The sequence below is a fragment of the Rhodoblastus sphagnicola genome (assembly GCF_002937075.1).
GTDB classification, from domain to species: Bacteria; Pseudomonadota; Alphaproteobacteria; order Rhizobiales; family Beijerinckiaceae; genus Rhodoblastus; species Rhodoblastus sphagnicola.
In genome coordinates this window covers 1-107,070 of the sequence record NZ_NHSJ01000034.1, presented here as the reverse complement: position 1 = coordinate 107,070, position 107,070 = coordinate 1, and the positions used below count along the sequence as shown (strand labels likewise).

The following is a 107,070-nucleotide window of genomic DNA, read 5'->3' as shown; positions in this document are numbered from 1 at the left end:
GATCCCTGGCGTCAACGACCAGCATCTCGTCGAGGTCAACAAGGCGGTGAAGTCGCGCGGCGCCTTCCTGCATAACATCATGCCGCTGATCTCGGCCCCCGAGCATGGCACGGTGTTCGGCCTCACGGGACAGCGCGGCCCGTCGGCGCAGGAGTTGAAGGCCTTGCAGGACTCCTGCGAAGGCGAGATGAACATGATGCGGCATTGCCGCCAGTGTCGCGCCGACGCCGTGGGCCTGCTGGGCGAGGACCGCTCGGCGGAATTCACCACCGACAAGATCATGGACATGGAGGTCAATTACGATCTCGAAGCGCGCAAGGCCTATCAGGCCGTGGTCGAGCAGGAGCGTCAGGCCAAGGTCGAGGCCAAGAACGAGGAGTTGGCCGCGCTGGCGGATGAGACCAGCGACATCAAGGTGCTGGCCGCCGTCGCCACCAAGGGGTCCGGTCTGATCAACGAGCATTTCGGTCACGCCAAGGAGTTCCAGATTTACGAACTCTCGGCCGCCGGCTCGAAATTCGTCGGCCATCGCCGCGTCGATCTCTATTGCCAGGGCGGTTTTGGCGACGATACCGCGCTGGAGACGGTGATCCGCGCCATCAACGACTGCCATGCGGTGTTCGTGGCCAAGATCGGCGGCTGCCCGAAGAACGACCTGCTCAAGGCCGGCATCGAGCCGGTGGATGAATTCGCCCATGAATTCATCGAGAAATCGGCCATTTCCTGGTTCAAGACCTATCTCGAAAAGGTCAAGTCCGGCGAGATCCAGCATTTTACGCGCGGCGATGCGGAAATACGGCAAGGCGCGCTGATCGCCGACGAGGAAAGGAAGGTGTGCGATGGCGTATAAGATCGTTGCGTCGCAATGCACCAATTGCTCGGCCTGCGAAGCGGAATGCCCCAATGAGGCCATTTCGGAAAAGGGCGGAACCTTTGTGATCGATCCCGCCAAATGCACCGAGTGCATCGGCCATTACGACACGGCGCAATGCGTCGCGGTCTGCCCTGTGGACAAGACCTGCATCATCGACGCGGCCTACCCGCGCTACCAGCCGGCGTAAAGGGTTGGGCCACGAATGCGTGGCCTGCCCTCGTGGTTCGAGACGGTCCGCTGCGCGGACCTCCTCACCATGAGGGCTACTTTCAGCAAGCGTTAACCCGAGAGTAGCCCTCACCCTGAGGAGGCTCCGCAGGAGCCGTCTCGAAGGGCGAGGGCGGTCCACCGCGGACAATCGAAAGGACCGTCATGACCAATTTCACCGTCACGCCAAAAGCCCAACGTTTCATGCGCATGATGGTCATGAGCGATGGCGGCGCCGGCGCCGGCTTCCGCCTTGCCGTGACGCCGGGCGGCTGCTCCGGCCTGTCAGCCGATATCGCCGTTTTGCCCGAGCCGATGCCGGGCGACGCCGTCGTCATCCGCGATGGCGTCAAACTGTTCCTGCCGGCGGAAAGCCGCCTGCTGCTTCAAGGCGTCACCGTGGATTTCGCGGAGACCCCCACCTCGACCGGCCTTGTCTTCCACGACCCCAAGGCGCAGGCCTGCTGCAGCTCCAACTGACATGATCCAGGCCGCGTCGCGTCAGAGTGAGGTCTTGTTCGCCGAAGAGGGCGTGCTGTCGCATGCGATCTTCGGCGGCGGGCTTCCCCTCCAGGCCGAGCGCGCTCTGGAGCAGGCGGGGCTGAACTATGCGGACCCGCAAACCGCCGAAGCTTTTTTGCGCGACGCGGAAGCCGCCGCCCCGGACCATTTCGCGGTGCTGATCGGTTGGTACCGCTATTTCTTTTACAAGGGCCGGCTTGAGGAAGCTCTCGCCATCGGCAAGCGCTGCCTGACCAAGACGGCGCGCGAAAAGAACTTTTGCACCGACTGGCGCGACGTCCGCGCGACCGACGCGGATTTCGGCTGCTATGACGACGTGATGGCGCGGTTCTTCATGTTCTGCCTGAAGGGCTACGCTTATCTGCATCTGCGGCTCGGCGATCTTGACGAGGGCCGCGCGGCCGCGGAAAAATTGCTCGAACTCGACCCGACCGATCGCGTCAACGCGAAACTGTTGCTCGACGTTCTCCAGCGCGCGGAGAGCGGGAATGAATGATACGATTGACGAAACCGTGGACTGGCGCGGCGAGCAGGTCGATTGTCGCGCCTGTCGGCATCAGGACATGCTCAGCGCGGGCAAATGTCGGCTTTCCCACGCCTGCGTCAACGACCGCTACGCCCGGCGCATCGACCGGTTTTTCAACTGGAATCCGCTGCTCGCCAACGACTATCTCAGGCACGAACATTTCGAGGTGCGCGCCATAGCCGCGAAGCACGCGGCGGTGTTCCTGCTGGTCCCCCTGCTCGATGACCCCGAAGAGACCGTGCGCTGGAACGCCGCGCGGCGCCTGCCGAAGAAGCATATTCTGAAACTGCGTCACGACCCGCATCGCGAAGTCCGCATCCGCATCGTCACGCTGCTGGACGATTCCGATCTGGTCCCGATGTTGCAGGATGAAGATTACTATGTCCGTCAGGTGATTGCGCGGAGACTGGCGCCGAATCTGCTGGAGTGGATGGTCGGAGATCCCGAACCGGAAGTGCGCCGGGTGGTGGCGCAGCGCGCCGAACATGACGTGCTGATGCGCATGATGACCGACACCGAGGCGCGGGTGCGGCTTGAGGTCGCCCAGCGGCTGGCGCCGCACCATCTGGCGCGCATGAGCCAGGATGAGGACTGGCGCGTGCGCCACGAGGCGGCGAGCCGGATCGATTTGGACCTGCTGGCGCAATTGGCCGAGGACGAGGACGAGATGGTGCGCGAGACCGCGCGCAAGCGTCTCGCGGAAGGGAGGAGCGAGAATGAGCAATATCGTTCGTGACAGCGATGTCTGTGAACTGACGGAGCCGCCGTTCTTCAATTACGGCGCCAAAGTCAGGGCGAAGCGCATGGTGCGCAATGACGGCACCTATGCCGGCAAGGAGATCGGCGAGCAGCTCGTGAAGAAGGGCGAGGTCGGCTATGTCGTGAGCATCGGGACCTTTCTGCAACAGTTTTACATTTACGGCGTCGAATTCCTCGACAGCGGCAACCGCGTCGGCATGAAGCGCCGCGAACTCGAATCGGCCGACATCAGCGCCGACGACGAAGACCTTCCCCTGCCGCAGGAGCTGGACGCATGATTGATCCGCGCGAACCGAAATTCCAATGGGGCATGCGCGTGCGCTGCCTGCAAGACCTCGTCAATGACGGCTCCTTCCCCGGCGTCGATGAGGACGCGGTGCTGGCCCCGGAAGGGACATTGGGCGAAATCGTGCAGGTCGGCGCCCATGTCGAGACCAGCACGCCCATCTACATGGTCGAATTCGAACAGAAATACGTGGTCGGCTGCCTCGAAGAGGAAATCGAGCCGGTCTGATTTGGAGGCGAAAATGGGTATCGACGAAGCCGTCCTGATCGACATCGAGGCGCAAGTGGCAGCGGCGCAATCTCCGGTGGTTCTGGCGGAATTGCGCGCAAAATATCCGCGCATGGCCTGGCTGCGCTGCGACGCCTCCGATGTCGCGGAGACGCCTTACAAGACGGCGGGTCTGTTCGACCTCCATCTCGTCGGCGGCGACCATTGCCCTGTCGTGGTGGCCGATCCCGCCCAGGCGACCGGCTTCATTCTGGCCAGGCGGGCTGTCAAATGACCGAATACGATTACAGCGACGAAGGCGAAGGCCAATATATCGAAATCCCGGACGAGCCGATTCCGCTGTCCGACCCCGATCTCACGGCGGAAGAGCTGAAGGCGGTCGAGTCCGTGCTGCGCTCGCCGTTCCTCGGCGCCGGCCCGGTGGTCGATGAGTTCGAAAAGGCGTTCGCGGCCTATCTCGGGCGGCGCTACGCCATCGCGGTTCCCAGCGGAACGCTGGGCCTCATGCTCATTCTCACGGCGCAGGGCATTGGCCCCGGCGACGAGGTGATCGCGCCGGCGTACTCCTTCCGCGAATGCGCGCAGGCCATCGCCGCGCTTGGCGCGACGCCTGTATTCGCCGACATCGATTACTGGTCGGGCTGCGTCACCGCGAAAAAGGCGGAACTGAAACTCACCGACAAGACCCGCGCCATTGTCGCGCTCAATGTCAACGGCCATCCCGCTGACTGGACCGCGCTGCGGGAACTCGCGGACAAGGCCGGCGCGCCGCTGATCGAGGATTGCAGCGAATCCATCGGCTCGCGCTACAAGGGCGAACTCGTCGGCACGTTCGGCGACGCCAGCTTCTTCGATTTTTCGCAGCCGTCGCCGCTGACCTGCGGCGAGGGCGGCATGATCGTCACCGACAATGTCAATCTGGCCATGGCCATCCGCCGCCGCCGCTCCCATGCGGTGGAGGAGCGCGGCTCGGTGGCCGTGACCAGCGCCCCGGCCTTTCAGGCCAAGATGAGCGACATATCCGCCGCGCTCGGTCTGGTGCAATTGTCGCGGCTCGACGAAATCCTGGCGAAACGCCGCGAGACCGAAACGACCTACGCCGGTTTCGTCCAGAGTTTTGAGGGCATCAAGCCGCCCTATATCGGGCCGGATGTCACCGACCTGCACTGGTTCGTCTATGTCGTGCATCTCGGCACGCGCTTTGACCGGAAGAGCCGCGATTCCATCGTCGAGGATCTGGCGCTCGAACAGATCGAGGCCGCGCCCTATAGCGCGCCGCTGCATTTGCAACGCCATTATTTCGAGCGCGGCTGGCGGCGCGGCGACCTTCTCGTCACCGAAAAGGTGGCCGATCGCGCGGTGGCGCTGCCGTTCCACAGCCACCTCAGCGCGGAGCAGATCGAATTCATCGTCGCGACCATGAAGGACGCGTCGGTCACCGTGGGCGCCGGCGCCGCCATTTATTGAGCGGCGCCGGACGCAAAACGACGACCGCGCCAAGCGGCGTCGATAATAATGGAGTTGGGACGAATGGTATCTGTGACTTTGGCGCCTTCGGGCGCGGTGGTGGAAGCCAACGAGGGCGAGACGCTTCTCTCCGTGATCCTCAAGGCGATTCCGGGTTTCAACCACAAATGCGACGGCAAGGCCCAATGCGGCTCCTGCCACATTTCCGTGCTCGAAGGCCGCAAGGGCGTGACCAAAACCACCAAGGAAGAGAATTCCAAGCTCGACGAACTCGTCGGCGTCGGCTCCAAGTCGCGCCTCGCCTGCCAGAGCAGCATTTTGGGCACGGAAAACGTCAAGGTGGAAATTCTCAGCTTCGTCTGATCGTTTTTTAGATTCAGACGCAAGTGACCCGCGCGGCAAAAAAGTCGTCGCGCGGGAAAGGCGCCGGCTTGTCTTTTCATGAGCCGGCGACGCGCGCGGAGGGACCGTCCCCGGCCTCCGCAAAGCGCGACGGCCCGGGCGCTCTCCGGGATTCGGGCGAAGCGGGAGAGCGTATCGGGAAGGGGCTATTGTCAGGGAGTTAACACTATGACGACTGAAGTTATCGTCCACGCCTGCTACTATCCCGACGGCACGATCAAGGAGATCGGCGAGCGTCCCGCGAATCTGACGGGACAGCAATGGTTCAACTTCCTCTGCCAGAAGGTTCCGCACGCCGGCGCGGCGCTGTCGGGCGGACGCCACATTTTCCGGCTGTCGCCGAGCGACCTCGACGCGCTGAAGGCGGAAGCCGGCGTCTGACTGTTTCGACCCGTCGGCTGGGCGCCGGCGGGTTTTTTTGCGATTTTTCCGATACGATTTTTCCGAAATTCAGGCGGCGGCGAGCGCGGCCGCGGCGTCGCGTTTGATGCGATCGACCATCGAGCGCAGGCCGTTGGAGCGCTGCGGGGTCAGGTGCTGCTCGAAGCCCAGCCGCCGGAACAGGGCCGGCGCGTCGGCGGCGATGATTTCCTTGGCGGTATGGCCGGAGAAATAGGCCAGCGTCAGCGCGACCAGACCGCGCACGATATGGGCGTCGCTGTCGCCGAGAAAGTTCAGCACCGGAACGCCGTCGGCGTTGCGCGAGATGGTCGTTTGCAGCCAGACCTGACTGGCGCAGCCCCGCACCTTGTTGGCGTCGGTATGCGCCGCCTCCGGCAGAGGATCGAGGCTGCGGCCGATTTCGATCAGATAGCGGTAGCGGTCGTCCCAATCGTCGAGGAACTCGAAACTTTCGATGATTTCGTCCAGAGTCATGTCAAACCTTTCCGCCTGCGCGTTTCGCGGGAGCCATGCAAGAAACGCGCTTCCCTGTTTCGCGCTTTGTCGCGTGTCAGACAAGCCCTTCACGCGCCTTTGGCCAGCGTTTCCGGCCGATAGCCTTCCTCGCGCAAAACCTGGTTGACCGCCGGGCGCGCCAGCATGGTCCGGTAATGGCGCAGGATATTGGCGGGCAGGCGCATGCCCACCTTGTCGGCCCAGAACACGACATAGAACAGCACGGGATCGGCTGCGGAAAAACTTTGGGCGACCCAGTCGCGGCCCTCCAACTGGCGGTTCACCAGCGCCAGCCCCTTTTGCGCCAGCGCGAGGCCCTGCGCCTTGACGCTCTCGTGCAGCGCCGAATCCGCGCAGAAATGTCCGGGCGCGAAATAGCGCGCGAAACCGTGGCCGTGGATGGACGAGGCGACGAAAATCATGGTTTCGAGCGCGCGGGTCTCGTCCTCGGGGTTGTCCGGCCAGAATTTGCCCTTGCGGCGGGTTTTCGCCAGCCAGAAGGCGATGGCGGGCACCTCGGTCAGCACCGAACCATCGGGACGCACGAGGGCGGGTATGTTGGCCTTGGGATTGATGGCGAGATAGTCGGGCTTGAACTGGTCGCCGGCCGGCAGGTTGACGATATGGGCTTCAAAGACCTCCTCCAGTTCTTCCAGCAATATGTGGATGGCGGTCGAGCACGAGCCCGGCGTCATGTAGAGTTTCATCGGCATTGGTTTCTCCGTGGTCCTTGGCGCGTTTCTTGCAAATTTCGTGACGTTTCCAGCTACGAGAGCCCGCCATGAGCGTCAGTGCGGACAGGCCGCGCCCTGAATATTTCGCCATTTGTGAAGTCGAGGAGATTCCGCGCGGCGGCGCGCGGGCGTTCGATCTCGCCGAACCCGACGGGGACGGCCACAAACCGTTCCGCATTGTCATCGCCCGCAACAAGCGCGGCGACCATTTCGCCTATCGCAACGCCTGCCCGCACCAGGGGGTGTGGCTCAATGTCGGCTCGGGGACATTCTTCGACGACAGCGGCGCGCTGCTGCGCTGCGGGCGGCACGGTTCGCAATTCGACCTCGAAAGCGGCAAATGCGTCGCCGGCCCCTGCGAGGGCGCGCAACTTGTAAAAATCGGCGTGGCGGTGGTCACGGGCGATGTCTGCATCCACGGCGTCAAACTGGTCGAGGAGCAACGCTCCTGGGACGACGACGACACCATGGACATCACGATACCCCTGGGCTGACCATGACCCGACGCTATTTCCTCGCCACCAATGGCGTCAAACTGCCGCTGAAGCTCGTGAGCGAGATCGCGCCGGAGGCGCTCGCCAACCGCAACACTTTTATTCGCGCCGATTATGACGAGGCGGAGCGTTTGCTGCGGTTTGAAAAGATCGTCTATGGCGACATAGAACTGACCCATATTTACGATTACGACGCCAATGGCGCGTTGCGCCGCGCGGAAATCGTCATGCCCGACGAAGACCCGACCATTGTGGATTTTCTGGCATGAGCGAACCGGCGAGCATGTACGCGCGCATTGGCGGCGCCGTCGCGATCGATCGCGTGGTCGAGAGTTTCTATCTCGCCATGGACACGTTGCCGCAGGCGCAAACCATCCGCGCCATGCATGCCGACGATCTCGGCGGCGTGAAGAGCGTGCTGAAGAAATATCTGAGCGAATGGACCGGCGGCCCCGTGATCTATTCCCCGGAAAAGGGTCATCCGCGCATGCGCCAGCGCCATATGGGCTTTCCCATCGACAATGCCGCCCGCGACGCCTGGATGGCCTGCATGGACACGGCGCTGGAGCAGCATGTCGCCGACGCCGACGCGCGCGCGCAATTGCGCGACAATATGAAAAAGCTCGCCGACTGGATGCGCAATTCCGAGTGAGCGCGGCCGATCCCCTGTTGCGCTCTGAAAAGATCGTTTATGGTGACATAGAAGTGACGTGCGTCCACGCCTATAAGGCGGCAGGCGCGCCGCGTCGCGCGGAAATCTTTTTGCCGGACGAAGACCCGGCCGTGAGGGAGTTGAATTGACATGAGCGAGTCGGAGGCGGCCAGCATCTATGAGCGCATCGGCGGCGCCGAGGCGATCGATCGCGTGGTCGAGAGTTTTTACCGCCAAATGAGCCTGCTGCCGCAGGCGCAAACCATTCGCGCCATGCATGGCGATGGTCTCATCGGCATGAAGAGCGTGCTCAAGAAATTTCTGAGCGAACAGACGGGTGGACCCGTGCTCTATTCGTCGGAAAAGGGCCATCCGCCCATGCGCCAGCGCCACATGGCCTTTCCGATCGACAATTACGCCGCCGACGTCTGGATGGAATGCATGGATCTGGCGCTTGCGGAGCATGTCGCCGACGCCGAAACCCGCGTGCAACTGCACGATAAGGTGCAGAAGCTCGCCGACATGATGCGCAATACGGGGTGAGCGCTTTTCACTTAGAGCGTGATGCGTTTCCACGGAAACGCATCACGCTCTAGAGTCTTAGTTTTCGCATGATCTTTTCCGAAAACCGGCATCCACTTTTTGGGATCATGCTCTAGAGCGGCGTCCCGAAAAAGTCCTCGTCCTCGCCGCCGGCTATGCCATGCAGGCCGCGCGCGTTTTCCCAGAGCGCGCGTTCGTTCGGATCGGCCTCGCGATGGGCGAGCCTTCCATCGGGCGCTCCGGCCAGCAGCCAAGGCTTGCCGGTGCGCAGGAACCGCTGCAAATGCTTGATGTCATTGGGGCGGACCACGCATTTCGGCTTGTCGTCGACAAGAATGGTCATGGGAACCAAGCTGGCCTCCTAAAAGCCCCATATGCGCCAGGCTAAGCGCTGGCAGGCTGCGGCTAGAGCATTTTTTCACGTTTCGTGGAAACATGAAAATGCTCTAGATTCTTGTTTTAACGCATTTTCTTCACGCGAACCGGTGTCCACTTCGCTTGAAAATGCTCTAAAGCCGTGGACCGCCCTCGTGCTTCGAGACGGCTCCTTCGGAGCCTCCTCAGCATGAGGGCTACTCGATTGATTCCATTGGTCTCCTCATGCTGAGGAGGCGAGCAGAGCTCGCCGTCTCGAAGCAGGAGGGGACCAACCCACGCAGTTCTCAGCAGCCACCACCTTAACCTAGCGCCTATGCCTAAAAGCCCTCTTTGGGGCTGCCCCAGGATTTTGAACCGGGAACGAGTCCCGCCTTGATCCTGGCCTTGTCGAGGTCGGCCTGGTTGCGATACAGCGTCGCCTCGTGGATGGTGACGCCGTTCTTGTTCTTGACCGCGACATAGCGCACGGGCAAGTCGATTTCGCAGCTGTAGCCGCCGCCGGGATCGTCGGTCGCGCGCAGGTCGCCGTTCCAATCGACAAAAAACCCGCTCATGGATGCAGCCTCAAGTCCAGTGACGCGCGGGGGCTTTCGCTCGTCTCGGCTTCTCGCCGCCGGGCGATTTCCTGCCGCGCGACCTGACACACCCGCGCGTCCGGCACCAGCGTCTTGGTCTGCTTGGCGATGGCTTTGACCCGCGCCAGCACGGCGGCGGCGGCGGGACCATCGAGGTCGAGGCCCGCGCTCGCGCAGACCGAGCGCACGGCGGCGACGCCGGAATGCGTGCCGATCACCACGCGGTGGCCGCGCCCGAGCAGCGCCGGGTCGAGGCCCTGGTAAGTGCGGACATCCGTGAGCAGGCCGGCGACGTGGATGCCGGATTCGTGGGTGAAAATGTCGGCGCCGACGATCGGCTTGGCGCGGGGGATTTTTTCGCGCGCGGCGTCGGCGACCCGTTCGCATAGCTGCATCAGACGGGTGGGATCGACGCCGGTTCGCGCGTCGGCCGTGCGCGGCAGGGCGACGGCGATTTCCTCCAGCGGCGCATTGCCGGCGCGCTCGCCCAGGCCCAGCACGGTGACGCTGGCGGCGCTGGCGCCGGCGCGAATCGCGGCGAGCGTGTTGGCGGTGGCGAGGCCGAGATCGTTGTGGCCGTGGAATTCGATCGGCAGATCGGTCTCGTCGCGCAGCCGCTTGATATATTCATAGGTCGAGAACGGATCGAGCAGGCCGAGCGTATCGGCGAAGCGGAGGCGGAACACGCCCAGTTTCGCCGCCGCGCCGGCGATCAGCCCGATATCGCGCAGATCGGCGCGCGAAGAATCCTCGCCGCCGAGCGCGACCTCCAAACCCTTGTCGCGGGCATAGCCGATCACGCGGGTGACGCGCGCGGCGACCTCGTCGGGTTCGGCCTTCAGTTTTACCCGCATCTGCAGCCGCGACATTGGCGCGGAAATGTTGACGTGCTTGACGCCCGCCCGCAGCGCGGCGTCCACGTCGGCCTCGTTGAGACGGCACCAGGCGGTGACGCGAGGCGAAAGATCTTCGCTGACGATGGCCGCAATGCCTTCGACGACCTCCTCGCCCATGGCGGGCGTGCCGGCTTCGATTTCATCGACGCCGGCTTGGCTGAGTTCGCGGGCGATGGCGCATTTTTCGGCCAGCGTGAACACCACGCCCGGCGCCTGTTCGCCGTCGCGCAGGGTGGTGTCGTTGATCTGGATTCTATGGGAGATTGCTTCCATGGGGCGTCACGCGGTCTTTTTGCAAAATTCCACCCAGAGCGGCGATTTCTCGCGCGCCGAGGCGACGATAGCGGGGAGATGTTGCAGCACGGCGTCGATCTCGGCGTCGGTGGTGTCGCGCGACAGCGAGAAGCGCAGCGCGCCCTGCAAATAGAGCGGCGGGACGCGCAAGGCGCGCAGCACATGGCTCGGCTCCATGGATCCGGAGGCGCAGGCCGAGCCGGAGGAGGCGGCGATCCCGGTTCTGTCGAGCTTGTGCAGCAGCGCCTCGCTGTCGGCGTAGCCGAAGGCGATGTTGAGCGTATTGGGCAGGCGCGCGCCGCCGCCGTTGACCAGCGCGCAGGGGATGGCGGCGGCGAGGCCCTGTTGCAGGCGGTCGCGCAGGGCGGCGATGCGGGCGTAATCGGCCTCCAGCGCCAGTTTCGCGGCGGCGCCAAGCCCGACAATGCCGGGCGCGTTCTCGGTGCCGGCGCGCCGGCCGCGCTCCTGCTTGCCGCCGCGAAACAGCGGTGAAAATTTGACGCCCTTTTTGACGTAAAGCGCGCCAACGCCCTTGGGGCCGTGCAGTTTGTGGCCCGACAGCGACAGTATGTCGATGGCTTTGTCCTTGACGTTCAGCGCGATTTTTCCGGTCGCCTGCACCGCATCGGTGTGGAACAGCGCGCCGACCGTCTTGGCCAGCGTCGCCAATTCGGCGACGGGAAAAATCTTGCCGGTCTCGTTGTTGGCCCACATGATCGAGACGACGGCGGTTTTCTCCGACAGGGCGGCTCGATAGGCCTCCAGATCGAGATCGCCGGCTTCATTGACAGGGATGACATGGATTTTGGCGCGGCCGATTTTTTCCAGGTGCTGACACAGGTTCAGCACGGCGGGGTGCTCGACCGCGCTGGTGACGATCTCGTCGCGTCCCGCCTGGGTGTCCAGCGCCGACAGCAGCGCGGTCGTGTTCGATTCGGTGCCGCCGCTGGTGAAAATCACCTCATGGTCGAATTCCGCGCCGATCAGGGCCTGCACGGCCTGCCGCGCCGCCTTCAGGGCGGGCGCCACCGCCGCGCCAAACTCATGGGTCGAGGAGGCGTTGCCGAAATCCTCGGTGAAGAAGGGCAGCATGGCCGCCACCACTTGCGGATCGACCCGCGTGGTGGCGTTGTTGTCGAGATAGGCGCGAAGGTTCGTCGTCATCACGCGAAACTCTTGCCGCAGCCGCAGGACGCCGTGGCGTTGGGGTTCTGGAACACGAAGCCGGAATGCTCCAGCGAACTGGCGTAATCGACCACCATGCCGGCAACCATCGGCTGCGACAGGTCGTCGATGAAGATTTTGACGCCATCGGCTTCGATCATCGTGTCGCCCGCGCGCTGTTCCGGGGCGAGTTCCATCTTGTACATGAAGCCGGAGCAGCCACCGGCCTCGACCATGATGCGCAGGCCCTCGGTCGGCGACTTCGCGGTTTCGACCAGGGTTTTGGCGGCGGAAACGGCGCTGGGCGTCAGGTGGATCATGGCAGGACTCCGCGATTGCGCCAAAGTCGAGCAAATCCGGCGCCATTGTCCGTGTCGGAGTCGCGACAGGCGTCGGATCGTCGCGGGGCGCCATGCGCGGGCGCATTAGAGCACGATGCGTTGCCACGGAAACGCATCGCGCTCTAGACGGTTTGTTTTCGCATGATCTTTTCCAAAAACCGGTGTCCACGTTTTGGGATCATGCTCTAAATCGTTTTCTTCACGCGAACCGGCATTCATTTCGCTTCAAAATGCTTTAAGTGCTGGAGCGTGGCTTCGCCACGAATCGGTCGAAAGGGCAGGAAAATGAAGATCTCAGCGCGCAACGTCCTCCCCGGCACAATTGTCGAGATCAAGAAGGGCGCGACCACCGCTCATGTCCGCATCGACGTCAACGGCCTGATGATCACCGCCGCCATCACCAATGAATCGGTCGATGAACTCGGCCTCAAGGTTGGCGGGAAAGCTTCGGCGGTGGTGAAATCCTCCGACGTGATGGTGATGGTTGACTGAACCGTCTGGCGTCAGCCCCGTGTCGCGTTTGCGACAGGGGGGCGGCCAAGCAAAAAGCCCCGCGAGCGCAAGCCGGCGGGGCTTTTTGTTGGTGTAAACGCGTTCAGCCGGCGGTCAGCAGGACGCAGACGCCGATCATGGCGGCGGTTTCGACAATGGCGATCATGCCAACGCCGCCGAGGCCCACCGTCATGGCGGCCAGGACGATGGAGCCGACGAGGGCGAAAGAGAAGCCGAAGAACACCGCGACATCGCGCCGCTCGGTGTTGGCGGCGTCGGCGCTTGCGATTTCGGCGTGGGCGATTTCGGCGTGGGCGATTTCCGTGTGGGCGACTTCGGACTGGGCGATTTCGGCTTCCACGAATTCGAACGGGCCGGCGACAGTGGCGTTCAGCGTCATGTTACCCTCGGAGCTTGAGTGGGCCTGCCGGATGTGACGAGAGCTGGACTTGCCTCACCAATCCGTTGAGTCGAAAGCGAAAGCATCCGAATCTCGCGGCGGCGTTTGATCTAGATCAAATCATAAGGATTGATCTAGATCAAAACTCCTGCGCTCGCAACCGCTTTTCTTCGCCTGCCTCTGCGGCAGACGAAGTCCTTGGTTACGGAAAACCGAATGAGCCTGTCGCGCGGCTTACGCGCCGCTGCGTTGCAGGAAGTCCCAGATCGCGCGGTTGGCGTCGAAATCCTCGGGAACGCCGTCGCCGCTTTCCGGCGTGCGGCCGGGCAGGCGATGGCTGGCGGCGTCGATGCGGATCAGTTCGGTCGGAGCCTTGCAATTTGCGAAGGTCAGGATTGCGCCATGCGCGCCTCGGCCGTCCTTGTGCTCGGGAAGGCGCTTGTCGTCGCGCCGCGCGCCGCAGCTGTTGATCTTGGCGAAAGCTTGCAGGCTCTGCTCGGCGCCGAGGGCGTCGAAACTGACCTCGCCCGCCGTCGCTGCGCCGCCCGCGTAAGGAATCTTGGGGTCCTGCGCGGCGTTCACGGCGATATAGGCGAGCGGGGCGGCGGGCGCGCAAGCGGCGAGGTCTTGCGGCATGGCGGAGACGACGGTGGCGAGTCCGACGACCGGACGGCCCACGCCGCCGCAGGCGGCGCGATAGGCGAGGGGGCCGCCGGAGCCGATTCCGACGACAAAGATTCGGCGCGGATCGATCCGGCCCTGGTCGATCAGGTGATCGGTGAGATTGTGGAGGAAATTGACCTCGCGATCGGTGTCGGGGCCGGGAGCGATCGGCCATTTGCCGCCAAGCGCCTCGGGATAGATGAAAATCGGCTTGGAGCCCGCCGCCTGTTCGAGACCATGGTGGCGCCGGCCGCGCACGCCCAGGCCGCCGGAGCGCTGGAGCACGATGATCAACGGGCGCCGGCGCAATTTCAGGCGGTCGCGCGCGACGAGAACGGCGGCGCGCGAAATTCCGTCGGAGGAAATCGTCAACCTCGCCCCGGCCTCGGCGGGCGTGGAGACGAGCAGGAGAAGGGTGGCGAGTCCAGACGCCGCGGCGGCGCGCGCGGCCCCGAACAGGTTTTTCAAGTGCAAGACACGATCTCCAATCACCTGCTCGGACCAGATGCTCCAATCGGCGGGAGATTGCCTCCGGCGCGCGGCGAAAACAAGGCGGCCTCGCCAGAATCGGCCGCAATCTTGCGCGCGCGTCGGAGCGGCGCGCGCCCCCTCGTCATTCTAAGGGTTGACGCCGGCTGCATTGCGCAGGCGGCGGCTTTCCAGTATCGAGACCCCAACCTGAAGGGCGGCGCCGCGCCTAATCGTCGCAGCCGAACTCCGCGGTTCAACAGAAAGGCATCTCATGGCCGAGGCCAATTACAGCCCGCTGCCGATCGAGCAGCGCCGTCCGCTTTCGCCGCACATCCAGATCTATCGCTGGTCGGCCACCATGGTGGTGTCGATCTTCCACCGCGCGACCGGCGTCGCCCTCTACGTGGGCACGCTGCTGCTGACCGTCTATCTGCTGGCGGCGGCCGGCGGCGGCGTCGCTTTCGCCGATGTTTCCCGCTTCTTCGGCTCGCTCATTGGCCAAGTGATCCTGTTTGGCTATACGTTCGCGCTGATGCTGCATGTCTGCGGCGGCTTGCGTCACGCGGTGTGGGAAGCCGCCCGCGGCTTCGAGCCGGGCGCCCGCAACGCGCTGGCCTGGGGCTCGCTGATCGGGGCCGTCGTCCTCACCGCGCTGGCCTGGGCCGGCGCCTATCTGCTTTGAGGAGGCGCACATGCCCAAGCCCGATTCCATAGTCCAGACCCCCCGCGCGCGCGTAAAATATCTCGGCGTGGCCAGATCCGGCACCGAGACTCTCTGGGCGATTCGCCTGACCTCCTTCGCGCTGCTGCCGCTGACCATCGCCTTCGTGGTGATCGTGGCCATGCTGGGCAAGGCCGACCTCGCCAGCGCGCGCGCGCTGCTCGGGGCGCCGCTCGTCGCGATCCTGATGATCCTGTTCGTCCTGGCCAGCGTGTGGCACATGGCGGAAGGCATGCGCTCGGTGATCGCGGACTACATCCGGCACCAGCACATGAGGGAGCTCGCGCTGATGGCGAACTTCTGCTTCGCGGCCGGCGTGGGCCTGGTCTGCGTCTTCGCCGTGCTGCGTCTCAGCTTCGTTCAATAAGGACATCCCGGCGCGGAAAAATTCGCGCCTGTCGTTCCAGACTTTCAAGGGCATCAACCATGGCTTCTCCTGACGGCGGCAAGGCCTATCCGATCGTCGATCACACTTTTGACGTGGTGGTGGTCGGCGCCGGCGGCGCGGGCTTGCGCGCCACTGTCGGCTGCTCGCAGGCCGGCTTGCGCACCGCCTGCATTTCAAAAGTGTTTCCGACCCGCTCCCATACGGTGGCCGCGCAGGGCGGCGTCGCCGCCTCGCTGGCCAATATGGGGCCGGACAACTGGAAATGGCACATGTACGACACCGTCAAGGGCTCCGACTGGCTCGGAGACCAGGACGCGATCGAATATCTGTGCCGCAACGCGCCCGCCGCCGTTTATGAACTCGAACATTGGGGCGTGCCGTTCTCGCGCACGGCGGAGGGCAAGATCTACCAGCGTCCGTTCGGCGGCATGACCACGGACTACGGCAAGGGCCCGCCGGCGCAGCGCACCTGCGCCGCCGCCGACCGCACCGGCCACGCCATGCTGCACACCCTTTACGGGCAGGCGCTGAAGAACGAGACCGAGTTCTTCATCGAATATTTCGCCATCGACCTGATCATGGACGCGCAGGGCCAGTGCCGCGGCGTGGTCTGCCTGAAGCTGGACGACGGCACCATCCACCGCTTCCGGTCGCAACTGGTCATTCTGGCGACCGGCGGTTATGGCCGCGCTTATTTCTCGGCGACGTCGGCCCACACCTGCACCGGCGACGGCGGCGGCATGATTCTGCGCGCGGGCCTGCCGATTCAGGATCTGGAATTCGTGCAGTTCCACCCGACCGGCATTTATGGCGCGGGCTGCCTGATCACCGAGGGCGCGCGCGGCGAGGGCGGCTATCTCACCAACGCCAAGGGCGAACGCTTCATGGAGCGCTATGCGCCGTCGGTGAAGGATCTGGCCCCGCGCGACATGGTCTCGCGCGCCATGACCATGGAGATTCGCGAGGGACGCGGCGTCGGCAAGGGCGCCGACCATATCTACCTCCACCTCGACCATCTCGATCCGGCCATCCTGCACGAGCGTCTGCCCGGCATTTCGGAAAGCGCGAGAATTTTCGCCGGCGTCGATGTGACCCGCGAGCCGATTCCGGTGCTGCCGACGGTCCATTACAATATGGGCGGCATCCAGACCAATTATCACGGCGAGGTGCTCACCAAGAAGGGGGACAACCCCGATGTGGTGGTGCCCGGCCTGATGGCGCTCGGCGAAGCCGCCTGCGTGTCGGTCCACGGCGCCAACCGGCTCGGCTCCAATTCGCTGATCGATCTCGTGGTGTTCGGCCGCGCCGCCGGCCTGCGCGCCGCCGAAATCGTCAAGGCGGGCGCCAAGCAACCGGAACTGCCGGCCGATTCGGCGGAGCTGTCGCTGTCGCGTCTCGACCGTTACCGCTACGCCAAGGGCGCGACCCCGACCGCGGAATTGCGCCTGAGCATGCAGAAGGTGATGCAGAACAATTGCGCGGTGTACCGCACCGGCGAAGTGCTGCAGGAAGGCGTGAAGCTGATCCAGGACGTCTGGAACGGCCGCGACGACTTGAAGGTCACCGACCGCTCGCTGGTGTGGAATTCCGATCTGATCGAGACGCTGGAATTCGACAACCTGATCGTGCAGGCGGTCGTCACCATGGTCGGCGCGGAAAACCGCAAGGAATCGCGCGGCGCTCATGCCCGCGAGGATTTCGCCGCGCGCGACGACGCCAACTGGATGAAGCACACGCTGGCGACCATCGATGATACGGCCAAGGCCGTCTCCATCGATTACCGCCCGGTCCACAGCTACACCATGACCGAAGAGGTCTCCTACATCGAGCCCAAGGCGCGCGTGTATTGATCGAGAGGCTTTAGAGATATGGCTGAAATCGCCCTGCCGAAGAACTCGGTCTACGGACCCGGCAAGATCTGGCCCAAGCCGGCCAACGCGAAGAGACTGACCGAATTCCAGATCTACCGCTGGAATCCGGACGATGGTCTCAACCCCCAGATCGACACGTTTTATGTCGATCTCGACGACTGCGGCCCGATGGTGCTGGACGCGTTGCTCTACATCAAGAACAGGATCGACCCGACGCTGACGCTGCGCCGCTCCTGCCGCGAAGGCATTTGCGGCTCCTGCGCCATGAACATCGACGGCCAGAACACGCTCGCCTGCACCAAGGCCATCGACGAGGTCAAGGCGCCGGTCAAAATCTTCCCGCTGCCGCACATGCCCGTGGTGAAGGATCTGGTGCCGGACCTGACCCATTTCTACGCCCAGCACGCCTCGATCGAGCCCTGGCTCAAGACCGAGACGCCGGCGCCGGAAAAGGAATGGCTGCAATCGCCGGGTGACCGCAGCAAGCTCGACGGCCTCTACGAGTGCATCCTGTGCGCGTGCTGTTCGACCTCGTGCCCGTCCTACTGGTGGAACGGCGACCGTTACCTCGGCCCGTCCGCGCTGTTGCAGGCCTATCGCTGGCTGATCGATTCGCGCGACGAGGGCACGGGCGAGCGCCTGGACGAACTCGAAGACCCGTTCCGGCTCTATCGCTGCCACACCATCATGAACTGCGCCCGCGCCTGCCCCAAGGGTTTGAACCCGGCCAAGGCGATCGCGGAAATCAAGAACATGATGGTGGCGCGGCAGGCTTGAGGCGCCGAGCCATTGAATAAAAAAAGGCGCGTTCTCAAGGGGACGCGCCTCTTTTCATTGAGGGGGCGGGAATGCGAGTCGCGTCCGCGCTCCCCGCGCGCGGGGAACGGGAGCCGACGGCGTGCTCTCAGCACAAAAAAGCGCGCCCCGAAGGACGCGCTTTTTCGAATTGAGTGTCGCGGCGTCTTACGACGCGCGCTGCTGCATCGAGAACACGCGGGTTTGCAAGTCCAGCATGGCCGTTGCGAAACTGGTCGCATTGTCGGCGAACTCGCCCCAGACCGAGGCCGCGTTGGGCGCGCGCGCCACCAGCTTGCCGGTGCTGTCGTCGGTTTCGAACCGAAGGTCGGCGGCGAATTTGCGCGCCAGCCCTTGCATCGCGATATTGCCCGCGAGGCAGGTCATGTAGAGCGCGTCGGCGCGGCGGTTGCGCGCCGCCCGCACGATGCGCGACATCAGTTCGGTGCCCACGCCGCGTCGGCGCCAGTTTTTCTCGACCGAGAAGGCCGCCTCGACCGAACCGCCGATGATGTTGTTTCCGACCGAGCGCAGTTCCCCCGCGCCGCGCAGCACGCCGTCGACGTAATAGCCGTAGATCACGTCGTCGATACCGAAGCAGCGCTCGGCGTAGCGGGTCAGAAAATCATCATTTACCGCCATGGCATAGCGGTCATAACGGCTCTGCGCGTCGAGGCGCAGCAAATGGTCCCGGAACGCCGGCAGGTCGGCCGGCCACAGTCTGCGGACCAAGCCTCCATGGATCATAGCTTGTTCCATGTGGTCTTCCTATTCATTTGTGCGACCGAAGAGCCGCTGTTGAAGCTCACCCCCTCGCGGACGTTTCCTCATTATTCTTATTATGGTGCAGCGCAGCAATTAGTTCAAGAGCGGACAAGTGGCAAATGACTTCGGTCATAAGGCAGGGTGATCAAATCAAGCGCATCTCACATGCTAGGAAATTTACCACATTCAATGCCAAGATTCTTCCTCACGACCCACTGCTGACACTGCCCATTGTGCCGCCCCATCCTTGAGCCAAGCCTGCGTAAGGCAAGCCCCTGGGGTTGAGTCAAGCCAGAAGCTCAACCAGAGCGAGAATGAGCGGTTCATCCGCCGGAGGCATCGAATAGTCCCGCAGTTTAGTTGCGGCAACCCATTTCAATGTTTGACCTTCGCATGCGGCAATATGTCCTTCCCAGCGACGGCAAACATACAGTGGCATCAAAAGATGAAAATCTGGATAAGCATGACTGGCGAAGATCAAAGGGGCCAGGCAGGCTGTCTTTACAGAAATACCGAGTTCTTCGTGCAGTTCACGGACGAGCGCCTGTTCCGGGCGCTCGTCGGCGTCGATCTTGCCGCCGGGAAACTCCCAAAGGCCGGCGAGCGTCTTGCCCTCCGGCCTCTGGGCGATCAGCACGCGATTGTCGGCGTCGATCAGGGCGGCGGCGACGACGAGCAGCAGCTTCATGTGATTGTCCGATAAACGGGCGCCGAAGACGACGCTCCAGGAACGGCGGAACGGGCGTCTAAAGCGACGCCCTATGCTCGATGAAACGGGCGTCGAACACGACGCGCCAGGAACAGCAGGACGGGCGTCGAGAACGACGCCCTATGAACGATAATCGCCGTTGATCGCGACGTATTCCTTGGTCAGGTCGCAGGTCCAGACAATGGCCTCGCCCTTGCCGATGTCGAGATCGACGCGAATCACGATGGTGTCCTGTTTCATCGCCGCCGAAACGGCGGCTTCGTCGTAATCGGGGTCGCGCAAGCCGTCATGGGCGACGCGGATGCCGTTGAACCAGATCGACAGGCGGTCGCGCTCGGCCTTTTCGCCGGCCTTGCCCACTGCGGCGACCACGCGGCCCCAATTGGCGTCCTCGCCGGCCACCGCCGTCTTGACCAGCGGCGAATTGGCGATGGAGAAGGCGACCCGCTTGGCCGCCTTGTCGCTGTCGGCGCCGGTCACCTGCACCTCGACGAAATGCCGCGCGCCCTCGCCGTCGCGGGCCACCTGCCGCGCCAGATCGATCAGCAGGGCGTCGAGTTTTTCGGCGAAATCGGCCAAATCCTTGCCGCCGGCCTTCTTGATCTTTTTCTGGCCGCGCGTTTGCGCCGCGCCGGTGGCGAACAGCATCAGCGTGTCGGAGGTGGAGGTGTCGCTGTCCACCGTCACCGAATTGAACGAGTTCTTGACCCCCTTCGACAGCAGCTTTTGCAGGGCTTCGGAGGAAATGGCGGCGTCGGTGAAGACGTAAGCCAGCATGGTCGCCATATCCGGCGCGATCATGCCAGCGCCCTTGGCGATGCCGTTGATCGTGACTTCGACATCGCCGATCACCGCCTTGGCGGTGGCGACTTTTGGAAAGGTGTCGGTGGTCATGATGGCGCGGGCGGCGTCGAGCCAGGCGTCGGCGCGGGCGTCGGCGGCGAGGCGCTCCAGCACGCCCTCGAATTTGGTCGCGTCCAGCGGTTCGCCGATCACGCCGGTGGAGGCGAGGAAGATTTCGCTCTCCTCGGCGCCGACGGCTTTCGCCGCCAGTTTGGCGGTCAGTTCGGTCGCTTCCTGGCCGAGCTTGCCGGTGAAGGCGTTGGCGTTGCCGGAATTGACCACCAGCGCGCGGGCCTTGCCCTCGCCAAGATTGTCGCGGCACCAGTCCACGGGCGCGGACGGGCATTTGGAGGTGGTGAACACGCCGGCCACATTGGCGGGCGTGTCGAACACCGCCAGAACCACGTCGGCGCGGCCCTGGTAGCGGATGCCGGCGGCGCCGGCGGCGAGGCGGACGCCGTCGATCGGCGGCAGTTCGGCGTAAATTTTCGGCGCAAGGGGGGAGAGCGGGGCGGGCGCGGCCATGGATCGGTCCTCGTGCTTTCTGAAGGCGTCTTCGTTTGCGTCGGCGGCGCCGCCGCGTCAAGTTTTTAGCGCATGATCCCAAAAAGTGGACACCGGTTTTTGGAAAAGATCATGCGAAAACAAAGAGTCTAGAGTGTGATGCGTTTCCGTGGAAACGCATCGCGCTCTAGCGTGCGACCGGACGGTGGGTGGTTGCGGCGCCAGCCAAAAAAAAGCCCCGCCGAAGCGGGGCTTTGTTAAAATCACTTCTTCTCGGGTTCGTCCGTGCGGGTGATCTTGGCGGCGTCGCGCAGCTTAATGATGGCTTCGCTCTGCACCTTCTGCTGCACGAAATGCTCGACCTGCTCCTTGACCTGGTCGAAGGGCGGGAAAGCCTTCTGGCGCTTCTCCAGAACCTTGATCACATGCCAGCCGAACTGGGTTTTCACGGGGTCGGAGACCTTGCCGGGTTCGCCCTTGAAGGCGACCTCGGCGAATTCCGGCACCATCCGGTCCTTGGTGAACCAGCCGAGATCGCCGCCCTTGGAGCCGGGATCCTTCGACAGTTCGTCGGCGAGCTTGCCGAAATCCTCGCCCTTCTTGAGCCGCTCCTCGACCTTCTTGGCCTCGTCCTCGGTCGGCACGAGAATGTGCAGGGCGTGGACCTCGTCCTCCGGCTTCTGCGCCTTGGCGGCGTCGTCATAGACCTGCTTTTCGGCGGCGGGCGTCACGCCGTCCTTGGTGATCTTGCCGAGATAGGTCTCCATCACCAGTTTTTGACGGAAATAGGCGAGCTTCTTGGCGAAATCCGGGGTCTGGTCGATTTTTTCGGCCACGGCCTTCTGGTTCACCAGCGTGATGTCGATGAGATAGTCGAGCAGCGCCTTCTGTCGGGCCGCTTCGTCCATCTGCTTGGGCAGGGCGTTGCCGACGTCCGTGCTGGCGGCGGCGATGTCCTCGTCGGTGATCTCGGCGCCGTTGACGGTCGCCAAAACCTTGGCGGCGGCAGGATTCAGCGCGAGGGCGAGCAGTGAGGCGGAGAGCGGAAGGGCGAAAGCGACGCGGCGCAACGCGGCGAGGGCGGGGGGAAAAGCCATGGGGGTGCAAGCTCCGGGAATGAACAGGGCGTCGACCTTCTGCCCGAAATCGCGCGCCTTCACAAGTTCTCGCAGGCTAATCGGGCGATTGCGCGGCGCCTTGCCATGGTTTAGACGAGAGACAAGCAGGCGGAGCGCGATAGCGTCGCGAGGAAAGAAATGCCCGAGAAAAGAATTGACTGGACCAACGCCGGGACCCTGATCGCCCTGGCGATCCTGGTCGGAACCGAACTGGTCGGCGCCTCCTGGGCGGCGGGCTGGGCGCTCAGCGGCCTGTTCCAACTCGGCGCCACCATCGGTCGCGTGATGGAAGTCGTGTTCATCGTGATCGGCTTCGTCGGTCTCTATTACTTCATGCGCAAGGCCGTCGACCACGAGCCTTTCCGTCACTGACCTTCCGGGCCTCCCCATGACAAACAGTTTCGACCGCAGGGCTTTCTGCAAGAGTTTTGCTTTATCCGCGGCCGCCGGCATGGCCGGCATGGGCGGAGGCGCCGCCATCGCCGCCACGCCCGGCTTGAAGCTTGGCCCGGACAAGCCGTTTTCCTTCGAGGCGTTGCAAGCGCAGGCGAAAAAAATGGCGGGCGAGGCCTATGTCGGGCCGGGCGCGCCGGCGCCGGACATTCTCGACAAGATCGACTATGAGGCCTGGGGCAAGATCCGCTTCAACAACGATTTCGCGCTCAACGCCACCGGGCCGAACCGGTTTCCGGTCACATTTTTCCATCTCGGCCGCTTCTTCAAGAAGGCGGTGGCGCTCCATGTCGTGGAAAACGGCAAGGCGCGCGAGATTCTCTACGACCAGTCCTATTTCGACATGCCCGCCGATTCGCCGGCCAAGGCCTTGCCGAAGGGCGTCGGCTTCGCCGGCTTCCGCTTCCAGGAGCCCAAGGACGGAACCAAATACGACTGGCATACCAATGACTGGGTCGCCTTTCTCGGCGCGTCCTATTTCCGCGCCATCGGCGCCCTGCACCAATACGGCCTGTCCGCGCGGGGCGTGGCGCTGGACACGGCGGTCGCCGACCGCAACGAGGAATTCCCGGATTTCACCAAAATCTGGATCGGCCCGCAGCAGGGCGACGCCGCCACCATTTACGCCCTGCTCGAAGGTCCGAAGATTGTCGGCGCGGTGAAATTCGTCATGACGCGCGGTGACGGCGTGGTGATGGACATCGACCAGTCCTTTTTCCTGCGCGGCAATGTCGTGCGGTTTGGGATTGCGCCGCTCACCTCGATGTACTGGTTCTCGGAGACCGCCAAGCAGACCATGATCGACTGGCGCCCCGAGGTGCATGATTCCGACGGTCTCGCCATGTGGACCGGCTGGGGCGGTCGTCTCTGGCGCCCGCTCAACAATCCGCCGCATGTGATGGCCTCGGCCTTTTCCGACACCAGCCCCAAGGGGTTTGGCCTGCTGCAACGCGACCGCGTGTTCGACCATTACATCGACGGCGTGAATTACGAGAAGCGCCCCAGCCTGTGGGTCGAGCCCAAGGGGGAATGGGGCAAGGGCGCCATTCATCTGGTCGAGCTTTCGACCGACGACGAGATTCACGACAATATCGTGGCGATGTGGGTGCCGGACGCGCCGGCCGTGGCCGGTTCGGAATTCAATTTCTCCTATCGGCTGCATTGGCAGGCCGACGAGCCGTTTTTCCCCGCCGATCTCGCGCGGGTCGTTGCGACCCGCCTCGGCCGGGGCGGCCAGCCCGGCCAGCCGCGCCCGCCGGGCGTGCGCAAATTCCTGCTTGAGTTCCTGGGCGGGCCGCTGGTCGATCTGCCCAAGGGCGTGATGCCGGAGCTGGACGTCTCCGCCTCGCGCGGCACGTTTGGCGAGTACCGCATGATGGAGGCGGTGCCCGACGACGTGCCCGGCCATTGGCGCGTACAGTTCGATCTCGCCAATGTCGAGGGCAACGATCCCGTGGAGTTGCGCGCCTTCCTGAAGCTCGGCGACCGCGCGCTTTCGGAAACCTGGATGTTCCAGTATCATCCGTTCCAGCCGGGGACGTAAGAGGGGGGAAGGGGGCGGCGGTTGCGAGGGACGAACCCCTCATCCGGCGCTTCGCGCCACCTTCTCCCGCCAGGGGAGAAGGAGAGCGGCGTCATGGCTTCGGACTCACACAAGCACGCGCATGTTCATTTGCCCGCTCCGTCCCGCGAGGCGGGGTTTTCGCTGCTGCGCCTGTCCGCCGCGCGGCGGGTCGGGCTTGCGCTGGTCGCGGTGGCTCTGCTGTGGGGAGGCGTGTTTTGGGCCTTGAGCTGACCCCGCCGACGATCGCCTTGCGCGATCTCACGCTCGGCTATGACCGCCATCCCGCCGTGCATCACCTCGACGGCGAAATCGCGCCCGGCGCGCTGCTCGCCATATGCGGCCCCAATGGCGCGGGCAAATCGACGCTGATCAAGTCCATTGTCGGGATCGTCAACCCGATGGGCGGCGCCGTCGATTTCGGCGGCGCGCGCGAAAAACACGGAAAACGCGAAAAAATCGCCTATCTGCCGCAGGCGGCGCAGATCGACCTGAGCTTTCCCATCGACGTGTTCGACATGGCCGCCATGGGCCTGTGGCGCGACATCGGCCTGTTCGGCGGGTTGAGCAAACTGGACTTGCAAAAGGTGCGCGAGGCGCTGGCGAGCGTGGGCCTCAACGGCTTCGAGCGCCGCCAGATCGGCGCGCTGTCGGGCGGGCAGGCGCAGCGCCTGCTGTTTGCGCGGCTGATGTTGCAGGACGCGGCCGTCATCCTGCTCGACGAGCCGTTCTCGGCCATAGACGAGCGCACCGTGGACGATCTGCTCGGCCTCATCGCCCGCTGGCGCGGCGAGGGCCGCACTATCGTCGCCGTTCTGCACGATTTCGACATGGTGCGCGCGCGCTTCCCCGAAACCCTGCTGCTGGCGCGCGAGAAGATTTTTTGGGGGCCGACGGAGGAAGCGTTGTCGCCGGAAAATCTGGCGCGGGCGCGAAAAATGATCGAGGCTTTCGATGAGCGGGCGTCGGCCTGCGTCCGGGCCGGTTGATCAGCGCGCGGAAACCTGATCGGGCGAGGCGATGGCGACCCAGATGTTCGGGTCTTGCTGGGATTGACGTTTGACGAAGCGGTAGCCCGTGCGGGTCCAGGGCCGGATCTCGTCGGTGAGATTGTCGAGGATGAAATCGCCCCGGTCGGTGGCGACCGTCAGGATGGCGTGACCCAGGCCTTCCTCGTCCCTGACAATGGTCATGAGCAACGCCTGACGCGGAAAGCCGGCGTCGATGAGTTGCTTGCGCTTGGCGAGCGCGAAAATCTTGCAATCGCCCTTGCCGTCAGTGGGATAGTCCCAATGGTCGAGCATCGTGCCCCAATGATCGAAATTGGACACCGGCTCGATTGCCGCGTTGACGACCCGATTGACGCGGTCGAGCGCCTTCCACGCCGCTTCCGTCAGCTTGACGTCGCGCGCTGGCAGCGCCGCCTGGTCGCATTCGCGCGGCTGGCGTCCGCAAAAATCCACCCAGCCATAGGGAATGGAGGTTTCGCCGGAAATCATGGCCGCGCTCGTCCGCGTCGGCAGGCTGGCGGCCATCACGGCGTCGCCGCCGCCGACCAGCAGCATCGCCGCGCAGACAAGACGTGACAGGACGGACATGTTCGGCTCCGGCGCCAGGGGGACTTCTGCTTCCGGATCCAGAATGATCGGCGCCCCCTTGCGGGCGGCGCAAAAAAAACATTTGAATTTTATGCAACCGGACCGGCGCGCGCGGCTTGGTGAATCAATCGATGCGGGGTCGGCTTCCCATCTTTTTTGCCCTATGGTGCGTCGATACGATCGAGAAGGAGTTTTGGCATGAACATTTGGCGTCGATTTTGGTGCGCTCTGGTCGTTGCGATTGGCGTCGGTGTTTCAGTCCCCGCTTTCGCCGACAGCGGCGGCATTCGCCTGACCATCGTCAAGGGCGGCTGGATCCTGGGCGCGAATGGCGGATCGGGCGCGCTGGTGTTTCATGGCCGGCGCTATCCGCTGTCGGTCGGCGGCATTGACGCGGGCCTCGTGTTCGGCCTGTCCAAGACCGAGTTTCACGGCCGGGTCACGCACATCAGCCGCCCCTCGGATGTCGCGGGCGTCTATGGCGCCGGCGGGGCGGGCGCGGCGGTTGGCGTGGGCGCGCGGGTGATCGTGCTGACCAACGAAAAGGGGGCCGTCCTCGAACTTCAGGGCCGGCAAATCGGCCTGATCGCCAATCTTGACCTGAGTGGGATGGTGATTTCGCTGCGCTAGCGCATATTCCCGAAAAGTGTGCGCGGTTTTCGGAAAAGAATATGCGCAAAACCAAAGAGCGAAAGCACGTTCGGTGAACGGGAGTTCGCCGAACACGCTCTAAGCGGGATTTGCGGAGGGTTTCCCCGATTTTCGGATGAAAATCCTTGGCAAACGATGCGTAAAAGCAAAAAACGCGAACCGTCTTCGGTGAACGGGCGTTCACCGAAGGGGCTACAGCGCGGACAAATCGGCGCGAACCTTGTGCGAGGCAGGAATTTTATCAACCTATGGTTGTAAAACATTTGGCTGTGACTCACGGATTTGTTAACCATTGATTCATAAACGCTTGCCCCTGATTCGCCGCCAAGGAGTGCTTAATGCCGGTCTCCCACTCCACCTCTGCCGAAACGGTCCTGATCGATCTGTCGTTCGCCTTGGCTGAAATCGCCCTGTCCGACCTCAAGACCGAACACGCCATGCGCGCCATGGCGCGCATCAAAAGCGCCATGACGGAGATCAGGCTGCTCGCGCCTCGCGTCATTCGCGAGTCGGATGAAAGCGACCCGCTCGCCGCGTAATGGCGGGAGCTGGCGATTGTCTTTCATCGGCGATCGGCGATAATCGGCGCCATGGACCACCGCCAGACCGCGCCCGCCGCCGCCCGCAACCGCGACGCCATTCTCGCGCGGCTGCGCGATGTTCTGCCGCCCGAGGGGCTGGTGCTGGAAATCGCCAGCGGCGCGGGCCAACATGTCGTTCATTTTGCTGCAAATCTTGCGGCGCTTACCTTCCAGCCCTCCGATCCCGACGCCAACGCTCGCGCCAGCATCGCCGCGTGGATCGCCTCGGAAAATCTCAAAAATGTCGCGCCGCCGCTGGCGCTCGACGCCGCCGCGCCCGACTGGCCCATCGCTCACGCCGATGCGCTGGTGTGCATCAACATGATCCACATCTCGCCGTGGGCGGCGACGCTGGGCCTGTTCGCGGGCGCGGAAAAGATTCTGCCCGTTGGCGCGCCGCTCTATCTCTATGGGGCCTACAAGCGCGCGGGCGTGCATACCGCGCCGAGCAACATCGCCTTCGACGCCTGGCTGCGCGCGCAAAATCCGGCCTTTGGCGTGCGCGACCTTGAGGCGGTGGCCGCCGTCGCGGAGGACCATGGCTTCGGCCCGCCCGACATTGTCGAGATGCCGGCCAACAATCTCAGCGTGATGTTCCGGCGGGTTTAAAGCGTCTTGGCCAGCCCCCACAGCAGCAGCATCACCAGCGGCGCGCTGAACAAGAGTTGGGTGAAGCAGAAGCCGACGATGTCCTTGGCCTTGAGGCCGAGCACGCCGAGCAGCGGCAGCATCCAGAACGGGTTGATCAGATTGGGCAGCGCCTCGGCGGCGTTATAGACCTCGACCGCCCAGCCCATATGGGCGTGCAGATCCTTGGCCGCCTGCATCACATAGGGCGCCTCGATGATCCATTTGCCGCCGCCCGAGGGCACCAGGAAGCCAAGGATCGCCGAATAGATTCCGATCACCACCGGGAACGTGTCGGTGGTGGCGATCGAGACGAACAGGTTTGAGATGTAATGCGAAATGGAATGCCCGCTCGCCCCGTTGACATGGGTCAGCAACCCGGCGATGGCGCCATAGAAGGGGAATTGGATCAGCACGCCGGAGCAAGCGGGCACAGCCTTCCCCACCGCGCGTAAAAAGCTGCGGATGGTCCGATGCAGCAGCAGGCCGATCATCAGGAAGATGAAATTGTAGGTGTTGAGGTTGGAGATGGCGTTGAGCGGCCCCTTGCTGGAAAACTCGCTCCAGACGAAGCCCGCCGCGAGAATCACGATCAGGATCGGCAGGACCGGGCTGAACTCGAACCAGTCGCCCGGACGGGTCTGAACTTCCGCGACGGCGGATTCCGCCGAGACGTCGCAGCCGAGATCGCCGGCGGTTTTCACCCTGTCGCCGCGCGGCGCGGAGAAATAGGCGACCAGCACGGCGCTCGTGAGCAGAATCGCCGCCATCAGCATGGATTGCGGCAGGAAAATCGTCTGGCTGAGCGGAATCACGCCGGTAATGTCGGAAATGGATTTCGGCATGGATGTGGCGTTCGCCTGCAACATGGCCGAGGAGGACGACAGGCCCAGCGCCCAGGTGGCGCCGAGGCCGAGATAGGCGGCGGCGCCGCCGGCGCGGTAATCCATTTTCAAATCGGCGCGCCGCGACAAGGCGCGCGCCAGCAGCCCGCCCAGCACGAGGCTGAGCGCCCAGTTGAAGAAGGACGACAGCATCGAGATCAAGGCGACCCAGGCCACGGCTTGCGCCCCGGTGCGGGGAACGCGCGTCAGGCGGTCGATCAGCCGGGCGCAGGGCGGCGAGGCCGCGACGACATAGCCCGCGATCACCACCATGGACATTTGCATGGTGAAGGGAATCAGCGTCCAAAAACCGGCGCCGAATTCATTGGCGATGGCCAGCGGCGCCGCGCCCATGGCGAGATCGGCCGCAACCACCGCCAAAAGCGTCAGCACGACGAAGACGAAGGCGTCGGGAAACCATTTTTCCGCCCAGAGGGTAAAGCCATGGGCCAAGCGCTCCAGCCCGCCCAGTCGCGCCTCGGTCGTCGGATTCGGGGGAGCGGCGTCGGTCATTTTGGCTCCTGAAAAATGCGCTTCGGCCGCGGGGGCGCGACGCGAGGAAAAGCGCTACCACGGCCAGATTACAAAGGTGAGTTCGGGTTTGGTCAAGGCCGTTCGGTGGATTTTAAGAGCGGCGCGCCCTTGCCAAACCGCGCAAAAGGCCGTTTCAAATGGGCGCCGCCCCGCCGGGGGCGATTTGCCGCGGACCGATCATGATCACTTCCCTGACCGAACACGTCACCCTCATCGCGGCGCAAGCCGAAGTCGTCGGCGCCTTTTTCCTCGGGCGCCTGCCGGTTCTCGTGCTGGCGAACGGGGAAGTGGTTCTGGCGGAAATCGGCGCGGAAACGCGGCTGAAGCTCCATGACGACGGCGCCATCCTGACCGCCGCCAGCGACGGCGGACGCGTTTACACCGGCGGCGACGACGGCAAGGTTTTCGCCGTGGACGCGACGGGCAAGGTGGAGGCGCTGGCGCAGGAAAAAGGCTGGATCGACGCGCTCGCCGCGCGCGACGGCGCGCTGGCCTGGTCGTGCGGCAAGACGGTGCGCGCCCGCGACGCCAAGGGCGAGGTGAAGACCTTCACGGCGCCGTCCTCGGCGCGGGGCCTCGCCTTTTTCCCCAAAGGCTATCGCCTCGCCGTCGCTCATTATGGCGGCGCCTCGCTGTGGTTTCCCAATGTCCAGGGCGGCGTCGAGGCGCTGAACTGGAAGGGGTCGCATCTCGACGTCACCGTCGCGCCGGATGCGCGTTTCGTCGTCACCTCCATGCAGGAAAGCGCGCTGCACGGCTGGCGCCTCTCCGACAAGAACGACATGCGCATGACCGGCTATCCCGCCAAGAGCCGCAGCTTGTGCTGGTCGCATGACGGCGCCTGGCTGGCGACCTCGGGCGCGGAGGGCTGCATCGTCTGGCCGTTCGCCGGCAAGGACGGGCCGATGGGCAAGGCGCCGCGCGAATGCGGCGTGCGCTCCGACGTGCTGGTGACGGCCGTCGCCTTTCATCCCGGCGCTCTCGTCGTCGCCATCGGCTATGACGATGGCTGGATTGTGCTGGTGCGACTGGTCGATGCGGCGGAAATTCTGGCGCGGCGCGTGGAGGAGGGCGCGCGCGACGCCATATCGGCGCTGGCCTTCGATTCCAAGGGCGGCCGTCTCGCGTTCGGAACGCGCGGCGGCGCCGCCGGCGTGCTGGATTTCCCGAAGGGATAAAAAATCCACGCTTTCCCGAAAAGTTCGGCTAGTATGCGCGAAAGTTCCCTTGCGACAGTAATGAGCGTGACCGACACTCTTCCCGAACCGACCGCCGGCGAGGCGGCAGCCGCGAACACTGAGCCCTTGCCCGCCGACAGGGAAATCGAACTGAAATTCACCCTGGACGAGGCGGGTTTCGCCGCCGCGCTCGACTCGGCCCTGCTGCGCTGCGAGGGCCAGAAGAGTCCGGCGAAGAAGCTGGTGTCGGTCTATTACGACACGCCCGACTGGGATTTGCTGCGGCGAAAAACCGCCCTGCGGGTGCGCCGCTCCGGCCGGGGCCTGCCGGTGATGACGCTGAAATGGAGCGAGGGGGAAAACCTGTTCTCGCGCGGCGAAATCGAGCATTCCGTGCGCACCATCGCGCCGGATATCTCGCTGTTCGACGGCGAGGCTGGGGACACCCTGCGCGCGCTGGTCGGCGAAAAACCGCTCCAGGCCAAATACGAAACGCGGATCCATCGCACGACGCGGATGATTGTTGCAGCCGCGGCTTCGATCGAGGCGGCGTTCGATCATGGCGAGATCGTCGCCGGCGACCTCACCCTTCCCCTGCGCGAGTTGGAACTCGAACTCAAGAGCGGCCCGGAGGCGGATTTCTATGCCTTCGCCGGCCGGCTCGCCAATGTCCTGCCGCTGCGGCTGGACGCGGTCAGCAAGGCCGAGCGCGCCAGCCATCTGGCGTTGAATACCGCGCCGACGCCGGTCAAGGCGAAGATCGCGACGCTGCCGGGCGATCTCAACCTCGACGCCGCCATCGGCCAGATCATTCTTTCGACGCGCGATCATTTTCTCGCCAATTGGGCGAGCCTGCGCGAAAGCGACGATCCCGAATCGATTCACCAGATGCGCGTCGCGCTGCGCCGGCTGCGCGCCGCGCTGGCCATGTTCAAGCGCGTCATTCCCTGCGTCGATTTCGAACGGTTTCGCGCCCGCGCCAAGGATTTGGCTTGCGCCTTCGGGCCCGCGCGCGATTGCGACGCGCTGCGCGATCTCGTCGAAAACGGACCGCTGCGGCATTTTCCCGATGGCGGCGGCTTCGCCCCTCTGTTCGACGCGCTGGAAGAGCGGCGTCGCGACGCTTACGCGCAGGCGCGCGGCCTGATCGAAAGCGCCGAACCCACGCTGTTCGCGCTCGATCTCGGCGTCTTTGTCGCGCGGCGCGGCTGGCGCAATGCGCTCACCGCCGAAAACCTCGGCGGCCTCACCGAAAAGGTCGGCCTGTTCGCGGCCGAATCCCTGGAGCGGCTGCACAAGCGCGCGCTCAAGAAGGGGCGCAAGCTGACGAGCCTGCCCGACGCGCAGCGCCACGAATGCCGCATCGCGCTGAAGAATTTGCGCTATGCCGCCGAATTTTTTTCCGGCGCCTTCGACGTGGACGACGCCGCGGATTACATCCGCGCGACCGCACAACTGCAGACACTGCTCGGCGCGCACAACGATGTCGCCACCGCCGAACATTTTCTCACGCAGTCGCATGGGGAAAGCGCGACTCGCGCCGCCGGCGTGGTCTTAGGCTGGTACGCGCGCGAGGCGCTCAACGCCGACGAACGCCTCGCCAAGGCGTGGCGGAGTTTCAAGCGGGCCAGGCCGTTCTGGCGGTAGGGAGCAAATCTGGCGTTTCGCTCGTCACCCTGGCGAGGGGATGGGCGGTGAGTCGTTGACGACACCGCTCGTCGTCATGAAGGACGAGCGGTGTCGCGCGCGCCGCGCCGCAAGCGGTCGCGACGCCACGCGATTTTGGCGGGCGATCTACTTGTAATAGCCGACTCCGCAGGCGAAATCCTCGTCCACCCGGGTCACGAAGCTCGTCTTGGCGGCGGGCTTGGGGTCGCTTGGCTTGGCGAACAGATAGCTGACCTCGGTGATCTCGCCTTCCGGCTTCTGTCCCGCCGCGAAAATTTCCTGGCCATAGGCCTTGCCCGTCGCGTCCTTCAGCGTCCGCACGTCCTGGCCGAGCAAGTCTTTCGCGTTGCCGTTGCCCATGGCGACGAATTTCCCGTTGCCGGCATTGGTGCAAAACACATAGATGTCGCCGTTCAGGAACCGGCCGCCGCCCGCGTTGAACATCTCGAAGGCCTGCTCCCTGTTGACCTTCACCTCGATAACCACATTCTCGAGCATGGCCCTGGCTTCGGCTCCATCGGCCAATCGCCCGGCTTGCTGGGCGAAAGCCGCTGACGAAAGCGCGAGGACCGCGCCGGTTGCGGCGATGATGATCTTGCGTACCATGTCATTTCCCCCTTGATGGCGAATCTCGACCCTCGCGTCTGGCGACGGCGCTCGCGGCGGCATTCGCGCCGCCTTCGTCCCGTGATTTCGGCGTGTCCCGGCAGCTTGCGCCAGAAGCTACATCACAGGCGCGTCTTGCGAAATAGGGCCAGGCTCCCACCAAAGGAGGAGCGCGCCGTTCGCGCGCGGGACTACGGCCTTGTCGCCAGCGTCATGATATCGTTGATCGACCGGCGGTTGGCGCTGTCGCAGAATTGCGCGTCGAGTTCCGCCTGGACCGAGGCCGACAGCCACCAGCTCATCGACACCTTGCTCATCGCGGGCTTCTTGCCGGCGAGGCCGGCGCATTGCGCGGCAAACAGCGCGTCGCCGCGCGGGTCGGGACCAATGTTCGCCTTCTCGTTCATCAGGATCTTGAAAAAGCCGGGCGCCGCCTGTCCGTTCAGACGCGCGAGTTCACGCAAGGCGAGATCGGCCGCCTCCTCGCCATGGCCGCCCCGCGTGGCCAGCACCGTATTCAGCGGCGCCGCCACCATGCCGGCGACCTCCACGGCCAGACTTTCGTCCAGCGGGCCATATTGTGGCGTGGCCGCGGCGCGCGGCGGCGTTTTCTTGAGCGCGCGGTCGATGTTGGGATCGTTTTGCACCCATATCAGGGCGGGTTTGACGTGCAGTTTGCTCAGCGCCTCCGCGAGGTCGAGCGCCGAGGTGAGGCCGGAGTTTTCGAAATAGCCGCCATCGACCACGCGGTCGCCATAGCTGGCGTCGGCGTCGTCGCGGATCACGCCGGGCGGCGAAATGATCGGGAAGCGGGCGCTGAGCAGAGCCGCCGTGGACAGGCGCAGGTCGGGCGCGTCGCGCACGGCGGGCAGATCGGTGGCGTCATGCGCGGCGGCCGGACAGGAACCGCCGTCGGTCGGGCAGGGGCGCGACATCAGTTCGAACAGGTCGTAAGCCTGCGAAAAAAAGGCGATGCGTCCGGGCGCGCCGTCCGGGCTGGCGTAGGTCGAGATCAGGTCCGAAGCGATGATGCGGCGGCCGGTCGAGACCGACGTGCCGTTGAGCAGCAGCAGTGGCAGCCAGCCCTCGCCGGTCCCGGCATAACCGAACGGGCGGCACAGGCCCTTGCCCGGCCGCGTCCCGCAATTGTGCGGCGTCCTGGTGAGGTCGGTGACGTAATTATAATGGCGCTCCCAGCTTTGCTCCAGCAGGGCGGCGCGGTCGAGGATCAGCGATCCCGAGCCGAACGGGTTGGCCGGCGCGAAACCGTCGCGGAAGCCCAGACCAATGAAGCCGCTCGACAGATAGTCGCCCGACACCAGCGTTTGCAGGCACGAGCGCCAGGAGACCCGCACATCCGGCGCTGTCTTGGCTCCGGCTCCCTCGGCTCCGAACCAGGTGCGGTCGCCGCGCGCGCAGGGCGGGGCGGCGGCGGCGCGCTCGGCCGCGTCGGCCAGAGCCGCGCGGATCGCCACCGCGCCATAGGCGCCGCCGGAGACGCCCGACAGCGCGAAAATCTTGCGGCCCGGCGCGCCATTGGGTTCGCTGCGATCGATGATTTCGCCCGCGAGCGTCGCGGCCATGAAGGCGGCGCGGCTAGCCCCGCCCTCGGCGGCGATAATGAGCGCGGCCGGGCATTTGCCTGTGTCATCCTGGCAGCCGTTGGCGCGGCGCCATTTCTCGACCGCCGCGGCGAGCTCGATCTGGCGGCCGGCGAGTTGGTCCGTGGGCCGCTGGGGCAACAGGCGAACGTCGTTCAGATGCGTGTTGGTTCCCGTGACCAGCGCGGCGATCACGACGATGGGAGCCAGCACCGGCCAGCCGGCCTCGTGTCCGAGCCGCGCCAGCAGGCTCAGCGCCAGCACCAGCGATCCCAGCAGGAAGGGGATCAGCAGCGCGCGATCGAACAGCGCCGCCAATTCGTGCGGCCGCAGATAGGCGGCCACGAAATACAGCGCCGTGACGACCATCGAGGCGCGCGCGAACAGGGTGAGCTCTGTCTTGACGCGCTGCGCGCCGCCCGCGGCGCGCAGGTTGGCCCGATGTCCGAGCCAGGCCAGCAGGTCGCGCCGCCAGATGACGAGGGCGACGAAGAGGATGGCGGCGAGCGCGTCGCCGGCGCCGATGAGAACGATCTGGTCATGAGCGCGCTTGACCTCGTCGAGGTCGCGCGCGGAATCCATGGCGGCGTCGCAGAAATAAAGGCCCAGGGCGACGGCGGCGAAGGGAACGAGGCCGAGCGCGCGCGGGGTCCAGCGGATCGCCCAGTCGAACTCGTCGCGCAGAGTTGTTTCAAGCGCGGCCAGTTCGTCGGGCGGCAGGGTTCGCCGGATTTGAACGGGAACGAGCCAATGCGGCTCCTCAAGGATGCGCCGGGCGCCGTAATGGACCGGGAAGGCCCAGACGAAGAACAAAGCCAGCAGGAACAGAACCCAATGGCCGAACTGCGCCAAGGGGCTGGAGAAGGCGAGATCTGCGAACAGGTTCTGCGCCTGAACGACGCCGCCGAGCAGGGCCAGCCCGACAAGGGCCGAAATCAGGGAGAACCGGCAGGCGGCGAGGAGACGGCCGAACAACACCAATTTTCGCCAAATTCGCGGCAGCATGAGCGCCTCCTGAAATCAATGCGACGCCACAATCCAATGCGGGCGAGTGTGCGCCAAAGCTCTCGTTCCGGCAATAGCTTACCTTTGGGTTGCAAAGTTCAATCCAGAATGACGCGCGAACGCCCAGCCCGGCGCAACTGCATAGTGCTGTTCGCGGTGGTGGGCCACAATGGCGCGCTGGATCAGCTCAACCAGAATGCGGCGATGAAAACACCCTGGCCACCGCCCGGGGCGAACCCAACAGGTCGCTGACGCCGTCCTTCCACAGCCGGGAGTTTTCCACCACGAAGAAATAAGCTGCGCTCGCCAAGCGTTGTCATGGCGCTTACGCATTGAGGAGGTTAAAATCCCCGTTCGGTGACTGGAAACGCTCGGGTATGCGACAATTCATTCTTTTGACCGGAAGCGGCATCTCCGCCGATTCCGGGCTGGACACGTTCAGGTCCTCGGGCGGACAGAGCCTCTGGGCGCGTTACGATCCGGACGTGGTCTGCAATTTCGATGTCTGGGAAGAGAATTTCGAACTGGTGCATGAATTCTATTCGCAGCGCCGCATGGAGCTGGCTGAAGTCAGACCCAATGCCGCGCATAAAATGGCGGCGGACTGGCAGCGCAAATATGGCGCCGAACTCATCACCCAGAATGTCGACGATCTGTTCGAGCGCGCCGGCGCCCACGATGTGATCCACGTCCACGGCCGCCTGACGGACCTGCGCTGCCTCGGCTGCGAGACGCAATGGGACTGGGGCTATCGGGCGTTCGATCCGGCGGAGCACCGCTGTCCGGAGTGCGGCGGCGTGCATGAGGTCAAGCCGGATGTGGTGTTCTTCAACGAACGGGCGCCGCTGTACCAGAAATTATGGGAGCGGCTGGATTCGCTCAGCCACGAGGATTTGCTGGTGATCGTCGGCACGTCCGGCAATGTGCTGCCCATCGCCGGCATAGCGCGGCACAGCCGGGCGGTCACGGTGCTGTCCAATCTCGATTCGGAACCCGCCATTCCCGAAAAATATTTCGACCATGTGCTGCATGGCCGCGCGGCGGAGATCGCGCCGCGCCTCGATGCCCTGGTGGCGCGGATTCTGGCGGAATCCTAAGCTTTCCCGACCTGTCCGCGCCGCGATTCGATTTCGGCGCCCATGGCGCGCACCAGACAGGCCCTGGCGAAGGACAGCAACTCGTCCGGGCAGCTTTCCAGGTTTTCCATCACCTGCATCAGCAGGCGAAACTGCGCGGTGGTGAGTTCGGCGCCCTCGCCGCCGAGGTAATCGATCAGCCATTGCGCCTGCGCGCGATCTGGCGCGCGGCTGGCGAAGGCGTCGAGATACCAGGCGCCGACATTTTCCGCGAAGAACCTGCCCCAATCCGGGCAGGCGGGCAGACGGGCGCGGGCCAGCGCGCCCAGCGCATCGACTTCACTTTCGCTCAAGCGGCTGTCCGATTTGGGCAGATACGACAGAATGCCCACGTCATCGGGCAGGATTTGGCCGCGGCGGGTGATGGCCGCGCAGATCTGCGGCGCGAGGTCGAGTGCGATAAGCGTGCCGGAGGTCATGGTCACTCCTTCCTGAACGATGGAAGGACGTTAGCCGGCCGCGCTAAGCAAAGGCTTAACGTTCGTTATGCTTGAGGAAGACTTGCAGGTTATGGTTAATGAACAGTAATGCGGTTGGTCGCCTCAGCAGGGCGCAAGCTCCGCGACCCCGTCCAGCGTGAGATCGACCATCAACTCGTTGGCGAGCGCTTCGAGCGACTGGCGCAGGTCGTCGATGGGGAGGCCGTCGGGCAGAGTCAGCCGCGCCTTGGCCTTGAACATGGCCTCGCCGGAAAACGCTCCGCTCACCAGTTCGCTTTCGAGTTCGGTGAAGTTGACGTTTTGCGTGGCGAGGACGTGCGAGATGTCGCGAACGATGCCGGGCCGGTCGAGGCCGATCAGTTCGAGCTGAATGGCGCGGCCGGCGGCGGGGGCCTGGGCGTCGGCCCGCTCGATGACGAAGCGCAGCCCTTGCGCTTCCAGCTTGCCCAGCGAAGCGACCAGCGCGTCCGCCTTGTCCGCCGCGACGGAGACCAGCACCATGCCGGCGAACTGCCCGGAAAGCCTGGACATGCGTGTGTCCAGCCAATTGCCGCCTCCCGCCGCTATGGTTTCGGACATCGCATTGACCAGACCCGGCCGGTCGCGGCCGATGACGGTCAGAACGAGATGAATATGCATGGCGCGCTCCTGTTGCGTCAGAGCATACGCCAACCCGGCCGGCGCCGAAAGTTCGCTTTCGTCCGATCCGGGTCGCCGAAAAGTCGGCGCTCAGCTTGGGCGGTTCGACCTTGCCTCCGCCAGTCCGCGCCGGGCAATCGCCGCCATCAGCGCCGCCATGGCGAGCACGCCCAGCGGAATCGGCGCGACGGAGCCAAGCGGCCGCGCCAGCAGCGGCGCGGCGAAGGCCAGGGCCATGATGGATTTCTCGTAAGGCAGCGCCCCGCGCTCCAGGATGACGCAGGCGAGCAGCGCCAGCGCCGGCGCGATAAGAACCATGTCGTAATCCATGCAATAGGGCGTCGAGAGCAGCGCGCCCGTCAGCAGCGCGGCCCCGGCCAGCCGGAAGTCGGCGCGGCGCGCGTACAGCCAGACCACGATGGCGGCGCAGGCGAGCGCGGCCGCCCCCTGGCCCGCATAGGCCAGCGGCACGGAGCCGCCCAGCGCCCTGACAGCGGCGAAGACGCTCTGCATCTTCTCCCATCCCGCGCCGCCCTGCTCAATCAACACGACGCGCGAAAAGCCGAGCGACCCCAGGAAGTCGCGCCAGATGTCCACGCCAAACAGCGCGGTGGCGGCGCCGCATTCGGCGAGGACGGTCGCGCCCGCCGCCAGCAGCGCGCGCCAATTGTTCGAGGCGAGCAGCGCCAGCGGGATGAGCAGGCCGAATTGCGGCTTGTAGGCGACGAGGCCGAAGCAGACGCCGGCCAGGACGGGACGCGCCGGCGCCAGCACCGCGCCCGCGCCCATCAGCGCCGCCGTGATCAGCCCGTTCTGTCCGTGCATGAGGCTGATGGCGACGGCGGGAAAGGCGAGGCCATACAGTGCGGCCCGTCGCCACGGCATGATGTTGCGCAGCAGGGCGAGATAGGCCGCGAGGCCCAGGCCCTGCCACAGCGCGAGCGCGCCGAGATAGGGCAAGAACGCCAGCAACGCCGCCACGATGAGGAAAACTGGCGGGTAGCTCCAGGAGTAGAACGGCGTCGCCGGCCCGAACACGGCCTTTTGATGCGCGGCATGGGCGGCGTTGTCATAGGCCAGCGCCGGCGCGCCGTCGTGGACCGAGAGGCCGGCGACATAGACCTGGCTGAAATCGCTTCCCAACGGCTGGCCGTCGAAACTGACATTCCCGTGCGCCATCGCCAGCAGCGCGGCGATCAGGGCGGCGCCGAAGACGATCAGGATCAGCGCATAGGCGCGGCAGCGCGTCGGCGTGAGAAAGTCGCCCGAGCGCAGCGCGGCGCGCCAAGCTTTCGGCGCGGGCGCCGCAATGAAATTTTCAGACGAGGACAAGGTCTTCTCCCAAGGGAAGGCCCATTGTCGCCGCATGGCGGTTAAGAATCGCGCAATGGGTCCGTCCCTCCTCTCGGGCCGAACGGGCGCGCGCATGCGCGGCGTCATGCCCGGAACCATCGCATATTCGGCGCGTTCTCATTGCAACCGAGGGTCACATGCGAGCTTTGCGCCCTTTGTGCGCCAACCGATTGGCGCCCCGAAGCGAAGCTCCCCTTTTACGTCCCTGGAGACGATGCGATGCGATTGAAATACGCCACTGTATTGGCCGGCGCGCTGCTGGCTGTATCGAGCGCGAGCGTCCTGGCCCGCCCGGCCGTGATTACGACCAACGCCAACCTGCGCAGCGGTCCGGGCGTCGAAAACCCGATCGTCGGAATCATCCTGGCCGGAGCGGCTGTCGATGTCGGCGGCTGCGTGCGCTCCTGGTGCCGCGTCAGCGCCAGCGGCGCAACGGGCTTCCTGTCCCGCACGCTGTTCGCCTTTGGCGGCGCGCCCGGCGTTTCCATCGCCGTGCTGCCGCCCGGCGGCTCGGTCAGCGTCGGCTCTCGCTATGATCGCGACGAGAATAACAGCTATGGATCTTACAACGGCGGCTATGGCTATGACAACGAACCCAGCCCCGGCTACGCCTATGATGACTATGACGGGGGGCCGGGCGTCGGCCTGGGCTTCTATGGCGGCGGCTATTACGGTGGTGGCTGGCGCGGGCATGGGCGCCATTTCGGCGGGTTCCACGGCGGCGGCGGTTTCCATGGCGGCGGGTTGCGGGTGGCGCCTGTCAGCGCGGCTCCCGGCGCCGGCTTCCATGGCGGCGGCTTCCATGGCGCGGGCGGCGGGCACAGGGGCCTTCAACGCTGAACTCCAGACCTGAATCAGAGGGGGCGGGCGAGTCGCGCCGCCCCTGTCGGGATCGCCACGCGCCTATCCGGTCGTGGCCCGCCGTTTCAGCCAGGCCGGATAGAGCTGCGTAAACAGGGCGGTCGCGATGAGGATGGCGTAGGAACAGCCTTCATAGGCGAGGTCGGAGACGTAAAGCCGCTCCATCTTCATCCACGCCAGCGCGGCGCTGGCGGTGAACGCCATGGCCCAGGCGGTCGAGATGATCATGTTGGCGCGCAGGAACGGCGCTGAAGTCCAGGCTTCGCGCGGCGTGTGATCCTTGGCGTAATCCAGCGTGAACGGGCTCTTTCGGACAATCCCGACCCAGGCGCCGGCGGCGAGCGCGCCATTGGCGAGAACGCCCATGTGCTGAACGGTCCACATGTTGTGGAACGCCATGACGAGCACGAGAGCCAGGGAAAAGAACGCCAGCCCCACCCACAGGATGATGCCGCGGTGCAGCCGCAGCAGGCCCATCGTCACGCTCAGGGCCAGCGCGACGCCAAGGCCGAGTTCGAGGCGTTCGAGGCTGCCGCGGGCGATGATGAGAAAAGACAGCCACGGCGCAAAGGAAAACAGCAATTTCAGAAATTGCACGTGGACCTCCGGCGTTTCAATTCACCGGGCCGGAGCTGAGCATATAATCTTCAAGAATCTGTTGAATCTTCGAGAGTCTCTTTAATTCTGGAACAGACCCTTGGCGCTGTCGCCGCCTGTTCTCGCGACATTCAAGGCGCGGCGCGCGATTGTCGCGCGCCGCCTTATCGTCAGACCCCCTTGTGGTCGAGCGCCGCCATGATCTCGTCGATGATCGCGGGATCGTCGATGGTGGCCGGCATGGTCCAGGGGTCGTGGTCGGCGATCTTCTTCATCGTGCCGCGCAGGATCTTGCCCGAGCGTGTCTTGGGCAGGCGGTTCACGGTGATGGCGATCTTGAACGCCGCGACCGGGCCGATCTTGTCGCGCACCAGCTTGACGATTTCCCGCTCGATCTCGATCGGCGAACGGTCCACGCCGGATTTCAGCACGATGAAGCCGCAGGGCTGCTCGCCCTTCAACTGATCCTTGACGCCGATCACCGCGCATTCCGCAACGTCGGGGTGCGAGGCCAGCACTTCCTCCATGCCGCCGGTGGAGAGGCGATGTCCCGCGACATTGATGATGTCGTCGGTGCGGCCCATGATGTAGACGTAGCCGTCCTCGTCGATGAAGCCGGCGTCCGCCGTCTTGTAGAAGCCGGGGAAGTCGGTGAGGTAGCTTTCCTTCATCCTGACGTCCTGCTGCCACAGCGTCGGCAGATTGCCGGGAGGCAGCGGCAGCTTGATCACGATCGAGCCCATCTTGCCGGGGGGCACCGGATGGGCGGCTTCGTCGACGATCTGGATGTCATAGCCGGGCATGGCCACGGTCGGCGAGCCGTGCTTGACCGGCAGGGCGCCGAGACCCACGGGATTGCCGGCGATGGCCCAGCCGGTTTCGGTCTGCCACCAATGGTCGATCACCGGCACGCCCAGGATCTTCTCGGCCCAGGCCACCGTATCGGGGTCGGCGCGCTCGCCGGCCAGGAACAGGGTGCGCATCGACGACACATCGTATTTCTTCAGAAGCTCGGCGTTGGGGTCTTCCTTGCGCACGGCGCGGAAGGCCGTGGGCGCGGTGAACAAGGCGGAAATCTTGTATTCCTCGACCATGCGCCAGAACGCGCCGGCGTCGGGCGTGCCGATCGGCTTGCCCTCATAGACCACCGTGGTCGCGCCATAGAGCAACTGGCCGTAGAGGATGTAGGAATGGCCGACCACCCAGCCGACGTCGGACGCCGCCCAAAATACCTCGCCCGGTTCGATGCCGTACAGGTTCTTCATGGTCCACATCAGCGCGACGGCATGGCCGCCGTTGTCGCGCACCACGCCCTTGGGAATGCCGGTCGTGCCTGAAGTATAGAGGATGTAGAGCGGGTCGGTCGCCTTCATCTCCTCCGGCTCGACATGGCGGCGCTCGGCGACCGCGGCGACCACCAGATCCGCCCAGTCGAAGTCGCGGCCGGGGATCATCTCGGCGATCGCCTGCGGCCTTTGCAGGATCAGCAGCTTCTCCGGCTTGACGGCGGCGAGTTCGATCGCTTCGTCGAGCAGCGGCTTGTATTTTACCGTGCGATTGGGCTCGATGCCGCAGGAGGCCGTGAGAATGACCTTGGGATGGCAATCGTTGATGCGGGTCGCCAGCTCTTTTGCCGCAAAACCGCCGAACACCACGGAATGTATGGCGCCCAGACGGGCGCAGGCCAGAACGCCGATCACCGCTTCCGGGATCATCGGCATGTAGGCGAGCACGCGGTCGCCCTTGCCGACGCCGAAATCCTTGAGCACGGCGGAGACGGCGTTCACTTCCGCCAACAATTCCGCATAGGTGTAGGTGCGCTTGATGCCGGTGACCGGGCTGTCATAGATCAGCGCGGCCTGTTCGGCGCGGCCGTTCTTCACATGGCGGTCGACCGCATTGTAGCAGGTGTTGAGCGTGCCGTCGGGGAACCAGCGACCGTAGACGCCGGCCTCGGGGTCGAATACGGTTTTGGGCGGCTTGATCCAGTCCACCTGCTTGGCCGCCTCGCCCCAGAATTCGAACGGCTTGTCCTTCCAGGAACGATAGACGTCTTGATACTGGCTCGCCATGGGGTTTCCTCTCCGTGCATTGCCGGTGTTCTGAGCATTTCGCGCGGAAAGTGCGACGGCGCGCAAGAGAAGTCCAGAATGCGGCCGCTCGACCTTAGGCTAATGGCGCGGCGGCTTCGGCGGATGTGCTTGGGAGAATTGTCCTTGGGCGAATTGTTAACGGTGGGATTCGAGAACAGGTCGGGCGGGGCCATGCCGGCGGTCAGCCCCCAACCGGAGCCGCCCGTGTTCGCCCGTCCGATCCGCTTTCTCCGCGACGCCGATAGGTTCGACGCCGGGCGCGCCCGCGCCTGTGCGCGCCTAGCTGCAAAGCGTGTTCGCGGCGCTGCGGGTGTGGGATGCGCCGCTTTGGTTCGCCTATGGCGCCCAGGCCCTTGGCCAGCCTCGCCGCCCTGATCGCGCTGCTGCGCCGGACGCTCGACGCGCACATGCAAATGGCCGTCACGGCGGTGGCAGGCCTGCTGGCTGGCGACGCCCTTCGTGCTCGACTACGATTTCGCGCTGCTGGCTGTGCCGCTCGCGGTCGCTGGCGCTTTATGCGTTCTTGCCGCTGTCGCTCGCCAGCCTGAAGCGCCGCATCCAAGCCGAAACCGCCGCTTGAGAGGCGGTTGGCTTGAGAGGCGATTCGCGATTCGAGCCGCCGGGGCGGCGGGCGTCGCGCGCCGCAAAGAAAATCCCCGCCGCGAGGGCGGGGATCAAGGCGTCGCGCAGTCTCCTTAATGGAGCGTGGCGTCGACTTTCTCGGTCTTGAACTTGGTAATTTCGTCCTTGAGTTGCAGTTTGCGTCGCTTGAGTTCGTGCAATTTGACTCCATCCGTTCCGGGGAGAGCCTCTTCCTTCTCGATTTCTCGTTGCAGCGCCTGATGACGGCGCTCGAGTTCGGCGAGATGGGCTTGCATGGACATGCACAACTCCTATCGAAGTTTTCACGACGGAATAGTGACACGCCTGTGAACGACCGCAAGCGTTAATTAGCGGCCAAGCTTAAGTAAAAATTGAGAGCTTGAACTTGACAGCAACAGCCGCATCATTCGCCTTGCTCTTGACCGCGCATGCGGACATAATCCGCGCCGCGCGGCGGGCGCGGCGGAACGGGCGGCGGAATGGCCGATGACGAGAGACATGAGTGACGAAGAACGGGCCGAATTCGCTACGGAACTGGAGAGATTGCGCGAGGAGCACCGCGACCTCGACGCCGCCATCGGCGCGCTGACCGCCGTTGGCGCCTACGACAGGTTGCAATTGCAGCGTCTGAAAAAACGCAAGCTCGTGTTGCGCGACCGCATCACCTTCCTCGAAGATGCGCTGACGCCCGATATTATCGCCTGAACCTTAGATTTCGCTTTTACTTCCGCGCTTGGCGCCATAGGACCACGGCTTCGCTTTTTTCGGAACCGATTTCAGTGTCGAACACAAACAGCCCCGTCGCCATCATCATGGGCAGCCAGTCCGATTGGGCGACCATGCGTCATGCCGCCGAAACGCTCGAAGAGTTAGGAATTTCCGCGGATGCCCGCATCGTCTCCGCGCATCGCACCCCGGACCGGTTGTTCGCCTTCGCCAAGGGCGCGCGCGACGCCGGTTTCAAGGTGATCATCGCCGGAGCGGGGGGCGCCGCGCATCTGCCGGGCATGACCGCCGCCATGACGCCGCTGCCGGTTTTGGGCGTTCCCGTCGAATCCAAGGCGCTGTCTGGGCAGGATTCGCTGTTGTCGATCGTGCAGATGCCCGGGGGCGTACCCGTGGGCGCGCTGGCGATCGGCAAGGCCGGGGCGATCAACGCCGGCCTGCTCGCCGCCGCGATCCTGGCGCTGAACGATCCCGCGCTGGCGAAACGGCTCGACGCCTGGCGCGCGCGCCAGACCGAAAAGGTGGCGGAGCGGCCGCATGACTGACAGGGGCGCGCCGAGATGAACACGGACAGGGCGCTGGCGCCCGGCGCGCGGATCGGCATTGTCGGCGGCGGCCAACTCGGCCGCATGCTGGCGCTGGCCGCCGCGCGGCTCGGCTTGTCCTGCCATATTTTTACGCCCGGCGCGGACGAACCGGCGATCGAAGTCGCCGCGCGCGCCACCCTCGCGGCCTATGACGACCAGCAGGCGCTGGCGCGTTTCGCCGACAGCGTCGATGTCGTGACCTATGAATTCGAGAACATTCCCGCCGCGACGGCGGAATTCCTGCAAAAGCTCAAGCCGGTGCGGCCCTCGCCGCGCGTGCTGGCGCTGACCCAGGACCGACTGGTCGAAAAGGATTTCGTCGCGAAATTGGGCATCGAGGTCGCGCCCTATGCGCAAGTGGACGATCCCGGCGCGCTCGCCCGCGCCGTGGCGCGCATCGGGCGGCCGTCGATCCTGAAAACGCGGCGGTTCGGCTATGACGGCAAGGGCCAGGCCCTGCTCAAGGAAGGCTCCGATCTCGCCGTCGCCTTCCGGTCGCTCGGCGGGACGCCCTCCATTCTCGAAGGTTTCGTGCCCTTCAGCGCCGAGGTCTCGGTGGTGGCGGCGCGCGGGAGCGACGGCGAATTCCTGGCCTGGGACGTCGGCGAAAACCTCCACGACAACCATATTCTCGACACCACCACCGTTCCCGCCAATATTTCCGACGATCTGCGTCACCGCGCCCATGACATGGCGCGGCGGATCGCCGAGGCGCTGGACTATGTCGGCGTGCTCGCGGTGGAAATGTTCGTCGTGGACGGTCCGGACGGGCAAAAACTGCTGGTCAACGAGATCGCGCCGCGCGTGCACAATTCCGGCCACTGGACCCTCGACGGCGCCGTGACCTCGCAATTCGAGCAGCACATCCGCGCGGTCTGCGGCTTCCCGCTCGGCTCGACGCGCGCCCACGGCCCGGTGGTGATGCGCAACCTGATCGGCGACGACGTCGAAAACTGGCGCGAGTTGCTGCGCCAGCCCGGCGCCTGCCTGCATCTCTACGGCAAGAGCGAAGCGCGCCCCGGCCGCAAGATGGGCCATGTCACCTTTCTGAAGACGTGATGGCGAACTCCACCTTTTCCCAAGTCGAAACCTCGATTTTTGAAATCATGTCCGCGCTCGCGCGCGACAGCGGCGCCATCAATCTCGGACAGGGGTTTCCCGAAGGGTTGGAGCCGCGGGAGCTGATCGAGGCGGCGGTCGCGGCGCTGCGCGGCGGCCCGCATCAATATCCGCCGATGATGGGCCTGCCGGCTTTGCGCCAGGCGGTCGCCGACAATTCCCGCCGCTTTTTCGGCCTCGACGCCGATTGGGAGCGCGAGGTCATGGTGACGTCGGGCGCCACCGAGGCGCTGGCGGATTGCTTCCTCGCTTTGCTGGAGCCGGGCGACGAGGTCATCGTGTTCGAGCCGGTCTATGATTCCTACGCGCCGATCATCCGGCGCGGCGGCGCGGTTCCGGTTGCGGTCAAACTGGCGCCGCCGGACTGGCGCCTGCCGTTCGAGCAGGTGCGGGCGGCGATCACGCCGCGCACCCGCGCGCTCGTCGTCAACACGCCGATGAACCCGATCGGCAAGGTTTTTGACGAAACCGAACTGCGTTTCCTCGCCGATCTCATGCTTGAGCACGATCTCGTCGCCATCTGCGACGAGGTTTACGAACATCTGGTGTTCGACGACGCGCGCCACGCCAGCCTGTTCGGCTTTGCGGACGTCCGCGACCGCGTCGCGCGGATCGGCTCGGCGGGCAAGACGTTTTCGGTGACCGGCTGGAAGGTTGGTTACGTCATGGCCGACGCCAAACTGCTCGGCCCGATCGCGCGCGCCCACCAGTTCGTCACCTTTACGACGCCGCCCGCCCTTCAGGCGGCGGTCGCGGCGGGGCTGGTCCTGCCGGACAGCTATTTCGCCGGGCTGAAACAGGCGCTGCGGGACCGCCGCGATGTCCTCACCAAGGGCCTCAACCAACTTGGTTTTGTCGTCCGCCCGGCGCAGGCGACCTATTTCGCCGTGGCCGACTTCACCGCCTTCGACCGCGCGGGCGACGATCTCGCCTTCTGCCGGCGCATGGTGGCGCAAGCCGGCGTCGCCGCCATTCCGCTCTCGGCTTTTTACGCGCGCCGCGACCTGCGCGGCCACATCCGCTTCTGTTTCGCCAAGCAGCGCGACACGCTCGAACGCGCCTTGGACCATCTGACGCGCTGGGTCTAAAGTCGCTTGAGAATGCGCGAAGGCGCGGCCCATGGCTGAAGCGCGGCTTTTTTTCTGAAGCCGGGAACCCAACCCGGAGTCTTGGCGTTGAGGGGCGGTTAGCCGGACGGGAGTTTATTGATGTCTCTTGCCGCTCTTGTGGGTCCGCAGCTTCCGTTCCTGCGCCGCTATGCGCGCGCGCTGAGCGGCGGTCAGGCGAGCGGCGACGCCTATGTCGTCGCCATGCTCGAAGCTCTGGTCGAGGATCCCACGCTGTTCGACAGCGATTGCGAAGCGCGCGTGGCGACTTACCGCGCGTTCTCGCGAATCTGGAACGCCTTGCCGCTCAATTCGGCGGCGGTGGCGGCGCGGGGGCGCGAAGCCGGCGCGCCCGCCGAGCGACGCGTGGAGGGCCTCACGCCCTTGCCGCGCCAGGCCTTCCTCCTCACCGCCGTCGAAGGATTTACCTGCGAGCAGGCGGCGCGGGTGCTGGAGCGTTCGCTGGCGGACTTGTCCCAATTGATCGAGGTGGCGGGTCGCGAAATCGGCGAGCAGGTGGCGACCACCGTCCTGATCGTCGAGGACGAGCCGATCATCGCCCTGGACCTCGAAAGCATCATGAAGGGCCTCGGCCATCAGGTGTGCGGCAACGCCCGCACCCGCGCCGAGGCGGTCGAAATGGCCGAACGGCTGCGGCCGGGTCTGGTGCTGGCGGACATTCGCCTCGCCGACGGCAGCTCGGGCCTGGAGGCGGTTGACGAAATTTTGAAGTTTCTTGCGGCGCCGGTGATCTTCATCACCGCCTATCCCGAGACATTGCTCACCGGCCAGCGTCCCGAGCCAACCTTCCTGATCGCCAAGCCGTTCGAGGAAGCCATGGTGCGCGCCGTGGTCAGCCAGGCGCTGTTCTTCGACGCCAGGGCGGGGCGGGAGCCGGCGACCGCCGCCTAGAGCATGATCCCAAGAAGTGGACACCGGTTTTTGGAAAAGATCATGCGAAAATAAAGAGTCTAGAGCATTTTCAAGCGAAGTGGACACCGGTTCGCGTTAAGAAAATGCGTTAAAGCAAGACCCGAGAGCTTTTTCATGTTTCCACGAAACGTGAAAAAACTCTGATCGCGCGCGTTCAGCCTCTGCCGAAGGTCTCGTCAAAAGCGTAGCCCGCCCCGCGCACGGTGCGGATCGGGTCGTCCTCGCCGCCCTGCGCCAACGCCTTGCGCAGGCGGCCGACGTGGACGTCCACGGTGCGCTCGTCGATCTCCGCGGAAAATCCCCACACGCTGTCCAGCAGTTGCGAGCGCGCGAACACCCGGCCCGGCTTTTCCATCAGATATTCCAGCAGGCGGAATTCGGTTGGCCCCAGGTGGATATCGCGGCCGGAGCGGCGGACGCGGCGGGTTTCGCGGTCGAGTTCGATGTCGCCGGCGGCGAGTTTGGTCGCCACGCGCTCCGGGCGGGCGCGGCGCAGCAGGGCGCGCACACGGGCCATCAATTCGGGAACCGAAAACGGTTTGACCACGTAATCGTCGGCGCCGACCGAGAGGCCGCGCACGCGCTCGCCTTCTTCCCCGCGCGCGGTCAGCATGATCACCGGCAGCGTGCGCGTGGCTTCTCTCGCGCGTAAACGGCGGCAGATTTCCAGGCCGGAGACGCCGGGCAGCATCCAGTCGAGGATCACCAGATCGGGCGCGGCTTCCTCCAGCCGCAATTCCGCCTCGTCGCCGCGCTCGACCCGCTCCACCACATAGCCTTCGGCCTCCAGATTATAGGCCAGCAGCAGCGACAGGGCGGATTCGTCCTCGACCACCAGGATGCGCGGCGCCCCTCCGGGAGAGGCCGCGGTAATGGTGTTTACGCGCGTCTCGTTCATGGCCGTTTCTCTTACGCGAGGTCGGTGGAAGCGGCGCCGCGCGGCCGTTCGTTGGGCAGGGGGCGGCCGGTGCGGATATAGAACACCGTCTCGGCGATATTGGTGGTGTGGTCGCCGACCCGCTCGAGATTTTTCGAGCAGAACAGCAGATGGGTGCAGAAGGTGATGTTGCGCGGGTCTTCCATCATGTGGGTGAGGAGATCGCGGAACACGGAATCCTCCAGCGAATCGAGTTCGGCGTCGCGCAGCCACACCGCCTTGGCGCGCTCGGCGTCGCGTTGGGCATAGGCGTCGAGCACGTCGTTGAGTTGCATCACCGCGAGGTCGTGCATGCTCTTCAGGCCGACCATGGCGCGCGGCATGCGGCCCTCGCCGGCGATCTTGGCGGCGCGCTTGGCGATGTTTTTCGCCAGATCGCCGACGCGTTCGAGATCGCCGGAAATGCGCAGCGCGCCGATGATTTCGCGCAGGTCCACGGCGACCGGCTGGCGGCGGGCGATCACGGCGACGGTCTCTTCTTCGACCGTGCGCTGCAACGCGTCCAGCCGCGCGTCGGCGCTGATGACCTGTCGCGCCAGTTCGGCGTTCATGCCGGCCAGCGCGTCCATGGCGTCGGCGAGCATCTTTTCGGCAATGCCGCCCATTTCGGAAATGTGGCGGCCGAGCAGTTCAAGCTCGGCGTCGAAGGATCTGACGGTGTGTTGTTCGACCATGGGCGGAAATCCAGTTCAAGGAGGCTCAGCCGAAGCGGCCGGTGATATAGTCCTGGGTGCGGCTTTCACGCGGCGTCTGGAAAATCTGGCCGGTTTCCCCGAACTCCACCATTTCGCCGAGATACATGAAGGCGGTGTACTGCGAGACGCGGACCGCCTGCTGCATGTTATGGGTGACGATGGCGATGGTGTAGTGGTTACGCAATTCGTCGATCAGTTCTTCCACCTTTGCCGTGGAAATGGGGTCGAGCGCCGAGCAGGGCTCGTCGAACAGGATCACTTCCGGCTGGATCGCCACGGTGCGGGCGATGCACAGGCGCTGCTGCTGGCCGCCCGACAGCGACAGGCCGGAGGCGTTGAGCTTGTCCTTGACCTCGTCCCAGATCGCGGCGCCGCGCAGGGCCTTTTCGACGCGGTCATCCATGTCGGCCTTGCCCAGATTCTCGTAGAGCCGCACGCCGAAGGCGATGTTCTCGTAAATGGTCATGGGGAAGGGCGTGGGCTTCTGGAACACCATGCCGACGCGGGCGCGCAGCGAATTGAGGTCGAGCTTGGGGTCGAGCACGTTCTCGCCGTCGAGCAGCACGTCGCCGGTGGCGCGTTGGCCGGGATAGAGGTCGTACATGCGGTTGAGCACGCGCAGCAGCGTGGACTTGCCGCAGCCGGATGGGCCGATGAAGGCGGTCGCGTGTCGGTCGTAGAGCGGCACGTTGACGGATTTCAGCGCCTGGTTGTCGCCATAGAAGAAGTCGAGATTGCGCACCGACATTTTCAAGGGCAGGGCGGCGCCCGCCAGGGCTTCGCGGGCGGGGGCGCCCGGGTTCACAGGCTGCTGGGGCAGGGGCTGGGTCTCGGATTCGGGCACGGGGCTGGCCGTCTCTTGAGCCGGGGATTCGGTCATGGGGCGATCTCGTTCACTTGCTGGTTTTTTGCGCGCCGAGGATGCGGGCGGTGATGGACAGGGCGAGCACCGTGACGGTGATCAGCAGGGCGCCGGCCCAGGCGAGGTTTTGCCAGTCCTTGTAAGGCGACAAGGCGAACTGGAAAATCACGGCCGGAAGGCTCGCCATCGGCGCGTTGAGGTTGGTGCTGAAGAACTGGTTGTTCAGGGCGGTGAACAGCAGCGGCGCGGTCTCGCCGGAGACGCGGGCCACCGCCAGCAGCAGGCCGGTGATCAGGCCGGCGCGGGCCGCCTTGTAGGCGATGTGCCGGATGATCAGCGCGCGCGGCAGGCCGAGCGAGGCGGCGGCCTCGCGCAGGCCCCCGGGCACGAGGTTGAGCATGTCCTCGGTGGTGCGCACGACGACGGGAACCACCAGCAGCGCCAGCGCTATGGCGCCGGCCAGGCCCGAGAAATGGCCCATCTGCATCACGGTGATCTCATAGACGAACAGGCCGATCACGATCGAAGGCGCCGACAGCAGGATGTCGTTGATGAAGCGCACGACGGTGGTGAGCTTCGAATAGCGGCCGTATTCCGCCATATAGGTGCCGGCGAGCAGACCAAGCGGCGCGCCGATCGCCACGCCGAGCGAAGTCATGATCAGCGAGCCGACAATGGCGTTGAGCAGGCCGCCGGCCGCGCCGGGCGGCGGCGTGTTCTGGGTGAACACGGCGAGGTTGAGGCTGGTGAAGCCGTTCCACAGCAGGGCGCCGAGGATCAGCGCCAGGGCGATCAGGCCGATGGCGGCGGCGGCGACGCAGGCCGTCATCGCGATGGAGCTGCGTAATTTGCGCGTTGCGGCGAGGGCCATGTCAGCGTCCTTCCTGTCTCTGGATGCGGGCCAGCAGCAGGCGCGAGGCCGCCAGCACGAAGAAGGTGATGACGAACAGCAGCAGGCCGAGCGCGATCAGCGAGGAGGTGTAGAGCGCGCCGTCGGCTTCGGTGAACTCGTTGGCGATGGTCGCGGAAATCGTGGTGCCCGGCCCGAGGATCGAGGGCGAAATCTTGTGCGCGTTGCCGATCACGAAGGTCACCGCCATGGTCTCGCCCAAGGCGCGGCCGAGCGCCAGCATGATGCCGCCGACGAGACCGACCCCGGTATAAGGCGCGACGATCCTGCGCATCACCTCCCATCGGGTGCAGCCGACGCCGTAAGCGGCCTCTTTCAGCACCGGCGGCACGGTTTCGAACACGTCGCGCGAGATGGAGGAGACCAGCGGCAGGATCATGATGGCGAGGATGATCGAGGCGGTGGCGATGCCGATGCCGTAGGGCGGGCCGGAAAACACATTCTCAAGCCAGGGGACGCCGGCGAAGGCCGCGATCAGGCCGGGCTGCACATGTTCCTGCAGGAACGGGGCGAGCACGAACATGCCCCAGATGCCGTAGATGATCGAGGGAATGCCGGCGAGCAATTCCACGGCTATGCCCACGGGTCTGCGCAACTGGTAGGGGCAGAGTTCGGTGAGGAAGACGGCGATGCCAAACCCCATCGGCGCGGCGATCAGCAGCGCGATGAAGGAGGTGACGAGCGTGCCGTAAATGGCCGGCGCCGCGCCGAATTTTTCCGTGACCGGGTTCCAGGACTGCGAGGTCAGGAAGCCCAGGCCGAACTCGCGGAGCGCCGGCGCCGAGCCGTGGATCAGCGAGACGATGACGCCGCCAAGCAGGACGAGGACGGCGACGGCGCAGGATTTGGTGAGGATGTGGAAGGCGGTGTCGCCCAGATTGAACAGTTTGAGCACTTTTGCGCGGGTGTCGCCATAGGACACCCGTTTTGTCTGCTCGGACAAGACCGCCTCCGACATGATGCGCCTTTCGAGAGAGAGCCGGGGGCGCGCCCCCGGCCCGGAAAATTGGATTACTTGGCGTCGTAAACCGTCTTGCCGTCGGCGCCCTTGATTTCGGTCGCCCAGGTCTTGCGGATCAGGCCGATGACATTATCGGGCAACGGGATGTAGTCGAGGGCCGCCGCTTCCTTGGCGCCGTTCTTGAACGCCCAGTCGAAGAATTTGATGGCGTCCGCGACATCGGCCGGGTTGGCCGGCTGCTTGTGCACCAGGATGAAGGTGGCGGCGGTGATCGGCCAGGACTTGGGTCCGGGCTGGTTGGTCAGGATCTGGTAAAAGCCGGGGGCGTGGGCCCAGTCGGCGTTGGCGGCGGCGGCCTGGAAGGCTTCCGTGGTCGGGGCGACCGTCTTGCCATCCTTGTTGACGAGATCGGCGAAGGCGATCTTGTTCTGCTTGGCGTAGGCGTATTCGACGTAGCCGATCGAACCCTTGGTGTTGGTGACGGTGTTGGCGACGCCTTCATTGCCCTTGGCGGCGAGGCCGACCGGCCATTCCACCGCGGCGTCCGAGCCGACCTTGGTCTTCCAGTCGGCCGAAACCTTGGCGAGATAGTCGGTGAAGTTGAAGGTGGTGCCGGAGCCGTCCGAACGATGGACCACGGCGATCGGGGCCTCCGAGAGCTTCAGCTTCGGATTCAACTTGGCGATGGCCGGATCGTTCCAGGCCTTGATTTCGCCCAGGAAGATCTTGGCCAGAACGTCGCCGCTGAGCACGAGTTGCTCGGTGGCGACGCCGTCGATGTTGATGATCGGCACGATGCCGCCCATCACCTGCGGCCATTGCACCAGGCCGTTCTTTTCCAGTTCCTCGATCTTGAGCGGCTTGTCGGTGGCGCCGAAGGTCACGGTGTTGGCGATGATCTGCTTGATGCCGCCGCCCGAGCCGATCGACTGGTAGTTCAGGCCGAGACCGGTCTGAGTCTTGTAGCTGTCCGCCCATTTGGCGTAAATCGGATAGGGGAAGGTGGCGCCGGCGCCGGAGATGTCGGCGGCCAGGACCGGAGCTGCGGCCGTGGCCAAGGCCGCGACAACGACGGTGCGCATGAGGAATTTCGACATTGGGACCTCTTGGGAGGGAACGCGCTTTGCGCGCGGAAACTCTCTACGACAGTAGCATGACGGTTATGTGACAGCGGCCGGCGCGAACCGGGGCCGGCTCCGCTTGGCTCTCGAAATTATCTCAATCAAACAACGGTGTACGCGCCGTGAAGGTGGCGCCTTCACCAAGGTTTGACCGGATTTCCAACCGTCCGCGATGGCGGGCGAGAATGTGCTTGACCAGGGCGAGGCCGAGTCCGGTGCCGCCCTTGGCGCGGCTCTGGCCGACATCGACGCGAAAGAATCGCTCGGTCAGGCGCGGAATGTTCTCCGGCGCGATGCCCGGCCCTTCGTCGCGCACCGACAGCACGCCCACGCCTTCGCGCGGCTCGACCGTGATCCAGACTTTCCGCTCGGGTCCGCCCGGTTCGGGCGCGCCGTATTTGATGGCGTTCTCGATCAGGTTTTCGGCGACGCGCAAAAGTTCGTCGCGCTCGCCGCGCACCATCGTCTTGCGGGCCTCGATCACGAGATCGACGCGGCTGTCCTCGGCAAGCGGCGACAGGGCGTCGCGGACCTGTTCGGCGACGGCGGCGAGATCGACCGCCGCGCGCGGCTGGACATGCAGCGTCTGCTCGATGCGCGACAGCGACAACAGGTCGTCCACCAGCCGCGCCATGCGCCGGGCCTGGTGCAGCATGATGCCTAAGAATTTTTCGCGCGCGGCCGTGTCCTCGCGGGCCGGCCCCAGCAGGGTCTCGATGAAGCCGAGCAGCGAGGCCAGCGGCGTGCGCAATTCATGGCTGGCGTTGGCGACGAAATCGACGCGCATCTGTTCCAGCCGGCGCGATTCGGTCGCGTCATGCAGGGTCACCGCCACTTGCCTGTCCTCGCCGGAAAACGCCGCGACATGGGCTTGGTAGAGCCGCTCCACCGGGGCGCGCGCCAGCCAGGAAATGTCTTCCACGGCGCCGCCGCTCAGGACGCGGGCGACGGCGTCATGGAGATCGACGGCGCGAATCGACGAGGCCAGCGGCGCGTCGAGGCGCAGATGCGGAAACAGCGCGCGGGCCGGCGCATTGGCCGCGACCAGCCGCAGCGAGTCGCCGATGACCAGCACCGGCTCCGGCATGGCGTCGATCAAGGCCGAAATCAGCGTGGCGTCCCGGCCTGCGGTCATGCCGTCTCCTCAATGGGCGTCGTCCTTTCCGCCCTCGGCCCGGTTCACGGTGTCGCGCAGGGCGTCCCAGCGGCGCCCGCCCTCGGTGGCGCCCAGCAGAACCAGAGCCAACACGAAGGGGATGACATAATAAAGAATGCGGAACATCAGCAGCGAGGCCAGCAGCGCTTCCTGCGAGGGGGCGGGCAGGGCCTTGAGCATGGTCGCCTCGAACACGCCGATGCCGCCCGGCGCGTGGCTGGCGATGCCAAGCAGGCAGGCGAACACGTAAACGGCGGCGAAGGTGAAGAAATCGAGGCCCTCGTGGCTCGGCAGCAGCACATAGAGCACGGCCGCCGCGCTGCACAGGTCGAGCACGCCCAGCGCCATCTGGCCCAGCGTCAGGCCGAGGCCCGGCAGTTCGAACGTCATGCCTTGCAGTTTCGCGCGCCTTGGCCGCGCCGACACCCAATAGAGGTAGCCGCCGACGGCGCCCACGACCGCCGCGCCGATCATCCGGTTGAGAATCACCGCGAACTGGTTGATTTCCGCGATGGATTCGGCCTCGATCATCAGGCCGAAGCCGATGACCACGGCCATGCCCAGCCAGAAGGTGACGCCCGCCACCACGGTGAGGCTGGCGATCTTGCCCGGCTTCACCCCCGCGCGCGAATAGATCCAGTAGCGCACCGTGCCGCCGGTGAAGATCGGGAAGCCCAGCGTGAACGAGACCGCATAGGAGGCGAAGGAGCCGAGCGCCGTGGTCTTGTAAGGCACTTTCAGGCGCAATTGCTTCAGCGCGATGGCGTCATAGCCGGTCAGCATCAGATAGGAGCAGGCGGTGAACAGCAGGCCGTAGCCGATCTGGTTCCAGGAGGTCGCCGCGACGGCGGTGCTCAGTTCCGCGAGATCGAGTTTGGCGAGCGTCCGCGACAGGACGAAGAAGGCCACCATCACCAGCAGCAGGCTGGCGCCGGCCCCGACCAGCGCCTTGAACTTCTGGCTGTAACGCTTCGGCGGAATCGGCGCGAGCTCACGGCGTTTGGCGCCGGCCGCGGGGGGGGCGTCCGGGTCTGCCTCGTGTGCGGCGGCGTCGTCGCGCCCGAAATCGCTGCTCATTCGTTCCATTGCCCAACTGCCGTTTGTCCGAACGGCCGCCGGACTTATTTGGAGTTGATTTAGGGCGCCGAGCGGGGTTCGGCAAGCTCCCAGGCTCGTTCCAGCTTCTCGCGATACGTTCGGGCGCCGCAAAGGCATTGGCGCCGTTTGCGACATGGGATCGCAACCGGCGCCTTTAGTCAGCCTGGATCAGCTGATGACCGTGGCGGACGACTTGCTCACCTTGACTGGCGTGCTCTCGTCGCCTTCGAACTTCACGATGATGTCCTCGTCGCGAACGATGTATTGGCAGGCGAGCCGGTAATGGGGGGGCATGTCGTTAACCTCGGCATTGGCGACTTCCACGGTGGAAATCTTGCCGATCTGCTTCAACACTTCCTTTTCTTTCTCGGTCAGGGAAATAGCGCGCGGCGTCTTGCTCAGGATCGACACTTCGACCAGGCAGGAGCCGCATTCGCCGTCCTGACAGTCGAAGGGAATCGGAACCTTGTGTTCCTTGGCGAGCTCGAGCAGCGTGCCGCGCGCGCCCGCCACGGCGTAAACGGTCACATCGCGAGACAGTTTCGGCGAGGTAAAGGTCACATTGGCCATTGGGTTGTCCCTCGGGTTTGTCGGAGACGAACGTCCCCAACGCGCGGGCAGCAAGAGGCGTGCCTTTGCGAACTCCGGCGGGCGCGGGCTTGCGCGACGAAATTCGTGTTGCGGCTCGCGCAATCGGGAGGCGAAGCCGACAGGCGCTGTCCGCCGTCCGACGGCTTTGTCGGGCGCGCGGGATCAAACCTTGACGAACCATAGCGATGCGCTCACATTCACATTGAACCCATGAGGATGCGGGCCATGACCGCCTTTACCGTTCGCGTGCCGGACGAAACAGCCGAGAAGCTTGACAAGCTGGCGGAAAAAATGGCGCGGCCTCGGTCCTATGTCGCGGCGCGGGCCATCGAGGATTTTGTGGCGCGGGAAGCCTGGCAACTCGCTGAAATCGAGGCTGGTCTGGCCGAGGCCGAGCGGGACGAGTTCGCGACCTCGGCCGATATTGCGCATGTCGTTGGAAAGTACGTGAATCCCGTCCTTCCGTCATGAACAGCCGCGTCGTCCGGTGGACGAAGCGCGCCTTGCGGCGGCTCGATCAGCTTGGCGGCTCCATCGCGCAGGACAGTCCCGACGCGGCCACCCGTGTCATCGCGCGGATCGTTTCAGCGGTGGACAATCTCGCGGAGCGCCCGGCCATGGGACGACCCGGTCGGATTGCGGAAACCCGCGAGTTGGTTTTCGCCGACATTCCTTACATCGTCGCCTATCGCGTCACGCCGGACGCCGTTGACATTCTGACAGTCATGCACGCCGCTCAGGAGTGGCCGTCGAAATTATCTTGAACCTCAGGCCGCCCGCGCCTTCATCATCTCGGCGAATCATGGCGATCTCGATTGGAACATAAGAGGAAGCTGTCGCCCATGCCCAGGAAAGCGGAAATGGCCCCGCTGGCGCGCCTGCGCAATGTCGGCAAGGCCGCGCTGGCTGATTTCAAGCTGCTCGGCATCGCCAGTGTCAGCCAGCTTGCGCGCGAAGACGCCGACAGCCTTTATGCGCGGCTCTGCCTGATGACCGGGCGACGGCATGATCCCTGCGTTCACGACGTCTTCGCGGCGGCTATCCATCAGGCGAAGACGGGCGAGGCTTTGGATTGGTGGGCGTTCACGCCGGCGCGGAAGCGGCGTCAGGCCAGCGGGGATTTTCCCGCGCCCCCCGCGCCCTGAATGACGCACTCAGGCCGCCCGCGCCTTCATCATCTCGACGAAACGCACGAACAGGTAATGGCTGTCTCGCGGGCCGGGCGAGGCTTCCGGGTGATGCTGTACGGAAAAGGCGGGGCGGTCGGTCAGCGCGATGCCGCAGTTCGTGCCGTCGAACAGCGAGCGGTGGGTTTCCACCGCATTGGCCGGCAGGGTTTTGGGGTCCACCGCGAACCCATGATTCATCGAGACGATCTCGACTTTCTGGGTGGTGAAATCCTTGACCGGATGATTGGCGCCGTGGTGGCCCTGGTGCATTTTTTCGGTTTTTGCGCCCACCGCCAGCGCCATCATCTGATGGCCCAGGCAGATGCCGAAGGTCGGGATTTTCGCTTCGAGAAGCGCGCGGATGGTCGGAACGGCGTATTTGCCGGTTTCGGCGGGATCGCCCGGCCCGTTGGACAGGAACACGCCGTCGGGTTTAAGCGCCAGGATGTGTTCCGCCGGCGTGGTCGCGGGCACCACCTTGACCTCGCAGCCGGCCTCCGCCAGCAGGCGCAGAATGTTGCGCTTCACGCCGAAATCGAGCGCCACCACTCTGTAGGCGGTTTTTTCCTGGGCGCCATAGCCGGTTTCGAGCCGCCACGTGGTCTCGGTCCAGGAAAATTCCTGTTGCGCCGTCACGCCGGGCACGAGGTCCATGCCGTCGATCCCCGGCCAGGCGGCGGCCTGGGCTTTCAGCGCCTCCAGGTCGAACTTGCCGTCGGGGTTATGGGCGATCACGGCGTTGGGCATGCCCTTTTCGCGGATCAGCGCCGTGAGCGCGCGGGTGTCAATTCCCGACAGGCCGACGATGTTGCGCGCCTTTAGCCAAGTGTCGAAATGTTTCAGCGCGCGATAATTGGAAGGGTCCGTGATCGGGGCGCGCACGATCACGCCGCGGGCGCCCTCGATCCGCGCCATGTCCACCGTCTCGATGTCTTCCTCATTGGCGCCGACATTGCCGATATGGGGAAAGGTGAAGGTGACGATCTGGCCGGCATAGGACGGGTCGGTGAGGATTTCCTGATAGCCGGTCATGGCGGTGTTGAAGCAGACCTCGCCGACCGCGACGCCCGTGGCGCCCAGTCCGAACCCCTCGATCACCGTCCCGTCCGCCAGAACCAGCAGGGCGGTGTGGGTGGGCGTGGTCCAGCCTTTGTCTTCGGTCATGTTGGTCTCGATCTGGAATGGGCGCGTGCGAAACCGCTTCGCCAGGGACGAAAGCGGCTTTTTTCCATACGGGGGTTGAAATCCGGGTGCAACCTAGGCATTCGAGGGTCAATCGTCAATGCCAACCCTTTGGCCGACCCGGGATGTCCGACATGTTGCGCGAAAAATTCACAGCCGAACTGAAGACAGCCATGAAGGCGGGCGACAAGCGCCGCGTCGAAACGATCCGCATGATCACCGCCGCGCTCAAGGACAAGGATATCGAAGCGCGCACCTCCACCAAGGACGTCACCGAGGAGGACATTCTCGCGCTGTTGCAGAAGCTGGTGAAGAGCCGTCAGGAATCGATGGCGATCTATGAGGCCAACGCCCGTCCGGAACTGGCCGCGCAGGAGCGCGAGGAAATCGCGGTGATTTCGTCCTTCCTGCCGCAACCGTTGAGCGAAGAGGAAACCGCCGAGGCGATCAAGGCGGCGATTGCCGAGACCGGCGCCAGTTCGATCAAGGACATGGGCAAGGTTGTGGCCGCGCTCAAGGCGGCCCATGCCGGAAAAATGGATTTCGGCAAGGTCAGCGGGCTGGTGAAGGCCGCGCTGGCGGGGTGAAATTGAACAACGCCGTTCTGGCCGGGACAAGCCCGGCCATGACGACTGAGAGGTCGGGGCTTACGCAGCCCCCTTCAAACTCTCACGTCGGCAGCGCGATGCCCGCGACCAGCCGTCCGTAATCCGGCTCTTTCCTATGTGTCGTGCGGCGATAGGAGAAGAAGCGCTCCTCGTCGGCGTAGGTGTCGAGGCGCAGATTTTCGAAACGGCCGATTCCCGTCGCCTCCGCCCGAAACTCGATCAGGCCGGGCAGGTCGAACATGAAATGTCCGGCCTGTGCGGATGCGGTGAAGAAGCGGGCGTAATCGGCGTTTTTCGCGATGAATTGCTCGAAAAACTCCGGCCCGACCTCGTAGGAGCGCGGGCCGATGGTCGGCCCCAAAGCGCCCGAAATGTCCGCCCTTCGTGCGCCTAAAACTTCCATGGCGGCGACAAGGGCCTCGACCATGCCGGCGAGGGCGCCCTTCCAGCCGGAATGGGCGGCGCCGATCACGCCCGCTTTCGTGTCGGCCATCAAGAGCACGCCGCAATCGGCGCCGGTCACGCCGAGGCCGAGGCCGGGGGTGTTGGTGACCAGACCGTCGCAGCGCGGCCGAGCCTCAGGCGGCCAGGGCGCCGAGACCGCGAGCGCGTCGGCGGAATGGATTTGATAGGGGACCAGGAAATTTTCCGGCGCGACGCCTAAAAACCCCGCCATGCGCGCGCGGTTTTCCGCGACCGCCTCGGGCGCGTCCCGCGAGCCGACGCCGCCGTTCAGCGTGGCGTAAATCCCCTGGGACACCCCGCCCTTGCGCGTGAAAAAGCCATGGCTGACGCCAGCCAGCGCCTGCGACCCGATCGCCTCAAGCGTCATGCGCCCCCTCGTCAAGCTCGGTAAAGCCGGGCAGGTCGCGCAGGCCCCGGCGCGTGACGGCCAGGACCTTGAACAGGGCGCCCATGCCGGTCTCTTCCATGTCGGTCAGCCGTCCAAGGGCGGCGTCGATCCGCGCCCTCTCATGTTCATCGGCGCGGCTCGCCAGCGCTTCGGCGCGCTGGACGATGCCGATGTCGATCAGGAAGCGGCCCTGCGTCACCGGCCCGTGCGTCTCGGCATGGGCGGAGCGCGCCGCGCGGGACAGGGCGGAAAAATCGACATGGGTGGTGAGGTCGGCCTGCCCCGGTTCGGCCAGGGGATCGACGAATTCATGGGCCTTGATCGCCTGCAAGGTCTCGCCGAAGCCGGTGCGCAGATAGCCGTAATCCACCGCCAGCAGCGCGCCGTTCTGCTCGACGATGCGCGAGGCGATTTGCGACATCACCCGTTGCGCCGCCGCGTTGATTTCGAGAATTTCGCCGTCCTCCGCGGCGGCCTTCAGGAAAGGCTCGACCTCCACGCCGAGGCCGTAGGCGAGCCGGCCCTCGTGATCCAGGCCGATCAGCCTTTCGCGCCAGCCCTCCGGAGTCTTTATATAGTGGCGGACCGGGAGGGCGTCGAAGAATTCGTTGGCGATGAAGATCGCCGGTCCCGGCGGAACCCCGTCTATGGTGCGATGCCAGCTGACCGGGCGGCCGCAGCCGGCCAGGGCCTCGCTCTGGCGGTCGGCGAGCTTGTCGCTGGCCTCGACCAGATGGACGTCGAGCGCATCGAAAAAGCCGGGGGCGACTCGCGCCGCGCGCAGAAAATCGGACATGAGCGCGCCGCGCCCCGGTCCGAGTTCGACCAGCCGCAGCTCCGGCGGGGCGCCGATGCGCTCCCACAGGTCCGCCGCCCACAGGCCGAGCAATTCGCCGAACATTTGCGAGATTTCCGGCGAGGTGATGAAGTCTCCGGCCGCGCCGAACGGGTCGCGGGAGGTGTAATAGCCTTTTGACGGGTGGGTGAGCGCCAGCGCCATGAAGCGCTCGACCGAGATCGGGCCGTCATGGGCGATGATTTCACGGATTTCGGCGCCGAGATCGTCGGGTTCAGCCATGTTCCGCCTCCAATTGCGCGCGCGCCCGCCGGCGCAGGGCGAAGATGATCAGGGCGCCGCCGGCGAGCGCCAGCGGCGCGGACAGCAGCATCCCCATTGTGGCGCCGCCGAACAGGAAACCGAGCTGCGGGTCCGGTTCGCGAAAGAATTCGCAGAAGATGCGCGCCAGCGCGTAGCCCGTCAGGAACAGCCCGCTGGTCAGGCCCGGTTTCTTGCAGGCGCCGGCGCGGACCGCCAAAAGCATCAGGAGGCCAAGCGCCAGCCCTTCGAGGCCGGCTTCGTAGAGCTGGCTGGGATGGCGCGGGTCAGGCCCCGCGCCGGGGAAGACCATGGCCCAAGGGACGTCCGTCGGCCGGCCCCATAGCTCCGGCTTGATGAAATTGGCGATGCGGCCGAGGAAAAGCCCGATCGGCGCGACGGCGCAGCAGAGGTCGCCGACCGAAAGAAACAGCACCTTTTCGCGGCGGGCGAACAGGAAAGCGCCGAGCGCCGCGCCGGTCATGCCGCCGTGAAACGACATGCCGCCCTGCCAGACGGCGGGAATCTCCAGCGGATGCGCCAGGAAGAACGTCAGGTTGTAGAACAGCACGTAAAACAGCCGGCCGCCGAGCACGGCGCCGAACGCAACGTAAACCAGCAGGTCGTCGAGGCTTTGCGCGGAGGGACGCGCGATTCCGCCCCACAGGGCCTCGCGTCCGACCAGCCGTCGCGCGATCAGCCAGCCGAAGACGAGCGAAACAATGTAGCTGAGGGCATACCAGCGGATCGGCAGCGGTCCGAGGTGGACCATGACCGGATCGATGATGGGATAGGGCATGACGAACAGCGGCACGAGCAATCCCTGGCGCATGGTCCCGAAAAGCGGACCCGGATTCGGATAAGACTGCGCCCCCAACAAGAAAGGCGGATTACAACGAGTCTCAAGCCGCGCATACAGCACAATAGGCCTTTTTGCAAAGCTTGCGTGAAAAACTTGCTTTGACGGTCGAAAAGCCCCATCTCAACGCCGATAACCTTGGAGCCCCGCCATGCAGGAACGCCCCCGTATTTTCGAAGATATGTCGCGCTTGTTCAACGACGCCGCCGGCGCCGCGAAAAATATCGGCAAGGAAGCCGAAACGATGATCAAGGCGCAGGTCGAGCGGATGATGTCGACCATGGACATCGTCACCCGCGAGGAATTCGAAGCCGTTCGCGACATGGCCATCGCCGCGCGCAACGCCAATGACGCCCTCGAACGGCGCATCGCCGATCTGGAAGCCAGACTCGCCGCCGCCTCCGCGCCTGAGGCCAAGCCGTAGGCGCCGCTACGATAGCTGTGGACTTTTTTTTAGCAGCATGGACTAAACTTCGCGAATCCAGCAGTTTGAATGTGTCGTTAGGGACGATTCACCTTCGGGGTCGATGCGGCTATATTGGCCTTGTCAGGTGATTCGCCGCCGCTTTCCACACCACCCCCTGGGCGGTGGCGCAAGGCGCCTGCACGGCGAAAAAGTATCGGCGCGAGTACAGCCACTTCCTCACTCCTTCGCGCATAGCGCGCCGGAAACGAACCATGCTGCTTACTGAAATTGACCATAGCGAGAGATTTGAGCACCCGGTCGATGTGATCGAGCGGCTCGCCTGTTTGAAGGACTGGAACTTCGATCGCGACGATATCGATGAGATCTCGCTCGGTGTGACCGGCGCCTGGGCGGATTACGATATCGCCTTCACGTGGCTCGGCGAATGCGAGGCGCTGCATCTCGGCTGCGCCTTCGATCTCAAGGCGCCCGAGCGCCGCCGCGCCGAGACCGCGCGTCTGGTGACAAAAATCAACGAGCAGATGTGGATCGGCCATTTCGACGTCTGGTCGCGCGACGGCGTGGTGATGTTCCGTCACGCCCTGCCGCTGGCCGGCGGCGCGCAACCGGGCATGGCGCAATGCGAGGCCATGCTGTCGGCCGCGCTCGACGCCTGCGAACGCTATTATCAGGCGTTCCAGTTCGTGGTCTGGGCCAATAAGTCGGCGGAAGAGGCGCTGGCGAGCGCCCTGTTCGAGACGCGTGGCGAAGCATGAGCGCGCCGGACACTTTGGCGCTGGTCGGCGCCGGCAAGATGGGCTCGGCGCTGCTTGGCGGCTGGCTCGCGGCTGGGGTCGAGCCGGGCCGCATCGCCGTTCACGATCCCGCCCCGTCGGAGTCCTTGCGCGCGCTGGCTGCGGAAAAGGGTTTCGCCTTGAATCCGCCCCACGCGGCCGCCGAAGCGGTGGTGCTCGCGGTGAAGCCGCAGGCGCTGGATGCGGTCGCCGCCGGCATCGCCTCGCTGTTTGGCCGCGACACCTTTCTGCTGTCGATTATCGCGGGAAAGACGGTCGACAATCTCTCGGCCCGCCTGCCGGTTTCCGCCATCCTGCGCGCCATGCCCAATACGCCGGCGGCGGTCGGGCGCGGCGTGACAGGGGTGTTCGCCAATCCGGCGACCAGCTCCGACCAGCGCGCCAAGGCGCAATTCCTGCTTTCGGGCGTCGGCGGCGTGGAATGGGTCGAGCGCGAGGCGCTGATCGACGCGGTGACGGCCATTTCCGGCTCGGGGCCGGCCTATGTGTTCTATCTGGTCGAGGCGCTCGCCGAAGCCGGGCGGCGCCTGGGCCTGCCCGCCGATCTCGCCCTGCGCCTCGCCCGCGCCACGGTGGAGGGGTCGGGCGAGCTGCTGCATCGCCAGCCCGAAATTTCCGCCGAAATCTTGCGGAAAAACGTCACCTCGCCCGGCGGCACCACGCAGGCCGCGCTCGACGTGCTGATGGCCCCCGACGGCTTGGCCGAACTGATGGCCCGCGCCGCCGAGGCCGCCCGGAAACGCGCCGAGGATTTGTCCGGCTGAACTTGCGTCCCGACGCGCTTCTACCCATGTTAGGCGCGGAGGCCGGTCCATGAACGCTCATAAACAAAATTCGGATGAGTCTTCGGAGTTCAAGCCAGGGGACGCGCGCGAAGAAGTCGTCGACGCGCTGATGGCGCTGGCGGCGGAAAAGCCCTGGGCCGAGATTTCGCTCGCCGAGGTGGCGGCGCGGGCCGGGCTGTCGCTGGCGCGGTTCCGCGACGCCTTTCCGTCCAAAGGCGCGGTGCTCGGCGGCTTCTCGCGGCGCATCGACCGCATCGTGCTCGACGCGACGACGGACGATCTGGCGGATGAAACCGTCAAGGACCGGCTGTTTGACGTGCTGATGCGCCGTTTCGACGCCTTGAAGCCCTATAAGGCGGCGCTGGTGAACATCGACGCCTGGGCGATGCGCGACCCGTTCGCTGTGGTCGAACTCAACCGACTCGCGGTCAATTCGCTGCGCTTCATGCTCGAAGCCGCCGGCCAGGGCAGCGAAAGCCCGGTCGGCGCGGTGAAATTGCAGGGTCTGGTGGTGGCGTGGCTGCGGGTGTTCCATGTCTGGCTCGGCGATGACACCGAGGATTCCGCGATCACCATGGCCGCGCTCGATCACGAACTCGCGCGCGGAAAAGTCTGGGCCGAGCGGCTGGATGAAGCGCATAAAGCCTTGGCGCCGCTGGCCAATCCGCTGATCGGGCTGGCCAGCAAGATTTTCAACTTCAAACCATAGTGCTTCGATGCATTAAGAGGAATTAATGAGGTCAAAGATTCCGACTGATGTTGCGAGGCGGTTACGAAAAGAGGCCGGCTTTGGCTGCTGTGTCTGTGGGCGGCCATTTATAGAATATCACCACATCGTGCAGTGGGCTGGTGAACAACATTATCGTCCGGAAGACATGATGGTATTATGCCCGAATCATCATGCTCAAGTTACAGCGGGAGCGATGCCTCAGCATGTTCAGAGGCAATACAAGGCTGCGCCACTAAACATAAGAGAGGGTAGAGTGCGTGGTAAGCTTGAGGTATTCCAGGATTATTGCGCGGCGGATTTAGGTGGGATAATTGTCGTTAATGAGGGGCCATTTCTTGTAATGGACGGGGAAAATGTTGTTAGTCTCAATAACATAGATAATTCTTTGCATATATCTCTTAGGTTATACGATGAAAGCGATAACCTTATTCTTGAAATAGAAAACAATGAATGGGTTTCAGGCGATCCTCTCCCCTGGGATATCGAAGCTCGTTGGCAATATTTGAGAATCAGAGATAATTCTAGAAAAGTTTCTGTTTGTCTGAATGCGAAAGCGCAGCCGCTAGAGTTTCAGGGTGTGTTTTATAAAGGCGGGCACGTCGCAAACATATCTAAGGACAAAATCTCTCTAAGATCGAATTCTGATCCTCCAATTAGGGTTTCGATGCAAAACTTTGCCCTTGTGGGGCTTGCGTTAGAGATAAAACAAGATCAGGTATCATTACCCGCGACGCCATACGGGGGAGCTATTGTTTCTTGGCCAAATAAACGAGAGCGATTGTGGAAGGCTCGCGAATATTGGAGAAAGCTAAAGCGAAGCTCGGTCAGCGATGGACCATGAAAAGTTATCTGCTGCCTTGATGAAGCGCATAAAACCTTGGCGCCGCTGGTCAATCCGCTGATCAGCTTGGCCAGTCGGATCATCGGGGGACGATAGCCGAAAGGCCGGGGCAACGTTCATTCGCTATTTCGCATTTTAATCATGGGCATTAGATAATCAGTGATTCGATATATTTGGCGCTACGCCCGCGCGCGACGAACCGAGACGGGGACCGATCTTGCCGAGCTTGAAAATAACGATTTTTGACCGAACCGCGCAAAACCGCAACGAAATCGATTTCATCCACAAGCGCCTTGTTCCTGGCCTCGCGGTCGCCAACGACAAGGTCAAGGTGACGTCGCTCGATTATGACGAATGCGATGTCGCGGTGATCCTGTGGTCGCCGCGCGGCGGTGCGGTCGAGCGGGCGCGCGCCGCGCGAAAAATCCGCCATTTGCACAGCCGCAACCTGCTCATTTTGGAAACGCCGATCCTGCGCGATTTCGACCAATGGTATTTCCGCGCCGGTTTCGATCATGTTCATCGCGCCGGCCGGTTTTTCAGCCGCGACATGCCGGCGGATCGGGCGCGGGCGATGAAACTCGTGGCGCAGCCCTGGAAGGACGGCGACGGTCCCGTGTTCATCGCCGGGCAATTACCGGGCGATTATTCGCTCGACGGCGTCGATGCGCTGGAATGGGCTTTCGACGCCGCCAGCCATATCGATCGCAAATGGCGCCGGCAAATCGTGCTGCGGCCGCATCCGCTGGATACGTCGGCGCAGTGGATCGCCGTCGCCGCCGCCCTCGGCGCCGATATGTCCCGGCGCCCCCTGAGCGAGGATCTCGCCGTCGCCGGCGCCTGGGTGTCGTTCACCAGCGGTTCGGCGATCGACGCCGTGATGGCCGGCGTGCCGAGCATCTGCCTCAGCCCGAACAATTTCGCCTGGGAGGTCTCCGGCCACCGCCTCACCAACCTGGAAAAGCCCTGGCGCGGCGACCGCGCGCAGTGGCTGGCCAATCTCGCCTACCGCCAGTGGACGGTGGACGAAATCGGCGCGGGGGCTTGCTGGGAGCATTTGCGGGAGTGTGTGGAGCGCTGATCCCCTTGGGGGAGCAGGCTGCGCGATGCCGGCCTGTCGAACCCATTGCAAGGATCGCGGGCGCCGGTCTTGTGAAAAGACTATGCGTTTTCAAGGGAATATGAATCTTCCCCCGCTTCAAGCGCAGCGGGGGAAGCTCAGCCGATTGGCTCGCGCCTTATTTGGCCGGCGTGCGATCGCGCTTGAGGATCACAGCGCGGCGTCGGTCCGGACATAGATGTCGTTCGGCGCCAGGCAGTTCCACAACTGATAACCGCGCTCCGCGAAGAATTCGCGATATTCGGATGCGTTGAAAAGGTTCTCGATCACCAGAACCTTGGGCTTGAACCTGTCCATGTCGAGGCCCTTCATGACCTCCAGCTCCCAGCCTTCGACATCGACCGACACAATATCGATCTGCGTCACATCGGCCGCATGGGCGGCGAGAATGCCGTCAAGTCGGCGCATCTTGACCGAAATCGGCATGATCTTGTAATTGCCGACCGGCGCGTCCCGATGAAACTGCTTGAGATAGTCGCCCCGCATCCCGAGCGAGGAGTAGGATTCGTAAGTGATGGGAGCGCCATCATAAATCACGCCGGACGTGTCCACGACCGTGAAGGACACGTCGTCCTGGTCGTGATCGCCGCAAGCATATTCCAGGATTTCATAGCCGCGCTGGCGATGCAGCCGACAAAATTCCGGGTTCGGCTCGATGGGGATGATCCGCCAGCCGGCGGCGCGAAAGCTCGCGCTGACGGAAAGCCAGTCGGGGTGCGCCGCCCCGACTTCCAGGAATATTCCTTTGTCGGCATTTTTAAAAAAATGCTCGCGAACAATAAGATCTACATTACTTTCGGCCATGCTACCCTCGCGGATTTGATCCGACGCCGCACTGGAATCCGTAATCGCGTCTCACGAGCACGAATTGCGAACCGCGACTCAATCAACTCGGTTGAGAAGATCGGCTCCATGGCTTGCCCGAGGCTGTCATGCGAAATCCGAATGGATCATTCGGAACCCGAACCGCTCGCCCCCAAACAGCACTTCTTGTATTTCTTCCCGCTGCCGCATGGGCAGGGGTCGTTACGGCCGACATTCCTGAACTTGTTTTCCGCCGGCGGCGGCGGCTCCAGATCATCCTCGTCGAGATCGAACACCTCCAGCGCGGCCACGGCGTCCTCGATCGGGCCGAGGCCGCGCTCTTTGAAAAAGCCGTCGCGGTCGGCGCGGGCGGCGCGCAAGTCTTCCTGAAAGTCCTCGAAAGTGAGGATGGACGCATCCACCAGTTTCTGCCGGAAGGCGCGGGCGACCAGGGGCTCCAGATCGCCAAGACCGAGCAGCGCCACGCCGGCTTGCAGGCCGTACCAGACGGTATGAGTCTCGCGCGGCTCCAGCGTCTCGAACCAGTTGGCGAAGGTCGCGCGCGCCGTGGCCAGCGGAATATCGCCGGTGTGGACGAACCAGGCGAAGGCTTCGATGGCGGCGACGCGCGCCCATTCGTCGGCCGCGGGCGTTTCGACGATGTTTTGCAGCGTGACGAAGTCGCCGCCGCACAGGCTGATCAACAGCGAGGGCAGGGTTTCGGTGGTGGCGTCGCCGAGCAGGTCGTAGAGATGATCGCCTTCCAGCGCCACGGCGACCAGCGGCGCGAAAGCGGCGGTATCGCGCTTTTCCGCCAGCAGATGCAGGCCGAAAAACGCTTTTGAGGCGTTTTCGTCGGAACGGTCGGCGCCGGAGGCGTAGGTTTCAAGCGCCGCTAACAAAGGGTCTCGCGCGTCAACCCATTTCTGGCGCAGCGTCATCAGCGCGTCGAGCGGAAAGGTTTCGGCGCCAGACAGATCGACGAGCGCGATTTCGACAAGGTTCATGGAGGCCCCCAGCACGTAAGCGCTCTCTATACTGCGAGGCGGGAGAATTCGGAAATCGGGTCAGACCGGCACGCGCACGCTGGCGCGCAACCCGCCGAGCGGGCTGGTGGAGAGATAGACGTCGCCGCCGTGCGAGCGGGCGATGTCGCGGGCGATGGCGAGGCCGAGGCCGGTGCCGCCCTCGTCCTGGTTGCGCGCCTCGTCGAGCCGCACGAAGGGGCGAAACACCTCCTCGCGCTTGTCGGCGGGAATGCCCGGCCCGTCGTCGTCGACATGGATTTGCAGGAATTTGCGGTCGCAGGAGCCTTCCAGCGCGATGGCGCCGCCGTGGCGCAAGGCATTGGCGAGCAGATTGGCGAGGCAGCGCTTGAAGGCGTCGGGACGCACGGTGGCGATGGGTTCGCCGGCATAGGTCACGCGGGCCTCGTGTCCCAGACGTTCGGCCTCCTGGCGCAAGGTTTCGAGCAAGGCGGGAATGTCGCTGGGCGCTGCGGCTTCGCCGATATCGCCGCGCGCAAAGGCCAGATAGGCTTCGAGCATGCGCTGCATCTCGTTGACGTCGCCCGCCATGTCCTGCACTTCCGGTTCGTCGGGCAGCAGGGCCAGCGACAGTTTGAACCGGGTCAAAATGGTGCGCAGGTCGTGGCTGACGCCGTTGAGCATGGTGGTGCGCTGCTCGATGGCGCGCTCGATGCGGCGCTTCATCTCCAGGAAGGCGTAGGCGGCGCGGCGCACCTCGCGGGCGCCGCGCGGGCGAAATTCGACCTCGCGGCCCTTGCCGAATTCCTCGGCCGCGTCGGCCAGCGCCATGATCGGGCGAATCTGGTTGCGCATGAACAGGATGGCCACCACGATCAGCACCGCCGCCGTGCCCACCATCCACACGATGAAAATATGGGTGTTGGAGGCATAGGCCTGGCTGCGTCGCGCCACCACGCGCAGCACGCCGTCGCCCAGGTCGATGCGCACTTCGATGAAATCCGACTGGCCGACCGTGTCGATCCAGAAGGGTAAAGTGATCAGCCGGCCGATTTCCTGCGACATGGCGCGGTCGAGCAGGGAGAAGAACGGCCGGGGCAGGGCGGGCGGCAGCGGCCCCGGCGGCAGGATTTCCGCTTCAAAGCCGAAGCGTTTGCGCGCGATGGTTTCCAGTCTGTCATTGCCGGGGTCATCAGCGGAAAAATTCCGGTGAATGTCGATCAGCGCCGCTATGTCCTGGCTGACGGCGTTGGACAGGCGGAAGGTGACGAGGTTCCAGTGGCGCTCCATGAACACCACGGCGATGGCCGATTGCAGGATCACCATGGGAACGATGACGATCAAGAGCGAGCGGGCGTAAAGCCCCTTGGGCATCACGCTCGCGATCGTGCGCGCAAATCCCTGCCAGACGGCGAGGAGCCCCGCGGAAAAACTCATCGCTCCGCCGCCAGCCGGTAGCCGATGCCGCGCACGGTTTGCAGCAGCAGGGGATTGGCAGGGTCTTCCTCGATCTTGCGCCGGAGACGGTTGACCTGCACGTCCACCGTGCGTTCGTTGGCGGCCTCGCCGCCGCCCAGCGCCTCGCGCGAAACCGTTTCGCCGGGCTTTTCGCTCAGGATGCGCAGCATGTCTCGCTCGCGCTCGGTGATGCGGATGATCTCGTCGCCCTTCTTCAATTCGCCGCGCTCGGGATCGAAATGGAATTCGCCGAAGCGCGCCGGATTGGACGAGGCGGCCGCGGCCGACCGCGTCGCGCGACGCAAGAGGGCGGCGACGCGCAGGGTCAGTTCGCGCACGTCATAGGGTTTGGCCAGATAATCGTCGGCGCCGGCCTCCAGGCCCTGGATGCGGTCCTCGATTTCCGCGCGGGCGGTGAGCATCAGGATCGGCGCTTCCGCGATCGGCGCGTTTTCGGCGCGCAGCCTTGCCGCGAACTGGTAGCCGTTTTCGCCGGGCATCATCACGTCGAGCACGATCAGGTCGAAATGCAGGCCGCGTATGCGCGCGCCGGCGTCCTCGGCGCTGTCGGCGGTGGTGACGCGATAGCCCTCGCGTTGCAGCACCCGCGACAGCAGGTGGCGGATGCGGCGGTCGTCGTCCACCAGCAGGATATGGGGCGCGTCGTCGGTGGGGGGCGGAATTTCGGCGGAACTCATGCGTCCTCCCGTGCATCGCTGATGGCGGCGAGAAAGGCCGCGCCCTGCGCCCGCGCGCCGGCGGGCAGCTTTTCAAGCGCCCGCGCGAACCGGCGCGATTGCACTTGGGCGATTTCCAGCGCGAGGGCGTGGCCGGCCTCGGTGGGAAACAGCAGGCGCTGGCGCCGGTCGGCCTGTCCGGGCCGCTGCTCGATGTAGGTCTGGTCGAGCAGCTCTTTGAGCACGCGGCTCAGGCTCTGCTTGGTGATTTTCAGCAGGTCGAGCAGCTCCGCCACCGACAGGCCGGGGCGGCGATCGACGAAATAGAGCACGCGATGATGGGCGCGGCCGAAATTGTAGCGCAGCAGCAGCCGGTCCGCTTCGCCAACGAAATCGCGATAGGCGAAGAACAGGGCCTCGATCAGGTCGAACATCGGTTCGGGCTCGATCTTTTCGCAGGCGGAAACGGGCGGCGGAGATTGACGCTGCAAGGCTTGGTCCATCGGGGGCCTCTTTCCCGGCGGCTGAATATGTCAGTTCTATTGACATATTTCAGGTCGGTTGCTACTCGTCAAGCTTACCCAGAGCGGCGATCGAGCCGGCGCGAGCCGTGATCCCCGAAAAAAGCCGCCCGCACACTTTCCCGGCAGTTTTGCAGGAGCGCGACATGTCCGTTTTGCCTTTCGACCAGCGTGATGGCTTCATCTGGAAAAACGGCGAGCTGGTTCCATGGAAAGACGCCAAGGTTCACGTTCTCTCCCACGGCTTGCATTACGGCTCCTGCGTGTTCGAGGGCGAGCGCGCCTATAATGGCGTGATCTACAAGTCGCGCCAGCATGCCGAGCGGTTCAAGAAGTCGGCGGAATTGCTCGATTTCGAAATTCCCTATTCGGTGGAGGAAATCGAGGCGGCCAAGATTCTGACCGTCGCCAAGAACAATCTCACCAATTGCTATGTGCGCCCGGTGGCGTGGCGCGGTTCGGAAATGATGGCGGTCGCCGCGCAAAACGCGAAGATTCACGTCGCCATCGCGGTGTGGGACTGGCCGTCCATGTTCGACATCGCCACCAAGATGAAGGGGATCAGGCTCGACATCGCCGAGTACCGCCGCCCCGATCCGGCCTGCGCGCCCTGCGCCTCCAAGGCCGCCGGCCTCTACATGATCTGCACGATCTCAAAGCATCGCGCGGAGCGGCGCGGCTATGCCGACGCCATGATGCTGGACTGGCAGGGCCGCGTCGCCGAATGCACCGGAGCGAACATTCTCTTCACCAAGGGCGGGGAAATCCATACGCCGATCGCCGATTGTTTCTTGAACGGCATCACCCGCCAGACCGTGATCGGCCTCGCCCGTGACAAGGGGATCAAGGTCAACGAGCGCCGCATCCTGCCGGAGGAACTGGCGGGTTTTGAAGAGTGTTTCATTGTCGGCACGGGCGCGGAAGTGACGCCGGTGGCGGAGATCGGGCCTTACAATTTTGTTCCGGGCGCGATTTCGCGCACGCTGGTCGAGGCCTATGCCGCTGAAGTGCAGCCGAAGGTGCTGGCGTAAGCCTCGACGGCAAGCCTCGCTGTCGCCGCCGCGTGGCCGGGCTTGTCCCGGCCATCCAAGCGGCGATGCAGCGCGAAATGTTCGACAGTGCGTCGCGCGGGTCGGCGTGCAGGCTCGGCGCAATCCCCTGGATCGAGTCCGGGGAGGGCATGACGTCAGCGGGGTGGCGGCAAAACGACCCGTTTTGTTTCGGCGATCGGCCAACCAAATCACGCAATGGAAGGCCCAGCTTCTTGAAGGCGCGGCCGGGGTTTTCGGGCATGGCGGGAGCCAAGCTTCCGCGCCGGCCGTCGATTTGAAGGCTCTGCATGCCAAGATCGGAGAGTTGGCGCTGGAGAACGAACCGTAGGTCCGCGAAGCGAATTTTTGGAAGGCGCGCTCACCAAAGCGGGTTTTCCGAGCGCAAAACGATGATCGACAGGGATCACGATCTTTCCCTCGTCCGGCAGGCGAAGGTTTTGAACTTCAGCCGGGGCGGCGTCTACTACAGGCCCCGGCCCGTGTCGCCCGAGGCCTCACAATCATGGGGAGGATCGACGAACTGCATCTGGAATATCCGTTCGCCGGAAGCCGGATGTTGGGCGACTTTCTCAGTCGTGGCGGCGTTTCGATTGGCCGCCGCCATAGCGATCCGGGATGGATCGCGTTCCGCGATCTTATGGCCACAAGATTTATCCGCATCTGTTGCGCGGCGTGAAAGTCGAGAAGCCGAACCGGCCTTGGCGACCGACATCACGTATATATCGCCGGCGCCCGCATTCGCCCCTTGACCGACGCACGCCGGACGAGGCCTGCTTCGAACTGACGCCCTGTCTGGAGGTGGCCTGAGTTTTCCGCCGCCGTGGCGTCGGATGCGACTACGGTCGGGCGACACGCTCCCTGCGTCACACCCAACGCAACGGCGCCCGCAACGAACGAAACCCGGCAGAAAACCACCTATCTTTCGCGAGAAACTGTTCCGACACCCGGGGCCAGCTCTCCCCGGCGCGGGCGAGGTTTTTTGCGCGACGGTCCATTTCTGACGCCAGGCTGAACGCAAATCGGCGCCCGTTTCAGCTCGCTGTCAGGCGCAAGGTCGAATGTGCTCCCGGTTCAATCGAGAGTTTCGATCCATGAAAACACCTGCCCTCATCTTTGCGGCGCTTGTTTCCGCCGCAGCAATCAGCGCCGTGTCGGGCGCCTCCGCCGCCGACCCGAACGCTTCCCCAAGCGCGCAATCGCAACAGCAGCCGACCCGTCTCGCCGGCGGGTTCGAGCACGACCGTGACAATGATCGCCATGGCGAGCGCCGCCATCATGGCCGCCATTGGGACGATGACGACGATGACGACGGCGAACGCCATCACCATCGCCACCACGGCGAACACGATGGCGACCGCGACCATCACGGCGACCGCGCCGGACGCGGTGGCGACAGCCGGCCAGCCGATCCCAACGCCGCCACCGCGCCCGTGCCCGACAATGGCGTTTTTTCCGGCAAGACCCGTCCCAAGGTCGAAGTGCAATGAACGCCGCGCGGAAAGGATCCGGAAAAATGAAACGTGCTCTCCCCATGCTCGCGGCCACCGCCGTTTTCATCGCGCCGACGCTCGCGCAAGCCCGTCAGGTGACGTTCGAGACCACATTGAAGGCCTATGGCGGCAACGAGGCCTATGTCGCGCTCTACCTGCTCGACGGCGCCGGCAAGTACAAGGGCACGCTGTGGATGGCCGGCGACAAGACCAAGTACTATCGCCACCTGTCCGACTGGACGCGCGCCTCCGGGGGGCGCCTCGCGGAAGTGGACGGCATCACCGGCGCCAGCGTCGGCTCCGGCAAGACGCTGAAGATCACCGTCGATATCGCCGATGCGCTGATCAACGCCGGCTACAAAATTCATGTCGACACCTCCGTCGAGGACGGCATGGACAATCCTTCGGAAGTGGTCGCCCCGCTTGACGCCTCGGCCTCGCGCAAACCCATCGCCGGCGATGGCTATGTCAAGTCGTTCAAGGTGACGTTTTAAGGAGACGAGACCATGTTGCGCCGTCTTCATTCGGTCGCGGGCCTCGCGCTCGCGCTGCTGCTCGTCGCCATCGCGGCGACGGGCGTCGGCCTTTCCTTGCAACCGGCCGTCGATCGGCTCGCCGCGCCGGCGATCGCGCCGGGCGTCAGCGTCGCCGCCCTCGCGAAAGCCGTCGCGGCGCGCCATCAACGTGTCGACGCGATCCGTGTGAGCGGCGGCGGCGCGGTGACCGTGAGTTTCAACGACGGCGCCGGCAAGCAGGTCGAGATCGTCGATCCCCGCACCGGCGCGGGGCTTGGCGCCTATCGTCCGTCCGAGACGTTCCGCTGGCTGGCCGATATGCACCGCTCGCTGCTGATGGGCGATTCCGGCCGCATCGCCGTCGCCTTGTCGGCGCTCGGCCTGCTCGCGTTGAGCCTGACCGGCGCTGTCATGCTGGCGCGCAGCCTCGGCGGCGCCGGCGCGCTGCTGCGGCCGGTCCGGGGCGGCGCGGCGCGGCGTTGGCATGGCGAACTCGGCCGCCTCGCGCTCGCGGGCCTTTTGCTCTCCGCGCTGACGGGGACGTTTCTCTCCGCGACGACCTTCGGCCTGCTGCCCGGCGCGGAAAACCCGGCGCCGGCTGTCGCGGCCAAAGGCGGCCCGGCTGCGCCTGTCGGACGACTCGCGGGACTCGCCGCCGTCGATGTCGCCGATCTCGAACGCCTGACTTTTCCCGCGCGCAATGATCCAACGGATGTCTTCACGCTGCGCCAGTCCAGGGGCGAGGCCGTGGTCGATCCTTCGACCGGCCGCATTCTCGCGTTCACGCCGACATCGACGATGGACCGGATCGGCCGCTTGGCCAATGCCTTGCACACCGGACGCTTTTCCTGGGCGTTCGCGCTTTTCCTCGGCCTCTCGACCGCCGCCGCGCCCGTTCTCGGCGCGACCGGGTTCCTGATGTGGCGACGCCGTCGCGCCACCCCGCGCGTGATCGCGCCCGCGCCCACCGCCGACGCCGACACTGTGATCCTCGTCGGCAGCGAGGGCGGCTCGACCTGGGGCTTCGCGCAAACGCTTTCGCGCGCTCTGAGCGAAGCCGGCCAGCGCGTCAGCCTCGCCGCCATGGATGACATCGACAACGCACATCTCCGCGCGCAAAAACTTGTCATCCTCGCCGCGACTTATGGCGATGGCGACGCGCCCGCCTCGGCCAAAAAATTTCTCGAAAAGCTCGGCGGACTGGAGCGCCGCATTCCCGTCGCCGTGCTCGGGTTTGGCGACCGCACTTTTCCCAGCTTCTGCGGCTACGCCGAAAGGGTCGTCGCCGCGCTCGACGCGCAGGGCTGGCCGCGCCTGATCGCGCCCAAGCGCATCGATAGACAATCGGCGCAGGAATTCGCGCAATGGGGCCGCGACCTTGGCGCGGCGCTCGGTTGCGCGCTGACGCTGGAACATGTCGCGGAACCGCCGAAGACGAACGCCTTCGCCCTCGTCGGCCGCGAAACCTATGGCGAGGCGGTCGGCGCCCCTGTCGCCATCCTGCGCTTCGCGTCGCCCGGAAACGCGCCGCGTTTCGAGGCCGGCGATCTCGTCGGAATCGTCCCGCCCGGCAGCGCCATGCCGCGCTTCTATTCGCTGGTTTCGTCGCGGCGCGACGGCGTGCTGGAAATCTGCGTCCGCCTGCAACCGGGCGGCCTGTGCTCGACCTGGCTGCACAGTCTGAAGGCCGGCGAACAGATCGAGGCCTTCATCCGGGACAACCCGAGCTTTCGTCCGGTCGAAGGGCGCGCGCCGCTGATCCTGATCGGCGCGGGCGCCGGCATAGCGCCGCTGGCCGGCTTTGTCCGCGCCAATGACTCGGAGCGCCCGATGCACCTTTATTGGGGCGGACGCTCGGCGGCTTCGGATTTCCTCTATGAGCACGAACTCGCCGAGCGGCTGGCGCAACGCCGCCTGACCAGTTTGCGCACGGCCTTCTCCCGCCATCCCGCCGACGCCGCCTATGTGCAGGATCGCGTCGCCGATGACGCGCATCGGCTGCGCGTCCTCATTCGCGCGGAGGCGCAAATCCTGGTGTGCGGCGGCCGCGACATGGCGCGCGCGGTCGCGGAAACAATTGAAGCCGTGGTGCGCCCGCTCGGGCTCGATCTGGCCACGCTGAAATCGAACGGAAGGTATCTTGAAGATGTCTACTGACGCCTTGCAGCGCGACGGACTCCACCGGCGCGCGCTCAACGGACCCGCGATGGGCGCGCGCTGGTCGGCGGTGTTTTACGCCGATGACGCGTTCGACACTTCGGCGCTGGCGGTGGGCTTGCAGCAGGCGGTCGACGAGGTGGAGCGCCAGATGTCCGTCTGGCGTCCCGATTCGGATCTGGAGCGGCTCAATCGCGCGCCAACCGGCGTCTGGGTCGATGTGCCGCGCAAGCTGATGCGGGTCCTGCAAGAAGCGCTGCTGGTGGGCGAACTCTCGGACGGCGCCTTCGACATCGGCGTCGGCGATCTGGTGAAGGCCTGGGGCCTTGGCGCGGGGTCTCGCACCCCTGACGCCGTCGGGATCGCCAGCCTGTCCGGGCGCCGGCGGTCGCCGCCGCCGCAAAACCTGCGCCTCGATCCAGCGTCGTCGCGGGCGAAAAAACTGGCGCCGTTGCGGCTCGATCTCTCCGGTATCGCCAAGGGGTTCGGCGTCGATGAACTCGACGCCATCATGAAGGCGGCGGGCCTGTCATCCTGGCTGGTCGGCATCGACGGCGAAATGCGCGCGGCGGGGGGCAAGCCGGACGGCAAGCCTTGGGCGGTCGGTCACGAAAGGCCGAGCCGTGAGGCGCGCGCCCTCATGGGCGTGATCGAACTCGACGACGGCGCGGTCGCCACATCGGGCGACTATCGCCATGTCCAGGACATTGACGGGCGCGGACACGCCCACACCATCGATCCCCGCCGCGCCGCGCCGCTCGCCAACGATCTCGCCTCCGTCACCGTGCTGGCGCCAACGGCCATGGTGGCGGACGCTTGGGCGACGGCGCTGATGGTTCTGGGCGAGGACGCCGGCTCCGTCCTCTCGCGCCGCCTCGGCTTGCGCGCCATTTTCGTCACCAGGAACGGCGAGACGCATGCGGTATTTGATTAATCGCATGTGAAAACCGCTTGGGTTTGATCGCCGACGTTGAAATTCTCAACGGTCGTTCGCGTTCGGCGCCCGGCGGCGCCAAGCCTCGACGATCACCCAATCGTGCGAGGATGCCTGCTTCTCGCTTGGATAGCGGCCGGCGCCGCCTGGAACAAGCTCACCGATCCGCCAGACGTCATCACCTCAATCTCATGCTGACATGAACATAGCAAGAACTCGAAGAGGAAGCGAGTCGCAGTCGCCACCAATAGATGCCCCCGCGGCGATAAACATGCTGACACAGACCCACACCGATCACACCCCTGGGGACAGGCGCGTGCGACGCTGCTGGGCCCATCATCCCTTAAAATTCAAGGCTTTATGGCTGGATTTCGAGACTTGGCTGGGGCGGCAGGATTCGAACCTACGGATGGCGGAATCAAAATCCGCTGCCTTACCACTTGGCGACGCCCCAAAACACGCGAGTCGGCGCGGACCATAATTGGCGTTCCGCCGCCCCGCAAGCGTCGAACCCAATTTTGTTGCGAAGACCCGACGAAAATCATGGAAACTTTGCAACGAGGACGCGGTGTCGCCAGCCTCGCGCCCGCCTGGACGAAAATTCGCGTCCCCGGTTTCGCCGAACTGCTTTTCGGCCTGCATGATCGGCCCGCCCGAGCGGATTCGATTGCGGCGCGCTCGCCCCCGCGCTTCGAACCGCGCAACAGCCACGATTTTCTTCGCGGAGCGATCCCTTGCCGGCGTCGTTGGACAAGCCAACACGGTTCGTCCAACAATCGGGGTCTATGGCTTCAGATCGAAGACGACTTCAACCGATCCAGAGGCCTTCGAGTCGAACTTGAAGGCCATCCTTCGATTTGTTGATGTAATTCACCAGGCCGCTGTGGCGCCATTGCAGCATACATCTGCGCGGCTGGAAGAAATAGCGCATGCCGATCTTGATATCGACGCGCGCGTCCGTGATCAGCCCCTCGTAACCCTCGGCAATGTAATAGCCGATATCCTTGAAGCCTTTGTTGCGCGGACCCAGCGGACCCGTGACGCACCAGACGATCACGCCGGTGCGGCGATCGACCTCGACAACGACGCCGCAATGCGTGATCGGGCAACCGCAGGACATGCCCAGGGGGCGGCCCACCATCAGGTCGCCGACGGAAATCTCCAGCTCTCGCGTCAGCATGGGATTGTGCGGGATGATGATCTCCTTCGGACCGGGGTCCTCGGGAAAGTGCTCCAGGTAGAAGTCGAACTCGCGATCCAGACTGTCGCGCAAGGTCGCGCGCGAGTCTTGCGCCGGTCGATCCAGATCTTCCGCGATGTGCGAACGGGCGGAAACGGCCTTGTCGGCGGGTTCGATGACGTTGGCCGCTCGCGTGAGGCAGCGATTGATCAAGTCCGGCTTTCTTTCAAGCTCCGCCGCCAAGGCGTCGCAGGTGCGATAGCCGCAGACGCCGCAATTGGCGCCCGGAAGCTCGACGGTTTGAGACAACATGGCCTTCATCCTCTCGAAATTGGAAATTCAACGCCGCGCCGTCGCGATGCGGCGCAGGCCGCCGACCAGTCCTGGCAAAACCGAAACGACGCGATCGACTTCTGCTTCCGTGTTGAACCGGCCCAGCGTCAGCCGCAGGGCGCCGCGCGCCCTGAAGGGATCGAACCCCAGCGCCCGCAGCACGTAGGAGGGCTCGTCGGCATGGGAGGCGCTGCACGCGCTGCCGGTCGATGCGGCGACGCCCGCTTCGTCGAGCGCCAGCATCAGCCGGATGGCTTCGCCTTCCTGGCCGGAAAACGCCAGGGCGACATGGCCGGGCAGCCGCCGGTGGCGATGCCCGATGACATAGGCTTGCGGGCAGGCCGCGAACACGCCCTCGATCAGCCGCTCGCGCAGCGCGACGAGGCGGACGTTGTCCGCCGCGCCTTGCTCGCGCGCGAGTTCCGCGGCCCATCCGAAGCCGACGATTCCAGCGACATTCTCGGTCGCCGAGCGCAGGCCGCGTTCCTGGCCGCCGCCGTGAATGATCGGCGCGAGCGCGACGCCGTCGCGGACGTACAAGGCGCCGACGCCCTTGGGCCCATGAAGTTTGTGCGCCGAAATCGAGAGCAGATCGATTGGCGCGGCGCGCACGTCGAGGGGAATCCGTCCGGCCGCCTGAACCGCATCGGTATGGAACAAGGCGCCGGCCTGCCGGGCGATCGCGGCCACTTCGGCGAACGGCTGAACCGTTCCGATCACATTGTTGGCCGCCATCAGCGACACGATCCGGGTCGTCGCGCTCACGTGACGACGAAACCAGTCCGTATCAGCCAAACCGTCGGAGTCGACGGGCGCGAGTGTCAGGGCTGCGCCTTGGCTGCGCAAGGCCTTGGCCGTCTCCAGCACGGCCGGATGCTCGATTGCGGAAACGATGACGCCATCGCGGTCCGAGGGCGATGCGCGGAACGCGCCGGCCAGCGCGAGGTTGTCGGCCTCGGTGCCGCTGGCGACGAAGACGATCTCCTTTGCCTTCGCGCCGATCAGCGCCGCCACCTGTTCGCGCGCGGCCTCCACGGCCTCGCGCGCGGCGCGGCCGAGGGCGTGCAGGCTCGACGGATTGCCGAACGCCGCCGAATGCCACGGCGCCATCGCCTCGGCGACGCGGGGATCGACCGGCGTCGTCGCCGAATTGTCGAAATAGATGGTCACGTCACTCGCCCCGATAGAACGTCTGGTTTTCGAGCGCGCGCACGACGCCGAAATGCGATTGCCAGCCGATGGTCTTCTTGCCGACGCAGATCGTGCAGGTCCCCACCGGCGGATTGCCGCGCAGCGTCAGCTCGGCGTCGATGTCGGGCTGCCTCGCGATGGCGTCGGCGATCGGATCGACGCCGATGCCATGCAGCGCATTGACCTCGCGAATGCGCACCTGCGGCGCGGCCTCCATGATGCGGGCGCGGAACACTTCGCGCTCGGCCTGGGAAACGCGGTCGATCTTGGTGACGACGGCGATGTCGGCGAGCGACAGGATCGGGCCGATCTTGCGCGGCAGATTCATGCCGCTGGTCGCCTCCACGACGACAATGCCCAGACCGCGATCGACATAGGGCGCGCAGCGCAGGCACAGGCCGGCGGTCTCGACCAGAAGGATGTCGGCGCCGGACTTTTCCGCCCACTGCACGGCGTCGCCGAGCACCATGACGTTGCAATGATCGGGGCAGAGGTCGCCGGAATAGACTTTTCGCGTGGGAATGGAGAAGTCCCTGGCGAAGCGCTCGTCCTCGTCGGCATATTGCACGTCGATCTTGAGGAAGGCCACCGACCAGCCGCGCCGTTGGAGGCGCGGAATGACGTGATGCAGCAGCGCCGATTTTCCGGTGGTCGCGGTTCCCGCGCAAATGGCCAGTTTCATGCCACGTCTCCGAAGTCGAAGTTTTCGATGCGCAGACCCTGGCGCAGCCGGTCGCGAATGTCCGAAAGCACATCGTCGAAGCGGGCGACTGTCGGCGCCAGCGCGCGCTCGCGCGCGTCGGTCTTGAGCACGTCGGCGATGCGGCCGTCGCGCAGGATGATCCGGTAATCCGACAACAGCGCGATGCGCGGGTCATGGGTGACGAAGATGAAGATCTTCTTGTATCCCCTCAACAATTCCAGCGCGCGCGAGCGGTTGATGCCGGCGTTCTCGACCTCGTCGAGCAGGACGATCGGCGTGTCGCAGATGATGGTCGCGTCGGCGATGAGCAGGGATCGTGTCTGGCCGCCCGACAATTCCGTCATGCTGCTGGACAGCGAAATCGGCTCGCCCGTGAGCTGATTGGCGAAATCGAGCGTTTGTCTCACGAGTTCATCGGCTTCGCGCGACGATGAGCGCCGAATGCCGGCGTGCGTGTGAAGAAACACGTCGACGGGAAGGTCCGACAGGAACGACGTGTGCTGCGTGATGAGCGCGATCGGATTGCGCGACGGATCGTCCCGGAAAACCTCCGGCGGCGTCTCGCCGTTGATCAGGATGCGACGCCCGGTCGGCGTGTCGCCGTCGGCGAACAATTCCATGTCGTTGATCAGGGTCGTCTTGCCCGAGCCGGTCGGGCCGACGACGCTGACGACATCCCCCATGTTCAGGTCGAGGCGATCGATGGCGTCGTGAAGCCCATCGCGGCCCTTGCCTCCGATGATGGAGACCTGGCGGATTACGCTCTGCTGGTGGCCACCCTGATCCAAAGGGCTGTTCGCGGAAAGCTGACCACCCCGTCCGTTCACGCCACTCCAGTCGATCGACGCCTGATTTGCCATGCCAAAGCTCCTTTGCACAACGAGTTTGCAAGGAGCGGGCCATGTTGCAATACTTTGATATTCTTGTATTTTAAACAAAATGGAGAAAATTATTGTTGCAAAAGCAGCAGATAAGAGCAATACCTGCTATATAGCCAGCAGAGATTTGAATCGCGCCCCATGCGAACCCAAGCTCATTTGAAAAAGGCCGGTCGGCCAGACGGCGACTTCGAAAGCGCGCCCTCGGGCGAACTGGTCGCGATGGTCGGGAGTCAAACCAACCCGCGCATCATCGCGGCGAGCGCGATTGTCTTCGAAGATCCGAAATCCCGGGAGGTCGCGCGGCAGATCGAATGTCTGGCGCCCAGCGACGCCAACATCCTCATCGTCGGCGAAACCGGCACGGGCAAGGAACTCGCCGCCCGGCGCCTCCACGACCTGAGCCGGCGCAAGAGCCAGCCGTTCGTCGCGGTCAATTGCGCTTCGCTGTGCGAAAGTCTCGCCGAGAGCGAATTGTTCGGGCACCAGCGCGGCGCTTTCACCGGCGCGCACGTCACCACCGCCGGCTGGTTCGAAATCGCCAACAACGGCACGCTCTTTCTCGATGAAATCGGCGAACTCTCGCTCAATCTGCAATGCAAGCTGTTGCGCGTGCTGCAGCAGCGGGAAGTCGTTCGCGTCGGCTCGCGCCAGGCCATTCCCATCGACGTGCGTCTGATCACCGCCACCAATGTGAACGTCGACAAGGCCATGGCGGCGGGAAAGTTCCGGGAAGACCTGTTCTACAGGATCAAGGTCGCGTCCATCTCGCTGCCGCCGCTGCGGGAGCGGACGCGCGACATCGAGCCGCTCGCCCGACATTTCCTGAAAACCTATACGGAAAAATTGGGCATGGGCCGCGTCGAACTGGCGGAAGCGGCGGTCAGGAAACTCGAAAGCTATCCCTGGCCCGGAAACATCCGGGAGCTGGAAAACGTCATTCACTACGCGCTCCTCGTGTCGAAGGCGCGCCTGCTGACCCCTGACGATCTCAACCTTCCCGCGTTCACGTCGGAGAATTCCGGGCTGACCACTGCGCAGCCCGGTTCAATACAAACCGCGATCGCGGCGGCGATCGACGAGCAGCGGCCCAACATCTTTGAAGACGTCACCAGATCCCTTATCACCATCGCCTACGAGAAAAGCCAGGGAAATCAGGTTCGAGCGGCCTCTCTGCTTGGAATCAGCCGAAACACGTTGCGATCCCATCTTGCAAAGCTTGGCATATTGAAGGGACGATCCGCTCGCCAGTGATCCGCCGCATTGATTTCGACGCGGGTTTCCAAATCGCCTGCGCTGGCCATCGGGAGGGAGAGGGGTCAGCGCCGGTTTGCGCCGGAGCGCAACGAAGGGGCGAAAATCGCCTTGGAGGACCGGCGCACGATCATCGCCGTTTTCCGCCGGGGCCGACCCCGCATCCCCGTGGCCTGCTTTTGGCCCCGGCGCAATGGCGCGCCGGAGCGGGAATTCGTCTAAATTCTATTTTTGATTGAATCGCACCCGCGCATAACGCGCGAAGAACGCGCCGTTTTGGCAAAAACCGTGCGTATCTTGAAAAAAGGAACCGCATTTTGCGCGTAACAACCTTTGGGTTGCGGGGGTGAAAATTTCCGCAAGCGGGGGCAGGGCGGGAGAAGCGTTTTGTTTATTATGTTTTAAAACAATTGTTTGTGTTGGGAAAAAGAGCGTTTCACGTGGAACGAAAAGCGAACAAAGTTTCGCCAAAATGGCTGTTCCCCGATTTTTCGATTTTCACTCCTGCCCGAATTTGCCGTAATGGGCGCGGCGGCTTTACGTCTCCCACCGCGCCAGCGCCTGTTCGTCGGCGTCCTTGGCCTCGACCCAGCCGCCTTGCGTTCCATCGACGCGGTGCTCTTTTTTCCAGAACGGCGCGCGGCTTTTCAAAAAGTCCATGATGAATTCGGCCGCCGCGAAGGCGGCGGCGCGATGGGCGCTGGTCGCGGCGACGAGGACGATCGGTTCGCCCGGCGCGATTTTTCCGTAGCGATGGATCACCGTCAGCCCCTGCAGCGGCCAGCGGTTTTCGGCCTCGGCGGCGATGCGCTCCAGTTCGGCCTCGGCCATGCCGGGATAATGCTCCAGCTCCAGCGCCGCCAGACTGCCCGCCTCGTCGCGGCACAGGCCGACGAAACTGACCAGCGCGCCGACATCCGTGCGCCCGAAGGTGAGCGCGGCGCTGGCGTGGCCGGCGTCGAAAGCCTGCGGCTGGACCTTGATGGTCTTGGGGGTCAAAAATCTGGCCTCTGGCGTTGCGATGCGCGACTATCGCGCAAACACCCGCGCCGCTCAATCCGGCCTTTGCCGTTTAACCCAAAGGAAAGCTGCGTCCTCTAGCCTGATGTCCTCTTGTTTCTGGATGGCTCATGACCGATCTTCCCGACGCCCTGCGCCTGCGCAATCTGCATAAGTCTTTCGGCAAGAAGGCCGTGGACGGTCTCGACCTGACCATCCGCCCAGGCGAATTCTACGCCCTGCTCGGCGCCAATGGCGCGGGCAAGACCACGACCCTGCGCATGGTCGCCGGCCTGTTGCAGCCCGATGCGGGCGAGATTTTCGTTGACGGCGTCGATGCGCGGAAAAACCCGATCGCGGCCAAGCAGCGCATCGCCTGGCTGCCGGATGAACCGCTGCTGTATGACAAGCTGACGCCGCTGGAATATCTGGAATTTGTCGCGGGCCTGTGGGGCATGACGGCCGAGCGCGCCGGCCCTCGCGCGGAAGAACTGCTGCGCCGGTTGAATCTTTGGGAGCAGCGCAACCAGCGTTGCGAGGGGTTTTCGCGGGGGATGCGGCAAAAAACCGTGCTGGCGGGCGCGCTGATCCATGAGCCGCGCCTGCTCATGCTGGATGAACCGCTGACCGGGCTTGACGCCGGCGCCGCGCGGCAGGTCAAGGACATGCTGGTCGAGCAGACCCGCGCCGGCGTGGCGGTGATCCTCACCACGCATATTCTTGAGGTGGCGGAAAAGATCGCCGACCGGATCGGGATCATCGCCGACGGACGGCTGATCGCCGAGGGCGATTTGAACCATTTGCGCAGTTTGAGCGCGGCGCAGACCGCCAGTCTTGAGGAGGTCTTCCTCGATCTCACCGCGCCACGCGAGCCGGGCGTAAATGGGGCCGCCGCGTGAATTCGCTCTCGCTCCCGCGCCTGCTGCGCCACGATCTTACGATTTCCTGGCGCCGGCTGTGCGCGTTTTTGCGCGCGAAAACCAATGCGCGGGGGCTTGTCATCGTCGGCGCCGTGGTCGCCGCGCTTCATGTCGTGGCCTGGCCGTTCGCGACCTCGCTGACGCAATGGGCCGAAAGCGACGGCAGGGTTTATCTGATGGCGCTGGGCATGGTGATCGTGCTGCCCTGGCTGTTTTCGCAGGGGCTGACCGGGGCGACGCGGGCGCTCTATTCGCGCGGCGATCTCGATCTGCTGTTTTCTTCGCCGCTGTCGCCGCGCAAAATCCTGACCTCGCGGGCGCTGGCCGTGGCGATCGAAAGTTTTGGCGCGGTCGGCCTGTTCCTGCTGCCCATCGCCGATGACGCGGCCTTGCAGGGCGGGGCGGTCTGGCTCGCGGTGGCTCCAGCGCTGGCCGCCACCGTGCTGCTGACCACCGGCCTCGCGCTTGCCGCCACGCTCGGCCTGTTCGCGCTGCTCGGTCCCAAGCGCACCCGCAGCGTCGGGCAGGTTTTCGCGACGCTGGTCGGCGCATGGTTTGTGATCTGCGCGCAAATCTTCAATTTTCTGCCGGCGGATTGGCGCGACGCCCTGCGGGTCCAGATGGACCATCCGGCGCCCGGCGGGCTGTTCGATCCGGCGACGCCGTGGTGGCTGCCGGCGCGGGCGGCGGCCGGGCAGTTGGCGCCGCTGGCGCTGTGGACCCTGCTGGGGGTGGCTGTGTTTGTCGCTTCCGTCGCTTTGCTCGGCCACGCTTTTACGCGCGGCGCCCTGAGCGCGGCGGGCGAGGCGCAGGTCAGCGACGGCGGGCGCGAAAAAGACAAAAAATTCCGCTGCGACCGCGCGGGCGCGTTGCGCCGCAAGGAATGGCGGCTGCTGGCGCGCGATCCCTATCTCGTGTCGCAGGTGCTGCTGCAATCGCTCTACACCCTGCCGATCGCGCTGGTGATCTGGAAGGCGCTCGGCGTCGGAAGCGTGGCGGTTTCGGTGTCGCCGGCGCTGGTCGCCGTCGCGGCGCAACTTGCCGCCGCGCTGGCGTTTTTGGCGGCGTCGAGCGAGGAGGCCGGCGATTTCGTGGCCACCGCGCCGGTCTCGCCGCATGAACTGCTGCGGCGCAAGCTGGAGGCGGTGGCCGCGCCGGTCGCCCTGTTCCTGGCCTTGCCGCTCGCCGCGCTGGTCTGGGCCGACGCCTTCGTTGGAGTCGTCACGATAGCTTTCGCCCTTGCGGCGGCGGCCTCGACGGCGGCGCTCAATTTCTGGAAACCGCTGCAAAACCGCCGTGGCGACCTGATCAAAACCCACGCGCAGAACAAGCTGGTGGGTCTCGTCGAACACGGCCTGTCGCTGGCCTGGGCCATCGCCGCGCTGCTGGCCTGCCTCGACCGCTGGGAGGCGGTTGCGCCGGTCGGCGCGGCTCTGGCGCTGTTGTGGCTCAACGCGCCGCGCAAGGCGCGAGCGGCGCCGCAGTTCGCCTGAGGGCGCGGAAGAGATCGCGGGCTATGGTCGCGCGCGCCGTTCGCTGATTGCGGCGGCGACAGCGGCTTCATGGGGATTGTCGGGAAACAGCCATCTGACGAATGTCGTCAGCCGGAGGAGCGCCGCTTGTTACGCCGCTCTCGGCCTGCCAAAATTGAATTCGCCGTCCAGCGCAGAACTTATCTTCACGCCGCGCAAGACGTCAAAGCTTGAGCAGCGGGGTGACGTCATTGTTCTTGGCTTGGCTCGGCGTGGGTGTAAGTCGTGAAAACGCAAAAAGAAACAATTGGACAATAAATTACGTTACGTAAGAATGCTAATGTTGTAATAATATATTTAATGTCAGCGACTATACGTCACGGGCTCACACTGTTAAGTTGTTGTTCATAATGTGTAGGCTAGTATCTGAATGCCTTCATGAAGAAGGCGCCACAGAGGATCTGAGCATGAAGCTCGCCTATTGCAGACCGGCCACTGCGGCGCCGGACCTCGAGCCACGCACCCGGACGGACGTTCGACTTTGTCTTGAACAGTGCCACGGGGATCTCGCGCATCAACCCGCCAGCGTCGCCCGCCGACTCGACCGTCTGCTCCGGCGCTTCTCGGGGTCGCTGGAGCAGGACGGCCACGATCTCTTCGCCCAGGCCCGTCAACTCGAGGAAATGGTCGCGTACCTAGCCGCATTCCGCCGCTCCCACGAGGAAACCCTGCGGTTGCAGCGCAATATGACGCGGTTGCTGCATGAGGTGTTCCGCACGCCGGAATGGCGTCGCCGCTTTATCGCCGGTCTCTGAAACGGAGAGGCTCGCGCCCTCTCTCCGCATGGGACGCCCGTCTTGCGGCGGGTTTTGCGGGGAGAGGGAACGCGTCCCGCGCGAACGTTTTAGCTTCGTGACGCCATGAACAGCAGTTGCGTGTCGAAAGCGGGAACCTTGGTGAAACCCAACGCGCGCAAGGCGCGCGGCGCCTCGACATCCACCACCGAATAGCCTTCCGCAACGCTGCGCTGCGTCAGCTCGGTGGTTTCACTGGCGAAAATTCTGAACGGGTCGCTCGCGGCGGTGAGATCCTCGGGCGACCACTTTGCCACCCAACCCCACAATGTGTCATGTCCCGCAGGCAGATCGTGCGAAATGAAATCCTGGGGCTGCGATGCGCCCCGGGCAAAAATGTTCATGATGTCCTCCCCTCCACGTCCGACCTGGGTCGCCGTCGCGCGGCCGCCGCTTTTGCGGCTGTCCCAGTCTGACGTTGGAAAGATAGGCCCGTAGCACCTCGGACGCAACCGGCAATTGATCTACCGCAAGAACAATATCTTCACGTAACGTCAGGTATTGCCGGCTCAATCGTCGGAAATTTCAGGCGTTGGAAGGCGATAGACGGTGGTCGCCTTGATCCGCTCCATGGCGAAGCGCGAGGTGACCTTCTTCAAAGGAACGGCGGCGATGAGACGCTGGTAAAAGTCGTCATAAGCCGCCGTATCGGGCGCGACCACGCGCAGCAGGTAATCGACGTCTCCGGCCATGCGATAGACATCCATCACCTCGGGCATGGCCGAGACGGCGGAAGCGAATTTCGCCAGCCAGGGCTGGGAGTGGTCATCGGTCTCGATCGAGACGAACACGGTCAGGCTCAAGCCGATCTTGCGCGGGTCGAGCAGGGCGACGCGCCCGGTGATGACGCCCGCCTTCTCCAGCTTTTGAACGCGCTTCCAGCACGGCGTCGGCGACAGGCCCACCGCGCGAGAGAGATCCGCGAGCGCGACGGTCGCGTCCTCCTGCAGCAGCGCGAGGATCTTCCGGTCGATGGCGTCGAGAGTCTTCATCTATTGCTGGATCTGCCAGCTGGCCTGCCGAGCGGCCGAAATTGTCAGTCGCTTCTCGACCTTTTCCTCGGCATAGCCGGAAATGGCCGCGCGCCGGGGCGCCGCGCCGAAGAAACCGACGCCATGGGCGAGACGCAGATGGGTGTCGCGCGGACAGAAGCCAAGCGCGGCGTCGAAGCCGATCCAGCCGATGTCATCGATATACGCTTCGGCCCAGGCATGAAACGCCGCCCCCTCCGCGCCGTCGAGCAGCAGGCCGGAGACGAAACGCGCTGGAATGTCTTGCGCCCGCATCGCCGCGACAAGGACCTGAGCGATTTCGCGCGCCGACCCTTCGCCGTCGGCAAAGACATCCGCCACGGGGCGGGGCGCCGCGTCGGAGGGCGCATGGTTGAGCTTTTCGTGCAACGCCGCCATCAGCAGGTGCAGGCGGCTCAGCCGGTCCTTTTCGCCGCCGAGCTCTTTCGCCGCGAAGGCGGCGATTTCCTCGGCGTCCTCATGGGGGCGCAGGAACAGATCGAGCGGCTGCTTCTCGTTCAGTCCGCGCGCCACGCCCGCCACGTCCTGGGTCTCGACCAGGCCTTCCGCCGTGATGACGATTTTTTCCAAGGGACCCGCATGAGAGCAGGAATGGACGATATTGCCGAACCCGTCCTCGCTCCGGCGCAGAGTGGCGACCGGCTCGACGCCGACGAACCAGTCGAGCACATGCAGGCCGTCGAACGGACGCGGCGTCAGCCGCAGCACCTGGTTGGCCGAGCGCGTCGGCTCGGAATAGCTTGCTTCGATCTGAAGGGACACTCGCGCGCGCATGACGGAACCTTAACCCAGCAGATAGTGTTCGGCGATGGCTCCAGCGAGGCCATTGTTGTCCGTGATGAATCCATCGACGAATTCGTGCAGGCCCGACTGGAAAATCTCCTTGATCGAGGCGCCCTCCAGCTTGCGCTTGATGGCGCGCGCCTGCCGTTGCGGGTCGCCGTGGCGGCCGTATTGATTGCCGATCGCGTCGAGCCAGCGCACCACCTCGCCATAGCAGGAAATCAGCGAACGCGGCATTTCCGGCCTGAGGATCAGGAGGTCGGCGACGTTCCACGGCTTGATGCTCTCGCGATAGACCCAGTGATAGGCCGTGAGCGCCGAAACCGAGCGTAAAATGGCGCTCCACTGGAAGAAATCGACCGAGCCGCCCAACGGCTCATGCTCGGGCAACAGAAGCTGGTATTTCACGTCGAGCACGCGCGCGGTGTTGTCGGCGCGTTCGATCGAGACGCCGAGCCGCGAGAAATAATAGACGTCGTTGCGCAGCATGGTGCGATAGGCGAAGCCGTCGTAGAGGCTGGACGTTTCCTTGACGAAATCCAGAAAGCCGATCAGCGCCTCGCGGTCGATGGCCGTCGGCTCCCCGTTTCGGCCCTCGAAGCTTTTCAGCTTGATCCAGGCGCTGTTGATATGTTCCCACATCTCCACGGTGAGGGCGGTGCGCACGGCGCGGGCGTTGGTGCGGGCGAACTCGATGCAGTTGCGGATGCTCGACGCATTGCGCGGGTCGAAAGCCAGATAGGCGATGACATTGCCTTCATTGGCGACGTCGAAATGCTCCGGAAAGGTTTCGTCGGCGCCGGAGGCGATCAGCACGCTGGTCCATTCGTCCTGTTTGGCGGCGTAAGCCGTGGGCAGGGCTGAAATGCGGTTTGAGGCCTCGATCAGGCGGGCGAGGAAGTCGGCGCGCTCCAGATAGCGCGAGACCCAGTAGATGTTGTCTGCGGTGCGGGCGAGCATGTCTTGTCCTATTTTGCGTTCGTTGCCAGAACCCAGGTGTCCTTGGTGCCGCCGCCCTGGCTGGAATTGACCACGAGCGAGCCCTCTTTCAGCGCCACGCGGGTGAGGCCGCCCGGCACGATGCGCGCGCCGTCCGCGCTCGACAGCACGAAGGGGCGCAGGTCGACGTGGCGTGGAGCCACCCCGCCCGGGAAGGACGTGGGGCAGGTCGAAAGCGATAGCGTCGGTTGGGCGATGAAACCGTCGGGATCGCTGAGCAGCTTTTGGCGGAAGGTCTCGATCTGCTCCTTGCTGGCGTGCGGGCCGACCAGCATGCCATAGCCGCCGGAGCCGTTGACCTCCTTCACCACCAGTTCGGACAGGTGTTCGAGCACATATTTGAGCGAATCGGGCTCGCGGCAGCGCCATGTCCGCACATTCTTGAGCTTGGCTTCCTCGCCGAGATAGAAGCGGATGATGTCGGGCATGTAGGTATAGACAGCCTTGTCGTCGGCGACGCCTGCGCCCGGCGCGTTGGCCAACGTGACATTGCCGGCGAGATACGCGCCCATCAACCCGGCGACGCCGAGCGCGCTGTCCGGCCGGAACACCAGCGGGTCGAGGAAATCGTCGTCGACGCGGCGGTAAATCACGTCCACGCGCTTCAGCCCTTCGGTGGTGCGCATGTAGACCACGTCGTCGCGCACCGTGAGGTCGCGGCCCTCGACCAGTTCGACGCCGAGTTTGTCGGCCAGGAACGAATGCTCGTAATAGGCCGAATTGAACTGGCCAGGGGTGAGAATGATGATGCAGGGATCGCCGGGGCAATGGGGCGGGGCGACGGAGCGCAGCGACGCCAGCAAATTGTCGGGATAATTGTCCACCGGCAGCACGGCGTGCTGCGAGAACAGGCCGGGCAGCAACCGCATCATCATCTCGCGGTCTTCCAGCATGTAGGACACGCCCGATGGCGTGCGGCAATTGTCTTCGAGGACATAGAAGTCCTCTTCGTCGATGCGGACGATGTCGATCCCGGCGATATGGGTCCAGATGTCGTGGGGCGCGCTATGGCCCTGCATTTCCGGCCGGTAGCATTCGTTGCGGAAGATCAGGTCCGAGGGGACGATTCCGGCGCGCAAAATGTCCTGGCGGCCGTAGATGTCGGTCAGGAACATGTTCAGCGCCTTGACGCGCTGGATCAGGCCGGCTTCCAGCCTGGTCCATTCGTCGCGGCCGAGCAGGCGGGGAATGATGTCGAAGGGGATGAGGCGTTCGGCGGCCTCCTTGTCGCCATAGACGGCGAAGGTGATGCCGATCTTGCGGAATAGAATTTCCGCCTGTTCGCGGCGGGAATCGAGCAGTGCGGGCGGGGAGACGCGCAGCCATTCGGCGATTCGGTCGTAGAGGGGGCGCGGTTCCGTCGCGCCATTGGTCATCTCGTCAAAAAACTGGGACATCGGCTGAATCGCCCCTGGCAAGCACACGGTCCGCGCCGAAGACGCGGCGCTTGAATCGCCTCGTCCTTGTCGCGCTGGCCTAGCTTAAATGCCTTGTGAAAGGCTGCGATAGCCTAAATTGTGGTCAGACGGTGACTATTTGGCCCAATCGATGTGCGAGCGGCCAGGATTGCCCAGAAAACAGGCTTAACCCACGTCAGGGCGCTTTGGCGGCGCGTCGCGTGGGGGAAAATTCGCCGCGCGGGGGCTGGCGGCGATGGGCGGTCGGCCCCGATCTGGGAGACCGCCGCCGCCGAATCCGGCCGGAACAGCTCCGGCAAAGGGTCGCCGCCCAAGGCGGCGCGCCCGTCAGAACAGGTTGGGAACGTACATGTCCTTCGGAATTTCCTCGCGCTTGTAATCCGGATTGTGCGCGCGCGGCGGCAGCACCACCTCGGGATGCTCGACGTCGGTATAGGGGAACTGCGTCAGCAGGTGGTTGATGCAGTTCAGGCGGGCGGCCTTTTTATCGTTGCCGTCGATTACCCACCAGCGCGCCTCCGGTATATGGGTGCGCTCGAACATGTCTTCCTTGGCCTTGGTGTAGGCCTCCCAGCGGATGCGCGACTGAAGATCCATCGGGCTCAGCTTCCATTGCTTGAGCGGATCGTGGATGCGCATCTCGAAGCGGAAATGCTGCTGCTCGTCGGTGATGGAGAACCAGTATTTGATCAGCGTGATGCCCGAGCGCACCAGCATGCGTTCGAATTCCGGCGCGGCGCGGTAGAATTCCTCGACCTCGTCCTCGGTGCAGAACCCCATCACGCGCTCGACGCCGGCGCGGTTGTACCAGGAGCGGTCGAACAGCACGAGTTCGCCGCGCGCCGGCAGGTGCGGCGCATAGCGCTGGAAATACCATTGGCCCTTTTCGCGCTCGGACGGCGCCGTGAGCGCCACCACGCGGCAGACGCGGGGATTGAGGCGCTGGGTGATGCGCTTGATCACGCCGCCCTTGCCGGCGGAATCGCGGCCCTCGAACAGCACCACCGCCTTGGCGCCGGTCTTGCTGATCCAGTCCTGGAGACGCACCAGTTCGCGCTGGAGGCGGAACAATTCCTTGAAATAGACGGACCGGCTGACGCTCTTTTCGTCGGGATGGTCGGAGGCGTGGTCGAGCAGGGCTGCGAGGCGGTCGTCGTCAAGCTCTTCTTCGAGTTCCTCGTCGAAACTGTCGAGCATGTCGGCGCGCACACGGTCCTGGAAAGCGGCTTTCGGGTCGGTCTCGTCGGTCAAGGATCGTCTCTCTCTTCAATGGCCGCGCACACGCGCGAAAGAACGATAAAGCCGCCATGTGCAGATTTTATAAAACTTAGGCCCTCAGGCGCGCGGCGACCCCGGCCGGCCCTTCGGCTTTTTTCGGGGGGATTCGGACTTGCCGGACGGCGAGGCGAGGCCCGAGCGCATCAGCAGGGCGAGCGCGCCGAAAGCCGCCGCCAGGCACAGCACGGTCGCATAGAACGTGCCGTTGTCGCTGTCGGCGAAAACGAGGTTCTTGGTGTTCATGCCGAAATAGCCGGTGACGAAGGTCGCCGGCAGCAGCACGGCCGTGACCAGGGTCAGCATGTAGAGCCGGTCGTTGGTCTCCAGCGTCAGGATGGCGTTGATCTCGTCCTGTAGCATGCGGGCGCGGTCCTGAAGGTTGCCGACGTCGCGCGTGAGCGATTCGGCGCGCTGGGCGAGGCCGGCGGCGATGGTGGCGAATTCCTCGTCCTCCTGCTCGTCGGATTCTTCTTCCATGCGCTCGAGCGTCGAATGCAGGCCGTTGATCTGGCGCGACAGACGCACGGCCTGGCGGCGGGCCTTGCCGAGGCCGGCGCGCTGGTCGCGCCCGCGCCCCTCGATGACGACGTTTTCCTCGATCTGATCGAGCGTCGCGGCGATGGCGCGGCACATGGTCGTCGTGCAGTCGCACAGGCGCGAGACCAGCAATTCCAGCAAGTGGGCGGGGGTCTCCGCCTTGGCGCCGTCCGACAGCGCGCGCCGGGTCATCTGCGCCGAATAAAGCGCCGCGCGCCGCGCCGTGATGACGAAGTCAGGGCCGCAGGCGAAGCGCAGGAAGTCCGAATCCGGCTTGGCGCCGTCGATTCCGATCTGATGATCGACGATGGCGCCGGAGACGACGCCTTCGACCCGCTCCACGAACTGATGGTCGACCTCGCCGCCGAGCGCATCGCGCGCCTCCTGCGTCATGGAGGGGACGTCGTTCAGGATGTCGTCCATGCGCCGGTTGATGTGGTCGAGATGGATCCAGACGTAGCCTTCGCCGCCCGAGCCGATGCGCTTGATGTCCTCGGCCGTCCCCGGTTCGGCCTGGCCCGAAGCGTCGAAGCGCACGATCCAGATGCAGCCGGGCACGCCGGTTTCGAGCGCGGGTTTTAGGCGATCAACGGACATGGGCTTCCTCGACTGGATGTTCATGCGGTATTAGCCCGGCGCTCTTGAAAGTCTTTTGACAAAGCGCGCCGGCGCGGTCGAGAGCCGCCCGGCGCGCGCCTGTATTACCGCACGAGAATGTTGCGGAACTGCCAGGGGTCGCTCTCGTCGATGTCCTCGGGGAAAAAGCCGGGACGGCCCTGCAGCGGGGTCCAGTCGGTATAGACGCCGACGACCGGACCGAGATAGGGGGTCTGGATCTCCAGGCAGCGCTTGTAGTCCATTTCGTCGGCCTCGATGATGCCCAAGGTCGGGTTTTCCAGCGCATAGACCATGCCGGCCAGCACCGCCGAGGAGACCTGCATGCCCGTGGCGTTCTGATAGGGGCACAGCGTCCGGGTCTCCTCGACCGAAAGCTGCGATCCGTACCAGTAGGCGCCCTTGGCGTGGCCGAACAAGAGCACGCCGAGTTCGTCGATGCCGTCCACGATCTCGTGCTCGTCGAGGATGTGGTTCTTCTCCTGCGCAACGCCGCCGGCGCCGAACATTTCGTGCAGCGACAGCACGGCATCGTCGGCGGGGTGATAGGCATAATGGCAGGTCGGGCGATAGGCCGCCGCCCCGCTCGCATCGCGCACGGTGTAGTAATCCGCAATCGAAATCGACTCGTTGTGGGTCACGAGATAGCCGTATTGCGCGCCGGGCGTCGGCGTCCAGCTTCTGACGCGCGTATTGGCGCCGGGCTGCAGCAGGTAGATGGCGGCTCCGCAGCCGGTTTCATGCTTGCGGCCGTTTTCAGGCATCCATTTTTCATGGGTGCCGAAGCCGAGTTCGGCCGGTTGAAGGCCCTCGGACACAAAGCCGTCCACTGACCAGGTGTTGACGAACACGCCGCGTGGCTTGGGGGTTTTGGCGCGCTGGGTGTCGCGCTCGGCGATATGCACGCCCTTGACGCCCAGGCGTTGCGCCAGCGCCGCCCAGTCCTCGCGTGTCTTCGGCTCTGGCTGCGCGTCGCCGAGATCCTTGGCGAGATTGACCAGGGCCTGCTTGACGAACCAGGACACCATCCCGGGATTGGCGCCGCAGGTGGAGACGGCGGTGGGGCCGCCGGGATTGTCGCGCTTGGATTTCAGCAGGGTCTCGCGCAAGGCGTAATTGGTGCGGGTCTCCGGGCCGCGGGTCTTGTCGAAATAGAAGCCGGCCCAGGGCTCGACCACGGTGTCGATGTAAAGCGCGCCGATCTCGCGGCAGAACTCCATGATCGCCACCGAGGAGGTGTCCACCGAAAGATTGACGCAAAAACCCTGGCCGCCGCCTTGGGTCAGCAGAGGCTTCAGCAGTTCGCGATAATTGTCCTTGGTCACCGCGCCGTGGACGAAGTCATAGCCGCGCTCATCCACCAGCTTGCGGTCCTTGTCGGTCGGATCGATCACCGTGAGCCGGGCGTGATCGAATTCGAAATGGCGTTCGATCAGCGGCAGGACCCCCTTGCCGATGGAGCCGAAGCCGATCATCACAATCGGGCCGCTGATGCGACCGTGGATGGGCGATTTGGTCATGCTGTCGTCCTTTTCCGCGAAGGTTTTGGCGGTAATGGCTAAGGCGGCGCCCCAGGTCAAGCGACCTCGCGCGCAACCGCCCATGCTCAAGCGAATTGCACAAAATTGTGACAGTTGGACGCGATCAGGCCGCCTTGCGGCGCGGCGCGTCGGCGGGGGCGGGGCGGCCGGCCGGGCGCAGCAGGCCGAAAGCCCCTTCGAGCGCGCCTTCGCGCAGTTCAATGCCCAGGAAGCGCGCGGGATCGACCGGGCCGGGCATGTCGAGGCCGGCCATCTGGGTCCGGGCGAAGCCAAAGCGCCGGTAATAGGGTTCGTCGCCGACCAGGATCACGGCCTCGTGGCCCAAGGCGGCGGCCTTTTCGAGCGCCATGCGGATCATCTGGCCGCCAAGGCCCTTGGAGCGCAGCGTGGGCGAGATCGCGATCGGGCCGAGCAGCAGCGCCTTGCGGCCGTCGCCGGTCTCTATGTCCCACAGGCGCAGCGTGCCGACCAGCACATTGTCGCGCAGGGCGGTGAAGGCCAGGCCTTCGGCGGGAAGCCGGCCCTCGCGCAGCCTTTCGCTGGACTTGCGGTGACGGTTGAGCCCGAACGCCTTGTCGAGCAGGATTTCGCGCGCGAAGCCGTCGCGCGGGACTTCGTCCCGGATCAGGATTTCGGCGGCGGCTTGGCTGTGTGCGGACGGATGCATGGTGACCTCCACGGGTCAAGAGGGCGCGCCGACGGCGAAGGGTTAACCTGCCGGCGGGGAGGAGGCGTCACGCGAACTGAAAACTCAGATCACTCGGGGCTCGGTGAGAGCGGGCTTAGCCCTGCGATGGCGCGAAATGTCGCGCGCGCGGACTTCGTCGCGATGATCGGAGGCGGTTGAACAGAATATGCATCGCGGCATCCCTTCGAAGGGCGCGGTATCAGCGCCACGGAACCAACTTCGAGCGGATGAGCTCCAGACGTTTTCGCCCGCGCGATGGAGACGCGAACGAAAGTGCGACCAGGCCATCCAGGGTTTTCCGCGCGGAAACGCGTGAACCCGGTGCTGCGCCGTGGACACATCAACCCGAGCAAGCGCGATACGCTCAACCGGTTGTTGTGGCCTTCGATTGGAAAGGGAGATCCCGATCCGCACACCCGGCAAGAAAGACAAGCCTCTTCGGTACGTTGGCTTTGGAGGCCAACAGAGACGAAAAAGCCCGGTCCGTCGTTGCTTTAAGTCGCGAACCTCCGTCGAGACGGGAGTTCGCCGGTTCGCTTCCGGCCGCCAGTTGCTTTTGATGCGCCTCGCCGACCTGCGCCCCGACTTTTAGGGCTTGTCCAGCTTGACGCCAACCGGCGCGCGACCACAGGCACGTGCGATTTGGGCGAGGGGATAGATGGCACAAAACGGTGGAGATGCAAGAAAAAAAAGCGCCACACCCCATGTTTTGGCGGCCGTGGTTGCAAAATTGCGGGTTCCGGCCTTTGCGGAGAGGCGGTATGAACAAAATGTAATCCCCGCTTGCCCCGCGCGGACGGCGCCAGAGCCTTGCCGAAGCCCGAAAAGGCCGCTACCAGCAAAGTAAATTTTCTGGTTTTTGTTCCGAGTCGCCGATGACCTCCCTTGACCGCCGCTCCATGATAACCGCCCTGGCCGCTTCGGGGGCAGCGGCGCTGGCGCGGCCCGCCTTTGCCCAGCCAGGACCTCAGGAGAAGGGTCTGCCGCAACAGCCGCCACGCTTCAGTTTCGAGGACGTGCTCAAGCGCGCAAAGGAGCTCGCGGCCGCGCCCTACGATTCGATGCCGCCGAAATTGCCGGACGCCCTGGGCAAGCTCGACTTCGACTCCTATCGCGACATTCGCTTCAAGGCGGAAAAGTCGCCGCTGAACGCCGGGCCGTTCCGGCTGCAATTGTTCCATCCGGGCTTCATCTACACGCGTCCGGTGGTGGTCAACACCATCCGCGACGGCATCGCCACGCCCGTGCCCTATTCCGCCAACCTGTTCGACTACGGCCGCAACAAGTTCGACCACAATCTTCCGGTCAATCTCGGCTTCGCCGGCTTCCGCCTGCATTACCCGCTCAATTCCGCGCGCGGCAATGACGAACTGGTCTCGTTCCTCGGCGCGACCTATTTCCGCTTCCTCGGCCGGGGCCAGTCCTATGGCCTGTCCGCGCGAGGCCTTTCCGTCAACACCGGCGGCGACGACGAGGAATTTCCCCTGTTCCGCGAATTCTGGATCGACGTCTCCGACGCGTCGGCGGAGCGCGCGACCATCTACGCGTTGCTCGACAGCGCCTCCGTGACGGGCGCCTATCGCTTCGACCTTTATCCCGGCGCCGAAAGCGTTATGGAGGTTTCCGCTGCCATCATTCCGCGCCGCCCCGACGTCAAGTTCGGGCTGGCGCCTTTGACCTCCATGTTCTTCACCGGCGAGGACAGCCCGCGTCCTCTGGACGATTACCGGCCCGAACTGCATGATTCCGATGGCCTGCTCATGCACACCGGCTTCGGCGAGTGGATCTGGCGCCCGCTGCGCGCGCCGCGCATTGGCGGTATGTCCACGTTCGAAGACAAGTCGATCAAGGGGTTTGGGCTCGTCCAGCGCGACCGCAATTTCGAGCATTACCAGGACATCGAATTGAACTACGAGGTCCGCCCGACATATTTCGTCGAACCGCACGGCGATTGGGGCGAGGGCCGAATCGAACTGCTGGAGCTGGCGACCAAGGACGAGACGGCGGACAATATCGTCGCCTACTGGACCTTGCAGAATCGGCCCGAGGCCAACAAGCCCTTCTATTATTCCTATCGCATCCGCGCGCTGCTGGAAGCGCCCGACCTCTCGCCGAACGGCCGGTTGCGCAATGTCTGGAAGACGGCGCCCAAGGCGCTGGGATCGCCGGAGCAGGTTGGAGTCGGCTCGCGGCGCTTCATCCTGGATTTTGACGGTGGCGACCTCAGCTATTTCCTGACCGATCCCGGACAGGTGGAGATTTCCGCCAGCGCGTCTCGCGGAAAAATCCTGCGCACATTCATCGCGCCGAACCCGCATATCCAGGGTTTTCGGGCGATGGTGGACGTGCAGACCGATCCCGGCTCCTCCGCGGAAATCCGCGCCTTTTTGCGCGCGGGTCCCAGGGCGCTGACGGAAACGGCGCTGATCCCGTGGATCGTGGAGTAGCAAGCCTTTCCGATTAGCGATTTGAGTTTCGTGTTGGCGCCGGCCGGGATTTTGTTCCGGAGTTTATGTCGCCTAGCGAGACTTGAGCCCCTCGGATGCAGGCGTGAAGCCAATTTTTCCAAAGGGTTGAGCTTCACCGAGGGGGCAAGCGGTTACAAATTACCGGTTTGTCATCGCCACGGCGGCCCCGCCGCACGCCACCTTGAGCGCCCGCAGACGCGCCATGAAAGACTCCGCACCAAGCTTGCGCGGGGCAGGCGAAGAATTCCAGAGGTCCGCGCGGCACACTGGCGGGAGCGTCTCCACAACCTCGGACGCGAACAAAAAAAGAACTTGCAAACAGGAACAAACAACGTACATTCCGGCCATGCGCGGTTGCACGCGCCGCGTGAACTATGTCAAAAGGGTCAGGCCGATGTCGCAAGCGAATCTTCGCCTCGTGGAAGGAACCTCAGTGGACAAGACCAAGGCCCTGGACGCCGCTCTGTCGCAAATCGAACGCGCCTTCGGCAAAGGCTCGATCATGCGGCTCGGCAAGAATCAACCGGTCGCGGAAATCGAAACCATCTCCACGGGGTCGCTCGGCCTCGACATCGCGCTCGGAGTCGGCGGCTTGCCGCGCGGCCGCGTCATTGAAATCTTCGGGCCGGAATCCTCCGGCAAGACCACGCTCGCGCTGCACACCATCGCGGAAGCGCAGAAGCGCGGCGGCGTCTGCGCCTTCGTCGACGCCGAACATGCGCTCGATCCGGTCTATGCGCGAAAACTCGGCGTGCAACTCGACGACCTGCTGATTTCTCAGCCCGACACCGGCGAGCAGGCGCTGGAAATCACCGACACGCTGGTACGCTCCGGCGCCATTGACGTACTGGTGGTCGATTCGGTGGCGGCTTTGGTGCCCCGCGCGGAAATCGACGGCGAAATGGGCGATGTCCAGCCCGGTCTTCAGGCCCGGTTGATGAGCCAGGCCATGCGCAAGCTGACGGCCTCGATCTCCAAGTCCCGGACCATGGTGATTTTCATCAACCAGATCCGCATGAAGATCGGCGTGATGTATGGATCGCCGGAGACCACCACCGGCGGCAACGCCCTGAAGTTCTACGCTTCCGTGCGTCTTGAAATCCGCCGTATCGGCTCGATCAAGGACCGCGAGGAGGTCACCGGCAACCAGACCCGCGTCAAGGTGGTCAAGAACAAGGTGGCGCCGCCGTTCAAACAGGTCGAATTCGACATCATGTATGGCGAAGGCGTTTCCAAGGTGGGCGAACTGGTGGATCTCGGCGTGAAGGCCGGTGTGGTGGAAAAATCCGGCGCCTGGTTCTCTTATGACAGCCAGCGCCTCGGCCAGGGCCGCGAAAACGCCAAGGCGTACCTGCGGGCCAATCCCGAAGCGGCTGCGCGAATCGAGCAGACCATCCGCGAAAACGCCGGGCTGATCGCCGACAAGATTCTGGAAATCGCCGAACCCTCCGCCGACGACGAGGAATAAAACAAACCTCTTCGTCCCTCTGACCGGCGCGTTCCCCCACGCGCCGGTTCTATTTTTCGCGCTGGCGGGACGGGGCCCTCGCCCGCGCGGGCTGGTGAAGAGCCCGAAAACTCCGCGCTCTCCGATCCGCGCAGCCCGCGGGTCTCGACTCGGCCGCGCCCCTCCATTAGATAGGACCGCTTGCCTCCGTGAACGCCACCGCCCGATGCGGCGTTCGGGCAAGTGGCAAGGCATAAAGGGCTCGAGTGCATTCCATGAGCGGCGTCAACGAAATCCGGTCGGCATTTTTGGAACATTTCGCGCGGCACGGCCACGCTAAGGTCGACTCCGCGCCGCTGGTGCCGCGCAACGACCCAACCCTGATGTTCACCAACGCCGGCATGGTGCCGTTCAAGAACGTCTTCACCGGAGCCGAAAAGCGCGACTATGTCCGCGCCACCTCTTCGCAGAAATGCGTGCGCGCCGGCGGCAAGCACAACGACCTCGACAATGTCGGCTATACCGCCCGTCACCACACCTTCTTCGAAATGCTCGGCAATTTCTCCTTTGGCGATTATTTCAAGGAGCAGGCTATCGCGCTGGCCTGGGAGCTGATCATCAAGGAGTTCGGTCTCAAGAAAGATCGCCTGTTGGTCACCGTCTATCACGACGACGACGAAGCCTACGGTCTTTGGAAAAGAATCGCCGGATTTTCCGACGACCGCATCATCCGCATCGCCACGTCGGACAATTTCTGGTCGATGGGCGACACGGGCCCCTGCGGCCCTTGCTCCGAAATCTTTTACGACCAGGGCGAGGGGCTCGCCGGCGGCCCGCCCGGGAGCCCGGACGAGGACGGCGACAGATTCCTGGAATTCTGGAACCTGGTGTTCATGCAATATGAGCAGGTCGCGCCCGGCCAGCGCGTTCCCCTGCCACGGCCCTCGATCGACACAGGCATGGGCTTGGAGCGCATCGCCGCGCTGATGCAAGGCGTGCATTCCAATTTCGAGATCGACCTGTTCCGGGCCCTGATCCGCGCCGTCGCTGACGCCACCGGCGTCGAGCCCGACGGCGCAATGCGCGCCAGCCACCGCATCATCGCCGATCATCTGCGCGCTTCCGCCTTCCTCGTCGCCGATGGCGTGCTGCCGTCGAACGAGGGACGCGGCTATGTCCTGCGTCGCATCATGCGCCGAGCCATGCGCCACGCGCAATTGCTCGGCGCCCGCGATCCGCTGATGTGGCGGCTGGTTTCTGCTTTGGTGCGTGAAATGGGCGCCGCCTATCCCGAACTGGTCCGGGCGCAGTCCCTGATCGAGGAGACTCTGAAGCTGGAGGAGACCCGCTTCCGCATCACGCTCGCGCGCGGCCTCACCATCCTCGACGAGGAGGCGCGCGATCTCACCTCCGGCCAGAACCTTTCTGGTGAAGTGGCGTTCAAGCTCTACGACACTTACGGCTTCCCGCTCGATCTCACTCAGGAAGCCCTGCGCGCGCGAAAAATCGGGGTGGACAAGGCGGCGTTCGACGCCGCCATGGCGCGCCAGAAGGCCGAAGCGCGCAAGAGCTGGTCCGGTTCGGGCGAGGCGGCGACGGAAACCGTCTGGTTCGGCGTCAAGGACCGCGTCGGCGCCACGGATTTCCTGGGATACGAGACCGAGCGCGCCGAAGGCGTGGTGGTCGCGCTGCTACGTGACGGTGCGGAACAGCAAAAACTGGCCAAGGGCGACAAGGGTTTCGTCATCCTCAACCAGACGCCGTTTTATGCCGAATCCGGCGGCCAGGTCGGCGACACGGGTGTTTTACACACGGCTGGCGTCACCTTTCGCGTCGACAATACTCTGAAAAAGCTAGGCGATCTCTTTGTCCATGAAGGCGAGGTCGTCGAAGGCGAATTCGAGGTCGGCTCTGCGCTGGAACTCGACGTCGATATCGAGCGCCGCGCCGCCATCCGCGCCAACCATTCCGCCACCCACTTGCTGCACGAAGCCCTGCGCCAGGTGCTGGGCGACCATGTCGCGCAAAAGGGGTCGATGGTGGCCGCCGACCGGCTGCGCTTCGACTTCGCCCATCCCAAGCCCGTCACCGACCAGGAACTGGCGGAGGTCGAGGAGATCGCCAATCGCGTGATTCTGGAAAACGCCGGCGTCGAAACTCGGCTTATGGACGTGGATCAGGCCATTGAATCCGGCGCCCGCGCCCTGTTTGGGGAAAAATACGGCGACGAAGTCCGCGTGGTCTCCATGGGGCGCGGTCATCGTCACGCCTTTTCGGTTGAGTTGTGCGGCGGCACCCATGTGCGCCGCACTGGCGACATCGGTCTGGTGTCGATCGTCGGCCGTAGCGCGGTCGCCGCAGGCGTGCAGCGCATCGAGGCGAAAACCGCCAGCAGCGCGCGAAAACATCTCAACACGGAATCGCGCGTGCTGCGCGATCTCTCTGGCCTTTTGCGCGCGCCGATCGAGGACGCGGCGGAAAGGCTCTCCGTGCTGATCGAGGAGCGGAAGAAACTCGAACGCGAGTTGGCCGACGCGCGCAAGCGCCTTGCCATGAGCGGCGGCGCGGGGGCGGAACAGCCGGTCAATCAGATCGCCGGAATCAACTTTTTCTCGCGCGCCGTGACCGGGGTCGAGATGAAGGATCTGAAATCGCTGGCCGACGAGGCCAAACTGGCGGTCGGTTCCGGCGTGGTGGCGATTGTCGGCGTGTCCGAGGATGGCCGCGCCGGCGTAGTGGTGGCGGTGACGCCCGACCTCACCGCGAGATTCAACGCGGTGGATTTCGTCCGCGCTGCTGCCGAAAAACTCGGCGGCAAGGGCGGTGGCGGCCGTCCAGACATGGCGCAGGCTGGCGGCCCCGATGGCGCTGCGGCGGACGCGGCGCTGGCGGCGGTGGCGGCGGCGCTGGAGAGCCGCGCGGGGGCGTGAAGCTCACTGTCTCAGTCGTCATGCCCGGGCTTGTCCCGGGCATCCACGCCGGGACGTTGCTTCAACGGTTCGAAACTGGATCTCACTTTCCGCTTTCTGAACAGAGACTCGCCCACCTTGCCGGCGTGGATGGCCGGCCATGACGGCTCGGAGGATGCGTGATCCGTGATCTTTACCGTTTCTCCCGTCGGTGCAGGAACGCCAACCGCTCGAACATATGCACGTCCTGCTCGTTTTTGAGCAGGGCGCCGTGCAGCGGCGGGATCAGCTTCGACTGATCGGACTCGCGCAAGTGCTCCGGGGAAATATCCTCGGACAGCAGCAACTTCAGCCAGTCCAGCAACTCCGAGGTCGAAGGCTTTTTCTTCAGTCCGGGAACCTCGCGCATCTGGAAGAACAGCCGCAGCGCCTCTTCGACAAGCCCGTTCTTCAGATCGGGGAAATGCGCTGATACAATGGCTTCCATCGTCTCCCGGTCGGGAAATTTAATGTAGTGGAAGAAGCATCGGCGCAGGAAGGCGTCGGGCAGTTCCTTCTCATTGTTGGAGGTGATGATCACCAGCGGGCGGCGCTTGGCCCGCACCGTCTCGCCGGTCTCGTAAACGTGGAACTCCATGCGGTCGAGTTCGAGCAGCAGGTCGTTGGGGAATTCGATGTCCGCCTTGTCGATCTCGTCGATCAGCAGAACCGTGTGCGCGTCGGAGGCGAAGGCGTCCCAGAGCTTGCCCCGCTTGATATAGGCGCCGATGTCGCCGACCCTGGGGTCGCCCAGTTGCGAATCGCGCAGGCGCGACACCGCATCATATTCATAGAGGCCCTGTTGGGCCTTGGTGGTGGATTTTATGTGCCAGGTGAGCAAAGGCGCGCCTAGCGCCGCCGCCACCTCTTCCGCCAGCACCGTCTTGCCCGTTCCGGGTTCGCCCTTCACCAGCAGCGGTCGCTCGAGCGCGAGCGCGGCATTGACCGCGACTTGCAGGTCGCGTGTGGCGATATAGCGGTCAGATCCCTTGAAGCGCATGGCGAGGTCCGGTGTGAGTTCGCCCGATTGTGGCGCCGCGACAGGACCGCGGCAAGCGCGCCCGAGCGAATCCGCCGCCGCGCGAATCTATCGCAAAGGTTATGAAACTATTAACAAGACCCCGCCTTAAGGCGAAGAGGACGCGCTAGACTTGCGCAAGACAATGTGGAATTGGGGGTGGAGGGCGACGTTTCTGTGACATTTCTACAACGTATTGCCTCAGAATGACCCATATTGGCCCGATTCCGCCCCGATCACAGCCTAGGCGTCTTCTTTGATCAAGGGTGCTGGATTAAAGTGAAGTTCTCGGAAGCCCCCGGTCGCACCAATCGGCCACACGCAAAGCGACCGGGCGAAAAATATTCGTTGTGTCACTGAAGCCCTCGGGAGGGGTATTCAAAATGAAACTCACCGCTAAATTCGCCGGCGCGTTGCTCGGCGCCATGACCTTCTCGGGCGCAGCCCTCGCCAGCTCAACCACCCCCCCCGGCGAACGCGCCGGCCTCGATCTCGCCTCGCCGCTGCCGGAAGGCGTGTATTTCCTCAACATCGGTTCCGTCGGTTCCTGGCGCGGTTCCAAGGGTGATAACGCCTTTGACTATGACGTGCCGATCCTCGCTTGGTCGACCCCCTGGACCATCCTCGACGGCCGCATCCAGTTCCTCGGCGCCATTCCCACGATCTCCGCTTCCGCCCACAACGGCATTTACGAGCGGGGCCTTTACAACCCCTTCGTCGCCGGCCAGATCGCCTGGAACCTCGGCAACGGCTTCTCGGTCAGCTACTTGGCGGGCGCCTATATCGGAATTGGCGGCACCAATGCCTATTACAATAACGGCGCTGTGCTCGCTACGGATCCGCTGAACCAGACCACCTTCCACCAGCAGCTTGCTCTCGCTTGGCATGGCGGCGGCTGGAACGCGACAGCCAACCTGATGTACGGCATCGTCGGCAATAACGACACTTCCCACGTCGCTAACCCTGACTACTTCAACTATGACCTCGGTTTGACCAAGACCATAGGCAAGTGGGAAGTTGGTATCGTGGGCTACGGCTCGACCGACGTGGGTCGTCCGTATGCGAGCTATGCCATGCAGTCGCAGTTCGCTCTCGGCGGCTTGGTCGGTTACAACTTCGGCCCGGTCATCACCCAGTTGACCGTTTCGACCGACCTTGTTGAAACCAATTACGTCCAGAAGGAAACCCGTGGCGTTCTGCGCACGGTCATTCCGCTGTGGAACCCGGAAGCCCCGAAGGCTGTCGTCGCCAAGTATTGAGATTTGAAGTCCTGAGACTTGTCTCATGCGGTCAGCCTTCGGGCTGGCTGCTCAACCGCCGGTGGTCTCCACCGGCGGTTTTATTTTAGCGCAAGACCTTTGGCTCGCCGTGACGCCGTCGCGACTCCATGGATCAGGAAGAATTGGCGCTGGTTTACAGCCCATTCAGTCTGCAAGTCCGAATTATCGTTGATGCATTCAACAGCGAACTTCCGGGCGTGACGGTTTTGACGCGCTGTTGCGCCGGCGCCACTTCTTTGGTCATCGAGTGTGACTTACCATAAATATGCTCATTACTGTTGGCGCACCCACAAGAGGCAGAATAGCCCGTTGGGTGAAACAACTGAAAAGAACAGAGCTTGTGGAGGGTAATGCTATGAAAATTAATGCGAAATTCGCTGCGGCGCTGGTGGGCGCCCTGACGTTCTCGGGCGTTGCGCACGCAAGTATCGCCGGTCCCACGCCGCCGCCGGGCGAGACCGCCGGCCTCGACCTCGCGTCGCCTCTTCCGGAGGGTGTCTACTTCGTCAACATTGGCTCGGTCGGCTCCCTGCGCAGCGCCAAGGGCGAAGGCGCTTTCGACTACAACGTTCCGGCCCTGGTCTGGTCCACCCCCTGGAACATTCTCGGCGGTCGCCTCACTTTCCTCGGCGCGGCGCCGGAAGTCTCGCTCGATTCGAAATCCTCGCTTTACGCACGCGGCATATACAATCCGCTGCTTGCGGGCCAGCTCCGCTGGAACCTCGGCAATGGCTTCTCGGCGAGCTATCTCGCGGGCGCCTATATCGGCATCACCGGAACCAATCTCTATGCCGGCGGCAACCTCTTCGTGAAGGATCCCCTGAACGAGACGACCTTCTACCAGGTGCTCGGTCTCGCCTGGCGCCACGACGGCTGGAACGCGACGGCCAACCTGAAATACGGCATCGTCGGCGACAACGGAACCTCCAGCCCGCTTCTGGCCGCCCCGCCCAAGAAGAACGCCGACTTCTTCATCTATGACCTCGGCCTGACCAAGAGCCTCGGCAGGTGGGAACTCGGCGTGGTCGCCTATGGCTCGACCATGAATTCCGGGTCTTACAGCGAGCTTCGCAGCGCCAACTTCCCCTATGCGTGCAGCGGCTGCACACAGTTCGCGCTCGGTGGCCTGGTCGGCTACAATTTCGGTCCGGTCATCACCCAGCTCACGGTCGCGACCGACCTCTACGCGCATTCCGACAACAACGTCCTCGGCGCGCCCTGGTGGCCGCAGAAGGAAACCCGCGGCGTGCTGCGCACGATCATCCCGCTGTGGAACCCGGAAACGCCCAAGGCTGTCGCCGCCAAATATTGAGCGTCGTCTGCCGCCTTTCAGCCGCCGATGGCTCGCGTCGTCGGTGGTTTTTTTTTGGCGGAAACCGGCGCATACTCTGATCATGCTGATCTCCTTCTTCTCCGCCCTGCGCGAGGCCCAGGTTCCGGTTTCGCTGCGCGAATATCTCACCCTTTGCGACGCGCTTTCGCGCGACCTCGCGCAAAAGTCGGTGGAGGATTTCTATTTCCTCGCCCGCGCCGCGCTGGTGAAGGACGAGCGCAATCTCGACAAGTTCGACCGCGTTTTTGGAACGGTGTTCAAGGGTTTGCAGCCGGGTGAGGATGTTGCGGCCCAAGCCGACATTCCCGAGGACTGGCTGCGCAAGCTCGCCGAAAAATTCCTCACCGAGGAGGAGAAGCGGGAGATCGAGGCGCTCGGCTGGGACAAGTTGATGGAGGCGCTGAAGCAGCGCCTTGAAGAGCAAAAGGAGCGCCACCAGGGCGGCTCCAAATGGATCGGCACGGCCGGGACCTCGCCCTTCGGCGCCTATGGTTATCACCCCGAGGGCATCCGCATCGGCCAGGACGGCAACCGCAATTTCCGCGCGGTCAAAGTGTGGGACAAGCGCGAGTTCAAGGACCTCGACGGCGCCGAGGAGCTGGGGCCGCGCAACATGAAGGTGGCCCTGCGCCGCCTGCGCAAACTGGCGCGCACCGGCGCGGCGGATGAACTCGATCTCGACGGCACAATATCAGCCACCGCGCGCCAGGGTTTTTTGGACCTGAAACTGCGGCCGGAGCGGCGCAATGCGGTCAAGGTGCTGCTGCTGCTCGACATCGGCGGCTCGATGGACTGGCACGTCGCCCTGGTCGAGCAGTTGTTTTCCGCCGCGCGCTGCGAATTCAAGCATCTGGAGCACTTCTATTTCCATAATTGCTTGTACGAGGGCGTGTGGAAAAACAACCAGCGCCGCCATGCCGAGCGCATGTCCACCTGGGATCTGCTCCACACCTTTCCGCACGACTACAAGCTGATTTTCGTCGGCGACGCCGCCATGAGTCCCTATGAGATCGAGATGGAGGGCGGTTCGGTCGAGCACATCAACGAGGAGTCCGGACGAGTCTGGCTGAAGCGGGCGCTGACCTGCTGGCCTCACGCCATCTGGCTCAATCCGACGCCGGAAACGCACTGGTCCTATACGCAGTCAATCGGCATGATCCAGCGCCTCATGGAAAATCGCATGTATCCGCTGACGCTGGAAGGACTTGAGGCGGCGATGCGGGAATTGACGCGGTGATGGCCTCGTTGGATGAAAGGTGCGATCTGGCTCCTTCTCCCCGTTTACGGGGAGAAGGCGGGGGATGAGGGGCTGGGCATTGGCCTCTGCGTCGTCGAGACGACGGGGCCAATGCTTACAGGATGACGTTGAAGCCAATGCCCCTCAGCCCCTCACC

General features: G+C 64.3%; 118 protein-coding genes, 1 tRNA gene and 1 pseudogene (1 of these 120 only partly in view). 63 read left to right on the top strand and 57 right to left on the bottom strand.

Translation table 11 applies throughout. The features are described from left to right. The 11 genes from nifB to CCR94_RS04145 form a co-directional block, all read left to right on the top strand. On the top strand, positions 1 to 850 hold the 3' portion of the coding sequence (gene nifB, locus CCR94_RS04195) for a nitrogenase cofactor biosynthesis protein NifB (RefSeq protein ID WP_425332309.1). It extends 674 nt beyond the left edge of the window; the window shows 850 of its 1,524 coding nt (coding positions 675-1,524); the start codon falls outside the window, past its left edge; the stop codon is at positions 848 to 850. Continuing rightward, positions 840 to 1,061, top strand: coding sequence for a 4Fe-4S binding protein (locus tag CCR94_RS04190; protein ID WP_104506614.1), 222 nt, complete (start codon positions 840 to 842; stop codon positions 1,059 to 1,061). Before nifB ends, CCR94_RS04190 begins: the two co-directional genes overlap by 11 nt. A 185-nt stretch (positions 1,062 to 1,246) precedes the next feature. Next, the gene (locus tag CCR94_RS04185; RefSeq protein ID WP_104506613.1) at positions 1,247 to 1,561 is read left to right on the top strand and encodes a HesB/IscA family protein; all 315 of its coding nucleotides are present in this window, start codon (positions 1,247 to 1,249) and stop codon (positions 1,559 to 1,561) included. Position 1,562: 1 nt separating this feature from the next. Continuing rightward, complete coding sequence (locus tag CCR94_RS04180) at positions 1,563 to 2,099, top strand: tetratricopeptide repeat protein (protein WP_104506612.1); 537 nt, start codon at positions 1,563 to 1,565, stop codon at positions 2,097 to 2,099. Continuing rightward, positions 2,092 to 2,865, top strand: coding sequence for a 4Fe4S-binding leucine-rich repeat protein (locus CCR94_RS04175; RefSeq protein WP_104506611.1), 774 nt, complete (start codon positions 2,092 to 2,094; stop codon positions 2,863 to 2,865). The genes CCR94_RS04180 and CCR94_RS04175 overlap by 8 nt, the downstream gene beginning before the upstream one ends. After that, complete coding sequence (locus CCR94_RS04170) at positions 2,846 to 3,166, top strand: nitrogen fixation protein NifZ (protein ID WP_104506610.1); 321 nt, start codon at positions 2,846 to 2,848, stop codon at positions 3,164 to 3,166. Before CCR94_RS04175 ends, CCR94_RS04170 begins: the two co-directional genes overlap by 20 nt. Continuing rightward, positions 3,163 to 3,402, top strand: coding sequence for a nitrogen fixation protein NifZ (locus CCR94_RS04165; protein ID WP_104506609.1), 240 nt, complete (start codon positions 3,163 to 3,165; stop codon positions 3,400 to 3,402). Before CCR94_RS04170 ends, CCR94_RS04165 begins: the two co-directional genes overlap by 4 nt. 13 nt (positions 3,403 to 3,415) lie before the next feature. Beyond that, positions 3,416 to 3,676 (top strand): hypothetical protein, encoded by a 261-nt coding sequence (locus tag CCR94_RS04160; protein WP_104506657.1) that lies wholly within the window; start codon positions 3,416 to 3,418, stop codon positions 3,674 to 3,676. Next, entirely contained in the window at positions 3,673 to 4,869 is a 1,197-nt protein-coding gene (locus CCR94_RS04155; RefSeq protein WP_104506608.1) for a DegT/DnrJ/EryC1/StrS family aminotransferase, read from the top strand. The genes CCR94_RS04160 and CCR94_RS04155 overlap by 4 nt, the downstream gene beginning before the upstream one ends. A gap of 63 nt (positions 4,870 to 4,932) precedes the next feature. Next, positions 4,933 to 5,232, top strand: a complete 300-nt coding sequence (locus tag CCR94_RS04150; RefSeq protein WP_104506607.1) for a 2Fe-2S iron-sulfur cluster-binding protein — start codon at positions 4,933 to 4,935, stop codon at positions 5,230 to 5,232. 207 nt (positions 5,233 to 5,439) lie between these two features. After that, on the top strand, positions 5,440 to 5,652 hold the full coding sequence (locus CCR94_RS04145; RefSeq protein ID WP_104506606.1) for a DUF4381 domain-containing protein: 213 nt from the start codon (positions 5,440 to 5,442) through the stop codon (positions 5,650 to 5,652). 69 nt (positions 5,653 to 5,721) lie between these two features. Here CCR94_RS04145 and CCR94_RS04140 read toward each other — a convergent pair whose 3' ends face one another. Both CCR94_RS04140 and CCR94_RS04135 read right to left on the bottom strand, forming a co-directional pair. After that, on the bottom strand, positions 5,722 to 6,147 hold the full coding sequence (locus CCR94_RS04140; protein ID WP_104506605.1) for a SufE family protein: 426 nt from the start codon (positions 6,145 to 6,147) through the stop codon (positions 5,722 to 5,724). An 89-nt stretch (positions 6,148 to 6,236) separates the two neighbouring features. Further along, positions 6,237 to 6,875 (bottom strand): glutathione S-transferase family protein, encoded by a 639-nt coding sequence (locus CCR94_RS04135; RefSeq protein WP_104506656.1) that lies wholly within the window; start codon positions 6,873 to 6,875, stop codon positions 6,237 to 6,239. A 74-nt stretch (positions 6,876 to 6,949) separates the two neighbouring features. Between CCR94_RS04135 and CCR94_RS04130 the strand changes: the two genes are divergently transcribed. The 5 genes from CCR94_RS04130 to CCR94_RS04115 are packed head-to-tail and all read left to right on the top strand — an operon-like array spanning position 6,950 to position 8,591. Further along, positions 6,950 to 7,396, top strand: a complete 447-nt coding sequence (locus tag CCR94_RS04130) for a Rieske (2Fe-2S) protein (protein ID WP_104506604.1) — start codon at positions 6,950 to 6,952, stop codon at positions 7,394 to 7,396. Between the two features lie 2 nt (positions 7,397 to 7,398). After that, positions 7,399 to 7,665, top strand: a complete 267-nt coding sequence (locus tag CCR94_RS04125) for a DUF6156 family protein (RefSeq protein ID WP_104506603.1) — start codon at positions 7,399 to 7,401, stop codon at positions 7,663 to 7,665. Next, a complete protein-coding gene (locus CCR94_RS04120) occupies positions 7,662 to 8,048 on the top strand; it encodes a group II truncated hemoglobin (protein WP_104506602.1) in 387 nt (128 codons plus the stop codon). Before CCR94_RS04125 ends, CCR94_RS04120 begins: the two co-directional genes overlap by 4 nt. Then, positions 8,045 to 8,197: a DUF6156 family protein gene (locus CCR94_RS26540; protein WP_425332308.1), complete on the top strand. Its 153-nt coding sequence runs from the start codon at positions 8,045 to 8,047 to the stop codon at positions 8,195 to 8,197. Before CCR94_RS04120 ends, CCR94_RS26540 begins: the two co-directional genes overlap by 4 nt. 1 nt (position 8,198) lies before the next feature. Continuing rightward, positions 8,199 to 8,591, top strand: a complete 393-nt coding sequence (locus CCR94_RS04115) for a group II truncated hemoglobin (RefSeq protein WP_104506601.1) — start codon at positions 8,199 to 8,201, stop codon at positions 8,589 to 8,591. Between the two features lie 112 nt (positions 8,592 to 8,703). Here the strand turns inward: CCR94_RS04115 and CCR94_RS04110 are convergent, their stop codons facing one another. The 5 genes from CCR94_RS04110 to CCR94_RS04090 form a co-directional block, all read right to left on the bottom strand. Next, positions 8,704 to 8,934: a hypothetical protein gene (locus CCR94_RS04110; protein ID WP_425332307.1), complete on the bottom strand. Its 231-nt coding sequence runs from the start codon at positions 8,932 to 8,934 to the stop codon at positions 8,704 to 8,706. A 352-nt stretch (positions 8,935 to 9,286) separates the two neighbouring features. Further along, entirely contained in the window at positions 9,287 to 9,523 is a 237-nt protein-coding gene (locus CCR94_RS04105) for a hypothetical protein (protein WP_104506599.1), read from the bottom strand. Then, positions 9,520 to 10,713 carry a homocitrate synthase gene (nifV, locus tag CCR94_RS04100; RefSeq protein ID WP_104506598.1) on the bottom strand — a complete coding sequence of 398 codons (1,194 nt, stop codon included), beginning with the start codon at positions 10,711 to 10,713 and terminating at the stop codon, positions 9,520 to 9,522. Before nifV ends, CCR94_RS04105 begins: the two co-directional genes overlap by 4 nt. Before the next feature lie 6 nt (positions 10,714 to 10,719). Next, positions 10,720 to 11,898, bottom strand: coding sequence for a cysteine desulfurase NifS (nifS, locus tag CCR94_RS04095; RefSeq protein WP_104506597.1), 1,179 nt, complete (start codon positions 11,896 to 11,898; stop codon positions 10,720 to 10,722). After that, positions 11,898 to 12,218, bottom strand: coding sequence for a HesB/IscA family protein (locus CCR94_RS04090; RefSeq protein ID WP_104506596.1), 321 nt, complete (start codon positions 12,216 to 12,218; stop codon positions 11,898 to 11,900). Before CCR94_RS04090 ends, nifS begins: the two co-directional genes overlap by 1 nt. 306 nt (positions 12,219 to 12,524) lie before the next feature. On the opposite strand from CCR94_RS04090, the gene CCR94_RS04085 reads away from it, so the two are divergent. Beyond that, positions 12,525 to 12,731 carry a TOBE domain-containing protein gene (locus tag CCR94_RS04085; RefSeq protein ID WP_104506595.1) on the top strand — a complete coding sequence of 69 codons (207 nt, stop codon included), beginning with the start codon at positions 12,525 to 12,527 and terminating at the stop codon, positions 12,729 to 12,731. 103 nt (positions 12,732 to 12,834) lie between these two features. On the opposite strand, the gene CCR94_RS04080 is transcribed toward CCR94_RS04085, so the two are convergent. Beyond that, complete coding sequence (locus CCR94_RS04080) at positions 12,835 to 13,131, bottom strand: hypothetical protein (protein WP_104506594.1); 297 nt, start codon at positions 13,129 to 13,131, stop codon at positions 12,835 to 12,837. 234 nt (positions 13,132 to 13,365) lie between these two features. Next, positions 13,366 to 14,268 carry a CE1 family esterase gene (locus tag CCR94_RS04075; RefSeq protein ID WP_146089852.1) on the bottom strand — a complete coding sequence of 301 codons (903 nt, stop codon included), beginning with the start codon at positions 14,266 to 14,268 and terminating at the stop codon, positions 13,366 to 13,368. Positions 14,269 to 14,536: 268 nt separating this feature from the next. On the opposite strand from CCR94_RS04075, the gene sdhC reads away from it, so the two are divergent. The 4 genes from sdhC to CCR94_RS04055 are packed head-to-tail and all read left to right on the top strand — an operon-like array spanning position 14,537 to position 18,022. Next, entirely contained in the window at positions 14,537 to 14,947 is a 411-nt protein-coding gene (sdhC, locus tag CCR94_RS04070; RefSeq protein ID WP_104506592.1) for a succinate dehydrogenase, cytochrome b556 subunit, read from the top strand. Positions 14,948 to 14,957: 10 nt separating this feature from the next. Further along, a complete protein-coding gene (gene sdhD, locus CCR94_RS04065) occupies positions 14,958 to 15,353 on the top strand; it encodes a succinate dehydrogenase, hydrophobic membrane anchor protein (protein WP_104506591.1) in 396 nt (131 codons plus the stop codon). Between the two features lie 59 nt (positions 15,354 to 15,412). Next, a complete protein-coding gene (gene sdhA / locus CCR94_RS04060; protein ID WP_104506590.1) occupies positions 15,413 to 17,224 on the top strand; it encodes a succinate dehydrogenase flavoprotein subunit in 1,812 nt (603 codons plus the stop codon). A gap of 18 nt (positions 17,225 to 17,242) precedes the next feature. Further along, complete coding sequence (locus CCR94_RS04055; RefSeq protein ID WP_104506589.1) at positions 17,243 to 18,022, top strand: succinate dehydrogenase iron-sulfur subunit; 780 nt, start codon at positions 17,243 to 17,245, stop codon at positions 18,020 to 18,022. 186 nt (positions 18,023 to 18,208) lie between these two features. On the opposite strand, the gene CCR94_RS04050 is transcribed toward CCR94_RS04055, so the two are convergent. The 4 genes from CCR94_RS04050 to CCR94_RS04030 form a co-directional block, all read right to left on the bottom strand. Further along, on the bottom strand, positions 18,209 to 18,799 hold the full coding sequence (locus CCR94_RS04050; RefSeq protein WP_104506588.1) for a GNAT family N-acetyltransferase: 591 nt from the start codon (positions 18,797 to 18,799) through the stop codon (positions 18,209 to 18,211). A gap of 292 nt (positions 18,800 to 19,091) precedes the next feature. Then, entirely contained in the window at positions 19,092 to 19,493 is a 402-nt protein-coding gene (gene mutT, locus CCR94_RS04045; protein ID WP_104506587.1) for an 8-oxo-dGTP diphosphatase MutT, read from the bottom strand. Positions 19,494 to 19,634: 141 nt separating this feature from the next. After that, positions 19,635 to 20,882 (bottom strand): bifunctional glutamate N-acetyltransferase/amino-acid acetyltransferase ArgJ, encoded by a 1,248-nt coding sequence (gene argJ, locus CCR94_RS04040; RefSeq protein WP_104506586.1) that lies wholly within the window; start codon positions 20,880 to 20,882, stop codon positions 19,635 to 19,637. 242 nt (positions 20,883 to 21,124) lie between these two features. Next, positions 21,125 to 21,958, bottom strand: coding sequence for a peptidylprolyl isomerase (locus CCR94_RS04030; RefSeq protein ID WP_104506655.1), 834 nt, complete (start codon positions 21,956 to 21,958; stop codon positions 21,125 to 21,127). A gap of 159 nt (positions 21,959 to 22,117) precedes the next feature. Between CCR94_RS04030 and CCR94_RS04025 the strand changes: the two genes are divergently transcribed. From CCR94_RS04025 to CCR94_RS04015, 4 genes are all read left to right on the top strand, one after another. Next, the gene (locus CCR94_RS04025; RefSeq protein WP_104506584.1) at positions 22,118 to 22,351 is read left to right on the top strand and encodes a hypothetical protein; all 234 of its coding nucleotides are present in this window, start codon (positions 22,118 to 22,120) and stop codon (positions 22,349 to 22,351) included. Between the two features lie 16 nt (positions 22,352 to 22,367). Further along, complete coding sequence (locus CCR94_RS04020) at positions 22,368 to 23,975, top strand: OpgD/OpgG family glucan biosynthesis protein (RefSeq protein ID WP_104506583.1); 1,608 nt, start codon at positions 22,368 to 22,370, stop codon at positions 23,973 to 23,975. A 93-nt stretch (positions 23,976 to 24,068) separates the two neighbouring features. Beyond that, positions 24,069 to 24,227: a hypothetical protein gene (locus CCR94_RS24940; RefSeq protein WP_158254611.1), complete on the top strand. Its 159-nt coding sequence runs from the start codon at positions 24,069 to 24,071 to the stop codon at positions 24,225 to 24,227. Continuing rightward, positions 24,212 to 24,982 (top strand): metal ABC transporter ATP-binding protein, encoded by a 771-nt coding sequence (locus CCR94_RS04015; RefSeq protein WP_104506582.1) that lies wholly within the window; start codon positions 24,212 to 24,214, stop codon positions 24,980 to 24,982. The genes CCR94_RS24940 and CCR94_RS04015 overlap by 16 nt, the downstream gene beginning before the upstream one ends. On the opposite strand, the gene CCR94_RS04010 is transcribed toward CCR94_RS04015, so the two are convergent. Beyond that, positions 24,983 to 25,591 (bottom strand): transglutaminase-like cysteine peptidase, encoded by a 609-nt coding sequence (locus CCR94_RS04010; RefSeq protein WP_104506581.1) that lies wholly within the window; start codon positions 25,589 to 25,591, stop codon positions 24,983 to 24,985. Positions 25,592 to 25,789: 198 nt separating this feature from the next. Between CCR94_RS04010 and CCR94_RS04005 the strand changes: the two genes are divergently transcribed. The 3 genes from CCR94_RS04005 (at position 25,790) to CCR94_RS03995 (ending at position 27,432) form a co-directional block, all read left to right on the top strand. Next, on the top strand, positions 25,790 to 26,221 hold the full coding sequence (locus CCR94_RS04005) for a hypothetical protein (protein ID WP_104506580.1): 432 nt from the start codon (positions 25,790 to 25,792) through the stop codon (positions 26,219 to 26,221). 359 nt (positions 26,222 to 26,580) lie between these two features. After that, positions 26,581 to 26,781: a hypothetical protein gene (locus tag CCR94_RS04000; protein ID WP_104506579.1), complete on the top strand. Its 201-nt coding sequence runs from the start codon at positions 26,581 to 26,583 to the stop codon at positions 26,779 to 26,781. 51 nt (positions 26,782 to 26,832) lie between these two features. Further along, positions 26,833 to 27,432, top strand: a complete 600-nt coding sequence (locus CCR94_RS03995; RefSeq protein ID WP_104506578.1) for a DUF938 domain-containing protein — start codon at positions 26,833 to 26,835, stop codon at positions 27,430 to 27,432. Here CCR94_RS03995 and CCR94_RS03990 read toward each other — a convergent pair. Further along, positions 27,429 to 28,847 carry a short-chain fatty acid transporter gene (locus CCR94_RS03990; protein WP_104506577.1) on the bottom strand — a complete coding sequence of 473 codons (1,419 nt, stop codon included), beginning with the start codon at positions 28,845 to 28,847 and terminating at the stop codon, positions 27,429 to 27,431. The genes CCR94_RS03995 and CCR94_RS03990 overlap by 4 nt on opposite strands. A gap of 200 nt (positions 28,848 to 29,047) precedes the next feature. On the opposite strand from CCR94_RS03990, the gene CCR94_RS03985 reads away from it, so the two are divergent. Both CCR94_RS03985 and CCR94_RS03980 read left to right on the top strand, forming a co-directional pair. Then, entirely contained in the window at positions 29,048 to 30,046 is a 999-nt protein-coding gene (locus tag CCR94_RS03985) for a WD40 repeat domain-containing protein (RefSeq protein ID WP_104506654.1), read from the top strand. 66 nt (positions 30,047 to 30,112) lie between these two features. Beyond that, complete coding sequence (locus tag CCR94_RS03980; protein WP_206605773.1) at positions 30,113 to 31,693, top strand: CYTH and CHAD domain-containing protein; 1,581 nt, start codon at positions 30,113 to 30,115, stop codon at positions 31,691 to 31,693. Between the two features lie 147 nt (positions 31,694 to 31,840). On the opposite strand, the gene CCR94_RS03975 is transcribed toward CCR94_RS03980, so the two are convergent. Next, a complete protein-coding gene (locus CCR94_RS03975) occupies positions 31,841 to 32,320 on the bottom strand; it encodes a cache domain-containing protein (RefSeq protein ID WP_158254609.1) in 480 nt (159 codons plus the stop codon). 191 nt (positions 32,321 to 32,511) lie between these two features. Next, complete coding sequence (locus tag CCR94_RS03970) at positions 32,512 to 34,926, bottom strand: hypothetical protein (RefSeq protein WP_104506574.1); 2,415 nt, start codon at positions 34,924 to 34,926, stop codon at positions 32,512 to 32,514. A 377-nt stretch (positions 34,927 to 35,303) separates the two neighbouring features. Between CCR94_RS03970 and CCR94_RS03965 the strand changes: the two genes are divergently transcribed. Next, the gene (locus CCR94_RS03965; RefSeq protein ID WP_104506573.1) at positions 35,304 to 36,023 is read left to right on the top strand and encodes an SIR2 family NAD-dependent protein deacylase; all 720 of its coding nucleotides are present in this window, start codon (positions 35,304 to 35,306) and stop codon (positions 36,021 to 36,023) included. Here CCR94_RS03965 and CCR94_RS03960 read toward each other — a convergent pair. The 3 genes from CCR94_RS03960 to CCR94_RS03950 form a co-directional block, all read right to left on the bottom strand. After that, entirely contained in the window at positions 36,020 to 36,481 is a 462-nt protein-coding gene (locus CCR94_RS03960) for a hypothetical protein (RefSeq protein ID WP_104506572.1), read from the bottom strand. The genes CCR94_RS03965 and CCR94_RS03960 overlap by 4 nt on opposite strands. A 123-nt stretch (positions 36,482 to 36,604) precedes the next feature. Continuing rightward, positions 36,605 to 37,141: a glycine cleavage system transcriptional repressor gene (locus CCR94_RS03955; protein ID WP_104506653.1), complete on the bottom strand. Its 537-nt coding sequence runs from the start codon at positions 37,139 to 37,141 to the stop codon at positions 36,605 to 36,607. Positions 37,142 to 37,231: 90 nt separating this feature from the next. Next, complete coding sequence (locus tag CCR94_RS03950; protein ID WP_158254608.1) at positions 37,232 to 38,473, bottom strand: glycosyltransferase family 87 protein; 1,242 nt, start codon at positions 38,471 to 38,473, stop codon at positions 37,232 to 37,234. A 240-nt stretch (positions 38,474 to 38,713) separates the two neighbouring features. Between CCR94_RS03950 and CCR94_RS03945 the strand changes: the two genes are divergently transcribed. After that, positions 38,714 to 39,334 carry an SH3 domain-containing protein gene (locus CCR94_RS03945; protein WP_104506570.1) on the top strand — a complete coding sequence of 207 codons (621 nt, stop codon included), beginning with the start codon at positions 38,714 to 38,716 and terminating at the stop codon, positions 39,332 to 39,334. Positions 39,335 to 39,397: 63 nt separating this feature from the next. Here CCR94_RS03945 and CCR94_RS03940 read toward each other — a convergent pair whose 3' ends face one another. From CCR94_RS03940 to CCR94_RS03930, 3 genes are all read right to left on the bottom strand, one after another. Then, positions 39,398 to 39,952 (bottom strand): hypothetical protein, encoded by a 555-nt coding sequence (locus tag CCR94_RS03940; RefSeq protein ID WP_104506569.1) that lies wholly within the window; start codon positions 39,950 to 39,952, stop codon positions 39,398 to 39,400. A gap of 170 nt (positions 39,953 to 40,122) precedes the next feature. Beyond that, entirely contained in the window at positions 40,123 to 42,024 is a 1,902-nt protein-coding gene (locus CCR94_RS03935) for a propionyl-CoA synthetase (protein ID WP_104506568.1), read from the bottom strand. Between the two features lie 716 nt (positions 42,025 to 42,740). Beyond that, the gene (locus CCR94_RS03930) at positions 42,741 to 42,929 is read right to left on the bottom strand and encodes a YdcH family protein (protein ID WP_104506567.1); all 189 of its coding nucleotides are present in this window, start codon (positions 42,927 to 42,929) and stop codon (positions 42,741 to 42,743) included. Between the two features lie 205 nt (positions 42,930 to 43,134). On the opposite strand from CCR94_RS03930, the gene CCR94_RS03925 reads away from it, so the two are divergent. From CCR94_RS03925 to CCR94_RS03905, 5 genes are all read left to right on the top strand, one after another. Continuing rightward, the gene (locus tag CCR94_RS03925; RefSeq protein ID WP_104506566.1) at positions 43,135 to 43,353 is read left to right on the top strand and encodes a YdcH family protein; all 219 of its coding nucleotides are present in this window, start codon (positions 43,135 to 43,137) and stop codon (positions 43,351 to 43,353) included. Between the two features lie 107 nt (positions 43,354 to 43,460). Beyond that, entirely contained in the window at positions 43,461 to 43,919 is a 459-nt protein-coding gene (purE, locus tag CCR94_RS03920; RefSeq protein WP_104506565.1) for a 5-(carboxyamino)imidazole ribonucleotide mutase, read from the top strand. A gap of 15 nt (positions 43,920 to 43,934) precedes the next feature. Continuing rightward, positions 43,935 to 45,020, top strand: a complete 1,086-nt coding sequence (locus CCR94_RS03915) for a 5-(carboxyamino)imidazole ribonucleotide synthase (protein WP_104506564.1) — start codon at positions 43,935 to 43,937, stop codon at positions 45,018 to 45,020. After that, a complete protein-coding gene (locus CCR94_RS03910; protein ID WP_104506563.1) occupies positions 45,020 to 46,168 on the top strand; it encodes an aminotransferase in 1,149 nt (382 codons plus the stop codon). The genes CCR94_RS03915 and CCR94_RS03910 overlap by 1 nt, the downstream gene beginning before the upstream one ends. 120 nt (positions 46,169 to 46,288) lie before the next feature. Then, entirely contained in the window at positions 46,289 to 47,098 is an 810-nt protein-coding gene (locus CCR94_RS03905) for a response regulator (RefSeq protein WP_104506562.1), read from the top strand. Positions 47,099 to 47,273: 175 nt separating this feature from the next. Here CCR94_RS03905 and phoB read toward each other — a convergent pair whose 3' ends face one another. From phoB to CCR94_RS03860, 9 genes are all read right to left on the bottom strand, one after another. After that, the gene (gene phoB / locus CCR94_RS03900; RefSeq protein ID WP_104506561.1) at positions 47,274 to 48,017 is read right to left on the bottom strand and encodes a phosphate regulon transcriptional regulator PhoB; all 744 of its coding nucleotides are present in this window, start codon (positions 48,015 to 48,017) and stop codon (positions 47,274 to 47,276) included. Positions 48,018 to 48,028: 11 nt separating this feature from the next. Further along, the gene (gene phoU / locus CCR94_RS03895) at positions 48,029 to 48,730 is read right to left on the bottom strand and encodes a phosphate signaling complex protein PhoU (RefSeq protein ID WP_104506560.1); all 702 of its coding nucleotides are present in this window, start codon (positions 48,728 to 48,730) and stop codon (positions 48,029 to 48,031) included. Positions 48,731 to 48,755: 25 nt separating this feature from the next. Beyond that, positions 48,756 to 49,499 carry a phosphate ABC transporter ATP-binding protein PstB gene (gene pstB / locus CCR94_RS03890; protein WP_244593934.1) on the bottom strand — a complete coding sequence of 248 codons (744 nt, stop codon included), beginning with the start codon at positions 49,497 to 49,499 and terminating at the stop codon, positions 48,756 to 48,758. Positions 49,500 to 49,644: 145 nt separating this feature from the next. After that, positions 49,645 to 50,484: a phosphate ABC transporter permease PstA gene (pstA, locus tag CCR94_RS03885; RefSeq protein ID WP_104506558.1), complete on the bottom strand. Its 840-nt coding sequence runs from the start codon at positions 50,482 to 50,484 to the stop codon at positions 49,645 to 49,647. A 1-nt stretch (position 50,485) separates the two neighbouring features. Further along, positions 50,486 to 51,481 carry a phosphate ABC transporter permease subunit PstC gene (gene pstC / locus CCR94_RS03880; protein WP_104506557.1) on the bottom strand — a complete coding sequence of 332 codons (996 nt, stop codon included), beginning with the start codon at positions 51,479 to 51,481 and terminating at the stop codon, positions 50,486 to 50,488. A gap of 53 nt (positions 51,482 to 51,534) precedes the next feature. Next, positions 51,535 to 52,581, bottom strand: coding sequence for a phosphate ABC transporter substrate-binding protein PstS (gene pstS / locus CCR94_RS03875; protein WP_104506556.1), 1,047 nt, complete (start codon positions 52,579 to 52,581; stop codon positions 51,535 to 51,537). 121 nt (positions 52,582 to 52,702) lie between these two features. Next, positions 52,703 to 53,740: an ATP-binding protein gene (locus tag CCR94_RS03870; protein WP_104506555.1), complete on the bottom strand. Its 1,038-nt coding sequence runs from the start codon at positions 53,738 to 53,740 to the stop codon at positions 52,703 to 52,705. A 9-nt stretch (positions 53,741 to 53,749) separates the two neighbouring features. Then, the gene (locus CCR94_RS03865) at positions 53,750 to 54,838 is read right to left on the bottom strand and encodes a lysylphosphatidylglycerol synthase domain-containing protein (protein WP_244593930.1); all 1,089 of its coding nucleotides are present in this window, start codon (positions 54,836 to 54,838) and stop codon (positions 53,750 to 53,752) included. Between the two features lie 189 nt (positions 54,839 to 55,027). Continuing rightward, a complete protein-coding gene (locus CCR94_RS03860; RefSeq protein ID WP_104506553.1) occupies positions 55,028 to 55,429 on the bottom strand; it encodes a 2Fe-2S iron-sulfur cluster-binding protein in 402 nt (133 codons plus the stop codon). A 246-nt stretch (positions 55,430 to 55,675) separates the two neighbouring features. Here CCR94_RS03860 and CCR94_RS03855 point away from each other — a divergent pair, with 246 nt between their 5' ends. The 3 genes from CCR94_RS03855 (at position 55,676) to CCR94_RS03845 (ending at position 56,595) form a co-directional block, all read left to right on the top strand. Further along, positions 55,676 to 55,921, top strand: a complete 246-nt coding sequence (locus CCR94_RS03855) for a CopG family ribbon-helix-helix protein (RefSeq protein ID WP_104506652.1) — start codon at positions 55,676 to 55,678, stop codon at positions 55,919 to 55,921. Then, on the top strand, positions 55,918 to 56,214 hold the full coding sequence (locus CCR94_RS03850) for a type II toxin-antitoxin system RelE/ParE family toxin (RefSeq protein WP_104506552.1): 297 nt from the start codon (positions 55,918 to 55,920) through the stop codon (positions 56,212 to 56,214). Before CCR94_RS03855 ends, CCR94_RS03850 begins: the two co-directional genes overlap by 4 nt. A gap of 78 nt (positions 56,215 to 56,292) precedes the next feature. After that, the gene (locus CCR94_RS03845) at positions 56,293 to 56,595 is read left to right on the top strand and encodes a helix-hairpin-helix domain-containing protein (RefSeq protein WP_206605772.1); all 303 of its coding nucleotides are present in this window, start codon (positions 56,293 to 56,295) and stop codon (positions 56,593 to 56,595) included. 9 nt (positions 56,596 to 56,604) lie between these two features. Here CCR94_RS03845 and carA read toward each other — a convergent pair whose 3' ends face one another. Further along, entirely contained in the window at positions 56,605 to 57,783 is a 1,179-nt protein-coding gene (gene carA / locus CCR94_RS03840; RefSeq protein WP_104506550.1) for a glutamine-hydrolyzing carbamoyl-phosphate synthase small subunit, read from the bottom strand. Positions 57,784 to 57,935: 152 nt separating this feature from the next. Here carA and CCR94_RS03835 point away from each other — a divergent pair, with 152 nt between their 5' ends. Next, positions 57,936 to 58,388, top strand: a complete 453-nt coding sequence (locus tag CCR94_RS03835) for a GatB/YqeY domain-containing protein (protein WP_104506651.1) — start codon at positions 57,936 to 57,938, stop codon at positions 58,386 to 58,388. A gap of 82 nt (positions 58,389 to 58,470) precedes the next feature. Here the strand turns inward: CCR94_RS03835 and pgeF are convergent, their stop codons facing one another. The 3 genes from pgeF to lgt are packed head-to-tail and all read right to left on the bottom strand — an operon-like array spanning position 58,471 to position 61,190. After that, positions 58,471 to 59,241 (bottom strand): peptidoglycan editing factor PgeF, encoded by a 771-nt coding sequence (gene pgeF / locus CCR94_RS03830; protein ID WP_104506549.1) that lies wholly within the window; start codon positions 59,239 to 59,241, stop codon positions 58,471 to 58,473. Continuing rightward, positions 59,231 to 60,340, bottom strand: coding sequence for a class I SAM-dependent methyltransferase (locus tag CCR94_RS03825; protein WP_104506548.1), 1,110 nt, complete (start codon positions 60,338 to 60,340; stop codon positions 59,231 to 59,233). The genes pgeF and CCR94_RS03825 overlap by 11 nt, the downstream gene beginning before the upstream one ends. Next, complete coding sequence (gene lgt, locus CCR94_RS03820) at positions 60,333 to 61,190, bottom strand: prolipoprotein diacylglyceryl transferase (RefSeq protein ID WP_210302397.1); 858 nt, start codon at positions 61,188 to 61,190, stop codon at positions 60,333 to 60,335. Before lgt ends, CCR94_RS03825 begins: the two co-directional genes overlap by 8 nt. 178 nt (positions 61,191 to 61,368) lie before the next feature. Here lgt and CCR94_RS03815 point away from each other — a divergent pair, with 178 nt between their 5' ends. From CCR94_RS03815 to CCR94_RS03795, 6 genes are all read left to right on the top strand, one after another. After that, entirely contained in the window at positions 61,369 to 61,641 is a 273-nt protein-coding gene (locus tag CCR94_RS03815; RefSeq protein WP_104506547.1) for an accessory factor UbiK family protein, read from the top strand. A 254-nt stretch (positions 61,642 to 61,895) separates the two neighbouring features. Then, the gene (locus CCR94_RS03810) at positions 61,896 to 62,399 is read left to right on the top strand and encodes a type III secretion system chaperone family protein (RefSeq protein WP_104506546.1); all 504 of its coding nucleotides are present in this window, start codon (positions 61,896 to 61,898) and stop codon (positions 62,397 to 62,399) included. Next, the gene (gene proC, locus CCR94_RS03805; protein WP_104506545.1) at positions 62,396 to 63,202 is read left to right on the top strand and encodes a pyrroline-5-carboxylate reductase; all 807 of its coding nucleotides are present in this window, start codon (positions 62,396 to 62,398) and stop codon (positions 63,200 to 63,202) included. Before CCR94_RS03810 ends, proC begins: the two co-directional genes overlap by 4 nt. A gap of 49 nt (positions 63,203 to 63,251) precedes the next feature. Then, a complete protein-coding gene (locus CCR94_RS03800) occupies positions 63,252 to 63,932 on the top strand; it encodes a TetR/AcrR family transcriptional regulator (RefSeq protein ID WP_104506544.1) in 681 nt (226 codons plus the stop codon). Between the two features lie 25 nt (positions 63,933 to 63,957). Continuing rightward, the gene (locus tag CCR94_RS24405) at positions 63,958 to 64,794 is read left to right on the top strand and encodes an HNH endonuclease signature motif containing protein (RefSeq protein ID WP_146089851.1); all 837 of its coding nucleotides are present in this window, start codon (positions 63,958 to 63,960) and stop codon (positions 64,792 to 64,794) included. Between the two features lie 217 nt (positions 64,795 to 65,011). Beyond that, positions 65,012 to 65,875, top strand: a complete 864-nt coding sequence (locus CCR94_RS03795; RefSeq protein WP_146089850.1) for a hypothetical protein — start codon at positions 65,012 to 65,014, stop codon at positions 65,873 to 65,875. 189 nt (positions 65,876 to 66,064) lie between these two features. On the opposite strand, the gene CCR94_RS03790 is transcribed toward CCR94_RS03795, so the two are convergent. The 5 genes from CCR94_RS03790 to CCR94_RS03770 all read right to left on the bottom strand — a co-directional run bounded on the left by CCR94_RS03790 (position 66,065) and on the right by CCR94_RS03770 (position 70,342). Beyond that, positions 66,065 to 66,718, bottom strand: a complete 654-nt coding sequence (locus CCR94_RS03790; RefSeq protein WP_104506542.1) for an FkbM family methyltransferase — start codon at positions 66,716 to 66,718, stop codon at positions 66,065 to 66,067. Between the two features lie 146 nt (positions 66,719 to 66,864). Next, entirely contained in the window at positions 66,865 to 67,725 is an 861-nt protein-coding gene (locus CCR94_RS25875; RefSeq protein ID WP_104506541.1) for a DUF1186 domain-containing protein, read from the bottom strand. Between the two features lie 60 nt (positions 67,726 to 67,785). Then, positions 67,786 to 69,141 carry an ATP-binding protein gene (locus CCR94_RS03780; RefSeq protein ID WP_104506540.1) on the bottom strand — a complete coding sequence of 452 codons (1,356 nt, stop codon included), beginning with the start codon at positions 69,139 to 69,141 and terminating at the stop codon, positions 67,786 to 67,788. Next, positions 69,138 to 69,860 (bottom strand): response regulator, encoded by a 723-nt coding sequence (locus CCR94_RS03775; protein ID WP_104506539.1) that lies wholly within the window; start codon positions 69,858 to 69,860, stop codon positions 69,138 to 69,140. The genes CCR94_RS03780 and CCR94_RS03775 overlap by 4 nt, the downstream gene beginning before the upstream one ends. Further along, entirely contained in the window at positions 69,857 to 70,342 is a 486-nt protein-coding gene (locus CCR94_RS03770; protein WP_104506538.1) for a MarR family winged helix-turn-helix transcriptional regulator, read from the bottom strand. Before CCR94_RS03770 ends, CCR94_RS03775 begins: the two co-directional genes overlap by 4 nt. A gap of 164 nt (positions 70,343 to 70,506) precedes the next feature. Here CCR94_RS03770 and CCR94_RS03765 point away from each other — a divergent pair, with 164 nt between their 5' ends. From CCR94_RS03765 to CCR94_RS03745, 6 genes and pseudogenes are all read left to right on the top strand, one after another. After that, on the top strand, positions 70,507 to 71,391 hold the full coding sequence (locus CCR94_RS03765; RefSeq protein WP_104506649.1) for a branched-chain amino acid aminotransferase: 885 nt from the start codon (positions 70,507 to 70,509) through the stop codon (positions 71,389 to 71,391). 184 nt (positions 71,392 to 71,575) lie between these two features. Next, positions 71,576 to 72,134 (top strand): annotated as a pseudogene (locus CCR94_RS25870) (transposase family protein); the annotation flags it as partial. Between the two features lie 369 nt (positions 72,135 to 72,503). Then, on the top strand, positions 72,504 to 72,899 hold the full coding sequence (locus CCR94_RS03760) for a hypothetical protein (RefSeq protein WP_104506537.1): 396 nt from the start codon (positions 72,504 to 72,506) through the stop codon (positions 72,897 to 72,899). A gap of 26 nt (positions 72,900 to 72,925) precedes the next feature. Then, positions 72,926 to 73,396 (top strand): DUF2271 domain-containing protein, encoded by a 471-nt coding sequence (locus CCR94_RS03755; protein WP_104506648.1) that lies wholly within the window; start codon positions 72,926 to 72,928, stop codon positions 73,394 to 73,396. Positions 73,397 to 73,408: 12 nt separating this feature from the next. Then, the gene (locus CCR94_RS03750) at positions 73,409 to 75,574 is read left to right on the top strand and encodes a PepSY domain-containing protein (RefSeq protein ID WP_104506536.1); all 2,166 of its coding nucleotides are present in this window, start codon (positions 73,409 to 73,411) and stop codon (positions 75,572 to 75,574) included. Then, positions 75,564 to 76,508 carry an FAD:protein FMN transferase gene (locus tag CCR94_RS03745; protein WP_104506535.1) on the top strand — a complete coding sequence of 315 codons (945 nt, stop codon included), beginning with the start codon at positions 75,564 to 75,566 and terminating at the stop codon, positions 76,506 to 76,508. Before CCR94_RS03750 ends, CCR94_RS03745 begins: the two co-directional genes overlap by 11 nt. 379 nt (positions 76,509 to 76,887) lie before the next feature. Here the strand turns inward: CCR94_RS03745 and CCR94_RS03740 are convergent. From CCR94_RS03740 to CCR94_RS03720, 5 genes are all read right to left on the bottom strand, one after another. Further along, positions 76,888 to 76,962, bottom strand: a tRNA-Gln gene (locus tag CCR94_RS03740). 354 nt (positions 76,963 to 77,316) lie between these two features. After that, on the bottom strand, positions 77,317 to 78,000 hold the full coding sequence (locus CCR94_RS03735) for a (Fe-S)-binding protein (RefSeq protein WP_206605771.1): 684 nt from the start codon (positions 77,998 to 78,000) through the stop codon (positions 77,317 to 77,319). Between the two features lie 27 nt (positions 78,001 to 78,027). Then, on the bottom strand, positions 78,028 to 79,191 hold the full coding sequence (locus CCR94_RS03730; protein WP_104506533.1) for a cysteine desulfurase family protein: 1,164 nt from the start codon (positions 79,189 to 79,191) through the stop codon (positions 78,028 to 78,030). Between the two features lies 1 nt (position 79,192). Then, positions 79,193 to 79,894, bottom strand: a complete 702-nt coding sequence (locus tag CCR94_RS03725; protein WP_104506532.1) for a GTP-binding protein — start codon at positions 79,892 to 79,894, stop codon at positions 79,193 to 79,195. Continuing rightward, a complete protein-coding gene (locus CCR94_RS03720) occupies positions 79,891 to 80,775 on the bottom strand; it encodes an ATP-binding cassette domain-containing protein (RefSeq protein ID WP_104506531.1) in 885 nt (294 codons plus the stop codon). Before CCR94_RS03720 ends, CCR94_RS03725 begins: the two co-directional genes overlap by 4 nt. A gap of 159 nt (positions 80,776 to 80,934) precedes the next feature. On the opposite strand from CCR94_RS03720, the gene CCR94_RS03715 reads away from it, so the two are divergent. Continuing rightward, the gene (locus tag CCR94_RS03715) at positions 80,935 to 82,047 is read left to right on the top strand and encodes a sigma-54 interaction domain-containing protein (protein WP_206605770.1); all 1,113 of its coding nucleotides are present in this window, start codon (positions 80,935 to 80,937) and stop codon (positions 82,045 to 82,047) included. Positions 82,048 to 82,584: 537 nt separating this feature from the next. Here CCR94_RS03715 and CCR94_RS03705 read toward each other — a convergent pair. After that, a complete protein-coding gene (locus tag CCR94_RS03705) occupies positions 82,585 to 83,046 on the bottom strand; it encodes a molybdenum cofactor biosynthesis protein MoaE (protein ID WP_104506529.1) in 462 nt (153 codons plus the stop codon). Positions 83,047 to 83,177: 131 nt separating this feature from the next. Between CCR94_RS03705 and CCR94_RS03700 the strand changes: the two genes are divergently transcribed. From CCR94_RS03700 to CCR94_RS03690, 3 genes are all read left to right on the top strand, one after another. After that, positions 83,178 to 83,945, top strand: a complete 768-nt coding sequence (locus tag CCR94_RS03700; RefSeq protein WP_104506528.1) for an ABC transporter ATP-binding protein — start codon at positions 83,178 to 83,180, stop codon at positions 83,943 to 83,945. After that, positions 83,942 to 85,459 carry a hypothetical protein gene (locus CCR94_RS03695; RefSeq protein WP_104506527.1) on the top strand — a complete coding sequence of 506 codons (1,518 nt, stop codon included), beginning with the start codon at positions 83,942 to 83,944 and terminating at the stop codon, positions 85,457 to 85,459. Before CCR94_RS03700 ends, CCR94_RS03695 begins: the two co-directional genes overlap by 4 nt. Before the next feature lie 446 nt (positions 85,460 to 85,905). Further along, positions 85,906 to 86,253, top strand: a complete 348-nt coding sequence (locus tag CCR94_RS03690) for a hypothetical protein (RefSeq protein WP_104506526.1) — start codon at positions 85,906 to 85,908, stop codon at positions 86,251 to 86,253. Positions 86,254 to 86,342: 89 nt separating this feature from the next. On the opposite strand, the gene CCR94_RS03685 is transcribed toward CCR94_RS03690, so the two are convergent. The 9 genes from CCR94_RS03685 to CCR94_RS03645 form a co-directional block, all read right to left on the bottom strand. Continuing rightward, the gene (locus tag CCR94_RS03685; protein WP_104506525.1) at positions 86,343 to 86,636 is read right to left on the bottom strand and encodes a hypothetical protein; all 294 of its coding nucleotides are present in this window, start codon (positions 86,634 to 86,636) and stop codon (positions 86,343 to 86,345) included. Between the two features lie 165 nt (positions 86,637 to 86,801). Next, entirely contained in the window at positions 86,802 to 87,284 is a 483-nt protein-coding gene (locus CCR94_RS03680; protein WP_104506524.1) for an Lrp/AsnC family transcriptional regulator, read from the bottom strand. Then, positions 87,285 to 88,085 (bottom strand): transglutaminase family protein, encoded by an 801-nt coding sequence (locus tag CCR94_RS03675; protein WP_158254607.1) that lies wholly within the window; start codon positions 88,083 to 88,085, stop codon positions 87,285 to 87,287. Positions 88,086 to 88,106: 21 nt separating this feature from the next. Beyond that, positions 88,107 to 89,066, bottom strand: a complete 960-nt coding sequence (locus CCR94_RS03670; RefSeq protein ID WP_104506522.1) for an alpha-E domain-containing protein — start codon at positions 89,064 to 89,066, stop codon at positions 88,107 to 88,109. An 8-nt stretch (positions 89,067 to 89,074) separates the two neighbouring features. Beyond that, positions 89,075 to 90,502 carry a circularly permuted type 2 ATP-grasp protein gene (locus CCR94_RS03665; protein ID WP_104506521.1) on the bottom strand — a complete coding sequence of 476 codons (1,428 nt, stop codon included), beginning with the start codon at positions 90,500 to 90,502 and terminating at the stop codon, positions 89,075 to 89,077. A gap of 348 nt (positions 90,503 to 90,850) precedes the next feature. After that, positions 90,851 to 91,720 (bottom strand): polyphosphate kinase 2, encoded by an 870-nt coding sequence (ppk2, locus tag CCR94_RS03660; RefSeq protein WP_104506646.1) that lies wholly within the window; start codon positions 91,718 to 91,720, stop codon positions 90,851 to 90,853. A 138-nt stretch (positions 91,721 to 91,858) separates the two neighbouring features. After that, positions 91,859 to 92,935 carry a CorA family divalent cation transporter gene (locus CCR94_RS03655; RefSeq protein WP_104506520.1) on the bottom strand — a complete coding sequence of 359 codons (1,077 nt, stop codon included), beginning with the start codon at positions 92,933 to 92,935 and terminating at the stop codon, positions 91,859 to 91,861. Between the two features lie 104 nt (positions 92,936 to 93,039). Beyond that, complete coding sequence (locus CCR94_RS03650) at positions 93,040 to 94,473, bottom strand: homospermidine synthase (protein WP_104506645.1); 1,434 nt, start codon at positions 94,471 to 94,473, stop codon at positions 93,040 to 93,042. A 124-nt stretch (positions 94,474 to 94,597) separates the two neighbouring features. Then, complete coding sequence (locus tag CCR94_RS03645) at positions 94,598 to 95,161, bottom strand: GNAT family N-acetyltransferase (RefSeq protein ID WP_104506519.1); 564 nt, start codon at positions 95,159 to 95,161, stop codon at positions 94,598 to 94,600. An 896-nt stretch (positions 95,162 to 96,057) separates the two neighbouring features. On the opposite strand from CCR94_RS03645, the gene CCR94_RS03640 reads away from it, so the two are divergent. The 3 genes from CCR94_RS03640 to alaS all read left to right on the top strand — a co-directional run bounded on the left by CCR94_RS03640 (position 96,058) and on the right by alaS (position 102,027). Then, the gene (locus CCR94_RS03640; protein ID WP_104506518.1) at positions 96,058 to 97,629 is read left to right on the top strand and encodes an OpgD/OpgG family glucan biosynthesis protein; all 1,572 of its coding nucleotides are present in this window, start codon (positions 96,058 to 96,060) and stop codon (positions 97,627 to 97,629) included. Positions 97,630 to 98,044: 415 nt separating this feature from the next. Then, positions 98,045 to 99,118 (top strand): recombinase RecA, encoded by a 1,074-nt coding sequence (gene recA / locus CCR94_RS03630; protein WP_104506644.1) that lies wholly within the window; start codon positions 98,045 to 98,047, stop codon positions 99,116 to 99,118. A gap of 254 nt (positions 99,119 to 99,372) precedes the next feature. Continuing rightward, positions 99,373 to 102,027 carry an alanine--tRNA ligase gene (gene alaS, locus CCR94_RS03625; protein ID WP_104506516.1) on the top strand — a complete coding sequence of 885 codons (2,655 nt, stop codon included), beginning with the start codon at positions 99,373 to 99,375 and terminating at the stop codon, positions 102,025 to 102,027. Positions 102,028 to 102,199: 172 nt separating this feature from the next. Here alaS and CCR94_RS03620 read toward each other — a convergent pair whose 3' ends face one another. Next, positions 102,200 to 103,045 (bottom strand): AAA family ATPase, encoded by an 846-nt coding sequence (locus CCR94_RS03620; RefSeq protein ID WP_104506515.1) that lies wholly within the window; start codon positions 103,043 to 103,045, stop codon positions 102,200 to 102,202. Positions 103,046 to 103,446: 401 nt separating this feature from the next. On the opposite strand from CCR94_RS03620, the gene CCR94_RS03615 reads away from it, so the two are divergent. The 3 genes from CCR94_RS03615 to CCR94_RS03605 all read left to right on the top strand — a co-directional run bounded on the left by CCR94_RS03615 (position 103,447) and on the right by CCR94_RS03605 (position 106,913). Continuing rightward, positions 103,447 to 104,322, top strand: a complete 876-nt coding sequence (locus CCR94_RS03615; RefSeq protein ID WP_104506514.1) for a transporter — start codon at positions 103,447 to 103,449, stop codon at positions 104,320 to 104,322. A 376-nt stretch (positions 104,323 to 104,698) separates the two neighbouring features. Further along, positions 104,699 to 105,655, top strand: coding sequence for a transporter (locus tag CCR94_RS03610; protein ID WP_158254606.1), 957 nt, complete (start codon positions 104,699 to 104,701; stop codon positions 105,653 to 105,655). A gap of 82 nt (positions 105,656 to 105,737) precedes the next feature. Continuing rightward, a complete protein-coding gene (locus CCR94_RS03605; protein WP_104506512.1) occupies positions 105,738 to 106,913 on the top strand; it encodes a vWA domain-containing protein in 1,176 nt (391 codons plus the stop codon). Positions 106,914 to 107,070: the final 157 nt, after the last annotated feature.

What these genes read in the sequence shown, in the direction of transcription:
- CCR94_RS04190 (WP_104506614.1), top strand. Translation starts at nt 840, where the DNA reads ATGGCGTATAAGATCGTTGCGTCGCAATGCACCAATTGCTCGGCCTGC.
- CCR94_RS04185 (WP_104506613.1), top strand. Translation starts at nt 1,247, where the DNA reads ATGACCAATTTCACCGTCACGCCAAAAGCCCAACGTTTCATGCGCATG.
- CCR94_RS04180 (WP_104506612.1), top strand. Translation starts at nt 1,563, where the DNA reads ATGATCCAGGCCGCGTCGCGTCAGAGTGAGGTCTTGTTCGCCGAAGAG.
- CCR94_RS04175 (WP_104506611.1), top strand. Translation starts at nt 2,092, where the DNA reads ATGAATGATACGATTGACGAAACCGTGGACTGGCGCGGCGAGCAGGTC.
- CCR94_RS04170 (WP_104506610.1), top strand. Translation starts at nt 2,846, where the DNA reads ATGAGCAATATCGTTCGTGACAGCGATGTCTGTGAACTGACGGAGCCG.
- CCR94_RS04165 (WP_104506609.1), top strand. Translation starts at nt 3,163, where the DNA reads ATGATTGATCCGCGCGAACCGAAATTCCAATGGGGCATGCGCGTGCGC.
- CCR94_RS04160 (WP_104506657.1), top strand. Translation starts at nt 3,416, where the DNA reads ATGGGTATCGACGAAGCCGTCCTGATCGACATCGAGGCGCAAGTGGCA.
- CCR94_RS04155 (WP_104506608.1), top strand. Translation starts at nt 3,673, where the DNA reads ATGACCGAATACGATTACAGCGACGAAGGCGAAGGCCAATATATCGAA.
- CCR94_RS04150 (WP_104506607.1), top strand. Translation starts at nt 4,933, where the DNA reads ATGGTATCTGTGACTTTGGCGCCTTCGGGCGCGGTGGTGGAAGCCAAC.
- CCR94_RS04145 (WP_104506606.1), top strand. Translation starts at nt 5,440, where the DNA reads ATGACGACTGAAGTTATCGTCCACGCCTGCTACTATCCCGACGGCACG.
- CCR94_RS04140 (WP_104506605.1), bottom strand. Translation starts at nt 6,147, where the DNA reads ATGACTCTGGACGAAATCATCGAAAGTTTCGAGTTCCTCGACGATTGG.
- CCR94_RS04135 (WP_104506656.1), bottom strand. Translation starts at nt 6,875, where the DNA reads ATGAAACTCTACATGACGCCGGGCTCGTGCTCGACCGCCATCCACATA.
- CCR94_RS04130 (WP_104506604.1), top strand. Translation starts at nt 6,950, where the DNA reads ATGAGCGTCAGTGCGGACAGGCCGCGCCCTGAATATTTCGCCATTTGT.
- CCR94_RS04125 (WP_104506603.1), top strand. Translation starts at nt 7,399, where the DNA reads ATGACCCGACGCTATTTCCTCGCCACCAATGGCGTCAAACTGCCGCTG.
- CCR94_RS04120 (WP_104506602.1), top strand. Translation starts at nt 7,662, where the DNA reads ATGAGCGAACCGGCGAGCATGTACGCGCGCATTGGCGGCGCCGTCGCG.
- CCR94_RS04115 (WP_104506601.1), top strand. Translation starts at nt 8,199, where the DNA reads ATGAGCGAGTCGGAGGCGGCCAGCATCTATGAGCGCATCGGCGGCGCC.
- CCR94_RS04110 (WP_425332307.1), bottom strand. Translation starts at nt 8,934, where the DNA reads ATGACCATTCTTGTCGACGACAAGCCGAAATGCGTGGTCCGCCCCAAT.
- CCR94_RS04105 (WP_104506599.1), bottom strand. Translation starts at nt 9,523, where the DNA reads ATGAGCGGGTTTTTTGTCGATTGGAACGGCGACCTGCGCGCGACCGAC.
- nifV (WP_104506598.1), bottom strand. Translation starts at nt 10,713, where the DNA reads ATGGAAGCAATCTCCCATAGAATCCAGATCAACGACACCACCCTGCGC.
- nifS (WP_104506597.1), bottom strand. Translation starts at nt 11,898, where the DNA reads ATGACGACGAACCTTCGCGCCTATCTCGACAACAACGCCACCACGCGG.
- CCR94_RS04090 (WP_104506596.1), bottom strand. Translation starts at nt 12,218, where the DNA reads ATGATCCACCTGACGCCCAGCGCCGTTTCCGCCGCCAAAACCCTGGTC.
- CCR94_RS04085 (WP_104506595.1), top strand. Translation starts at nt 12,525, where the DNA reads ATGAAGATCTCAGCGCGCAACGTCCTCCCCGGCACAATTGTCGAGATC.
- CCR94_RS04080 (WP_104506594.1), bottom strand. Translation starts at nt 13,131, where the DNA reads ATGACGCTGAACGCCACTGTCGCCGGCCCGTTCGAATTCGTGGAAGCC.
- sdhC (WP_104506592.1), top strand. Translation starts at nt 14,537, where the DNA reads ATGGCCGAGGCCAATTACAGCCCGCTGCCGATCGAGCAGCGCCGTCCG.
- sdhD (WP_104506591.1), top strand. Translation starts at nt 14,958, where the DNA reads ATGCCCAAGCCCGATTCCATAGTCCAGACCCCCCGCGCGCGCGTAAAA.
- sdhA (WP_104506590.1), top strand. Translation starts at nt 15,413, where the DNA reads ATGGCTTCTCCTGACGGCGGCAAGGCCTATCCGATCGTCGATCACACT.
- CCR94_RS04055 (WP_104506589.1), top strand. Translation starts at nt 17,243, where the DNA reads ATGGCTGAAATCGCCCTGCCGAAGAACTCGGTCTACGGACCCGGCAAG.
- CCR94_RS04050 (WP_104506588.1), bottom strand. Translation starts at nt 18,799, where the DNA reads ATGGAACAAGCTATGATCCATGGAGGCTTGGTCCGCAGACTGTGGCCG.
- mutT (WP_104506587.1), bottom strand. Translation starts at nt 19,493, where the DNA reads ATGAAGCTGCTGCTCGTCGTCGCCGCCGCCCTGATCGACGCCGACAAT.
- argJ (WP_104506586.1), bottom strand. Translation starts at nt 20,882, where the DNA reads ATGGCCGCGCCCGCCCCGCTCTCCCCCCTTGCGCCGAAAATTTACGCC.
- CCR94_RS04030 (WP_104506655.1), bottom strand. Translation starts at nt 21,958, where the DNA reads ATGGCTTTTCCCCCCGCCCTCGCCGCGTTGCGCCGCGTCGCTTTCGCC.
- CCR94_RS04025 (WP_104506584.1), top strand. Translation starts at nt 22,118, where the DNA reads ATGCCCGAGAAAAGAATTGACTGGACCAACGCCGGGACCCTGATCGCC.
- CCR94_RS04020 (WP_104506583.1), top strand. Translation starts at nt 22,368, where the DNA reads ATGACAAACAGTTTCGACCGCAGGGCTTTCTGCAAGAGTTTTGCTTTA.
- CCR94_RS24940 (WP_158254611.1), top strand. Translation starts at nt 24,069, where the DNA reads ATGGCTTCGGACTCACACAAGCACGCGCATGTTCATTTGCCCGCTCCG.
- CCR94_RS04010 (WP_104506581.1), bottom strand. Translation starts at nt 25,591, where the DNA reads ATGTCCGTCCTGTCACGTCTTGTCTGCGCGGCGATGCTGCTGGTCGGC.
- CCR94_RS04005 (WP_104506580.1), top strand. Translation starts at nt 25,790, where the DNA reads ATGAACATTTGGCGTCGATTTTGGTGCGCTCTGGTCGTTGCGATTGGC.
- CCR94_RS04000 (WP_104506579.1), top strand. Translation starts at nt 26,581, where the DNA reads ATGCCGGTCTCCCACTCCACCTCTGCCGAAACGGTCCTGATCGATCTG.
- CCR94_RS03995 (WP_104506578.1), top strand. Translation starts at nt 26,833, where the DNA reads ATGGACCACCGCCAGACCGCGCCCGCCGCCGCCCGCAACCGCGACGCC.
- CCR94_RS03990 (WP_104506577.1), bottom strand. Translation starts at nt 28,847, where the DNA reads ATGACCGACGCCGCTCCCCCGAATCCGACGACCGAGGCGCGACTGGGC.
- CCR94_RS03985 (WP_104506654.1), top strand. Translation starts at nt 29,048, where the DNA reads ATGATCACTTCCCTGACCGAACACGTCACCCTCATCGCGGCGCAAGCC.
- CCR94_RS03975 (WP_158254609.1), bottom strand. Translation starts at nt 32,320, where the DNA reads ATGGTACGCAAGATCATCATCGCCGCAACCGGCGCGGTCCTCGCGCTT.
- CCR94_RS03970 (WP_104506574.1), bottom strand. Translation starts at nt 34,926, where the DNA reads ATGCTGCCGCGAATTTGGCGAAAATTGGTGTTGTTCGGCCGTCTCCTC.
- CCR94_RS03965 (WP_104506573.1), top strand. Translation starts at nt 35,304, where the DNA reads ATGCGACAATTCATTCTTTTGACCGGAAGCGGCATCTCCGCCGATTCC.
- CCR94_RS03960 (WP_104506572.1), bottom strand. Translation starts at nt 36,481, where the DNA reads ATGACCTCCGGCACGCTTATCGCACTCGACCTCGCGCCGCAGATCTGC.
- CCR94_RS03955 (WP_104506653.1), bottom strand. Translation starts at nt 37,141, where the DNA reads ATGCATATTCATCTCGTTCTGACCGTCATCGGCCGCGACCGGCCGGGT.
- CCR94_RS03945 (WP_104506570.1), top strand. Translation starts at nt 38,714, where the DNA reads ATGCGATTGAAATACGCCACTGTATTGGCCGGCGCGCTGCTGGCTGTA.
- CCR94_RS03935 (WP_104506568.1), bottom strand. Translation starts at nt 42,024, where the DNA reads ATGGCGAGCCAGTATCAAGACGTCTATCGTTCCTGGAAGGACAAGCCG.
- CCR94_RS03930 (WP_104506567.1), bottom strand. Translation starts at nt 42,929, where the DNA reads ATGTCCATGCAAGCCCATCTCGCCGAACTCGAGCGCCGTCATCAGGCG.
- CCR94_RS03925 (WP_104506566.1), top strand. Translation starts at nt 43,135, where the DNA reads ATGACGAGAGACATGAGTGACGAAGAACGGGCCGAATTCGCTACGGAA.
- purE (WP_104506565.1), top strand. Translation starts at nt 43,461, where the DNA reads ATGGGCAGCCAGTCCGATTGGGCGACCATGCGTCATGCCGCCGAAACG.
- CCR94_RS03915 (WP_104506564.1), top strand. Translation starts at nt 43,935, where the DNA reads ATGAACACGGACAGGGCGCTGGCGCCCGGCGCGCGGATCGGCATTGTC.
- CCR94_RS03910 (WP_104506563.1), top strand. Translation starts at nt 45,020, where the DNA reads ATGGCGAACTCCACCTTTTCCCAAGTCGAAACCTCGATTTTTGAAATC.
- CCR94_RS03905 (WP_104506562.1), top strand. Translation starts at nt 46,289, where the DNA reads ATGTCTCTTGCCGCTCTTGTGGGTCCGCAGCTTCCGTTCCTGCGCCGC.
- phoB (WP_104506561.1), bottom strand. Translation starts at nt 48,017, where the DNA reads ATGAACGAGACGCGCGTAAACACCATTACCGCGGCCTCTCCCGGAGGG.
- phoU (WP_104506560.1), bottom strand. Translation starts at nt 48,730, where the DNA reads ATGGTCGAACAACACACCGTCAGATCCTTCGACGCCGAGCTTGAACTG.
- pstB (WP_244593934.1), bottom strand. Translation starts at nt 49,499, where the DNA reads ATGTCGGTGCGCAATCTCGACTTCTTCTATGGCGACAACCAGGCGCTG.
- pstA (WP_104506558.1), bottom strand. Translation starts at nt 50,484, where the DNA reads ATGGCCCTCGCCGCAACGCGCAAATTACGCAGCTCCATCGCGATGACG.
- pstC (WP_104506557.1), bottom strand. Translation starts at nt 51,481, where the DNA reads ATGTCGGAGGCGGTCTTGTCCGAGCAGACAAAACGGGTGTCCTATGGC.
- pstS (WP_104506556.1), bottom strand. Translation starts at nt 52,581, where the DNA reads ATGTCGAAATTCCTCATGCGCACCGTCGTTGTCGCGGCCTTGGCCACG.
- CCR94_RS03870 (WP_104506555.1), bottom strand. Translation starts at nt 53,740, where the DNA reads ATGACCGCAGGCCGGGACGCCACGCTGATTTCGGCCTTGATCGACGCC.
- CCR94_RS03865 (WP_244593930.1), bottom strand. Translation starts at nt 54,838, where the DNA reads ATGAGCAGCGATTTCGGGCGCGACGACGCCGCCGCACACGAGGCAGAC.
- CCR94_RS03860 (WP_104506553.1), bottom strand. Translation starts at nt 55,429, where the DNA reads ATGGCCAATGTGACCTTTACCTCGCCGAAACTGTCTCGCGATGTGACC.
- CCR94_RS03855 (WP_104506652.1), top strand. Translation starts at nt 55,676, where the DNA reads ATGACCGCCTTTACCGTTCGCGTGCCGGACGAAACAGCCGAGAAGCTT.
- CCR94_RS03850 (WP_104506552.1), top strand. Translation starts at nt 55,918, where the DNA reads ATGAACAGCCGCGTCGTCCGGTGGACGAAGCGCGCCTTGCGGCGGCTC.
- CCR94_RS03845 (WP_206605772.1), top strand. Translation starts at nt 56,293, where the DNA reads ATGCCCAGGAAAGCGGAAATGGCCCCGCTGGCGCGCCTGCGCAATGTC.
- carA (WP_104506550.1), bottom strand. Translation starts at nt 57,783, where the DNA reads ATGACCGAAGACAAAGGCTGGACCACGCCCACCCACACCGCCCTGCTG.
- CCR94_RS03835 (WP_104506651.1), top strand. Translation starts at nt 57,936, where the DNA reads ATGTTGCGCGAAAAATTCACAGCCGAACTGAAGACAGCCATGAAGGCG.
- pgeF (WP_104506549.1), bottom strand. Translation starts at nt 59,241, where the DNA reads ATGACGCTTGAGGCGATCGGGTCGCAGGCGCTGGCTGGCGTCAGCCAT.
- CCR94_RS03825 (WP_104506548.1), bottom strand. Translation starts at nt 60,340, where the DNA reads ATGGCTGAACCCGACGATCTCGGCGCCGAAATCCGTGAAATCATCGCC.
- lgt (WP_210302397.1), bottom strand. Translation starts at nt 61,190, where the DNA reads ATGCGCCAGGGATTGCTCGTGCCGCTGTTCGTCATGCCCTATCCCATC.
- CCR94_RS03815 (WP_104506547.1), top strand. Translation starts at nt 61,369, where the DNA reads ATGCAGGAACGCCCCCGTATTTTCGAAGATATGTCGCGCTTGTTCAAC.
- CCR94_RS03810 (WP_104506546.1), top strand. Translation starts at nt 61,896, where the DNA reads ATGCTGCTTACTGAAATTGACCATAGCGAGAGATTTGAGCACCCGGTC.
- proC (WP_104506545.1), top strand. Translation starts at nt 62,396, where the DNA reads ATGAGCGCGCCGGACACTTTGGCGCTGGTCGGCGCCGGCAAGATGGGC.
- CCR94_RS03800 (WP_104506544.1), top strand. Translation starts at nt 63,252, where the DNA reads ATGAACGCTCATAAACAAAATTCGGATGAGTCTTCGGAGTTCAAGCCA.
- CCR94_RS24405 (WP_146089851.1), top strand. Translation starts at nt 63,958, where the DNA reads ATGAGGTCAAAGATTCCGACTGATGTTGCGAGGCGGTTACGAAAAGAG.
- CCR94_RS03790 (WP_104506542.1), bottom strand. Translation starts at nt 66,718, where the DNA reads ATGGCCGAAAGTAATGTAGATCTTATTGTTCGCGAGCATTTTTTTAAA.
- CCR94_RS25875 (WP_104506541.1), bottom strand. Translation starts at nt 67,725, where the DNA reads ATGAACCTTGTCGAAATCGCGCTCGTCGATCTGTCTGGCGCCGAAACC.
- CCR94_RS03780 (WP_104506540.1), bottom strand. Translation starts at nt 69,141, where the DNA reads ATGAGTTTTTCCGCGGGGCTCCTCGCCGTCTGGCAGGGATTTGCGCGC.
- CCR94_RS03775 (WP_104506539.1), bottom strand. Translation starts at nt 69,860, where the DNA reads ATGAGTTCCGCCGAAATTCCGCCCCCCACCGACGACGCGCCCCATATC.
- CCR94_RS03770 (WP_104506538.1), bottom strand. Translation starts at nt 70,342, where the DNA reads ATGGACCAAGCCTTGCAGCGTCAATCTCCGCCGCCCGTTTCCGCCTGC.
- CCR94_RS03765 (WP_104506649.1), top strand. Translation starts at nt 70,507, where the DNA reads ATGTCCGTTTTGCCTTTCGACCAGCGTGATGGCTTCATCTGGAAAAAC.
- CCR94_RS03760 (WP_104506537.1), top strand. Translation starts at nt 72,504, where the DNA reads ATGAAAACACCTGCCCTCATCTTTGCGGCGCTTGTTTCCGCCGCAGCA.
- CCR94_RS03755 (WP_104506648.1), top strand. Translation starts at nt 72,926, where the DNA reads ATGAAACGTGCTCTCCCCATGCTCGCGGCCACCGCCGTTTTCATCGCG.
- CCR94_RS03750 (WP_104506536.1), top strand. Translation starts at nt 73,409, where the DNA reads ATGTTGCGCCGTCTTCATTCGGTCGCGGGCCTCGCGCTCGCGCTGCTG.
- CCR94_RS03745 (WP_104506535.1), top strand. Translation starts at nt 75,564, where the DNA reads ATGTCTACTGACGCCTTGCAGCGCGACGGACTCCACCGGCGCGCGCTC.
- CCR94_RS03735 (WP_206605771.1), bottom strand. Translation starts at nt 78,000, where the DNA reads ATGTTGTCTCAAACCGTCGAGCTTCCGGGCGCCAATTGCGGCGTCTGC.
- CCR94_RS03725 (WP_104506532.1), bottom strand. Translation starts at nt 79,894, where the DNA reads ATGAAACTGGCCATTTGCGCGGGAACCGCGACCACCGGAAAATCGGCG.
- CCR94_RS03720 (WP_104506531.1), bottom strand. Translation starts at nt 80,775, where the DNA reads ATGGCAAATCAGGCGTCGATCGACTGGAGTGGCGTGAACGGACGGGGT.
- CCR94_RS03715 (WP_206605770.1), top strand. Translation starts at nt 80,935, where the DNA reads ATGCGAACCCAAGCTCATTTGAAAAAGGCCGGTCGGCCAGACGGCGAC.
- CCR94_RS03700 (WP_104506528.1), top strand. Translation starts at nt 83,178, where the DNA reads ATGACCGATCTTCCCGACGCCCTGCGCCTGCGCAATCTGCATAAGTCT.
- CCR94_RS03690 (WP_104506526.1), top strand. Translation starts at nt 85,906, where the DNA reads ATGAAGCTCGCCTATTGCAGACCGGCCACTGCGGCGCCGGACCTCGAG.
- CCR94_RS03685 (WP_104506525.1), bottom strand. Translation starts at nt 86,636, where the DNA reads ATGAACATTTTTGCCCGGGGCGCATCGCAGCCCCAGGATTTCATTTCG.
- CCR94_RS03680 (WP_104506524.1), bottom strand. Translation starts at nt 87,284, where the DNA reads ATGAAGACTCTCGACGCCATCGACCGGAAGATCCTCGCGCTGCTGCAG.
- CCR94_RS03670 (WP_104506522.1), bottom strand. Translation starts at nt 89,066, where the DNA reads ATGCTCGCCCGCACCGCAGACAACATCTACTGGGTCTCGCGCTATCTG.
- CCR94_RS03665 (WP_104506521.1), bottom strand. Translation starts at nt 90,502, where the DNA reads ATGTCCCAGTTTTTTGACGAGATGACCAATGGCGCGACGGAACCGCGC.
- ppk2 (WP_104506646.1), bottom strand. Translation starts at nt 91,720, where the DNA reads ATGCTCGACAGTTTCGACGAGGAACTCGAAGAAGAGCTTGACGACGAC.
- CCR94_RS03655 (WP_104506520.1), bottom strand. Translation starts at nt 92,935, where the DNA reads ATGTCCGTTGATCGCCTAAAACCCGCGCTCGAAACCGGCGTGCCCGGC.
- CCR94_RS03650 (WP_104506645.1), bottom strand. Translation starts at nt 94,473, where the DNA reads ATGACCAAATCGCCCATCCACGGTCGCATCAGCGGCCCGATTGTGATG.
- CCR94_RS03645 (WP_104506519.1), bottom strand. Translation starts at nt 95,161, where the DNA reads ATGCATCCGTCCGCACACAGCCAAGCCGCCGCCGAAATCCTGATCCGG.
- CCR94_RS03640 (WP_104506518.1), top strand. Translation starts at nt 96,058, where the DNA reads ATGACCTCCCTTGACCGCCGCTCCATGATAACCGCCCTGGCCGCTTCG.
- recA (WP_104506644.1), top strand. Translation starts at nt 98,045, where the DNA reads ATGTCGCAAGCGAATCTTCGCCTCGTGGAAGGAACCTCAGTGGACAAG.
- alaS (WP_104506516.1), top strand. Translation starts at nt 99,373, where the DNA reads ATGAGCGGCGTCAACGAAATCCGGTCGGCATTTTTGGAACATTTCGCG.
- CCR94_RS03620 (WP_104506515.1), bottom strand. Translation starts at nt 103,045, where the DNA reads ATGCGCTTCAAGGGATCTGACCGCTATATCGCCACACGCGACCTGCAA.
- CCR94_RS03615 (WP_104506514.1), top strand. Translation starts at nt 103,447, where the DNA reads ATGAAACTCACCGCTAAATTCGCCGGCGCGTTGCTCGGCGCCATGACC.
- CCR94_RS03610 (WP_158254606.1), top strand. Translation starts at nt 104,699, where the DNA reads ATGAAAATTAATGCGAAATTCGCTGCGGCGCTGGTGGGCGCCCTGACG.
- CCR94_RS03605 (WP_104506512.1), top strand. Translation starts at nt 105,738, where the DNA reads ATGCTGATCTCCTTCTTCTCCGCCCTGCGCGAGGCCCAGGTTCCGGTT.